This is a genomic window from Microbacterium sp. ARD31 (assembly GCF_031844425.1).
In genome coordinates this window covers 1-115343 of the sequence record NZ_JAUZVE010000023.1, presented here as the reverse complement: position 1 = coordinate 115343, position 115343 = coordinate 1, and the positions used below count along the sequence as shown (strand labels likewise).

General features: G+C 70.4%; 102 protein-coding genes (1 of these 102 running past the window's edge). 18 read left to right on the top strand and 84 right to left on the bottom strand.

Annotation, left to right across the window (positions count from 1 at the left end; all coding sequences use genetic code 11):
- A protein-coding gene (locus Q9S36_RS33735) for a hypothetical protein (RefSeq protein WP_311289160.1) crosses the window boundary here: on the top strand, nt 1–5983 show its 3' portion. Its footprint begins 860 nt before the window's first position; only the last 5983 of its 6843 coding nucleotides appear in the window; the start codon falls outside the window, past its left edge; the stop codon is at nt 5981–5983.
- Nucleotides 5983–9858 (top strand): hypothetical protein, encoded by a 3876-nt coding sequence (locus tag Q9S36_RS33730; protein ID WP_311289159.1) that lies wholly within the window; start codon nt 5983–5985, stop codon nt 9856–9858. The genes Q9S36_RS33735 and Q9S36_RS33730 overlap by 1 nt, the downstream gene beginning before the upstream one ends.
- 318 nt (nt 9859–10176) lie before the next feature.
- On the opposite strand, the gene Q9S36_RS33725 is transcribed toward Q9S36_RS33730, so the two are convergent.
- On the bottom strand, nt 10177–10959 hold the full coding sequence (locus Q9S36_RS33725; RefSeq protein ID WP_311289158.1) for a VanZ family protein: 783 nt from the start codon (nt 10957–10959) through the stop codon (nt 10177–10179).
- A 142-nt stretch (nt 10960–11101) separates the two neighbouring features.
- Here Q9S36_RS33725 and Q9S36_RS33720 point away from each other — a divergent pair, with 142 nt between their 5' ends.
- On the top strand, nt 11102–11245 hold the full coding sequence (locus Q9S36_RS33720; protein WP_251453567.1) for a hypothetical protein: 144 nt from the start codon (nt 11102–11104) through the stop codon (nt 11243–11245).
- A 244-nt stretch (nt 11246–11489) separates the two neighbouring features.
- Here Q9S36_RS33720 and Q9S36_RS33715 read toward each other — a convergent pair whose 3' ends face one another.
- From Q9S36_RS33715 to Q9S36_RS33650, 14 genes are all read right to left on the bottom strand, one after another.
- A complete protein-coding gene (locus Q9S36_RS33715) occupies nt 11490–11747 on the bottom strand; it encodes a hypothetical protein (protein ID WP_311289157.1) in 258 nt (85 codons plus the stop codon).
- Nucleotides 11744–11917, bottom strand: a complete 174-nt coding sequence (locus tag Q9S36_RS33710) for a hypothetical protein (RefSeq protein ID WP_311289156.1) — start codon at nt 11915–11917, stop codon at nt 11744–11746. The genes Q9S36_RS33715 and Q9S36_RS33710 overlap by 4 nt, the downstream gene beginning before the upstream one ends.
- Nucleotides 11918–12035: 118 nt before the next feature.
- A complete protein-coding gene (locus Q9S36_RS33705; protein WP_311289155.1) occupies nt 12036–12206 on the bottom strand; it encodes a CsbD family protein in 171 nt (56 codons plus the stop codon).
- A gap of 491 nt (nt 12207–12697) precedes the next feature.
- Nucleotides 12698–13036, bottom strand: coding sequence for a DUF5605 domain-containing protein (locus Q9S36_RS33700; RefSeq protein WP_311289154.1), 339 nt, complete (start codon nt 13034–13036; stop codon nt 12698–12700).
- A gap of 438 nt (nt 13037–13474) precedes the next feature.
- The gene (locus Q9S36_RS33695) at nt 13475–15046 is read right to left on the bottom strand and encodes a glycoside hydrolase family 32 protein (RefSeq protein ID WP_311289153.1); all 1572 of its coding nucleotides are present in this window, start codon (nt 15044–15046) and stop codon (nt 13475–13477) included.
- A gap of 143 nt (nt 15047–15189) precedes the next feature.
- Nucleotides 15190–16701, bottom strand: a complete 1512-nt coding sequence (locus Q9S36_RS33690; protein WP_311289152.1) for a glycoside hydrolase family 32 protein — start codon at nt 16699–16701, stop codon at nt 15190–15192.
- Nucleotides 16698–17792, bottom strand: coding sequence for an ABC transporter ATP-binding protein (locus tag Q9S36_RS33685; protein WP_311289151.1), 1095 nt, complete (start codon nt 17790–17792; stop codon nt 16698–16700). Before Q9S36_RS33685 ends, Q9S36_RS33690 begins: the two co-directional genes overlap by 4 nt.
- Nucleotides 17789–18703, bottom strand: a complete 915-nt coding sequence (locus Q9S36_RS33680; protein ID WP_311289150.1) for an ABC transporter ATP-binding protein — start codon at nt 18701–18703, stop codon at nt 17789–17791. Before Q9S36_RS33680 ends, Q9S36_RS33685 begins: the two co-directional genes overlap by 4 nt.
- Nucleotides 18700–19749: an ABC transporter permease gene (locus Q9S36_RS33675; protein WP_311289149.1), complete on the bottom strand. Its 1050-nt coding sequence runs from the start codon at nt 19747–19749 to the stop codon at nt 18700–18702. The genes Q9S36_RS33680 and Q9S36_RS33675 overlap by 4 nt, the downstream gene beginning before the upstream one ends.
- Before the next feature lie 11 nt (nt 19750–19760).
- Nucleotides 19761–20738, bottom strand: coding sequence for an ABC transporter permease (locus Q9S36_RS33670; protein ID WP_311289148.1), 978 nt, complete (start codon nt 20736–20738; stop codon nt 19761–19763).
- A 147-nt stretch (nt 20739–20885) separates the two neighbouring features.
- Nucleotides 20886–22550: an ABC transporter substrate-binding protein gene (locus tag Q9S36_RS33665; protein WP_311289147.1), complete on the bottom strand. Its 1665-nt coding sequence runs from the start codon at nt 22548–22550 to the stop codon at nt 20886–20888.
- 64 nt (nt 22551–22614) lie between these two features.
- A complete protein-coding gene (locus Q9S36_RS33660) occupies nt 22615–23637 on the bottom strand; it encodes a LacI family DNA-binding transcriptional regulator (protein WP_311289146.1) in 1023 nt (340 codons plus the stop codon).
- Between the two features lie 119 nt (nt 23638–23756).
- Complete coding sequence (locus Q9S36_RS33655; protein ID WP_311289145.1) at nt 23757–24842, bottom strand: hypothetical protein; 1086 nt, start codon at nt 24840–24842, stop codon at nt 23757–23759.
- A gap of 130 nt (nt 24843–24972) precedes the next feature.
- A complete protein-coding gene (locus Q9S36_RS33650; protein WP_311289144.1) occupies nt 24973–25665 on the bottom strand; it encodes an endonuclease/exonuclease/phosphatase family protein in 693 nt (230 codons plus the stop codon).
- Between the two features lie 137 nt (nt 25666–25802).
- Between Q9S36_RS33650 and Q9S36_RS33645 the strand changes: the two genes are divergently transcribed.
- From Q9S36_RS33645 to Q9S36_RS33620, 6 genes are all read left to right on the top strand, one after another.
- On the top strand, nt 25803–26264 hold the full coding sequence (locus Q9S36_RS33645) for an Rrf2 family transcriptional regulator (RefSeq protein WP_251451604.1): 462 nt from the start codon (nt 25803–25805) through the stop codon (nt 26262–26264).
- Between the two features lie 132 nt (nt 26265–26396).
- Nucleotides 26397–27341 carry a sulfite exporter TauE/SafE family protein gene (locus Q9S36_RS33640; protein ID WP_311289143.1) on the top strand — a complete coding sequence of 315 codons (945 nt, stop codon included), beginning with the start codon at nt 26397–26399 and terminating at the stop codon, nt 27339–27341.
- A 219-nt stretch (nt 27342–27560) separates the two neighbouring features.
- On the top strand, nt 27561–28328 hold the full coding sequence (gene lepB / locus Q9S36_RS33635) for a signal peptidase I (RefSeq protein WP_311289142.1): 768 nt from the start codon (nt 27561–27563) through the stop codon (nt 28326–28328).
- A complete protein-coding gene (locus Q9S36_RS33630; RefSeq protein ID WP_311289141.1) occupies nt 28325–29146 on the top strand; it encodes a hypothetical protein in 822 nt (273 codons plus the stop codon). The genes lepB and Q9S36_RS33630 overlap by 4 nt, the downstream gene beginning before the upstream one ends.
- Nucleotides 29147–29166: 20 nt before the next feature.
- Nucleotides 29167–30111 carry a glycoside hydrolase family 6 protein gene (locus Q9S36_RS33625; RefSeq protein ID WP_311289140.1) on the top strand — a complete coding sequence of 315 codons (945 nt, stop codon included), beginning with the start codon at nt 29167–29169 and terminating at the stop codon, nt 30109–30111.
- A gap of 178 nt (nt 30112–30289) precedes the next feature.
- Nucleotides 30290–31249, top strand: a complete 960-nt coding sequence (locus Q9S36_RS33620; protein ID WP_311289139.1) for a response regulator — start codon at nt 30290–30292, stop codon at nt 31247–31249.
- A 287-nt stretch (nt 31250–31536) separates the two neighbouring features.
- On the opposite strand, the gene Q9S36_RS33615 is transcribed toward Q9S36_RS33620, so the two are convergent.
- A complete protein-coding gene (locus Q9S36_RS33615; protein WP_251451616.1) occupies nt 31537–32997 on the bottom strand; it encodes a glycosyltransferase in 1461 nt (486 codons plus the stop codon).
- A 173-nt stretch (nt 32998–33170) separates the two neighbouring features.
- On the opposite strand from Q9S36_RS33615, the gene Q9S36_RS33610 reads away from it, so the two are divergent.
- Together Q9S36_RS33610 and Q9S36_RS33605 are read left to right on the top strand one after the other, a co-directional pair.
- Complete coding sequence (locus Q9S36_RS33610; RefSeq protein WP_311289138.1) at nt 33171–34811, top strand: PAS domain-containing sensor histidine kinase; 1641 nt, start codon at nt 33171–33173, stop codon at nt 34809–34811.
- On the top strand, nt 34808–36001 hold the full coding sequence (locus Q9S36_RS33605) for a hypothetical protein (protein WP_311289137.1): 1194 nt from the start codon (nt 34808–34810) through the stop codon (nt 35999–36001). Before Q9S36_RS33610 ends, Q9S36_RS33605 begins: the two co-directional genes overlap by 4 nt.
- On the opposite strand, the gene Q9S36_RS33600 is transcribed toward Q9S36_RS33605, so the two are convergent.
- From Q9S36_RS33600 to Q9S36_RS33580, 5 genes are all read right to left on the bottom strand, one after another.
- Nucleotides 35979–36578 (bottom strand): hypothetical protein, encoded by a 600-nt coding sequence (locus tag Q9S36_RS33600; protein ID WP_311289136.1) that lies wholly within the window; start codon nt 36576–36578, stop codon nt 35979–35981. The genes Q9S36_RS33605 and Q9S36_RS33600 overlap by 23 nt on opposite strands.
- Nucleotides 36579–36662: 84 nt before the next feature.
- Nucleotides 36663–37772 (bottom strand): tRNA pseudouridine synthase A, encoded by a 1110-nt coding sequence (locus tag Q9S36_RS33595; protein WP_311289135.1) that lies wholly within the window; start codon nt 37770–37772, stop codon nt 36663–36665.
- A gap of 111 nt (nt 37773–37883) precedes the next feature.
- A complete protein-coding gene (locus Q9S36_RS33590; RefSeq protein WP_311289134.1) occupies nt 37884–38726 on the bottom strand; it encodes a universal stress protein in 843 nt (280 codons plus the stop codon).
- A 182-nt stretch (nt 38727–38908) separates the two neighbouring features.
- Nucleotides 38909–40300 carry a PqqD family peptide modification chaperone gene (locus tag Q9S36_RS33585; RefSeq protein WP_311289133.1) on the bottom strand — a complete coding sequence of 464 codons (1392 nt, stop codon included), beginning with the start codon at nt 40298–40300 and terminating at the stop codon, nt 38909–38911.
- Between the two features lie 209 nt (nt 40301–40509).
- Entirely contained in the window at nt 40510–41556 is a 1047-nt protein-coding gene (locus tag Q9S36_RS33580) for a GNAT family N-acetyltransferase (RefSeq protein WP_311289132.1), read from the bottom strand.
- Nucleotides 41557–41811: 255 nt separating this feature from the next.
- Between Q9S36_RS33580 and Q9S36_RS33575 the strand changes: the two genes are divergently transcribed.
- Nucleotides 41812–42678: a DUF559 domain-containing protein gene (locus tag Q9S36_RS33575; protein ID WP_311289131.1), complete on the top strand. Its 867-nt coding sequence runs from the start codon at nt 41812–41814 to the stop codon at nt 42676–42678.
- A 450-nt stretch (nt 42679–43128) separates the two neighbouring features.
- Here the strand turns inward: Q9S36_RS33575 and rplQ are convergent, their stop codons facing one another.
- The 31 genes from rplQ to Q9S36_RS33420 form a co-directional block, all read right to left on the bottom strand.
- A complete protein-coding gene (gene rplQ, locus Q9S36_RS33570) occupies nt 43129–43719 on the bottom strand; it encodes a 50S ribosomal protein L17 (protein ID WP_311289130.1) in 591 nt (196 codons plus the stop codon).
- 49 nt (nt 43720–43768) lie between these two features.
- On the bottom strand, nt 43769–44758 hold the full coding sequence (locus tag Q9S36_RS33565; RefSeq protein ID WP_251451636.1) for a DNA-directed RNA polymerase subunit alpha: 990 nt from the start codon (nt 44756–44758) through the stop codon (nt 43769–43771).
- A 149-nt stretch (nt 44759–44907) separates the two neighbouring features.
- The gene (gene rpsK, locus Q9S36_RS33560; RefSeq protein WP_251451638.1) at nt 44908–45306 is read right to left on the bottom strand and encodes a 30S ribosomal protein S11; all 399 of its coding nucleotides are present in this window, start codon (nt 45304–45306) and stop codon (nt 44908–44910) included.
- Between the two features lie 32 nt (nt 45307–45338).
- Nucleotides 45339–45713, bottom strand: coding sequence for a 30S ribosomal protein S13 (rpsM, locus tag Q9S36_RS33555; protein WP_251451640.1), 375 nt, complete (start codon nt 45711–45713; stop codon nt 45339–45341).
- A gap of 225 nt (nt 45714–45938) precedes the next feature.
- The gene (gene rpmJ, locus Q9S36_RS33550) at nt 45939–46055 is read right to left on the bottom strand and encodes a 50S ribosomal protein L36 (RefSeq protein ID WP_005050492.1); all 117 of its coding nucleotides are present in this window, start codon (nt 46053–46055) and stop codon (nt 45939–45941) included.
- 62 nt (nt 46056–46117) lie between these two features.
- Nucleotides 46118–46339 carry a translation initiation factor IF-1 gene (gene infA / locus Q9S36_RS33545; RefSeq protein WP_005050493.1) on the bottom strand — a complete coding sequence of 74 codons (222 nt, stop codon included), beginning with the start codon at nt 46337–46339 and terminating at the stop codon, nt 46118–46120.
- A gap of 157 nt (nt 46340–46496) precedes the next feature.
- Nucleotides 46497–47180 (bottom strand): thioredoxin domain-containing protein, encoded by a 684-nt coding sequence (locus Q9S36_RS33540; protein ID WP_311289129.1) that lies wholly within the window; start codon nt 47178–47180, stop codon nt 46497–46499.
- Nucleotides 47181–47211: 31 nt separating this feature from the next.
- The gene (map, locus tag Q9S36_RS33535) at nt 47212–48048 is read right to left on the bottom strand and encodes a type I methionyl aminopeptidase (RefSeq protein WP_311289128.1); all 837 of its coding nucleotides are present in this window, start codon (nt 48046–48048) and stop codon (nt 47212–47214) included.
- A gap of 3 nt (nt 48049–48051) precedes the next feature.
- A complete protein-coding gene (locus tag Q9S36_RS33530; RefSeq protein ID WP_311289127.1) occupies nt 48052–48663 on the bottom strand; it encodes an adenylate kinase in 612 nt (203 codons plus the stop codon).
- Nucleotides 48660–49982: a preprotein translocase subunit SecY gene (gene secY / locus Q9S36_RS33525; RefSeq protein ID WP_251451648.1), complete on the bottom strand. Its 1323-nt coding sequence runs from the start codon at nt 49980–49982 to the stop codon at nt 48660–48662. Before secY ends, Q9S36_RS33530 begins: the two co-directional genes overlap by 4 nt.
- 97 nt (nt 49983–50079) lie before the next feature.
- The gene (rplO, locus tag Q9S36_RS33520; RefSeq protein ID WP_311289126.1) at nt 50080–50694 is read right to left on the bottom strand and encodes a 50S ribosomal protein L15; all 615 of its coding nucleotides are present in this window, start codon (nt 50692–50694) and stop codon (nt 50080–50082) included.
- Nucleotides 50694–50879, bottom strand: coding sequence for a 50S ribosomal protein L30 (gene rpmD, locus Q9S36_RS33515; RefSeq protein WP_023954062.1), 186 nt, complete (start codon nt 50877–50879; stop codon nt 50694–50696). Before rpmD ends, rplO begins: the two co-directional genes overlap by 1 nt.
- Nucleotides 50879–51565: a 30S ribosomal protein S5 gene (gene rpsE / locus Q9S36_RS33510; protein ID WP_311289125.1), complete on the bottom strand. Its 687-nt coding sequence runs from the start codon at nt 51563–51565 to the stop codon at nt 50879–50881. Before rpsE ends, rpmD begins: the two co-directional genes overlap by 1 nt.
- On the bottom strand, nt 51562–51921 hold the full coding sequence (rplR, locus tag Q9S36_RS33505) for a 50S ribosomal protein L18 (protein ID WP_251451651.1): 360 nt from the start codon (nt 51919–51921) through the stop codon (nt 51562–51564). Before rplR ends, rpsE begins: the two co-directional genes overlap by 4 nt.
- Nucleotides 51922–51923: 2 nt before the next feature.
- Nucleotides 51924–52460 carry a 50S ribosomal protein L6 gene (gene rplF, locus Q9S36_RS33500; RefSeq protein ID WP_251451653.1) on the bottom strand — a complete coding sequence of 179 codons (537 nt, stop codon included), beginning with the start codon at nt 52458–52460 and terminating at the stop codon, nt 51924–51926.
- Nucleotides 52461–52466: 6 nt separating this feature from the next.
- A complete protein-coding gene (rpsH, locus tag Q9S36_RS33495) occupies nt 52467–52865 on the bottom strand; it encodes a 30S ribosomal protein S8 (RefSeq protein ID WP_251451655.1) in 399 nt (132 codons plus the stop codon).
- Nucleotides 52866–52979: 114 nt separating this feature from the next.
- Nucleotides 52980–53570 (bottom strand): 50S ribosomal protein L5, encoded by a 591-nt coding sequence (gene rplE, locus Q9S36_RS33490; RefSeq protein ID WP_251451657.1) that lies wholly within the window; start codon nt 53568–53570, stop codon nt 52980–52982.
- 1 nt (nt 53571) lies between these two features.
- The gene (gene rplX / locus Q9S36_RS33485) at nt 53572–53931 is read right to left on the bottom strand and encodes a 50S ribosomal protein L24 (RefSeq protein ID WP_311289124.1); all 360 of its coding nucleotides are present in this window, start codon (nt 53929–53931) and stop codon (nt 53572–53574) included.
- A gap of 2 nt (nt 53932–53933) precedes the next feature.
- On the bottom strand, nt 53934–54302 hold the full coding sequence (gene rplN, locus Q9S36_RS33480) for a 50S ribosomal protein L14 (protein ID WP_064003326.1): 369 nt from the start codon (nt 54300–54302) through the stop codon (nt 53934–53936).
- Nucleotides 54303–54305: 3 nt separating this feature from the next.
- Entirely contained in the window at nt 54306–54638 is a 333-nt protein-coding gene (gene rpsQ, locus Q9S36_RS33475; RefSeq protein WP_253034943.1) for a 30S ribosomal protein S17, read from the bottom strand.
- Nucleotides 54638–54952, bottom strand: coding sequence for a 50S ribosomal protein L29 (gene rpmC, locus Q9S36_RS33470; RefSeq protein WP_018187344.1), 315 nt, complete (start codon nt 54950–54952; stop codon nt 54638–54640). The genes rpsQ and rpmC overlap by 1 nt, the downstream gene beginning before the upstream one ends.
- Nucleotides 54952–55371: a 50S ribosomal protein L16 gene (rplP, locus tag Q9S36_RS33465; RefSeq protein ID WP_217528404.1), complete on the bottom strand. Its 420-nt coding sequence runs from the start codon at nt 55369–55371 to the stop codon at nt 54952–54954. The genes rpmC and rplP overlap by 1 nt, the downstream gene beginning before the upstream one ends.
- The gene (gene rpsC, locus Q9S36_RS33460) at nt 55371–56126 is read right to left on the bottom strand and encodes a 30S ribosomal protein S3 (RefSeq protein ID WP_064003328.1); all 756 of its coding nucleotides are present in this window, start codon (nt 56124–56126) and stop codon (nt 55371–55373) included. The genes rplP and rpsC overlap by 1 nt, the downstream gene beginning before the upstream one ends.
- On the bottom strand, nt 56126–56524 hold the full coding sequence (rplV, locus tag Q9S36_RS33455) for a 50S ribosomal protein L22 (protein WP_064003329.1): 399 nt from the start codon (nt 56522–56524) through the stop codon (nt 56126–56128). Before rplV ends, rpsC begins: the two co-directional genes overlap by 1 nt.
- A gap of 40 nt (nt 56525–56564) precedes the next feature.
- Entirely contained in the window at nt 56565–56846 is a 282-nt protein-coding gene (gene rpsS / locus Q9S36_RS33450) for a 30S ribosomal protein S19 (RefSeq protein WP_018187348.1), read from the bottom strand.
- A 12-nt stretch (nt 56847–56858) separates the two neighbouring features.
- Nucleotides 56859–57698, bottom strand: a complete 840-nt coding sequence (gene rplB / locus Q9S36_RS33445) for a 50S ribosomal protein L2 (RefSeq protein ID WP_036309862.1) — start codon at nt 57696–57698, stop codon at nt 56859–56861.
- Nucleotides 57699–57722: 24 nt separating this feature from the next.
- Nucleotides 57723–58022 carry a 50S ribosomal protein L23 gene (gene rplW, locus Q9S36_RS33440; protein WP_064003330.1) on the bottom strand — a complete coding sequence of 100 codons (300 nt, stop codon included), beginning with the start codon at nt 58020–58022 and terminating at the stop codon, nt 57723–57725.
- Nucleotides 58019–58681 carry a 50S ribosomal protein L4 gene (rplD, locus tag Q9S36_RS33435; protein ID WP_064003331.1) on the bottom strand — a complete coding sequence of 221 codons (663 nt, stop codon included), beginning with the start codon at nt 58679–58681 and terminating at the stop codon, nt 58019–58021. Before rplD ends, rplW begins: the two co-directional genes overlap by 4 nt.
- 2 nt (nt 58682–58683) lie before the next feature.
- Nucleotides 58684–59343 carry a 50S ribosomal protein L3 gene (rplC, locus tag Q9S36_RS33430; protein ID WP_064003332.1) on the bottom strand — a complete coding sequence of 220 codons (660 nt, stop codon included), beginning with the start codon at nt 59341–59343 and terminating at the stop codon, nt 58684–58686.
- A gap of 11 nt (nt 59344–59354) precedes the next feature.
- Nucleotides 59355–59663, bottom strand: a complete 309-nt coding sequence (gene rpsJ / locus Q9S36_RS33425; protein ID WP_018171443.1) for a 30S ribosomal protein S10 — start codon at nt 59661–59663, stop codon at nt 59355–59357.
- A gap of 431 nt (nt 59664–60094) precedes the next feature.
- Nucleotides 60095–60310, bottom strand: a complete 216-nt coding sequence (locus Q9S36_RS33420) for an Rv0909 family putative TA system antitoxin (protein WP_251451681.1) — start codon at nt 60308–60310, stop codon at nt 60095–60097.
- Nucleotides 60311–60542: 232 nt separating this feature from the next.
- On the opposite strand from Q9S36_RS33420, the gene Q9S36_RS33415 reads away from it, so the two are divergent.
- The gene (locus tag Q9S36_RS33415) at nt 60543–62087 is read left to right on the top strand and encodes a sugar transferase (RefSeq protein ID WP_311289123.1); all 1545 of its coding nucleotides are present in this window, start codon (nt 60543–60545) and stop codon (nt 62085–62087) included.
- Nucleotides 62088–62236: 149 nt separating this feature from the next.
- Here Q9S36_RS33415 and Q9S36_RS33410 read toward each other — a convergent pair whose 3' ends face one another.
- Nucleotides 62237–63349: a glycosyltransferase gene (locus Q9S36_RS33410; protein ID WP_311289122.1), complete on the bottom strand. Its 1113-nt coding sequence runs from the start codon at nt 63347–63349 to the stop codon at nt 62237–62239.
- Nucleotides 63350–63587: 238 nt separating this feature from the next.
- Nucleotides 63588–65429 (bottom strand): DUF4012 domain-containing protein, encoded by a 1842-nt coding sequence (locus tag Q9S36_RS33405; protein WP_311289121.1) that lies wholly within the window; start codon nt 65427–65429, stop codon nt 63588–63590.
- 35 nt (nt 65430–65464) lie between these two features.
- Between Q9S36_RS33405 and Q9S36_RS33400 the strand changes: the two genes are divergently transcribed.
- Together Q9S36_RS33400 and Q9S36_RS33395 are read left to right on the top strand one after the other, a co-directional pair.
- Nucleotides 65465–67174, top strand: a complete 1710-nt coding sequence (locus tag Q9S36_RS33400; protein ID WP_311289120.1) for a sugar transferase — start codon at nt 65465–65467, stop codon at nt 67172–67174.
- Nucleotides 67175–67203: 29 nt separating this feature from the next.
- Nucleotides 67204–67803 carry a low molecular weight phosphatase family protein gene (locus Q9S36_RS33395; RefSeq protein ID WP_311289119.1) on the top strand — a complete coding sequence of 200 codons (600 nt, stop codon included), beginning with the start codon at nt 67204–67206 and terminating at the stop codon, nt 67801–67803.
- Nucleotides 67804–67855: 52 nt separating this feature from the next.
- On the opposite strand, the gene Q9S36_RS33390 is transcribed toward Q9S36_RS33395, so the two are convergent.
- Nucleotides 67856–68791: a hypothetical protein gene (locus Q9S36_RS33390; RefSeq protein ID WP_311289118.1), complete on the bottom strand. Its 936-nt coding sequence runs from the start codon at nt 68789–68791 to the stop codon at nt 67856–67858.
- A 271-nt stretch (nt 68792–69062) separates the two neighbouring features.
- Here Q9S36_RS33390 and Q9S36_RS33385 point away from each other — a divergent pair, with 271 nt between their 5' ends.
- Both Q9S36_RS33385 and Q9S36_RS33380 read left to right on the top strand, forming a co-directional pair.
- Nucleotides 69063–70529 carry a polysaccharide biosynthesis tyrosine autokinase gene (locus Q9S36_RS33385; protein WP_311289117.1) on the top strand — a complete coding sequence of 489 codons (1467 nt, stop codon included), beginning with the start codon at nt 69063–69065 and terminating at the stop codon, nt 70527–70529.
- Nucleotides 70530–70580: 51 nt separating this feature from the next.
- Complete coding sequence (locus Q9S36_RS33380) at nt 70581–72059, top strand: polysaccharide biosynthesis tyrosine autokinase (protein WP_311289116.1); 1479 nt, start codon at nt 70581–70583, stop codon at nt 72057–72059.
- Between the two features lie 41 nt (nt 72060–72100).
- Here Q9S36_RS33380 and Q9S36_RS33375 read toward each other — a convergent pair whose 3' ends face one another.
- From Q9S36_RS33375 to Q9S36_RS33260, 24 genes are all read right to left on the bottom strand, one after another.
- A complete protein-coding gene (locus tag Q9S36_RS33375; protein ID WP_311289115.1) occupies nt 72101–73858 on the bottom strand; it encodes a DUF4012 domain-containing protein in 1758 nt (585 codons plus the stop codon).
- A gap of 311 nt (nt 73859–74169) precedes the next feature.
- Entirely contained in the window at nt 74170–75363 is a 1194-nt protein-coding gene (tuf, locus tag Q9S36_RS33370) for an elongation factor Tu (RefSeq protein WP_251581760.1), read from the bottom strand.
- A gap of 155 nt (nt 75364–75518) precedes the next feature.
- Nucleotides 75519–77633 (bottom strand): elongation factor G, encoded by a 2115-nt coding sequence (gene fusA, locus Q9S36_RS33365; RefSeq protein WP_251451694.1) that lies wholly within the window; start codon nt 77631–77633, stop codon nt 75519–75521.
- A 110-nt stretch (nt 77634–77743) separates the two neighbouring features.
- A complete protein-coding gene (gene rpsG / locus Q9S36_RS33360) occupies nt 77744–78214 on the bottom strand; it encodes a 30S ribosomal protein S7 (RefSeq protein WP_251451697.1) in 471 nt (156 codons plus the stop codon).
- A gap of 5 nt (nt 78215–78219) precedes the next feature.
- On the bottom strand, nt 78220–78588 hold the full coding sequence (gene rpsL / locus Q9S36_RS33355; RefSeq protein ID WP_018171438.1) for a 30S ribosomal protein S12: 369 nt from the start codon (nt 78586–78588) through the stop codon (nt 78220–78222).
- Nucleotides 78589–78849: 261 nt separating this feature from the next.
- Nucleotides 78850–79098 carry a hypothetical protein gene (locus Q9S36_RS33350; RefSeq protein ID WP_251451700.1) on the bottom strand — a complete coding sequence of 83 codons (249 nt, stop codon included), beginning with the start codon at nt 79096–79098 and terminating at the stop codon, nt 78850–78852.
- Nucleotides 79095–79688, bottom strand: a complete 594-nt coding sequence (locus Q9S36_RS33345; protein ID WP_311289114.1) for a hypothetical protein — start codon at nt 79686–79688, stop codon at nt 79095–79097. Before Q9S36_RS33345 ends, Q9S36_RS33350 begins: the two co-directional genes overlap by 4 nt.
- On the bottom strand, nt 79685–80269 hold the full coding sequence (locus tag Q9S36_RS33340) for a hypothetical protein (RefSeq protein ID WP_311289113.1): 585 nt from the start codon (nt 80267–80269) through the stop codon (nt 79685–79687). The genes Q9S36_RS33345 and Q9S36_RS33340 overlap by 4 nt, the downstream gene beginning before the upstream one ends.
- Nucleotides 80266–80748: a hypothetical protein gene (locus Q9S36_RS33335; RefSeq protein WP_311289112.1), complete on the bottom strand. Its 483-nt coding sequence runs from the start codon at nt 80746–80748 to the stop codon at nt 80266–80268. Before Q9S36_RS33335 ends, Q9S36_RS33340 begins: the two co-directional genes overlap by 4 nt.
- Nucleotides 80745–82034, bottom strand: a complete 1290-nt coding sequence (locus tag Q9S36_RS33330; protein WP_311289111.1) for a hypothetical protein — start codon at nt 82032–82034, stop codon at nt 80745–80747. Before Q9S36_RS33330 ends, Q9S36_RS33335 begins: the two co-directional genes overlap by 4 nt.
- Entirely contained in the window at nt 82034–82366 is a 333-nt protein-coding gene (locus Q9S36_RS33325) for a hypothetical protein (protein WP_311289110.1), read from the bottom strand. Before Q9S36_RS33325 ends, Q9S36_RS33330 begins: the two co-directional genes overlap by 1 nt.
- 71 nt (nt 82367–82437) lie before the next feature.
- Nucleotides 82438–82725 (bottom strand): WXG100 family type VII secretion target, encoded by a 288-nt coding sequence (locus Q9S36_RS33320; RefSeq protein WP_251451723.1) that lies wholly within the window; start codon nt 82723–82725, stop codon nt 82438–82440.
- Nucleotides 82726–82862: 137 nt separating this feature from the next.
- Entirely contained in the window at nt 82863–87353 is a 4491-nt protein-coding gene (locus Q9S36_RS33315) for an FtsK/SpoIIIE domain-containing protein (protein WP_311289109.1), read from the bottom strand.
- Complete coding sequence (locus tag Q9S36_RS33310; RefSeq protein ID WP_311289108.1) at nt 87350–88657, bottom strand: RDD family protein; 1308 nt, start codon at nt 88655–88657, stop codon at nt 87350–87352. Before Q9S36_RS33310 ends, Q9S36_RS33315 begins: the two co-directional genes overlap by 4 nt.
- 20 nt (nt 88658–88677) lie before the next feature.
- The gene (locus tag Q9S36_RS33305) at nt 88678–89292 is read right to left on the bottom strand and encodes a hypothetical protein (RefSeq protein ID WP_311289107.1); all 615 of its coding nucleotides are present in this window, start codon (nt 89290–89292) and stop codon (nt 88678–88680) included.
- Complete coding sequence (locus tag Q9S36_RS33300; RefSeq protein ID WP_311289106.1) at nt 89289–90710, bottom strand: DUF5684 domain-containing protein; 1422 nt, start codon at nt 90708–90710, stop codon at nt 89289–89291. Before Q9S36_RS33300 ends, Q9S36_RS33305 begins: the two co-directional genes overlap by 4 nt.
- Nucleotides 90707–93217, bottom strand: a complete 2511-nt coding sequence (locus Q9S36_RS33295; protein WP_311289105.1) for a transglutaminase-like domain-containing protein — start codon at nt 93215–93217, stop codon at nt 90707–90709. Before Q9S36_RS33295 ends, Q9S36_RS33300 begins: the two co-directional genes overlap by 4 nt.
- Nucleotides 93214–94593 (bottom strand): DUF58 domain-containing protein, encoded by a 1380-nt coding sequence (locus Q9S36_RS33290; RefSeq protein WP_311289104.1) that lies wholly within the window; start codon nt 94591–94593, stop codon nt 93214–93216. Before Q9S36_RS33290 ends, Q9S36_RS33295 begins: the two co-directional genes overlap by 4 nt.
- Nucleotides 94590–95555, bottom strand: a complete 966-nt coding sequence (locus tag Q9S36_RS33285) for a MoxR family ATPase (RefSeq protein WP_311289103.1) — start codon at nt 95553–95555, stop codon at nt 94590–94592. Before Q9S36_RS33285 ends, Q9S36_RS33290 begins: the two co-directional genes overlap by 4 nt.
- A gap of 54 nt (nt 95556–95609) precedes the next feature.
- Nucleotides 95610–101585 carry an Ig-like domain-containing protein gene (locus Q9S36_RS33280; RefSeq protein ID WP_311289174.1) on the bottom strand — a complete coding sequence of 1992 codons (5976 nt, stop codon included), beginning with the start codon at nt 101583–101585 and terminating at the stop codon, nt 95610–95612.
- On the bottom strand, nt 101585–102718 hold the full coding sequence (locus Q9S36_RS33275; protein ID WP_311289102.1) for a serine/threonine-protein kinase: 1134 nt from the start codon (nt 102716–102718) through the stop codon (nt 101585–101587). Before Q9S36_RS33275 ends, Q9S36_RS33280 begins: the two co-directional genes overlap by 1 nt.
- A 128-nt stretch (nt 102719–102846) precedes the next feature.
- Nucleotides 102847–103503 carry a spermidine/putrescine ABC transporter substrate-binding protein gene (locus tag Q9S36_RS33270; RefSeq protein WP_251451743.1) on the bottom strand — a complete coding sequence of 219 codons (657 nt, stop codon included), beginning with the start codon at nt 103501–103503 and terminating at the stop codon, nt 102847–102849.
- 79 nt (nt 103504–103582) lie between these two features.
- The gene (locus Q9S36_RS33265) at nt 103583–104071 is read right to left on the bottom strand and encodes a hypothetical protein (protein ID WP_311289101.1); all 489 of its coding nucleotides are present in this window, start codon (nt 104069–104071) and stop codon (nt 103583–103585) included.
- Nucleotides 104068–105147, bottom strand: a complete 1080-nt coding sequence (locus Q9S36_RS33260) for an ABC transporter (RefSeq protein WP_311289100.1) — start codon at nt 105145–105147, stop codon at nt 104068–104070. Before Q9S36_RS33260 ends, Q9S36_RS33265 begins: the two co-directional genes overlap by 4 nt.
- A 137-nt stretch (nt 105148–105284) precedes the next feature.
- Here Q9S36_RS33260 and Q9S36_RS33255 point away from each other — a divergent pair, with 137 nt between their 5' ends.
- Complete coding sequence (locus Q9S36_RS33255) at nt 105285–105896, top strand: hypothetical protein (protein WP_311289099.1); 612 nt, start codon at nt 105285–105287, stop codon at nt 105894–105896.
- Nucleotides 105897–105914: 18 nt separating this feature from the next.
- Here the strand turns inward: Q9S36_RS33255 and Q9S36_RS33250 are convergent, their stop codons facing one another.
- From Q9S36_RS33250 to rplJ, 5 genes are all read right to left on the bottom strand, one after another.
- Nucleotides 105915–106526 (bottom strand): hypothetical protein, encoded by a 612-nt coding sequence (locus tag Q9S36_RS33250; protein ID WP_251451753.1) that lies wholly within the window; start codon nt 106524–106526, stop codon nt 105915–105917.
- Nucleotides 106527–106650: 124 nt separating this feature from the next.
- A complete protein-coding gene (gene rpoC / locus Q9S36_RS33245) occupies nt 106651–110523 on the bottom strand; it encodes a DNA-directed RNA polymerase subunit beta' (protein WP_311289098.1) in 3873 nt (1290 codons plus the stop codon).
- A 71-nt stretch (nt 110524–110594) separates the two neighbouring features.
- Nucleotides 110595–114371 (bottom strand): DNA-directed RNA polymerase subunit beta, encoded by a 3777-nt coding sequence (gene rpoB / locus Q9S36_RS33240; protein ID WP_311289097.1) that lies wholly within the window; start codon nt 114369–114371, stop codon nt 110595–110597.
- 257 nt (nt 114372–114628) lie between these two features.
- Nucleotides 114629–115009, bottom strand: a complete 381-nt coding sequence (gene rplL / locus Q9S36_RS33235; protein ID WP_238257913.1) for a 50S ribosomal protein L7/L12 — start codon at nt 115007–115009, stop codon at nt 114629–114631.
- 58 nt (nt 115010–115067) lie between these two features.
- Nucleotides 115068–115343 (bottom strand): 50S ribosomal protein L10 (gene rplJ / locus Q9S36_RS33230; protein ID WP_311289096.1); only part of this gene is annotated, 276 nt, incomplete at its 5' end.

Here is a 115343-nt window from a genome sequence, read left to right as displayed (position 1 = left end):
GGGCACCGCGCTGCTGCCGGAGAACTCCGAGATCATCGTCGACACCGCCGGCGGCATCGCGCCGGTCACGATCACGATCGCCGCCCCCGGCCACGCCACGGTCGAAGACGACCGCAGCCCCCTCGTCGTCCCCGCCACCGGCACCCTCACCATCACCGTCACCGCCGACGACGTCGGCCCCTCGTCCGCCACCGTCCGCACCATCAACGTCGCCCGCGACACGGCCACGCCCGCCGGCAGCGCGCCCGGCGGCTCGAGCACCGAGGTGCGCCCCACCCGGCGCGGCACCCATGTGATCGTGAAAGAGAGCGAGACCGCGACCCACGTCACCGTCCGCCTCGAACCGCGCCGCAGCGTCACCTGGACCCACGCCGGCGGCACGCACACCGGCGAGACCCTCACCGTCCCGGTGCCCGCGGGCGCACCCGTGCAGGTGAGCGCGACGATCCCGGCGGGCGTCGCCCAGACGGCCGGATGCTGGTTCCACTACGACCGGCCGACGGTGGCGCAGCTGCCTCCGGCACCCTCCCCCGCGCCCACACCGCCCCTCTCTCCCGAGGAGCAGGCTCGCGAGGACGCCCGCCTGGCGTGGGCCGACAGCAACGACGACATGCGCGACCGCGCCGCCACCGGACGCAGCACGAGTGCCACCGGCGGGCAGCGCTTCGAGACGGCCATGGCCGCCCGGCTCACCCAGATCGGCGCCGGGCAGCTCATCACCGTCGACGGCTACGCCTCTCACGAAGACCCCGGCTCCACCGCGCAGGACACCCACAACCTCGCCCTCTCGCGCCGCCGCATGGAAGCGGCGATGCGCGCCCTCCGCACCGCGGGGTTCACCAACGTGCAGGCCGGCACCCCGCACGGCTCCGGCTTCGCCGACAGCACCGCCACGATCCCCGGGCTCATGGACGGCCTCACCCCCCGTCCGGCGAAGAACGCCGCGTACTGGTGGCTCGCCGTCGCCCGCTGGACCCCGTCGCCCGCGACCGAAGAGATCACCCGCGCCGACATCGTCCGCATCGTGCTGCCGCCCGCGCCCCGCACCGATCCGCGGCCGCCGCAGGCGCAGCGGCCGAACTGCTTCCGCAAGATCGGCGTGCGCGTCGAGATCGTCCGCGACACCCTCGTCCGCGCCGAGATCTACGGTGAATTCGACATCGAGACGGCGGTCGAAGCATCCCTCGCACGTCGCGGGGAAAGCGCGCTGCGCAGCGGCGGACGCAACCCCAGCGACGGCATCTGCCTCTTCCTCGTGCGACTGCGCCTGAGCGAGGACCGCGCCGCGTGGGACGTCACCGCCGAGTTCCGCGCCGCCGAAGCCGACCGCGACGGCCTGGCGCTCATGACCGACGACGAAGCCGACCCGAACGTCCTCAACATCCTCGGCGCCCTCGCCGTCATGGCGCCGCTCACCGCGAGCGCGACCGAGCTCTCGCCCGCCGCCGGCGCCATCGTCGCCCTCGGCAGCGTCGCCCTCGGCGCCAGCGATGTGCTGCACACCCATGCCCTCATGCTCCGCGGCGGAGAGCTCGTCGTCTCGCGCGGCGTGCTCGGCCCCGACGGCATCACGGCCGCGTCGGACCGCGGCGTGCAGATCAGCATCCTGCTCGACCTCGAGATCGCCTTCAGCTTCGACCTCGAACTCGTCCGCGTCGATCCGGCGAACCCCATCACCGCGCGCTACAAGGCGATCGGCGTCCGGTCGCAATGGGGCACGGATGCCGCACCCGGCGGCGTGGAGTACGTGCCGCTCCCCGTCTTCGACCCGAGCCGTGGATACAGCCTCGACGTGCCCACCGGCGCGCTCACCGCCACACCGCCGCTCGACGAGATCCTGCGGATCCTCGGCTTCCGCGTGAGCCGCGACAACCCCACCTACCTCGAGGTGGAGGTGGGGCTCGGAGTCGACCTCGGCATCGTCACCGTCGACGCCGTGCGCGTGCGGGTGCGCCTGGACGGCCCGCCGCTGGACCTGCAGCTGACGAAGCTGCGCGCCAGCATCGAGATCCCCGGCACCCTGCACGGCTCGGGGTCGCTGGAGTTCACCGAGTTCGGATTCAAGGGCGCCTTCGACCTCACCGTCACACCCGTGAACATCCGCGTCGCGGCGGTGCTCGCCGTCGAACGCGACCCCGCGCGAGGGGTCACCGGTGTCCTCGTCGGCGGCCGCGTCGAGTTCCCCGTGCCGATCCTGCTCGGCAACTCCGGCCTCGGCATCTACGGCTTCATGGGCGGCATCGGCGTCAACTACCGGCGCGACGAGTCGCCCTACGCCGGCTCGCTCACCCCGGCGCTGGACTGGGTGATGGACCAGTACCCCCGCACCGGGCAGGTCATGGCCCCCGAGGGCTGGACCCTCGAACCCGGCGCGTTCGCTTTCGCCGCGGGAATCGCCGTGGGAACCGTCGACGCCGGGTTCACCGTCCACCTCGACGGCATCGTCGTGATCGAGGTCCCCGGCCCGCGGCTGCTCCTCATCATGAAGGCCGACGTGCTGAGCCTGCCGCCGGTGTTCGGCAGCGACCAGACCGCCACCTTCTTCGCGGTGCTCGACATCGACTTCGGGCGGGGCAGCATCCTCATCGGCATCGTCGCCGCCTACGAGATCACGAACATCCTCAAGGTGCGTGTGCCGGTGACGGCCAGCTTCGAGACCGCGAACCCCGAGAACTGGTTCGTCGACCTCGGCCGCTTCCCGCAGGCCGAGCGGGTGAGCGTCAGCGTGCTCGACGTCATCAGCGGCAGCGGCTACCTCATGGTCCACGGCAACGGCATCACCCTCGCCACCGACCCGGTGCTCACGGTGCCGTCGGGCTTCGCCGTCGCCACCGGCTTCCATCTGCAGGCCGTCCTCATGGGCAGCAAGTCCATCGGGCTCTACCTCGAGGTCGCGGCGGGGTTCGACGCGATCCTGGGGCTCGACCCGTTCTACCTCGGCGGCATCATCTACGTCCGCGGCGAGCTGCGGCTGTGGATCATCAGCATCTCGGCGAGTGCCACGCTCATCGTGCAAGTCGGCACCCGGCAGAACCCCGACGGCTCGACCACACAGGAGCCGTACGTGCACGGCGAGGTGTGCGGCAGCGTCGACTTCTTCTTCTTCTCGGTCAAGGGCTGCGTGAGCCTCACGATCGGCGAACCGCCCACCCCGACGCCGAAGCCCCGCGCACTCGTGGCCGGCGTCTCGCTCATCTCACGCACCCCCGCCAAGGTCGAGGGCACCGGCGCCGGGGCGCCGATCGACGGCAAGCTCGGGGATGCCGCCACCGCAGGCACCGCCGAACCCGTACCCGTCGTGCCGATCGACGCGATCCCGATCATCGCCTTCCACACCGCGCCGCACATGGACGGCGCCGCCGGCGGGGCCGAGGTCGAGATCCTCGGGGCGGCACCGGTGAACCTGCCGCCGGCGGGACCGAACTTCTGGACGCACGTCGGCGACCGCTGGTGGCGCTACCGCGTCAACGCGATCGGCCTGACGGGCGGAATCGGCGCCGGCGACGCCCCCAGCACGTGGCTGACACCGCCGGCGACCGCCGGCCCGCACGCCGGGCCCTCGCTCGCACTTCTGGACTGGCAGCCCACCGCCACCCCGACCGCGGTGCCGTACGGCGAGAACCTCGTCGAAACCGTCCGCCACCAGTACGGCACGGTGTGCGCGCAGGGCGCTCCGCCGGCGCGCGTGCTGTGGACCTTCGACGACTGCCCGAACGGCCCGAGCGACACCGGGTGGCGCCTGACCGGCGTGCTGTGGCCCGACCCGCCCGGAACCGTCCGCGGCCAGCCCGCCGACGCCCGCGTGCACGTGGTCGAACTCTGGCGCATCGATCCGGTGACGGACCTGACACAGGGCACGACCCCCGCGATCGTCGTCGGCGATCAGGCCGCGTGCTTCGATCCGCACGCCGACCCCGTGGACCCGCACGACCCGTTCGCACGGTGGGATCAGCTGGCTCCCGCGACCTTCAGCGCCGGCGCGCTCGAGGGCGGCGTCTCGCTCGCCGAGGCTACCGCGTACCTCGACGGCGGCGGCTCGCTGCACGACCTCGCCGCTGCCGCGCAGAGCGCCGGATGGGAGCCCGACCCGATCCCGCCGAAAGGCACGACGACGTCGAAGTCCCGCCGCGGCCTCTGCCACGGCGCGGTGCTGCGCTCCCCCGTCCGCGACATCGACCAGCCGGCGCCGGCGGGCAGCCCCGACGATCAGGAGCGCGTGAAGATCGCGTGGGAGGCGTCGGGCTTCCGCCCGCACGAGCTCGGCGACGCGGTCGCCTTCATCCGCGAGGACGACACGTTCACCGCCTTCCACGTGCTGCTGCTCGTGGACGAGCGCGGCCTCAACGGGCGCGTCGTGATCCGGTGCGAGACCGCCGACGGCACCGTCCTGGACGAGCGGCCGGTCGACGGCGCCGACATGCTGGGCGGCGCGCACCGGCTTCCCGACGAGTGGGTCGATCCGGCGCAGCCCTGGGCCGACGAGGTGTGGCGCGCGGGCGTCATCGCCGGCCGGCTGCGCCGCGACGACCGCGGAGTGCTGCTGGCGGCGTTCGTGCCCCTCAAGCACGTGCCCGACGGCGCCGCCCGCATCGTCATCGGCAACCGCCGCGAGGACCCGTTCAAAGACCCCGCCACCGCCTTCTACGTCGTGGCCGCCACGGGATCCTTCGCCAGCGAGACCCTCCGCTACGACTGGGACGAGACCAGCATCCACCGCGGCCGCACCGCGCTCTCGAACGCGCTGTCGAAGGGCGCCGACGACGTCGCCCTGCTGCGACCGAACCAGGAGTACGCGCTGTCGGTCACGTGGGAGGCGACGTCGAAGGAAGGCGATGACCAACCGGATGCCGCCGACGACGGCGACGGATGGACGACGGTCGCCACCCCGCAGACCTACCGGTTCCGCACGCAGGCGACCGCGCCGATCGACCTCGACCCGTGGATCACCAGCACCGCGCCCAGCATGGACGAGACGGGCGTCTTCACCCGCGAGCGGGTGCGGATCGTCTTCGCCACCCAGCGGGTCACCGGACTGTTCGACGCCTACGGCCGGGAGCTGCGCGTGACCGTGCGCGCGGCATCCGGTCATCACCCCGCTCCCCCCGGCGGCGGGGATCCCGCGACGGGGTTCGTGCTGCCGGTCGACCCCGACGGCGTGCTGACGACCCTCGAATCGGCGGCGGGCGTGCTGAAGCCATGGCACACCGCCGTGCTGGAGGTGATCGGCGAAGAGGGGCTGACGTGCGTCAACGTCGACGAGGACGGCAGCGAGGTCTACACGCTCACCGTCGCGTACGACTTCGAGCCGCTCACCGACTACCTCGTCGACGTCCGCAGTGTCGTCAAGACCACCGGCGCCGACCCGATCCTCGTGCACCGCGTCGGGTTCACCACGTCGCGGTTCCGCGACGCCGCCGACCTCGCCGCCCTCACCGGCGGCGCGTCCGTCGAGCATCGCGCCGTCGCGGATCTGACGGCGATCCTGGCACTTGCCGACCAGCCCACCGGCGCCGCCGTCGACGACGCGCTGCAGCAGGCGGGACTCGGCGTCGAACCGGTGCCCCCGTGGCCGCGCACCCGGGTGCTGTGGAGCACCGCCGCCGTGCCGCAGCCGCTCGCGGTGGTCATCGAGTGCAGCGAGCCGATGTGGCGCACCCGCACCGTGCCGACCTGGATCACCGCGCCGCCCGACGCCCCCGACCCGAGCCACGGGTACTGGGCGGGTCGACCCGGCGAATGGCTGGTGCTCCGGGCGGATGCCGCACCCCCGGCATCCGGGGATCTGCCGCGGGCGACGGTGCAGCGCATCATCCGCGGACCCGGCGGCACGAGAGCCATCGCGATCCTCGGACCCGCCGCACGCGGCTGCGAGGCCCGGTTCGCCCTCGTTCACCGGGACGTCATGCCGACGAGCGTGACCGAGACGCCGACGACCGCCCTGCGGGTGGATCTGCAGCGGGCGCCATGGGAGGTGGAGGACTGATGGTACGCATCGCCGATCCTTTCCGGCTGCGGGCCGAGGCGGTCGAGATCGACTGGACGTCGGTGGCTCGGGCGCGCGCGCAGCTGCTGGGCGAGAAGGTGGACTGGGAACGGCTGAAGCGCCGTTCCATGGACGTGCGGCTGCTGTGGGCGTGCTCGGCCGAGCTGGGCGTACCGCACGAGCCGTTCCTGGTGTGGCGGCGGGCGGTCGGGCGGTCGAAGGCCTCGCCGGTCGACGCCGTCGACTCGCCGCATCCGGACGGCGTGCGCCTGGACTGGGGCGGCACGGTCGCGGGGCAGGTCGTGGTGGGCGCGACACCGCTGGATGCCGGACGCCCCGTGGGCCTGTTCGTGTACCGCGTGGGGCGCGACGGCGTCGTCGGCGCCGTCGGCGCGACCACCGCGCGCTCGACCGGCGGCCCGGTGCGCCTGGAGGTGCGCACGAGCGGGGCGACGTGGGCCGTGCTCGTCAACGCCCACTCGCCGCACGTGGGCATCACCACCCTGCACGACATCGTCAACGCCAAGGACTGGGAGCCGCTGGAGTACGTCGGCCTGCCGATCGACCAGCCCTGGGCGGGTGCCGACTACGACCCGCGCGAGCAGGGACCCGTCGACGCGCCGCGCCCCCCGTTCGACGCCGCCCTGCATCGCCTCACGCGCGGCGCCCCGCCCCTCGGCTGGGACGCCCTCACCCCCGGCGGGATGCAGGCGCCGCCGTGGGAGGAACCCGACCCCGTCGCGCTCGTGGAGGAGCTGCGGAAGTTCGTGCTGCCGGCCGTTCAGCCGCTCTACGACGCGGCGCTGCCGGAGTTCGCGCAGATGCAGACCGAGGCCTGGACCTCGACGACGTCGCCGCACGTGCCGGGAGCCGCACGCACTTCGTCGCTGCAGACCCGCACCGACCCGCGGCCGTGGGCGGTGCTCGGTCTCACCGCGCAGGTCGACCCGTTCCTGAACCTCGCCACCGGGTTCGGCGCCGTCTACACCAGCGAGGGCTTCGACGACGAGCAGGTCCAGATCGGCGGCGACGAACTGCTCGTCACCGCCGCCTACCGCAACACGCTCGGCCCCGGCGAGCAGGTCGTCGAGGGCCAGCCGCTGCCCGCGGGCACCGGACCCGCGGAGTACGCGGCCTACGCGCCCCGCGGCGCATCGCTCGCGCAGATCCCCGCACCGATGCAGCTGACGGCGACGCGCGTGGGCATCGTGGAACCGCGGGTTCCCGACGCCGCGTTCGGCGAGAGCATCCGCCTGTCGTATCGCCGCACGCTCGCCTCGGCGATGCTCGGCACGCCCACCCAGCAGGCCGCCGCCGTCGACGAGACCGGTTCGGGTGCGGCATCCGCGATCATCGAACGCCGCGACCCGCAGGGCTGGCGCACCGTCGCCGTCTCGCCCGACGCACAGCAGGGCCAGCCGGGATTCGACCGGGCGTCGCTCATGCACGCCCCCGTCGAGATCCCGATCGGCAGCGGCGGCCGCAGCGCCCGCTACGCCCTCGCCGTGGCCGACGTCTTCGGGGTGTGGTCGCCGTGGCGGGATGCCGCGTACAGCGGCGGCGAGCCCGCGCCCGAGCTGCCGGCCATCGTCTCGGCGAGCCTGGAGACCCGCTACGCCGGGTCGACCGCCGCCCCCACGACGCTCGTCGTGGACGTCGCGTGCGAATGGGTGGAGCGACGCCCGTCCCGCATCGACGTGCGCGCGGTGTTCCACCCCGTGACTCCCGCTCCCGCCAGCCCGTTCGCCCTGTCGCCGACCGGCGCCGTGCCGAGCGGATGCTTCGACCGCGACCTCGCCGTGACGTTCGCCGGCGACACCCCGACCGGGGTGGGGTGCACGGTCGTCGAGCTCAACCAGGAGGGCACCGCCCCTCTCGGCGGCGCTGCGCGGGACGAGGGAGCCCGCCGCTACCGGCTCACCGCCACCGTGCCGACCCTGGACTTCGCCACGGTGCGGCGCTGGGGCGTGGCACTGTGGGCGTCGCGGGGACTGCGGGTCGGGCCGACGCCGACGCCGTTCGGCGCGCGCACCGACGTGCAGGCGGCAAGTCCCGTGCCGGTGCACCCGCTGCCGCCGCCGCAGCCGCCGGGCGTGCCGCTGGCGAGCCTGCCCGACGCGGGCGGTTCGGCCCACGCCGCCGTGACGTGGAGCCTGGCCGCCGGCGCCGATGCGCGCACCGCCGTGGTGTGGGAGTGCGCCGAGACCGCGATGCGGCAGACGGCGGGCCTGCCCGCCCGCGCCGACGCCGCCGACACCCCGTCCGACCGGCTGGTCGCCCTGCGCGCGGCATACGACGGGCTGAGCGTCGACCGCCAGCGAGGCGCATTCCGGCGGATCGCCGAAGTCGACGCGGCCGCGCGGACCACCGACATCACGCTGCCGCGCGGCTCGACCGACATCCACCTGTTCGCCGTGACCATCGTCTCGTCGACGGCGATCGAGTCGCCCTGGCCGCAGGGCCCCGTGCCGCACGAGCACTTGCGAGCCGTGATCGCGCCACGTCTCGTGCGACCCGAGCCCCCCGGCATCCGCTCGGCACCCGTCGCCGCCGGCGGCGGTGTCGAGGTGCGACTGCGGGTCCAGACCTCGAGCGCCGTGCCGGTGCAGCGCTTCCGGCTGCTGCGCACCCGCAGCGACCGCGCGGCCCTGCGCGCCGACACCATGGGACCCGCGTTCGCCGAGCCGCTCGCCACCGCAATGACCGCCTCGGGCGGGGGACCCGCGGTGGATGCCGTGACGGGACACCCGCTGTACGAGGCGACGTGGCAGGGCGCCCTGCCCGCCGGCTGGCTGCCGTGGCTCGTCCGTGCCGTCGCCGTGCCGCAGGCCGTCGACCCGCAGCGTGCCGTGAGGGGACTCGAGTCCGGCCCGTCGGACATCGTGCGGGTGGACGCGGTGCCCTCGGGCCCGCCCGTGCTCGATGACCTGGTCGTCGAGGAGGATGCCGCGCACACGGGTCTGGTCGTCCGCACCGGCACGACCGCACCGGCCCGGGCCGGCGTCGCCGATCACGTGCTGCGGGCGTCGGTGAGCGGGCTCGGTGCGGGGCCCGGCCCGGTCGACGTCGCGGCGGTGACCGTGCCCGAGGTCGTCGAGGCGGACCTGTCGACGGTGCCCGTCGGCACCGGGGGGGCCCCGACGTGGCGGCGCGGCGCGCGTGCGACCGGCCGTTCGCCCCTCGCGCTGTGGTTCACCCGGCCCGATCCGGCAGCGCCGGTGACCGTGGACGTGTCGTTGACCGACCCCCTCGGCCGCACCGCCAGCCGTTCGGTGGCGATCCCGGGCTGGACGCCGCCGCCCCCGCCTGCCGCGGCGACGCTGGAGCTGCTCGGCATCACCCCGCGCGCCCTCTCGGGCGTCGTCGTGGGTGTGCTCACCGATGCTCCCCCGCTCGTCGGCTACCGGCTGCGGATCTCGGCAGTCCGCCGGCGCGGCGGGTTCGGCGGGGCTGGTGGCGGGGCTGGCGGTGGCGGGGCTGGCGGTGGCGGGTTCGGTGGAGGCGGGTTCGGTGGAGGCGGGCCGTTCGGCGGTGGCGGGTTCGGTGGAGGCGGGTTCGGCGGAGGCGGGTTCGGCGGTGGCGGGCCGTTCGGCGGTGGCGGGCCGTTCGGGCCGGGCGGCCGCTTCGGCGGACCGATCGGCGGCGGACCACTCGCCCTCCGACCCCTCACGGCCGAGGCGGCCCTGCGCGACATCCCGGCCGCTCCGCGTCCGCCGCTGACCGTCGGGACGGTGACCTTCCGACGACTCAGGAGGATGCCGGGACTCACCGGCTCCGCGATCGAGATAGGTGTCCCCCTCGGCTCGCCCGTCGTCGTGACCGTGACCCTCATCGCCCCCGACGGCGCCGAGGTGTCGGTGTCCGGCGAGGGCTGACCCGGCGGCGACATCTGGGGCACTGCCGCCGCGCTGACGCGGGCCGCCCTACCGTTGTGCCGTGCTTCGCCCGGAAGCCGGCCTGGTCGCGAGTGGGCCCGTTCGAGCGGAACCCGTCTCCGTCCCGAGAGTCGCCGGGGGCGGCATCCCGTCAGCGGGGCGCGGGGCGCGGGGTGCGGGCAGCGGGGTGCGGGCACCCCCGGGACATTCTCGGTCCCGCCGCCCTCAACGTCGCGCCGAGGACGGCTCCATCGAGACACTGGTCCGGGCGGCATCCGGTCAGCGGGGTTGCCGGGGTGAGACCGTGAGGCGAACGGGTCAGGGCCGCTGAGGGCGGGAGCGCCACCACTCGACGAGGCCGACCAGCAGCAGGCCGAGGCAGGCGCCGGTGACGTTGGCGATGATGTCCATGACGCTCGGGACGCGGCGATCGAGCGCGAGCGCCTGCACCGACTCGATGCCGACCGTCGTCACGAACGCGATCGGCACGACGAGATAGCGGCGCGAGAGGATCACGGCCAGCAGCGCCCCGAGCGGGACGAACAGCAGGATGTTGGCGCCGAACTCCAGCCGCGCGTTCGTCACGATCGGCAGCACGCGCGTGATCGCGCGGATGAGCGGCCCCGCGCCGCTGTCGACCGGGACCGGCCAGATGGCGATCAGCGTGAGCACGGCGATGTAGATCCCCAGCGCGGTGCGAGCCCAGCGGCTCTCGGCGTGGGACTCCGGCGTCGGCCGGGGCACCGGGTCGGAGTGGGCACGGTTTGCGGGGTCGGGCCGGGACGCGTGCGCACGCGGCACCCCGAGGGCCGGGTCTTCGGGGGCAGGACGGGACGCGTGCGCACGCGGCACCCCGGGGGCCTTGTTTTCGGGGGCAGAGCGGGACGCGTGCGCACGCGGCACCGGGAGGGCCGGGTTTTCGGGGGCAGGACGGGACGCGTGCGCACGCGTCACCGGAGACTCACCACCCGAGACACCGGATGCCGCAGCGGCGGTCGCGGGCAGGGGCGGCTTCGGCGGGATCGGGCCCACCGGCCGCGGCGGGATGCCGAGTTCGCGGAGCTCGGCGTCGAGCGCCTCATCGTCGGCGGGTTGCGGCATCCGGACCTCCCTCGAGAAGGGCGCCGCGACGGTGCCGCGCGTGTGTGGGGCGAGTTTAGCGCGGGCGCGGTGCAGGCGATGTCGGGGATCGGACGTAGAGTTCTCCCTGTCGCTGTGGGAGCGACGAGAGACTGGGGCTCACGTGAAAGACCTCGACCCGAACGAGGACATCTTCGACGCCGCGGCGCAACCGCGGTGTCCGGAGTGCGGCACGCTGCTGCGCGACGTGCCGGGCGGTTTCCTGTGCCCGACCGACGGGTTGTCTTTCCTCAGCACCCAGCTCTGAGCGGCCCAGCGTAGGCGTGGCCGCGCGAGGCTCAGGACAGAGGCGGTCTCAGCGTTGCGGCGGATGCCGCGCTTGGTCCGGACTCACGCGTCACCCGTTCGCGTCGTCAAAAGATCCCTCCACCCACCCGCGCGCCCCGCGGGTCAGACGCGGACGCCACCCATCCTCGCAGGGGCAGCTCAGACGTGGTCGTCCGCGAGGCCTCGTCAGACGAGCCCGTCGCCCACCCCGCCCACGCCGCAGGTCAGACGCGGTCTTCGCCGTAACCGCGGATGCTGCGCAGCTCGTCCTGGAGTTCGGCCCGTGCGGCATCCGTCTCGGGGACCGGCTGCTCGCCCTGCGACGGGGCGTCGGTCTGCGACGGGGCCTCGGTCTGCGACGGGGCGTCGGTCTGGTCGGCGCCGTCCTGCGACGGGGCGACGGTCTGGTCGGCGCCGTTCTGGTCGGACGGCTTCCCGGCCGACGGATCCATGTCGCCCACGGCGTCGTCGCGCCCGCTCATGCCACCACTCCGAACGATGCGGCGAGCGCCTCGGTGTGCCCACCCGAGAACTCCAGGCTGTCACCGGTGAAGATGCTCAGCAGCACCATGCCGAACACGAAGACGATCGCGGCGAGCATCACCGCTGCGCCCGCGAGCGAGATCAAGAGGGGAAGTCGTGACGCGTCCATGCTTCGATCATGGCCGATCCGAGCGGCCTCGGGGCGGGTCTTGCGCGAACGGGTTCGGTCGGGCACAGGCCGAAGCCCCGGCATCCATCGATCGGATGCCGGGGCTTCGGGTGTCTGGTTACTTGAACGCGTCCTTGACGTTCTCGCCAGCCTGCTTGAGGTTGGCCTTCGTCTGGTCGGCCTGGCCCTCACGCTCGAGGCGCTCGTTGTCGGTGGCCTTGCCGGCCCCCTCCTTGGCCTTGCCGCCGGCTTCTTCAGCCGCGTTCCGGATCTTGTCGTCGATTCCCATGAGAGGCTCCTCTCGATCAGTAGACCGGTGTTGTACACCGGGGCCGTGACATCGACGGTACGTGCTGGTACGCCGTTCACGAGGGGGGTTGCACTCCGCGCCGGAACGCGTTACAACGCGAGTTCGGCCGGCGGCGCAGTGCTGCGGGCGCGGCATCCGCTCAGGCGAGGCGCAGTTGGCGGCAACTGCGGTCAGCGCCGCGGGAAGCGACACATACCGCCAACCCGCGGGCGCGGCATCCGCTCAGCCGAGGCGCAGTTGGCGGCATCCGCGGTCAACGCCGCGGTAAGCGACAGATCGCGCCAACTCGCGGGCGCGGCATCCGCTCAGGCGCGGCGCAGTTAGCGGCATCCGCGGTCAACCGCGCGGGAAGCGACAGATCGCGCCAACTCGCGGGCGCGGCCAGCCCCGCCGGCACCACCCCGCCCGCGCCAGCCCGCCCACCCGCGCCAGCCCACCCGCGCCAGCCCACCCGCCGGGCCCACCCACTCCTACCGCACGGCCTGCAGCCGCACCGCGATGAACTGCTTGCCCGGGAGCGGGATCCGGAAACGCCCCGAGTACGTACCGTCGAGGCGGGTCACGGTCATGTTCCACGTGTCGATCACGTCGATCGTGTACGCGCACGACGGGTCCAGCAGGAAGCGGCGGTACGTGGGCTGATTGAACCCGAAGTAGTAGAGGAGGTACTCCCCCTCGACGCCGGCGCGCGGGATGTCCCAGTCCAGGGGTGAGGGCTCGAGCACGTCGGGCCCCTCATCGAGGATGCGCCGCAGGAACGCGATCCGCGCCGGCGACGAGCCGTGCAGATCCCCGCCCTGCGCCGCCACATCGAGAAGGGCGAGCGGTTCGACCTGCGCGTCCTTCCACCCGCACTCGTCACGCGAGAGTCCACCGCGCCGCCGACCCGGTGACCGGGCGGCCGGGTGGGCGGGTAGGCCGGGCGGTGACCCGGGCGGGTAGCCGCGAGTTGGCGCGGTCGGCGGTCATCTTGCGCGATTGCAGCAGATTGCGACGACTCTGGCGCGGAAGCATCCGTTCGCTTGTCGATGGATGCTGCTCCCCGGCGTCGTGACCGCGTCTGGCGCCAACTCCGGCGCGAACGGAGGCAGCCGAGGCCGTCGCCCGCACCACGAAAGGCCCGCCACCACCCGCACCTGCCACCGCTCGCACCCGCAGACAGCCACGGTGAAGCGCACGCCGACCGGATGCCGCAACCCGCGGCATCCGGTCGAGCCGCGCCCCCTCCGCCGAAGACGCGGCGCGCGCTACCGAACGGCGAGCTCCCTTACCGTCAGCCCTCGGAACACCGACGTGCCGTCGTACGAGTACAGCCGGATGCCGTCATCGCCTTCCAGCGGGAACACCCGGTGCGAGTGGACGACCTGGCCGTCGTCGACGAACACCTCCACGCTCGTGCGGTCGACGAGTACCCGCAGGCGGAGCCGACCCGACGACGGGTCGGCGGTGAACTGCGACTCGCCTCCGGTGGGGTTGATCGTCGGCCGACGGTTGACGTAGGTGAAGGGGCCCGGCAGGAACATTCCCGCGGCGACATGTCTTCCGCCGCCGGGCGCTCGGCACACCTCGACACCGATGTTCCCCGGCGCGGCGGAGGTGTTCCACGTGATCTCGCACGACAGTTCGTAAGCGAGGGCGCGCACCTCCAGGTCGCGCGTGCCGGCGACGGTGACGTCGCCGAGGCGATGCGTGCGCGTGGCGTGATCACGAAGCGCCTCCGTCGGCTGCGACGCCAGCGCGTACCCGCTGCCGCTGCGCACCAGCCGCACATCGCGCACGATCATGTCGTCGCCGTTGTAGCCGTCGGTGACGAGGGTCGGGGTGTTGTGCGGGTAGTCCCAGAAGTTCGCCCACCCGATCGCGTGGCGCAGCGACTCGTCGACCGCGCCCGAGGCGTCGTGGTGCTCGTAGGTCACCGCACCGTAGAAGTCGAAGCCCCGGTCGAGCCACTGCGGCTCGTCGTGGTCGACGGTGAACGACGCCCCGTCGAACGACCCGGTCCAGTAGGCGTATGTCGCCGGCAGCCCGCGGCCCTTGCCGTTGGCGCTCGTGCCGAGCACCCAGTGCACCGTGCCGTCGTCCGCGGTCATGCGGAAGAGATCGGGGCACTCCAGCAGCCCGAGGTCCGTGCGCCGGAACTGGCCCACCTCACGCCACGACTTCAGGTCGGCCGAGGCGTAGAAGCCCAGTCGCTGACCTTCCGCGTTGAGCATGAACCAGCGCTCGCGCACGTCGTCCCACACGACCTTCGGGTCGCGGAAGTCGGGCACACCGGGGTTCGGCAGCACGGGCGCCGACCCGCCCGGACGGAACGAACGCCCGCCGTCGGTCGAGTACCAGAGGTACTGCGCCTGCCGACCCTGGGGCGCCTGTGTCACGAGGGCGATCACCGCACCTTCGCCGTAGCCGGCGGTGCCGCGCTCGTCGACCACGAGGCTTCCCGACCAGCAGTCGCCGTTGCCGTTGCTGAACTTCGGGATGGCAACCCCCTGGTCGCGGAACGACACGTGATCGCGCGTCGTCGCTCTACGCCACGACGTGCCCGCGCCGCCCTCGAGATAGTCGGCGTTGTAGAGGTAGTAGTAGTGGTACTCGCCGTCCAGCCAGATCGGCCGCTGCGGGTCGTTCTTCCAGTTGTCGGGAACGCTGAAGTGGTACTGCGGGCGCATGCGAGTGCGTCCTTTCGACATGGTGCCGGATGCCGCGGGCCGAAGCTCCGCAGCGGCGGAGCCGCCCGTGGTGAGGGCGACCGCGCTGCCGAGGGCTGCGACCGAGGCGCCGGTCAGCAGTCCGCGGCGGGACAGGTGGGATTCGGACATGGGATCACCTTTCGTCGATGGAAGGAGGAATCGGAGCGGGAGTTCGCCGGATGGACCGCACCGGCGGGTGCGCGGCCAGGTGGACCGCGCCGGCGGGAGCGCAGCCGGAAAACCGGGCGGCGGACCGACCGGCAGCGGAGGTGCTAGCGGGTGACCGTCGTCATACGCCACGCGCGCAGGGTCGCCGTCGCGCCACCCGAGACGGCCGCGTGCACACCGAGCGCATCGGTTCGCGTGGGGTACACCCGCGCCGCCAACGGCACGCCGTCGGCGAAGGCCTCGAGCGCCGAGTGGTCGACGAGAACCCGGAGACGGATGCCGCGACCCGCGGCCGCCGTCGGGACACCGCCCGCAACGACACCGCCCGCAACGACACCGCCGAGCGGTGCGACGTCGACCGTGCCGTCGAGGCTCGACCGCGACCGGTCGAGCTCGAGCGTCACCTCGTCGCCGCAGCGCGCGAGGCGGTAGACCGTGCCCTCGGCGCCGTCCGGAGTTGCTCGCACCGTCAGCGCGAGTCCGCCGCCGTCGGGAAGATCGACATCGAGCTCGAGGTCGAGCTGATCGCCTCCGATGACACCGCCGGCGGAGGTCGCGTCCCCGTCGAACAGCAGCTCGCGGCGCAGGGCCTCCACTTCGGGTGCCGGCTCCTGGTGCAGCCCGCCGCCGGAACCCGCCCCGGCCGCACGGGCGGTGACGACGCGGGGCAGCGACATGACACCGGACCAGCCCGCGTCGCCGGTGGCGGCATCCGATCGGCCCTCCTGCATCCAGGCGAACATGATGCGCCGGCCCGACTGATCGAGCATCGACTGCGGCGCGTAGAAGAAGCGGCCGCCGAGATCCAGCCGGTGAAGCGCCTCGGGGACGAAGCGATCGCCCTCGTACCGACCCGACCAGTAGAGCGGATGCAAGGTCTCACCGTCGTTCCACGCCGAGAACACCAGCACGTCGCCGACGCCGGGCACGGCGAAGAGGTCGACGCACTCCCACATCGTGCCCGTCCAGTCGGGAGCCCCGGGAGACCCGGTGCGCGCATCGCCGGTGAACAGCTCGCCGACATAGGTCCACGAGCGCAGGTCGTCGGATTCGTACAGCAGCGCCGTGCCGCCCACCCCTCGGATGCCGGACCCGACGATCTGCCGCCAGCGACCGCCTTCTCGCCACACGCAGTGGTCGCGGAACGCCACGACATCGAGCCCCGGAGGCGGCGACGCGATGACGGGGTTCGCAGGATCCTTCGTCCAGGTCGTCAGGTCGGCACTTCCGGTCGCCAGGCACGGCAGCTCGCGTCCGTCGTGCCGCCCCGAGTACATCAGGTGCGACACGCCCGCGTCGTCGGTGACGAGCACGCCCGACCAGCACCCGTCGACGTCCGGACCGGCGCTCGGCTCGAGCGCCACGGGCAGGTCGCGCCACGTCACCAGGTCGGAGCTCACGGCGTGACCCCACTGGATGCGGTGGTGCACCGGCCCTTCGGGGTTGAATTGGTAGAAGAGGTGGTACTCGCCGCCGCGGTGCGAGAGGCCGTTCGGGTCGTTGAGCCAGCCGGCCGGGGCGACGAAGTGGAACCCCGGGCGGTGCGGGTCGGCGGCGGCGCGCGCGGCGAGCGCCGCGGTGGTGAGTCCGGCGCGCGGGTCGTCGATGAGGGTCATGCGGGGTTCTCCGTGTCGGTATCGATGTCGGTGCCGGCGTGGGTGCCCTGCTCGGCCTCCACGCTGCGCTGCAGCGCGGTGCCCGGGGCGTCGGCGGGAGGGGCGTACCGACCGCAGCGCACCCAGTGCTCGGGCTGGTCGCTCAGACGGTGGAACACGGCGCGATCGGTCGCGCACGCCGTGTCGGTCTGTCCTTCGTAGGCGCACCCGGTCGGATGCAGCACCTCGCGGCGCAGCCGCGCACGCTCCACCGGGTCGAACCCCTCGGTGCGCGTGGGGTCGGGCACGGCCGAGATGAGCAGCCGCGTGTAGGGGTGGGCGGGGTTGGCGAGCAGCTGCAGCGCCTCGCCGCCCTCGACGAACTCGCCGGCGTACATCACGACGATGCGATCGGCGAGATATCGCGCCGAGGCGAGGTCGTGGGTGATGTAGAGCATCGAGATGCCCTGCTCCTCGCACAGCGTGCGCATGAGGTTCAGCACCCCGATCCGCACCGAGACGTCGAGCATCGAGGTGGGCTCGTCGGCGAGCATCAGCCGTGGACCGACCGCGAGCGCCCGCGCGATCGCGATGCGCTGGCGCTGTCCGCCCGACAGCTCGTGCGGGTAGCGCTCGAGCAGCTCCGCCGGCAGGTCGACCTTGGCCATCAGGCGCCGCTTCGCCTCCTCCATCGCGTCGCGACCGCGGCCGACGACCCCGTGGACCGTGAGCGGTCGCTTGAGGAAGTGCCCGACCCGGTGCGCGGGGTTGAGGGAGCCGAAGGGGTCCTGGAAGATCATCTGCACCGCAGAGCGGTACCGCCGGCTGGCTCCGCGCGGCTCGGCACGCAGCATGTCGCGGCCTTCGAAGGCGAACGTGCCGCCGGTCGGCTGTTCGAGGCGGGCCAGGCACCGCGCGAGGGTCGATTTGCCGCTGCCGGACTCGCCGACGAGCGCGACGATCTCGCCGTGGGCGATGTCGAGGTCGACCCCGCCGAGGGCGCGCACGCGTCCGCGCGAGAACAGCCCGCCGGTCGCGAACGTCTTCGTGAGTCCGCGCACGCTCAGAACGGTGGTGCCGGTGCGCGCGTCGGAGGATTCGGTCAGGGTCATGACATCACCGCCGTCTGCAGGTCGTCGGCGCCGACCGGCGCGACGAAGTGGCCCGCCGCGACCTGCTCCAGGTCGGGGATGCGGCGGAATCGGACGCCCTCACCGAGCCCGCGCAGCCTCGTGCGCGGACCGGTCAGGGGCGGGAACGCGTTCATCAGCGCCCGGGTGTACGGATGCCGGGGGTCGGCGAACACGGTGCGTGCGGCGGCGGTCTCGACGAACCGGCCGGCGTACATCACCGCCATGCGGTCGGACAGCTCGACCATGAGCGACATGTCGTGGGTGATGAACAGCACCGCGAAGCCGAGCTCGCGCTGCAGGTCCTTGATCTGCGCCATGATCTCCTGCTGCACGACGACGTCCAGCGCCGTCGTCGGCTCGTCGAGGATGAGCAGCGGCGGACGCAGCGCCGTCGCCATCGCGATGACCACGCGCTGCCGCATCCCACCCGACAGCTGGTGCGGGTACGAACGCAGACGGTCCCGGGGGATGCCGACGAGGTCGAGCAGCTCGGCCGCCCGCGCGAGGGCCTGCTTGTGCGGCATCCGCTCATGCGTGGTGAAGATGTCGGCGATCTGGTCGCCGATGGTCATCACCGGGTTGAGCGAGTTCATCGCGCTCTGGAACACCATCGCGACCTGCCGCCAGCGGAAGGCGCGCAGCTCGTCGGCGTCGAGGGCCAGCACGTCGGTGTCGCGGAAGCGGACCGAGCCGCCGGCGATGACGGCCGGGTCGCGCAGCAGCCGCAGGATCGCGTTCGCGATCGTGGACTTGCCGCACCCCGACTCCCCCGCCAGGCCGAACACCTCGCCCTCGCCGACGGTGAAGCTCACCCCGTCGACGGCGCGGACGGTGCGGGCCTCGGTGACGTACTCGACCGTGAGGTCGCGGATCTCGAGCAGCGCGCTCATCGGCGGGCCCCCTTCCGGGTCTCGGTCGCGCCGGCGGCGCCGGTCACGGATGCCGCGACGGGTGTGGGCTCGTCGGGCGACGTGCGCCGGCGCGGACGCCGCAGGCGCGGGTTCGTGGTCTCGTCGACGCCGTAGTTGACCAGGGCGAGCGCGAACGCCACGAGCGCGATGCACACGCCCGGCGGGATGAACACCCACCAGGCCCCGGTGAGGAGGGCGCCGTCGTTGCTGGCCCAGTAGAGGTTCGTGCCCCAGCTGATCGTGGAGATGTCGCCGAGGCCGAGGAACTCCAGACCCGCCTGCGCGCCGATGCCGAAGATGACGCAGGCCAGCAGCGTCGACATCACGATCGAGGCCATGTTGGGGAGGATCTCGCGGAACATGATGCGCACGCCCCGCTCCCCGGTGACCTGGGCGGCAGCGACGAAGTCCTTGCCGCGGATCGACAGCGCCTGCGAGCGCAGCACGCGCGCCGACCCCGCCCACCCGGTGATGACGAGCACGATGATGACCGTGCCGAGGCCCTGCGGCAGGAACGCGGCGAGGATCACCAGGAGCGGCAGTCCCGGCAGCAGCAGGAAGACGTTCGTCACGAGCGACAGGAGGTTGTCGACAGCGCGTCCGAAGTACGCCGACGCCAGCCCGACCAGCAGGCCGACGAAGGTCGAGGCGATGCCGACGACGAAGCCGACGAACAGCGACGAGCGCGATCCCCACACGTTCAAGGCGAACACGTCCTGCCCCTTCGCGGTCGTGCCGAACCAGTGCTCGGCCGAGGGCGGCTGCGCACCAAGGCCCTGGATGAGGGTGGGGTCGCCGGGGGCGATCACCGGCGCAAGCAGCGCCACCAGCGTGAACACCGCCAGGATGATCAGGCCCGTGACCGCCTTGGCGTTCGAGAGCAGGCCGTGGATCAGTCCGCTGCGAGCGCGCCGCGGGCGGCGGGCGGCTGCGGGCGCGGCATCCCGATGACTGCCGGGCGCCCCGTCGGGCGCGACGCCGAGATCGAGCTCGGCCATGACGCGGGGGTCCTGTGCGAGTGACATGTTGAGACCTCTCAGCTGACGCGCACGCGCGGGTCGAGGCGGACGTAGACGACATCGACGGCGAAGTTCGCGATGAGCACCGCCGTGGTGATCGTGAGGAACAGGCCCTGCATGAGCGGGTAGTCGAGGTTCGACACCGCCTGCAGCAGCTGGTAGCCGACGCCGGGGTAGGCGAAGACGACTTCGGTGAGGAGGGCTCCGCCGACGATGAAACCGAGCGACATGCCGAAGGCGGTCACCGACGGGAGCATGGCGTTGCGGGCCGCGTAGCGCAGCATGATGCGATTGCGGCGCAGGCCCTTCGCCTCGGCCATCACGATGTAGTCCTCGGAGTTGGTCGCGATCATCGTGTTGCGCATGCCCAGCATCCAGCCCCCGATCGAGACCAGCACGATCGAGGTGGCCGGCAGAACGAGGTGGTACGCGACGTCGCCGAGGAAGGCGAGGGAGAACTCCGGGGTCGAGCCGACCGCGAAGGCGTGCCGCAGCGGGAACCAGCCCAGGGTGACGCCGAAGAGCCACAGGGCGCCCATCGCGAGCCAGAAGTACGGGAACGAGCCGATGAAGATCAGCACCGGCGGCAGGACCGAATCGAGGATGCCGCCGCGCCGCCATGCGGCGAGGATGCCCAGCAGGTTGCCGATCAGCACGGCGATGATGAGCGAGCTGAGGCCCAGCAGCACGGTCCAGCCGATCTGGGCCGAGATGACGTCGGTCACCGGGGTCGGGAACCGAGAGATGGAGAAGCCCATGTCGCCGGTGAAGATCTGCCCCAGGTAGCGGAAGTACTGTTCCCACAGCGGCGCGTCGTCGAGGCCGAAAGAACGGCGGAGCGCGTCGATCTGGTCGGGGCGGATCTCGCCCTGCAGCCGCGCGACCATGCGCGAGACCGGGTCGCCGGGCATGAGGCGCGGGAGCATGAAGTTGAGGGTGATCGAGACCCAGAACGCGGCGAGGTAGAAGCCGAGTCGTCGGACGATGTAGCCCATGGGGGTCCTCCTCGAGGGCGGGGCGGTGGTGTCGGGGTGGGGGCTGGGGCTTGGCCTCGGGGCCGCGTGCGCACGCTGCACATCCGTGCGTGGGAATCACGCACGCAGGGGGCGCGTGCGCACGCGGCCCGGGCGAAGCCGGCGGGATCAGCCCTGGACGGGCTCGAGCGACGTGAGGATCAGCACCGCGGTGCGGGCACGGACCGACAGGGTCGCGTACGGGTCGTCCTCGCTCGGCCAGCCGGTGAACCGCTCGTTGCTCGCCGCACCCCACTCGGGGCCGGGGAACAGCGGCGCGACCGGCGCGGCGTCGGCGAACAGCGCCTGAAGCTCACCCATGATGCGCTGCTGCTCGGCTTCATCGGATGCCGCGGCGAACGCATCCAGCAGGGCGTCCGCGTCGGGGCTGCCGTACCGGTGGTAGTTCTCGAACGTCTGCTCGCCGACCGGCTTCACCGTCTCGGTCGACATGACGCCGCGATAGAACTGGTACGGCGTCGGCGCTCCCGCGCTCCACACGATGCCGGAGTCGAAGTCGCCGTTCTCGTACCCGGCCACGACGTCGCCCCAGTCGCGCGCGGCGACGGTGACGGTCACGCCGAGGTCGGCGAGGTTCTGCGAGATGACGTTGCCCACCGAGACCCAGTCGCTCGAGGTCGAGCCGACCGAGAAGTCGAACGCGAACGGGGTGCCGTCGGGCAGCGTCCGCGTGCCGTCGTCGCCGAGGGTGATGCCCGCCTCGTCCAGCAGCGCACCGGCGGCCTCGAGGTCGCGCTCGGTCCAGTCGCAGTCGCCCGCCACCGCGTCGTCGCGCCACGAGTCGTAGGCGCCCGAGAGGCCGGTGCAGTCGGCGGGACCGGTGTACCCCTGCATCCCGATCTCGGTGACCTGCTCGCGGTCGACGGCCATCGACAGCGCCTTGCGCACGTTCGGGTCGTCGAACGGCGCCTTGGTGGTGTTGAACTGCCAGTTGATCATCGAGCCCGTGGGCGGGAACCAGTAGAACCGGTTCTCGGGGTCCTTCGCGACGTAGGCCTCGTCGATGTTGGGGATGAACTGCGGCGCCCAGTCGACATCGCCGTTCGCGGCGGCGAGGTTCGCTCCGTCGTTGCCGGCGAAGGCGAGCATCCGGATGCCCTCGATCTTCTGCTTGTCCGGCTGCCAGTAGTTGGGGTTGCGCAGCAGATCGAACGACTGCGCCTGGAAGTTGGACACCTCGGTGTACGGACCGGTGCCGACCGGCTCCTCGTTGGCGAACGTCGTCGGGTCCTCGATCTCGCTCCACACGTGCGCGGGCGCGATGATCTGCTGGCCGATGTCGAGCAGCGCCGGCGAGAACGGCTCGGAGAAGTCGAACTCCACCGTGAAGTCGTCGAGCGCGGTGACGGTGTCGATGTAGTCGAACCCGCCGCGGATCTCACGCTGCAGGTCGAACGAGACCACTACGTCTTCGGCGGTGAAGTCCTCGCCGTCCGACCACTGCACGTCTTCGCGCAGGGTGTAGGTGATGCCCGAGCCGTCCTCGGCGACCTCCCACTCGGTCGCCAGCCAGGGGGTGGTCGAGCCGTCGGCGGGGTTGAAGATGAGCATCGACTCGTAGATCGCCTGATGCGTCATCGGGAAGTCCGGGTTGGCGAAGGGGTTGAAGTTCTGGTCGAACGTCCCCATGTCCTCCCGCGGGATGGTCAGAAGCTGCGAGCCGTCGAGGTCGCTCGAGGCGGTCTCTCCTCCGCCGCCGGCGCAGCCGGTCAGCGCAAGCGCGCCGACCGCTGCGAGCGCGCACAGTCGTGCCGCCCTGGTGTGCAGTGCCATGATTGGTGCTGTTCCTTTCTTCTTCGTTGAAGCCGAAGGGTCGCGCTCGTCTTGAGATGTCCAGTCACACGGACGAGCGTTCGAGGAGCGGGCAGTCGACCGTCACGGTTCTCGTGTCGGTCGGCTGGCCCGCCGTGATCGCGGCGAGGATGTCCACACCGCGGGCGCCCATCTCATCGAAGGGCAGTGCGACCGTCGTCAGACCGGGTCTCAGGTAGGCCGCGATGAGCTCCTGATTGTCGAATCCGATGACGGCGACGTCGTGGGGGATCTTCAGACCCCGTTCTTTGATCGCGTCGTAGGCGCCCATGGCCATGCGATCGTTCGCGCAGAACAGCGCGGTGGGCGGGTCGGCGAGGTCGAGCAGCGCCTCGGCCGCGGTGAACCCGCCGTCGGCGGTGGCGTGCCCCGACAGCTCCAAGGCTTCGTCGATGCGGATGCCGGCATCCCGGAGAGCCTCGTGATATCCCTGGCGCCGTCCGACGGCCGCGGGGATGTCGGGGTCGAGGTTGACGAATCCGATGCGCCGGTGGCCGGCCGCGAGCAGCCGTTCGGTCGCCCGGCGTCCGCCCGTGCGCTCGTCGGGGACCACCGCGGGGAAGCGCCCCTCGGCGTCGAAGCAGTTCACGAGCACCGTCGGCACCTCGCGCGCGAGCTCGGGGACGACGACCGGGCGATGCCACGTCGTGGCGTAGATGATGCCTTCGACCCGCTGCTCGAGAAGGCGCTCGATGGCCGCGTTCTCGGCATCCGGGTCGGACTCGGACGAGGCGATCAGCAGGTGCTTGTCGCTCAGGAGCGCGCGGTCCTGAGCGCCCTTGATGATGTCGACGGCGAACGGGGCGGTGACGATCTCGGTGACGAGGCCGTACCAGTCGCTGCGCTGCTGGGCGAGGGCGCGGGCGCCGGCGTTGGGCCGGTAGCCGAGCTCGGCCGCCGCAGCCAGCACGCGGTCGCGGGTGTCGTCGGCGAGCGTGACCGACCGTCGGTCGTTGAGCACGAGCGAGACCGCGGTGCGCGAGACCCCGGCTGCCGCAGCGACGTCTTTCATCGTCACGGGGCGGCGGTGAGGGGTCTGACGCGACATTGCGGATTCCTTGGTGGTGCTAACTCGTGTTAGGTGAGGGGTGCCACGATGCTAACCCGTGTTAGGCGAACGGGTCAAGTGAGATTTCCGGATGCCGCGACGGCACGCACTCGCCGCCGTCAGCGAGCGGCGCGCACCGGACGGCCGACACGACGGCCGGTCATCCAGCCCATGGCCCACTCGATCGGGCCGGGGCCGACGAAGCGCCACCACAGCCAGCCGACGAGAACCATGCCGGGAACGATCAGCAGCCACCCGAGGTAGTCGTTCGCGTTCGGCCACACCCCCTGCCACAACGCGAGCAGCCCGACGTGCAGCACGTAGAGACTGAGCGCGACCGCGCCGATCGCGCGCAGCGGCACGAACGCCACCCCGATCGCGCCTTGCGCCGCCGGCCGCCGTACGGTGGCGAGCACCACCACCGTCACGTACACCGCGAACACCAGCCCCACATCGTGCAGCGTGTCGGGCCACGAGCCCGAGACGACGAGCACTCCCGACGATTCGACGACGGGCCGCACGGCGTAGGCAACGGGGGCGATGGCGAGCATCAGCCACAGCACCCGGTCGCGGACGAACCCGTGACGCAGGAGCAGGGCGCCGAGCAGGAAGAAGGGCAGCAGGTTCGTCAGCCGGTACGCCTGCCCGAGCACGAACCACGACGCCACTTCGCGCAGCAGCCCGGTCGGATCAGCCCCGACGACGCCCGACAGCAGCGCCCGCGCCCACGCGTTGAGCGGATCGCTCACGACCGCCAGCCCGACGGCGACCACCGCCAGCCACCGCGACGACAGGAACAGCAGCGGTGCCCCCACGATCAGCAGCACGCCGAGGTAGCTGAGGACGATCGCAACCCACGTCCCCCACTCCGACAGGATCATGCCGAGGCCGATGAGGATCATCCCTCGGATGATCTGCTGGAAGAGCATGAACGGGATGCCGCTGCGCACCGTCCGCTGCAGGACGAGCTGCGCCGACACACCCATGACGAGGGCGAACAGCGGCGAGGCGAGGTCGTTGATGTTCGCCATCACCACGGCGAGCGCGGCCGGGCGCTCGGGGAGGAACGGCACCGCGTGGGCGATCAGCATCGCCAGGAGCGCGACGCCCCGCAGGACGTCGGGCACCAGCAGCCGAGGACCACCGCCCGCTCCCCCGGCATCGGCCGTGGTGACAGGAGCTCGGGCGGACCGGTCAGGGGTCACGGGCTCGCACCTCCGGACGTTCGGCATGACGGGTCTGCGGCCACGATAGCGCGATGGATCGGGAGCGATGTCGCGGGCCTCACCTGCCCGGTGTCGCCGACGGCCGGCTGACCCGCCTCGCGAGCCCGCGTCACGAGACGCCGAGCTCGGCCTCCGCCGTGACCCGCGCGGTCACGAGGATCGGCAGGTGATCGCTGAGCCCCTGCGGCAGGGTCGTCACCTTGTCGATCGTGAACCCCGACGACGTCGCGAAGTCGTAGTGACCGCGGAAGAACCGGTACCGCGTGTACGTGCGGGTGTCGCTGAGCGACAGCTCGTAGCCCTGCTCGCGCACGTGCTGGCCGAGGTGCTCTTTGAACACGGGGTAGTTGTAGTCCCCCACCATGAGCGCCGGGAGCCCCTCGCCCAGGTGCTGGATCTCGGCGAGGGCGGTGCGGATCTGATGGCGCCGCAGCGAATTCAGCGCCGTCAGCGGCGCGGCGTGGAACGACGCGACGATGACGTCGCGTCCGGCGTCGATGTCGTGGAGGCGGACGCCCAGCATCCGCTCTTCGGCCGGTTTGAGCACGCGGTCGTGCAGCGACTTCTTCAGCGACAGCAGGCGCATGTCGACGGCGCGATAGGTGTTCTCGCGGTAGTACACCGCCAATCCGAGCCGGTTGCGCTGCGTGGCGTGGGCGAGGCGGAGACCGTGGATGACCTCGGGGATGTCGGCGGAGTCGCACTCCTGCAGGCACAGGACGTCGACGTTGTGGCGCTCCACCAGCGCATCGAGCTCGGTCGCGGCCCGGTGCTTGCGCAGGTTGTACGAGATGACCCTCATGACGACGCCAGCCTAGACCCGGCCCGGTGGCCGACGGGCGTCCTTGACAGGTCGCACAGGGGGCGGATCGGATTCGTTCAGGATGCCGCGCCCTGCACGACAATGGAACCTGCCACCCCGTCGCGAGGAGACCCGTCATGCGCATCTCGGCACGAGCGGACTACGCCGTCCGCGCCGCCGTCTCCCTCGCCCGCGCCGGAGCCGACGAGCACGTCTCGGGCGAGCGGATCGCCACCGAGCAGCAGATCCCGGCGACCTTCCTCGAGGGGATCCTCGGCGCCCTCCGCAAGGGCGGCATCGTCACCAGCCGCCGCGGAGCCGCCGGCGGCTACCGACTGGCCGCCCCGGCATCCGACATCTCGGTCGCCGACGTCATCCGCGCCGTCGAAGGCCCCCTCGTCTTCGTGCGCGACGAGCGGCCCAGCGAGATCGAGTACCCCCCGGGCGGCGAGGCTCTGGTGACGCTGTGGGTGGCGCTGCGGGCGAGCGTCCGGCGCGTGCTGGACGACACCTCGCTGGCAGCCCTCGCCTCGGGCGATCTGCCGCCGGTCGTGCAGGAGCTCGCCGCCGACCCGGAGTCGTGGGTCAGCGGACGCTGAAGCCGAGCGACACCCGCACCCCGCGGTCTCGGCCCGGGCGCACCGACACATTGCGTCACGTTGTTGGCGGCATCCGGGCTTCCGTGAATGAATACCGACTAAACCAGTCGGAATTCACGGAAAGGCCTGCCCATGCAGACTCTCGTCCTCCTCGCGCTCGTCGGCCTCGGGGCCCAGCTCGTCGACGGCGCGCTGGGCATGGCGTACGGCGTGACATCGACGACGCTGCTGCTGGCGATCGGGGCGAACCCGGCTGCGGCGAGCGCCTCGGTGCACCTGGCCGAGATCGGCACGACCCTCGCGTCGGGCGTGTCGCACTGGCGCTTCGGCAACGTCGACTGGAAGGTCGTCCTGCGCATCGGCGTCCCCGGCGCTATCGGGGCCTTCCTCGGCGCAACGGTGCTCTCGGCCCTGTCGACCGACGTCGCCAAGCCGATCATGAGCGTGATCCTCCTCGTCCTCGGCCTCTACATCCTCGCCCGCTTCACCTTCCGCTCGCTCCCCCGCGTGGACCGCAGCAAGCCGCTTCGTCTGCGCTTCCTGGCACCGGTCGGCCTGGTCGGCGGCTTCCTCGACGCCACCGGCGGTGGCGGATGGGGCCCGGTCGGCACCCCGGCGCTGCTGGCCAGCGGCCGCATCGAACCGCGCAAGGTGATCGGCTCGATCGACACCAGCGAGTTCCTGGTGGCGATCTCGGCTTCGCTCGGCTTCCTCATCGGGCTCGGCTCGGGCGGCTTCGACCTGACCTGGGTGGGCGCGCTGCTGATCGGCGGCCTCATCGCCGCACCCATCGCCGCATGGCTGGTCCGCAAACTCCCGGCTCGATTGCTGGGCTCGCTCGTCGGCGGCATCATCGTCTTCACCAACGCCCGCACGCTGCTGCTGGCGTGGGACACGGACGGCGCCGTCACGGGCTGGGTCCTGGCCGGCATCGCGGTGCTGTGGGCAGCCGCGGTGGCCGTCTCGTGGCGGGCCTGGCGTGCCGAGAAGCACGCCGCCGCCCTCGAGGCGAGCGACGCAGCGGAGGACGACGAGAAGACTCCCGGCGAACTCGTGGACAACTCCTCGACGCGGTGATGGACACGGCCCTCTGACGGGGTTACAGTTTCTGCAGGAACAGCGGCATAGAGGCTCGACTTCACCCGAACGACGACCTTGCAGGCCTCGCCCGGTTTGCCGTTGCTTCTCGAGGTCCCCTCGGCGTCTCCTAACTGCTTCATGGTCCGCCGAGGGGATCCTGCTTTTTCCGGCAGTCGCATCGCACGCGGCGTCACCGGCGACCGGTACGGTGGCGGGGTGACCGACGACTCGCCCCGCCCCGCCCGGGACGACGCCGAGGCACCCCCACCCGCCGACTCCCCCGCCACCGCCGACCCCGCCCGTCGGCCCGCGTGGCGCCGCGTGGTCGGCAGCACCTGGTTCCACCTCGCCGCCGCGCTCGTGATCACCGGCCTGGTGCTGAGCTTCGTGGCGAAGCCCTATTGGGTGCCGTCGTCGTCGATGGAGCAGACGCTCATGCCCGGCGACCGCGTGCTGGTCGATCGCCTCGCCTACCTCGGCGGCGGGCCGGGCGCGGGCGACGTCGTCGTCTTCGACGCCGGAGATGCGTGGGGCATTCAGCAGAACACGGCTGACTCCCCGCTCGGCGCCGCCCTGCGGTGGATCGGCGAGGTCACCGGCTTCGGACCCACCGGGCCCCACACCCTCATCAAGCGAGCGGTGGCCGTCGGCGGACAGACCATCGCCTGCTGCAGCGACGACGGCAGGATGCTGGTCGACGGCGACCCCGTCGACGAGCCGTACGTGGGATCGGACTACGACTTCGAACCCGGGGTCCTCGACTGCGACACCGAGCCCCGGTCGCTGCGCTGCCTCCCCCAGACGACGGTTCCCGAGGGGGCGTTCGCGGCCCTCGGCGACAACCGCACCTCGTCGGCGGACTCCGCGGCGCTCTGCCGCACACCGGCGCCCGAGGACGGATGCTGGCGCTTCGGCTACGACGGCGAGGCCGTGGGCCGTGCGGCCGTCATCCTGTGGCCGATCGACCGATGGAGCGGGCTGTGAGCGCGAGCGCGCCGGCGGCGATCCTCGCGTCGACGTCGTCGCAGCGCACCTACCGGTACCTGAGGATCGCGACAGCCCTCACGGTCGTGGCGATCTTCGTCGGCGTGCTCGCCGCCGTGCCCGCCGTCGGCTGGCTGCCGAGCATCAGCCACTACTACTACTCGCCGGCCCGGACGGTGTTCACCGGCGCTCTCGTCGCCGCGGCCGTCTGCCTGTTCGCACTGTCGGGTCGCGGCCCCTCGCGCGCCCTGCTGGATGCCGCCGCCCTCTTCGCCCCGCTCGTGGCCATCATTCCCGCCTCGGGGCTGCCGGGTGCCCGTGCTCCCCAAGCCGCTGCCGACGAGGTCGCGGTCGGGCTCACGACCTACCTCGTGATCGGCGTGCTCGTCATGGCCGTCGGCGCAGGTCTGGCGCTCACCGGCGAGGTCGAGCGCCGCGCGGCCGCCCTCACCCTCGGCGTGAGCGGCGGCATCCTCGTCATCGTCGCCATCTCGTGGGCGGTGGCGCCGGAGGCGGTGCTCCGCTTCGGGCACGTCGTTGCGGCCGTCTCGTTCTTCGCCCTCATCGCCGTCACCGCGCTCGTGGAGGCACTGGGTCCGGCGTCGCGGACGCTCCCCCGGTGGCTGCGCACCGCGTACATCGTCCTGGGCGCGGGGCTCGCCGTCGTGCTGGTGGCGACGCTGCTGTTCAGCGACGAGCGGTTCTATCCCGCCCGCCCGGTGCTCATCGGCGAGTCGATCGCCCTCGTCCTGTTCGCGACGTTCTGGGTGCTGCAGACCGCGCAGAACTGGCGCGACCCGAACCCGGCGCTGCGGTGACGCCCCGCAGGGCCGTTGCCGTGGCGGCGGCCGTCCTCGGTGTCGCCGCCGCACTGTCGGTCGCGATCTGGGCGACCACCGCGGGAACCGGGGCCGCTCCCTCGCCCGGCACGGACTTCCTCGTCCCTCCTGATTCGTCGGCCGCGCGCGCCGCGGAGTCCGCGGCCGCCGGCTCGCCCGAGGCGGAGGCCGCGGCCCACCTCGCCGGCCGGCCCACGGCGGTGTGGCTGACACCCGAGACCTCCCCGGTCGACGAGGTCGGCGCCCGCGTGACCGACCTCGTCGATCACGCCCGCGCCGAGGGCCGCGCCCTCGCGCTCGTGGTCTACGGACTCCCCGGGCGGGACTGCGGCGGGCTGTCGGCGGGGGGCCTCGCCGAACCGGACTACCTCGACTGGGTGGGCGCCATCGGCGAAGCGCTCGACGGCGGGGTCACGACCGTCGTCGTGCTGGAGCCGGACAGCCTCGCGCTCGCGCCGGAATGCGGGAACGTCGCAGAGCGTCAGGCTCAGTTGAGCGACGCCCTGGCCGCGTTGACTTCCGAGAACGTCTTCGTGTACCTGGACGGCGGGCATTCGCGCTGGCTGCCGCCCGCGGAGATGGCCGATCTGATCGCCGGCGTGGCGGGTCGTGAGCGCGCCCGCGGTTTCGCCACGAACGTCTCCAACAGCAACGACGACGCCCTCGAGATCGCGTACGCCCACGAGGTCGCCGAGCGCCTCGGCCCCGGCGCGCACGCCGTGATCGACACCTCCCGCAACGGCTCGGGATCCGCCGGAGAGTGGTGCAACGCGCCCGGCCGCACGATCGGGGCACCCGCCGGCGCCCACGGCGACGACGTCGTGGACACGAACCTCTGGATCAAGCCCCCGGGCGAGAGCGACGGCCCCTGCAACGGCGGCGCCCCCGCGGGGGAATGGATGCCGCTAGCCGCGGTCGAGCTCACACGCGACGTGCTCCGATGATCGGACAGCGACGTCCGGGTCGGAATTTTCACTAGCCGAACGAGGAATGTTTCGTCACCGGGACGAAATCCTGCTGTTGCGGGTGTGACGGATGTGTACCATCGAGAAGACCTCGCGCGGCGGGTCCGGAACGATCCGGTCGGCGGGGTCCTGTCATGCGATCGGCCGGGGGGCTAACGTGATCAGCACTTCCGAGGTCCAGCGCACCGCGGTGATCGTCGAGGACGACCCTGAGATCCGCCACATCCTGGCCGAGGTCTTCGAATCTGCGGGGTTCTCGACCGTCACGGTCGGCAACGGCATCGACGGCGTGCGGGCGGTCACCACCTACCAGCCGCTCATCACGACGCTGGATGTCAACATGCCCGGCATCGACGGCTTCGAAGCCGCCCGCCGCATCCGCTCGCAGAGCAGCACGTACATCATCATGCTGACCGGGATGCAGGACGAGACCGACGTCGTGCTCGGCCTCGGGGCCGGCGCCGATGAGTACCTCTCGAAGCCGTTCCGGCCGCGCGAGCTGCGCGCCCGCATCGACGCCATCCTTCGCCGCCAGGCGTCACCGACGACCGCGCCCACCTCGATTCCCCTGCAGGACAGCGTCGGCCCGTCCTTCCCGGGGCACGCCTCAGCGGGCGCCGCCCACCCCGCCCCGTCCACGGCGCCGAGCGCGACCATCGCAACCGGCGCAGCGAACATCGTCGGCGACACCCGCTCCGCGCGTCGCGCGAGAGGCGAGGCGGCCGAGGTCGCGTCGGCCGAGAACGGCTTCCCCGCCGGCGACGTCGCCACCGCAACCGGCTCGTGGCTGCAGCACCGCGATCTCCGCGTCGACCCCGACACCCGCATCGCGCTGATCGGCGACGCCGAGGTAGAGCTCACGCGCACCGAATTCGACCTGCTGACCACGCTGCTGCACTCCAAGCGACGCGTGCGCAGCAAGGCCGACCTCACCCTGGTGCTGCGCGGGGAGTCGTACGTGACGAGCTACCTCGTCGGCGACGCCGACAAGCGGGCCATCGAGGCGCACATGACGAATCTCCGTCGCAAGCTCGGCGACAACCCGACGCAGCCGCGCTACATCGAGACGGTGCGCGGCGTCGGCTACCGCCTGACCTCCGAGCTCCTGGCCTCCTGAGGCCGGGCCCCAGCCCCGACCTCACAGCCCGGCTCCCCAGCCCCAGCCCGGCCCGGCTCCCCAGCCCGGCCCGGCTCCTCAGCCTCGTGCCAGGGCTCCCCAGAGCCCTGACCCCCCAGCATCCCCAGTCCCGGTCCGCGGCGCCCCAGCGCCGCCGTCCGGATGCTCCACCCCGGGACCTCGGGTCGGTCCCGGGGGGAGCTTCGGGGGAGCACCTCTTCGGGTGAAGCGCTCCCGGTGCGTGCGGCCGGAATCCCCAGATCCCCAGTCGGCCCCACGCGGCTTTCTCACACTCTGTATCCGTGCTGCCTGCGCATCAGCTTCACGAACATGAGGAGAGTCTGTAGGACGGTGACGACACCGACGATCGGCCAGCCGATCCAGAGGATCGACGACTGCGCGACCGGACCCAGCATGGTCCAGATCAGCGCGACGGCAACCAGGACCGCGGCCAGCACGACGAAGGGAGCCCAGTGGGCGTGCCCACCGCCCTTCTCTGCCTTGGCCTGCATGGCCCAGTTGTCGACCTGCTTGCGCGAGAGGAAGCGGGTCCACGAGCGGATGAAGTGGCTGAGCCGGATCCACATGAACAGCTCCGCCGGCACGATCAGCAGCGCGAAGAGGACGTCGCGCGCGGTGCGGGTCTTCAGCGTGAGCGCGATGCGCAGGTTCAGCAGCACCGCCACCGCCGGCGGGATGAGCCACCACGGCGAGAACACGAACGCGTTGATCGAGAGCGAGCCCGCCAGCAGCACCAGGAACGCGATGCGGACGAAGAGGTTCGTGAGCATTCCGACGTTCTCGAACCAGCGCAGCCGCAGGTTCGGGTGAAACGGCTGCCCCTTGGTGTCGCCACGCTGACCCGGCCACATGAGCTCGATCGCGCCGTAGGTCCACTTCACCTGCTGGGCGTCGTAGCCGCGGAGAGTGGTCATGCCGCCGACATCGGCGCGGGCGAACGGGCTGATCTTGGTCAGGTAGCCGGCGCTCTTGATCTGCAGCGACAGCAGCGAGTCCTCGACCTCGCTGTCCTTCACCCACGGGGTGGCCTGGTGGTTGTCGCGCATGACATCGCGCAGCGCCTGCGTGGCGAAGATAGAGAACTGCCCGCCGAGCACCGCCATGTTGCGCCCGCGCAGCAGGTTCTGCATGTTGAACGCGGCGAACTGCGTGCGCTGGCCGGCGATGAGGAACTTCGCGATGAATCCGGTGATCGGACGGTCGTCGATCGAGTAGATCGCCGAGATGCCGCCGATGCGGGTGTCCTTGACGGCCTCGGCCTCGAGGAGCTCGACGGCCCGCGCGTCGGCGACCGTGTCGCCGTCGACGCCCAGCAGATAGTCGTACCCCTCGACGAGCGCGTACCCGTAGTTCAGAGCGCCGACCTTCTTGTCGGGGTTCTTGCCGATGTCGTGGACGAACACCTCGGTGAACTGATCGCCGAGGTCCGTGACGAGTTCGTGGGGGCCGCTGTACTGCGAGGCGATCTTCACCGTCTGGTCGGAGGTGTTGTTGACCACCACGTGGATGACGTCCGGGACCCGCGTCTGAGCGAGCAGGCTCTCGATCACCTGGGCGATCGACTCCTCCTCGTTGTACGCCGGGATCACGCAGCCGATCGTCGAGCGGTGCACCGAGATGCTCTCGAGGACCGACTCGAACTCCTCCGCCCTGGCGCGCTGCGGCTCGGCCTCGACGGGGGTCGAGCCGGCGGCGATGCGCTCGGTGCGGCGGACGATGTCGGTCATTCTCGGTTCTCCGGTCGGGGCGCCTCGTGGCTGCCGAGGAACACTCTGCCGGGTCGACCGCAAGGACCCGACCGGAAGGCCCCGAGGTAACCGCAAGAAAACCTCAAGGAATCCACCGGACGACGCACCGTCGACCGAGGGGAACCGTACGCCACCGCCGATAGACTCCCCCCATGACCGTGAAGCAGTCAGGGGCGCTCGGCGTGCCTGATTCCCGCACGCGGTCGATCTGGCTCACCCAGCTCTCACTGGCGGTGAGCGTCGTGGTGCTGATCGTGGCGATCCTCGTGATCGACCCGGTGCTGTTCGCACGCCCGACCGTGGCCACCGGCATCCTGATCATCGTCATCGCCACCATCTCGAGCCTCGCCGCTCCGCGACGATGGCTTCGCTCGAAAGCCGTCATCGCGATTCCTTTCGTGGATGCCGTCGCGATCGGTCTCATGTCGTACGACAGCGATCTGCGCTTCGGAGCGTTCTGGATCTTCCCCGTCATGTGGGTGGCGATGCGGTTCTCGCCCATCGCACTGGCAGGGATGCTCGCCCTCATCGCGGCGATGCTGCTGGCGTCCGCTCTCACCTCCGGCACCGGCGAGTCGCCGCTGCGGATCGTGCTGACGCTGCTCTCGCTCGGCTTCCTCGGCATCACCGCCCACATCACGATGCGGGCGGCGAAGGCCTACCGCACGCTCATGCGGCGTCAGGCGCGTCGCCTCCAGGCGACACTGGACCGCAGCTCGCGGCAGGAGCGACGCGTCAGCGACCTGCTGAACGGCCTCGACACCGCCGTCGCGCGCGTGACCCCCTCGGGCCGCATCGTCACCACCAACGACGCCTACGTCCGCCTCTACGGGCTCGACCCGCACGACGCCGCCCAGCCCGCGCGCTCCATCGAGTACGACGCCGAAGGCGGTATCCCGCTGCCGGTCGACCAGCGTCCCGTCGCACGCGCGGCGCGCGGCGAGACGCTCGACGACCTGCGGGTCTGGCTGTACACCGTCGACGGCTCGTGGCGCGCGCTCTCGATCACCACGAAGCGCGAGGGCGACCAGGGCGACGAAGCCAGTCGCACACTCCTCTTCGTGCACGACGTCACCGAGGTCGTGCTCGCCGAACGCGAGCGGCGGCGGCTGGCGGCGATCGCCTCGCACGAGCTGAAGCACCCGCTCACCGCCGTCCTCGGCTACGCCGAACTGGCGCTCGAGGCCGACGATCTGCCGCCGCGCACCCGCGATCAGCTGGAGAGCATCCACCGCGCGAGCGAGCGGATGCTCGAGATGACGACGACCCTGCTCACCGAGCCCGGGCAGCGCAGGCCCGCCAGCCGCCCCCGTCACCGGCTCGACCTGCGCGACATCGTCCGCGAATCCGTGGAGTCCTTCGCCGCCGCCGCCGCCGCCAAGGACATCGCCTTCGCCGTCGAGGCGGACGAGCCGCTGCCGATCGTCGGCGACGCGTTCCGCCTTCGCCAGGTCGTCGACAACCTGGTCAGCAACGCGGTCAAGTACACCCCGCGCGGCGGACACGTGTGGATGAGCGCGGGCCGGGAGGATGCCGACGCCGTCGTGGCGATCACCGACACCGGGATCGGCATCGGCGCCGAGCACCTCGCCGACATCTTCACCCCGTACTTCCGCACCGACGAAGCCGTCACCAGCGCTCCCGGCACCGGCCTCGGCCTCGGCATCAGCCGCGAGATCGTCCTCGAGCACGACGGAGGGCTGACGGTCGACAGCGAGCGCGGCGCCGGCACGACCGTCACGCTGCGGCTGCCGTACGCGGCGGCATCCACCGAACGGCAGGCGATGGCATGATCTCGGCGGATTTCCATCACGCCGTCGCCACGACCGGACTGGAGGGGCTTCTCGGCCTGGTGCTGGCGCTGTTCACGACCCTCGCGACGATCGCGGCGTACAGCGTCGGGTTCCTCTTCCGCCCCAGCCGGACGACCCTTCTCTGGTCGACGGCGCTGACGGTGGCGATGATCGCCGGGTGCGGCGTCGTCGCCGCCGACGCCGTCGGCTCGCCGAGCATGCGGCTGGCTGCCCTCGGCCTCTTCGCCGGCGTACCCGCGCTGGTGTGGTCGGGGATGCGCGCCCGCCGCACGGCCCTCGCCTTCGTGTGGGCCGGACCTCTCGTCAGCGCCGGGGCGTCGGTCGCGATGCTCTTCAGCGACGACCCGCTCGCACTCGGCCCGGTGTGGCGCATCGCCCTGCTCGCGGCGGGGGTCTTCGCCGCCCTCGTGGTCGCCGAGTGGGTCGTGCAGCCCCGCCCGCGTGACCCCTTCCTGGTGCCGCTCGTGGCGGCATCCGCTCTGCTCGTCGCGATCGGCGTGCTCGTCTACGTCACCGGACTCGTCGGGACGCCGTTGATGGGGCTGGAGCTGATCACCATGCGGCTCGTGCGGACGAGCTTTCTGGTGCTCTTCCTCGGGTGCGTGCTGATCGCCACGATCGGGCCGTCGATCCGCGACATCGCTCGGAGGCTGCGGACCGGGCCGACACGGGAGTGGGACCGGTTCGAAGAGTCCGCGCACGCCCGCCTCGTCCGCGGGCGCGAGACGGGCACCCCCTGGTCGGTGATCTCGTTCCAGCTCGATGACGCCGCCGAGGTGCGCCGGGTCGCCGGCGCGCCCGCGCTCGCGACCACCACCTCCCGCGCCGAGCAGGTGCTGCGCGAGACGTTCCCGCCCGATGCCGAGATCTCCTCCCCCGCCGCCGGCGTCGTCGTCGTGCTCACCCCGAGCCCCAACCCCCAGGTGCGTCAGCTCATCCGCGTGGCCCTCAGCCGCATCTCGCAGCTGCCGCCGTACGGCCGCATCCCGGTGCGCCCCTCGGCGAGCGCCGGGTGGGTTCCGGCTTCGACGGCGGGCTACGACCTGACGGTCCTGCTGTATCTCGCCGCGCAGGCCGCCGCCAATGCGCAGGCGCGCGGCGGCGACCGGTGGGAGCGGGTCAGCCCCGAGACGGTGCTGGGGGCGATCAGTCCGTCAGAGCGACCGTGAGCGTGTCGGTCGCGGTCTGCTTTGCGTACTCCTTCGACGTCGGCGTCGTCTGCACCAGGAAGTCGAACGTGAACTGCAGGGTCACGTGCGTCGCCTCGTCGGGCACGGGGCCCGTGACGAAGGTCTGCGAGTAGCTGTACGGGTCGAGCACGAGGTAGCCGGGACTCACGGTGGACGCGTCCTGCTGCGCCTCCAGGGGCGCCAGGTCGGCCTCGGCCGTGCCCGGGACGGCGATCATCGTGGCCGACTGCAGGTACACCTTCTGCCCGTCGTCGGGAGCCACCGTCGTCGTCATCGACAGGCTCACCGGTTTGAGCGCCGTGGCCGTCCAGCGCTCCATACCCAGCGTCGACCAGTAGTCCACCTCGGCGGTCACCGCTCCCGCGGTCAGTTCGCGCGCCGTCGCGCCCCCCGACAGGTCGTTGGGGATCGGCGTCGGCGCGACGCTCGCGGTCGGGGTCGGCGTGGCGGAGCCGCCGGCCTCGTCCCACGGTGCGACCCCGCATCCGCTCAGCGTCGCCGCCCCGGCGACGGCGATCCCGATGACGGCGACCCACCGGCGCGCGACAGTGTTCATGCTCCCCCGAGAATCTCCGGTAGCCCGGAAGACGAAACGCGGGCGACGATCGCCCGCGACTCGGCTCATTCTAGAGGGCGGCGATCAGGCGCCGTCGCGGTCGCCGTCGCGGTCGCGACGGGCGCGGGTCGGGTCGAAGGCGCGGTCGGCGGCGCCCGGGCCGGGGTCGGCGGCGCCGGTGCCGGCGTCGCCGCCGGCGTCGCCGTCGCGACGGGCGCGGGTCTGCTCCGCACGCTGCGCAAGCAGCTCGTCCGCCGGATAGCCGACCTCGGTGAGGGTGAGGCCACGCGCGGCGAGCACCTTCACCTCGGGCACGCGCTCGGCCTCGTCGCGAATCTCGGCGACGTCGGCCACGGAGAGGCGCCCCTCGCCGACGGCGACGCACGCACCCACGAGGGCGCGCACCATACTGTGGCAGAACGCGTCGGCCTTGACGTTTGCGACGAGCACGCCGTCGGCCTCCCGCCGCCAGTCGAACTCCAGCAGCGTTCGGATCGTGGTGGCCTCGGGGCGGGGCTTGCAGTACGCGGCGAAGTCGTGCAGGCCGATGAGACTGCGCGCGGCGGCATCCATCGCCGCGACGTCCAGCAATGAGCGCACCGTCGTCGTGCGGTGCCGTTCGAGGGGGTCGTAGCCGCTCTCACGGTCGGCGATCCGGTACGCATACCGGCGCCACACCGCCGAGAACCGCGCGTCGAATCCGGCCGGGGCGAGCGCGGAGCGAACCACCGCCACGTCGGCATACTGGCCCAGCACGCCCGTCATGCGTGCCGCGAGCGCCGCGGCGGGCTGCGCGGCCTCGGTCGCCGGCGCGGGTGCGGTTCCCGGAGCCGGATGGATCACAACTCCTGCAGCCGGGTCCGGTCCCGCCGCACCGCCCCCGCGGGATTCCGCGGTTCTTGCGGCATCCGGGCCCGCCGTCGCGGCCGGGGTGCAGGAGTTGTGATCCGCCGCACGCCGGCCCCGGACGTTCAGGAGCCGCAGCTGCTGGTCGGCGTCGAGGTCGAGGTGAGCGACCTGGTCGCTGGCGTGCACGCCGGCGTCGGTGCGGCCGGCGACCACCAGCCGCGGCTCGCCGCCGAGGATGCGGGCGACCGCGTCCTCGAGGGTGCCCTGCACGGTGCGAAGACCCGGCTGGCGGGCCCAGCCGCGGAAGTGCGTGCCGTCGTAGGCGATGTCGAGCCGGATGCGCACCCGCCCAGCCTAACCGGGCCCTGCCGGCCTAACCGTGCCCGCCCGCCTCCCCAGGACGAGCGGGCACGACCCCAGCTTCACCCCCGCCGTCTCGCAACCCAGCCCCTGCCCTCAGCGGACGATGGCGGTGAGCCCACGCAGGCGGTAGAGCATCTGCTCGCTCACCGACCCCAGCAGGAACCGTCGCACCGCGCCGCGTCCGTGGGATCCCAGCACCGTCATCCGTGCCGTCACCGCATAGGCGCTCAGCACGTCGGCGGCGGCACCCTCGTCGACGTGGCGATCCACCTGCAGGTCGGGGTAGGTCTGCGCGAGACCGGCGAGCGAGATCGCCTGCGCCTCCTCGGCGAGCTGCCGCAGCGCGTCGACGTAGCTCGCCGGCTGCAGCCCCGGCGAGCGCGGCACCTCCATGGGCTGCCACGCGGTGACCGCGATCAGCGGCTCTCCGATCCGGTCGGCCTCGGCGGCGGCGAACGCGATCGCCTTCTCGCTGAGCTCCGATCCGTCCACCCCGACCACGACGCCGGCGCGTTCGCCGTGCTCCGAGTCGGGGACGACGACGACCGGGCAGTGCGCGCCGGCGCTGATGCGGATGCCGTGCAATCCGCGCGCCGGGCCCTTGCCCCCCGGGCGGTAATCACTGCCGATCACCAGCAGTCCGGCATCCTTCGACGCCTCGACGAGCTTCGTGACCGGGTTGCCGTGGTCCACGCGAGTGGTCACAGGCACGCCGTGATAGCGGATGCTGTCCGCCTCGGCCGCGAGATGCTCGGCGGCTGCCGCCTCGATCTCGGTCACCAGCGCCGCCTCGCCCACGACGCCGACGGCGCCGCCGATGATGCGGAAGAGCTCGAGCGGTGTGTGCGTCGCGGCGGCCCGTTCGGCCGCCCATTCGACGGCGCGACGCCCCGCCTCGGTCGGAACCACGCCGACGACGATCTTCTTCTTCGACATCTCGGCACTCCCTTCGGGACTGTCTGGATAGGTGTGCTTCGACGCTATGCGCGGCGGCCGCGACCGACCAGGGCCGAAAGACCCAGTGGCCGGAAGACCCGCTGCGCTCGAAGAGCCCGTGCGCGAAGACCCGGTGCGCCGGGAGACCCCCACACCCCGGAGAACTCAGGGCACCGGAGGATCTAGTGCCCCGGCTCTCCCACCGGCGCGACCAGGCGCAGGTCGACCAGTTCGGCGACGAAGACCGCCACGTCCTCGGCGACGCGGTGGTCCAACGCGCCGGACTGCTCCGTGGCCCGGGCGCTCAGCTGGGTCAAGGTCACCGGATCGTCGAGCCAGTCCCAGAGCACCGCCGCTGTGCCCTCGAGCAGGCGCGGCCGTCCGTCGACGTCGTCGAGAGCGAGGGCGTAGACCCGGTCGTCGCGGTCGACCCACGCGACGTCGTCGCGACGCCGCAGGCGCGGTTCGTCCGAGACCAGCAGCCCGGCATCCAGCAGGGCGCCGACGGCGACGAGCACGGCGGGAGCGGCATCCGGCCCGGGAGGAGTGCCATAGGCGGCCACGGCGGCCGCCGCCAGCTCGTCCAGGCTCGCACCGTCCGCCGCGCGCCACACAGCCGGCGCGATGCCGGCCAGCACCCGCACCGTGCCCCGCCCTCGGGTGTCCACGCTCAGGACGGCGACGCGATCCGGGTCGTGCAGCTCGATGTGGTCCGCCCAGTCGGCCCGGCGAAAGCGCGGCGCGGCGCCCGGTGTGCTCGCGACGGCCTGCGGCAGGGCCGCGGATGCCGGTTCCCACCCGCTCTGGGCGGGCGTCGTGCGCGCGGGCAGCACCGCGGGACCGGCGTCCATCAGCGCAGCGATCACCGGCACCAGCTCGTCCGCCTCGCGGTACACCACGCGCCGGACGCCGCCGGCGGCTGAGGCGACGTCCGCGATGAACTGCAACGGCGCGTCGGCGTGGGTGAGGAAGCTCGACTGCTCCACCAGGTCGCCGAGCGCGTCTCCGAGGTCGAGGACCTCGATCTCGGGCGCTCCGTCGTGGTCGGGCCGCCGGTCCAGCAGCACGATGGCGCACACGCGCAGCGTCGCGTCGGGCAGCGGCCGCAGACCGGCGGCCGAAGGCGGCACCTGCGCCTTGGGCAGCGCGGGATCCTCGATGACCGACAGCGGCTTGCGGTAGGCGCGCACGCGGCCGGATTCCTCGATGGCGACGGTCTCGTCCGACACATAGCCGAACTCCCGGCCCAGGACGCGCGAGGCGGTGGTCTTGCCCCGTCCCGACGGACCGACGAGCACCACCACCTCACCGGTCTCATTCGCGAGGCCCGCCGCGTGCAGCATCCACGCCTGCCCGCGTGCCGCGTCGATGGCGGTGATCGTCACGAGCTGCGACAGCCCGGACAGCATGCTCTCGACGGGAGCGTCGGCGGGGGTGACGACGACATCCGGGATGCCGTCGGCTGCGGCATCCGCCCAGGCCTGACGGATCGCGGCGGCGCGGACCTCATCCAGACCGCTCAGGTCGATCCCGATGCGCGCACCGACCGCGTCGACGCAGAACACCTCGGGCACATCCGAAGTGTAGGGCCTGGCGCCGGTCCCCCGGCACGCGGCGGCCGGATGCGGGCACGCGGCCGCCTGCTGGTGGCGCCGTCGGCCGGCCTCGCCCGACCGTGCGTCACGCGGCGGCCGGATGCGGGCGGGCGGGGGCGGCCACCTGCTGGTGGCCGCCCGCCGACCTCGCCCGTGGGCGCGGAGAGTATTCGCGGACAGCGCGCGGTTCAGAACTCGCGGACGAGGGCGCGGTCCCGCTCGGTCGCGATGAACCCGAGCCGCTCGTACAGCGTGTTCGCGCCGGTGGGGCTCTCGGTGTCGACATCGAGCACGGCTTTCGCCAGGCCCGCATCCGTCATGGCCCTCAGGGTCCGCGCGACCACGCGCGGCGCAAGTCCCTGCCCACGTCGGTCGCGGACGACGCCGATGAGGTCGATGTAGGAGTTCGTCGCGCCGAGCGTGACCCAGTCGTCCTCGTTGACGGACGCCAGACAGAAGGCCACGATCCGACCGTCGGCGTCGAGGGCGAGCGTCGACAGGTCCGGCCGCAGGAACGGCCCGCCGACGAACTTCTGCCACCGGTCGGGACTGGACGGCAGGCTTCCCCAGTGATCGCGGAAGGCGTCGTTGCGCGCCTGTCGGGCATCCTCGGCGCGATCGGCGCTGTAGGGCACGAGAGTGATGCCCGGGAGGTCCGCCAGTTCGGCGACGGCCACGGAGTTGTCCCGCACCATCGAGGTGAACCACCGCGCGGTGCGAAGTCCGAGGGCCTCCGCGAGCCTCACGGCGCCGTCGTTTCCGTCGCTGGCGTAGACGTCGATCTCGCCCGGAAGCGTCGAACCCGATGCTGCCAGCTGCTGCAGCGCCCGGGAGTACTGCCACCTCATCAGCTCGGCGCCGATGCCGCGGCGGCGCCACGTGGGGTGAACGGCTCCCTGCAGGTAGGACTTCACGCGGGTCGTCGTGTCGGGATGCCGCATCGCCGTCCCTGCCGCGACGACGGTGCCGTCGTGCGCGATCGCCAGGATCGTGTCGACCGCGTGGTCGACGTCCGGCAGGTCGAACGTGTCCTCGACCTCTTCGCGCGGCGTCACCCATGTCGGGTGGTCGACCTGATCGGCGGCGGCGAAGACCGCGTGCATGGCGTCGATGTCGTCGCGCGTCGCGCCCCGCCACCGGGCGATGTCGGGATGCCGCGGCTCAGCCGGTCCGGACGCGTCGGCCCCGGCATCCGCGAGACGCTGGGCGAGGGGTGCGGTCGCGGTGTCACTCACCCCGCCACCCTACGCCCGCGGTACCTGCCTGCCCCATCCTCGCGGCGCCGGATCACAACTCCTGCACCTCGGCCGGTCACCCCGAGCGCGATCCGCGGAAACACGTCACTGCGCCGCGGCCGACGCCGCCGGGTGCAGGAGTTGTGATCCGCCCCGGCCCCACTCCCCTCCTCCCCAACCCTCCCCGGCAGCACCGTTGTGCACAGCCGCCCGGGGACGACCGTCGCCGCCCGCGCCCGGTGCGAGCGTCGACGGATGCACGATGCGACGTTGCCGCGAGTCCTCACCCGGGCTGGGCTCATCGAGGCGGGCTACACCGCGAAGACCATCACGCGGGATGTCAAGCGCGGGGTGCTCGTGCGCCTGCGACGCGACCGTTACGCGATCACGCCGTCGGCGGATGGCGACACCGCGGTGCGCATCGGCGGGCGGGTCTCCTGTCTGACCGCGATCGCGGCGACGGGGGCGTTCACCATGGGCGACGAGCGCGTGCACGTGCAGGTCGAGCGACGGGGTTCCCGTCTTCGCAGCCCGAACACGAGCAAAGAGCGCTGGCTGCGCAGCCGCGCCTCGGCGGCGAAGATCCGGCTCCACTGGAGCGACTGCGCAGATACCGGGGGCTCGCTCGAGTCCGTCCCGTTCGAGGACGCCCTCCGGCAGTTCATCCGGTGCCAGCCCCCGCGGGAGGTCGTCGCGACTCTCGACAGCCTCCTGCGTTCGCGAACGGTGAAGCGACGGCAGCTACGCGAGGTGTTCGCCTCGCTTCCGCCGCGCTACCGCATCCTGCTCACGCTCGTCGACCCGCGCGCCGAGTCGGGACCGGAATCGCTCCTCCGGCTCATGCTGCGACAGCTCGGCATCCCGTTCGAGATCCAGGTGAGCATTCCGGGTGTCGGACGCGTCGACTTCGTGATCGGCGGCGTGCTCATCATCGAGTGCGACAGCCGCGCGCACCACGAGGGGTGGGAGTCGCAGCAGAAGGATCGCATCCGCGACGTCGAGGCGGCGCGCCTCGGCTACGCCACCATCCGCCTTATGGCCGCGGACGTCATGTACCACCCCGACGACGTCCGCGACGTGCTCCGCGACGTCGCGCGGGCATGGGCGCCCAGGGTCGCCTGACCCGACTCCTGCGTCGTCACAGAGCCGGAACCGCTCACGCCGGGCTCCCGGCGTTCCCTCGGCTCGTCTCGCGCTCGGCTGGGGATCACAACTCCTGCATCCGCGGGACGGCTCCTCGCGGACCGAGCCGCCGGGGAGGCATCCGCGGATCACAACTCCTGCACCGCACGGCGGAAGGAGTGCGCGCACCCCCGGTTTCCGCGGGCACGGGCGGACCGGATGCCGCGACGTGCAGGAGTTGTGATCCACCCAGACACGGGACCGGATAGCGCACGTGCAGGAGTTGTGATCCACCCAGACACGGGACCGGGCGCGGATGCCGCCACGTGGAGGGGCTGTGACCCCGCGCCCCCGCCCGCATCACCCGCCCCGGACGCAGCGAGACCCGCCGCCCCGAAGGGCGGCGGGTCTCGCGGGGAGGACCGCTGCGGGCTCAGGGAGCCCGCAGGGTCACTCGGACTTCTTGTCCTCGACGGCGTCCTCGGCAGCGGCCTCGGCGGCAGCGCCCTCTTCCGGCGACTCGGCGCCGGCTTCGGTTGCCGACTCGTCCGCGGCGGTCTCGTCCGCGTCAGCCGAAGCGGCCTCGTCGGCAGCAGCATCCTCAGCCGGAGCAGCATCCTCAGCCGGAGCGGCGGCCGCCGGGGCGGCCTTCTTCGACGACGACGACTTCGCCTTCGGGGTCACGGGCTCGAGGACGAGCTCGATGACGGCCATGGGCGCGTTGTCGCCCTTGCGGTTGCCGACCTTGGTGATGCGGGTGTAGCCGCCCTCACGGTCGGCGACCAGCGGCGCGATCTCGGCGAACAGGACGTGCACGACTTCCTTGTCACCGATGATCGACAGCACGCGACGACGCGCGTGCAGGTCGCCGCGCTTGGCGAACGTGATCAGGCGCTCGGCGAGCGGACGCAGGCGCTTGGCCTTGGTCTCGGTCGTCTTGATCGACTTGTGGGTGAACAGCGCGGCGGCCAGGTTCGCCAGCAGCAGACGCTCGTGTGCGGGACCGCCTCCGAGGCGGGGACCCTTCGTGGGCTTGGGCATTCTCGATTACTCCAGTGGGAAAAGTCGGTCGGGGAGGGAGCCGGACGGCTCAGACGTTCTCGTCGTCGTAGCCGCCGTAGAAGTGCGCGCCGTCGAACCCGGGGACCGAGTCCTTCAGCGACAGGCCGAGCGAGACGAGCTTGTCGCGCACCTCGTCGACCGACTTCTGACCGAAGTTGCGGATGTTCATCAGCTGCGTCTCCGACAGGGCGACCAGCTCGGAGACCGTGTTGATGCCCTCGCGCTTGAGGCAGTTGTAGGAGCGGACCGACAGGTCGAGGTCCTCGATCGGCATCGACAGCTCGTTCGACAGGACGGTCTCGACCGGCGCGGGGCCGATCTCGATGCCCTCGGCCTCGACGTTCAGCTCGCGGGCGAGACCGAACAGCTCGGTGAGGGTGCGACCGGCCGAAGCGACGGCGTCGCGCGGGGCGATCGAGGACTTCGTCTCGACGTCCAGGACGAGCTTGTCGAAGTCGGTGCGCTCACCGGCACGGGTCGCGTCCACGCGGTAGCTGACCTTCAGCACCGGCGAGTAGATCGAGTCGATCGGCACCTGGCCGGCCTCGGCGTACTCGTTGCGGTTCTGGGTCGCCGACACGTAGCCGCGGCCGCGCTCGATGGTGAGCTCGAGCTCGAACTTGGCGGTGTCGTTCAGGGTCGCGATGACCAGGTCGGGGTTGTGCACCTCGACGCCGGCCGGGGCGGAGATGTCCGCCGCGGTGACCTCGCCGGAGCCCGTCTTGCGCAGGTACGCGGTGATGGGCTCGTCACGCTCGCTCGAGACGACGAGCTGCTTGATGTTGAGGATGATCTCGGTGACATCCTCTTTGACACCCGGGATGGTGCTGAACTCGTGGAGGACGCCGTCGATGCGGATGGAGGTGACGGCTGCGCCGGGGATCGACGACAGGAGGCTGCGACGCAGCGCGTTGCCGATCGTGTAACCGAAGCCGGGCTCGAGCGGCTCGATGATGAAGCGGCTGCGGAACTCCCCGATCTTCTCCTCGGTCAGAGTGGGACGCTGTGCGATGAGCACTATGTGTTCCTTTCGATCACGTGCCCGCTATATGACACGTGCGGTGGGTGAGGTGTTGAGTTTTGATCCGGGATGCCGGTCCTCCGGCATCCGTGAACGTGCGGTGGCCGGGCGTCGGGGTGCGAGACCCCGACGCCCGGCACGGAAGATCAGACGCGGCGGCGCTTCGGCGGACGGCAGCCGTTGTGGGCCTGCGGCGTCACGTCCTGGATCGAGCCCACCTCGAGACCGGCGGCGGTCAGCGAGCGGATCGCGGTCTCGCGGCCCGAACCCGGACCCTTCACGAAGACGTCGACCTTCTTGACGCCGTGCTCCTGCGCCTGGCGGGCAGCGGACTCCGCGGCCATGCCTGCGGCGTACGGGGTCGACTTGCGCGAGCCCTTGAAGCCCACGCCACCCGACGAGGCCCAGCTGATGACAGCGCCCGAGGGGTCGGTGATCGAGACGATCGTGTTGTTGAACGTCGACTTGATGTGGGCCTGGCCCACGGCGATGTTCTTCTTCTCCTTGCGGCGCGGCTTGCGCGCGGCGGTCTTGGCCTGTGCCATGTTCGTTCTCTCCTAAACCAGGGGGCGCCGGACTAGCGCGCCTTCTTCTTGCCGGCGACGGTGCGCTTCGGGCCCTTGCGGGTGCGCGCGTTGGTCTTGGTGCGCTGGCCGCGGACGGGGAGGCCACGGCGGTGGCGGATGCCCTCGTACGAGCCGATCTCGACCTTGCGGCGGATGTCGGCGGCGACCTCGCGGCGAAGGTCACCCTCCACCTTGTAGGTGCCCTCGATGTGGTCACGGAGTGCGACGAGCTGCTCGTCGGTGAGGTCCTTGACGCGGATGTTCTCGTCGATCTCCGTCGCGGTGAGGATCTCGTTCGAGCGGGTACGGCCGATGCCGTAGATGTAGGTCAGGGCGATGACCACGCGCTTGTCGCGCGGGATGTCGACGCCGGCGAGACGTGCCATGCGGCTCTCCTAGGAGTGTCGTGGAGGTGTGGAGCAGGATCGGTGCCCGGGCCTCCGCCCCGAGGTGTCGGTCTCGTCGGGCCGTTGAGCCCGTCGAAACGTCTGATCCTGCCGTTTGTGTGTTCAGTTGTAGGTGTGTGTGGCTTCGTCTCGGTCGCCTGCGGCGGCCTCGCTCAGCCTTGACGTTCGCGTGTCGATGCGGCTGGCGCATCGACACGTCTCACATCAACCCTGGCGCTGCTTGTGACGCGGGTTGGACTTGCAGATGACCATGACGCGACCGTGACGACGGATGACCTTGCAGTGGTCGCAGATGGGCTTGACGGAGGGGTTGACCTTCATGATTTCCTGTTTCGCTGTCTTCGCCGCCCGCACGAGGGCGGGGGCGTTACTTCTCGACCGGTCTAGCGGTAGCGGTAGACGATGCGGCCGCGGGTCAGGTCGTAGGGCGAGAGCTCCACGACCACGCGGTCCTCGGGGATGATGCGGATGTAGTTCTGCCGCATCTTTCCCGAGATCGTGGCGAGTACCTTGTGACCGTTGGTCAGCTCGACGCGGAACATCGCGTTGGGCAGAGCCTCGGACACGACGCCCTCGATCTCGATGACACCGTCTTTCTTCGCCATACGCTCGCTAACACTTGTGCAGACCGGTCGGTCTGCGGTGGATGGGGTGGGTGGTGCCCGGACACGCCGAGACAGGCGCAAAGCACCAAAGATCAATAGTACGTGATAGCGGATGCCGCGGCAACTCGGTCTCGATACCGCCCGCCGCGGGCTCCTCTCACTCGAAGAGCGAGGCGAGCGCCGCCGGCTCGGGCAGGTCGGAGTTGGAGATCGCCTCGCCGTTGACCGCGATGGTCGGGGTGGCGATCCCGGCCTGGCCGGGCTGGACCGGGGTCTCCTCGGTCATCTCCGCGACGAAGTCCGCATAGGTGCCCTCGGTGACGCACGTGTCGATGCCGGTGACGCCGACCGATCCTGCCACTTCGATGATCTGCTCATCGGTGAGGCCCGTCGTCCCCTCAGCCGGCTGGTTGGCGAACATGGTCTGCATGAACGGCAGCGCGGCATCCGCGTCGGCCACGGCGACGCAGTACATCGCGTTGGCGGAGCGGGTCGAGTACTCGGAGCCCTGCGACGCGCGGTCGAGGATCGAGATCGGGTGGATGCCGAGCGTGGCCGTGCCGTCGTCGACGAGTCCCTGGATGGATTCGCCGTACGCCTGCTCGAACTGGTTGCACACCGGGCACATGAAGTCGATGTAGGTGTCGAGGCGGTTCTCGCCGTCGCCGATGAGGATCGCGCCGGTCTCGGCCTCGATGTTCGACGCCTGCGGGGCCTCGCCCGGCTCGTTCGCGGCGTTGTTGAGCGTGACCACCAGCACCGCGACGAGCGCGAGCGCGACGACGAGGCCGACGCTCACCCAGATCGCGAACCAGTTCACTTTGCGCGCCTGCGCTGCCATCACTTCTCCTCGGTGTCGAATGCGGGTGCGCTCACGCGATGGGCTGCGGCGTCACGCCGAAGCGCGCCAGCTCGGCCGCGCCCCCGTCGGGTGCGGTCAGCACCCATACGCCCTGATCGTGCACGGCGACGCTATGTTCCCAGTGTGAGCCGGACGACCCGTCGAGGGTCGACACGGTCCAATCGTCGTCCTCGGTGAAGGTCGCCTGGTCTCCCGCCACGACCATCGGCTCGATCGCGACGGCGAGTCCCGGTCGCACCTCGGCGCCGGGCTCAGGGGTGCGGTAGTTGAAGATCGACGGGGACTCGTGCATCTTGCGCCCGATGCCGTGGCCGACGTAGTCGCGGAGGATCCCGTACCCGCCCTCGGGTGCATTCGCCTCGATGTAGTCCTGGATGGCCGCGCCGACCTGGCCGAGGTGGGACGCCGAGGCCAATGCCGCGATACCCGCCCAGAGGGACCCTCGCGTGACCTCGCTCAGGCGCTCCCGCTGGGCGACGAGCTCGGGCCGCGAGGGATCGGGCACCACGACGGTGAAGGCCGAGTCGCCGTTCCAGCCCTTGTACTCCGCTCCGCAGTCGATCGAGACGATGTCGCCGGGCTCCAGCATCCGATCGCCGGGGATGCCGTGCACGACCTGCTCGTTCACGGAGGCGCAGATGGTGTGCCGGTAGCCGCGCACGAGCTGGAAGTTCGACCGCGCTCCACGCGAGACGATCGCCTCGGATGCCGCGGCGTCCAGCGCGCCCGTCGTCACTCCCGGGGCGACGAGGGCCCGGACCGCGTCGAGGGCGGCGGCGGTGATGAGACCGGGTTCCACCATCGCCCGCAGCTGCGCGGGGGTCTTGTAGATCGAGCGGCGGAGCACGGCTCAGGCCGCGGCGGAGCGCACGAAGCCGCGCGCCTCGAGGGCGGCGACGATGCGCGCCGTGATCTCGTCCAGCGATCCCACGCCGTCGACGGCGTCGACGATGCCGCGTTCGCGGTACACCTCGAGGATCGGAGCGGTCTCGCGCTCGTAGATCGACAGGCGGTTCGCGATGATCTCTTCGGTGTCGTCGGTGCGACCCTGCTCCTGCGCGCGCAGCGAGAGGCGGGTGATGCTCTCGTCCCGCGGGACGCTGAGCTCGATGACGGCGTCGAGCGCTTCGCCGCGGTCTTCGAGGAACGCGTCCAGGTCGCGGACCTGACCGAGGTTGCGCGGGTACCCGTCGAGGAGGAAGCCCCCGGCGGCGTCGCCCTGCGAAAGCCGCTCGCGCACGACGGCGCTGGTCAGCTCGTCGGGAACCAGGTCGCCCGCCTCGATGATGGCCTTCACCTGCTGGCCGAGGTCGGAGCCTGCGGCCACGGCCGCGCGGAAGACGTCACCGGTCGAGATCGCGGGGATCCCGAAGGCCTCGGCGATCCGCACGCCCTGCGTGCCCTTGCCGGAGCCCTGGGGCCCGACGATGAGGAGCCGTGCCTGCGTGTGGTCGTGCGTCATCGGAGAAGTCCCTCGTAGTGGCGCTGCTGGAGCTGCGCGTCGATCTGCTTCACGGTCTCGAGACCCACACCGACGATGATGAGGATCGAGGCGCCGCCGAACGGGAAGTTCTGGTTCGCGCCGACCGTGGCCAGGGCGATGAGCGGCAGCAGGGCGATGAGGCCCAGGTAGATGGAGCCCGGCAGGGTGATGCGCGTGAGGACGTAGTCGAGGTACTCGGCGGTCGGACGACCCGCGCGGATGCCGGGGATGAAGCCGCCGTACTTCTTCATGTTGTCGGCGACGTCGACCGGGTTGAACGTGATCGCGACGTAGAAGTACGTGAAGCCGACGATCAGCAGGAAGTACAGCGCCATGTAGAGCGGGTGGTCGCCGGTCACGAGGTACTGCTGGATCCACGCCACCCACGCCGGAACGGTCTCGCCGGCCTGCGGCTGGTTGAACTGCGCGATCAGCGCCGGGATGTACAGCAGCGACGAGGCGAAGATGACGGGCACCACACCGGCCATGTTGACCTTGATGGGGATGTACGTGTTCGTCCCGCCGTACGTGCGGCGGCCGACCATCCGCTTGGCGTACTGCACCGGGATGCGGCGCTGCGACTGCTCGACGAAGACCACGAGCGCGATCACGAGCACGCCCACCGCGAGGACGAGGAGGAACACCTCGAAGCCGCGGGACTGCCAGATGGCCCACAGCGAGCCCGGGAACGCCGCGGCGATCGAGACGAAGATCAGCAGCGACATGCCGTTGCCGACGCCGCGCTCGGTGACGAGCTCGGCGAACCACATGATGAGGCCGGTGCCGGCGGTCATCGTGATGATCATGAGCAGCTGGGCCCACCACACGTCGTTGGTCAGCAGCTGCTCGCACTCGGGAACGCCGGTGATCCCGAAGAGCTGGCCGCTGCGGGCGACCGTGACGAGCGTCGTGGACTGCAGCAGCGCGAGCGCGATGGTGAGGTAGCGCGTGTACTGGGTCAGCTTGGCCTGGCCCGCCTGCCCCTCCTTGTAGAGGGTCTCGAAGTGCGGGATGACCACGCGCAGCAGCTGGACGATGATCGTCGCGGTGATGTAGGGCATGACGCCCAGCGCGAAGATGGACAGCTGCAGCAGTGCACCGCCCGAGAAGAGGTTGACCAACGACAGCAGCCCCTCGGTGCCCGCGCTCGCACTGAGGCAGGACTGCACGTTGGGGAAGTCGACGAACGGCGCCGGGACGTGGGCGCCCAGTCGGTAGAGCGTGATGATGGCCAGGGTGAATGCGATCTTCCGACGAAGGTCGGGGGTACGGAAGACCCGCGCGATGGCGCTGAACAAGAGGATGCCTCCAGAGGGGATGCCGGGCGCACAGGGCGCACCGACGTCCAGGGTAACGCAGAGGGGGCCGGAGCAAGCTCCGACCCCCTCTGGTGCACTACTTGACGGAACCGCCGGCGGCGACGATCTTCTGCTCTGCGGAGCCGGAGACCTTGTCGACGGTCACGTTGAGCTTCACCGAGATGTCGCCGGTGCCGAGCACCTTGACCTTCTCGTTCTTGCGGACCGCGCCCTTCGCGACGAGGTCGCCCACCGTGACGTCCCCACCCTGCGGGTAGAGCTCGGCGAGCTTCTCCAGGTTCACGACCTGGTACTCGACGCGGAACGGGTTCTTGAAGCCGCGGAGCTTGGGGGTGCGCATGTGCAGCGGCATCTGCCCACCCTCGAAGCCGACCTTGACCTGGTAGCGGGCCTTGGTGCCCTTGGTGCCACGGCCCGCGGTCTTGCCCTTCGAGCCCTCACCGCGACCCACACGGGTCTTGGCGGTGTGAGCACCCGGGACGGGACGCAGGTGGTGGACCTTGAGCACGCCGGGGCGCGAAACCGCGACGTCCTTCTTGGGCTCCGCCTTCTTGGCGGCGGCCTTCTTCGCCGGCGCCTTCTCGGCGGCGGGCTTGGCGTCTGCCTTGGCGGCGGCCTTGGGCGCAGCCTTCTTGGCGGAAGCCTTCTTCTCGACGACCTCTTCGGTCGCCTTCTCGGCCTTCTCAGCCATCAGTCGATCTCCTCAACCTTCACGAGGTGCGCGACGGTCTTGACGTAACCGCGCGTCTGCGCGTCGTCCGGACGGACGACGGAGTCGCCGATCCGCTTCAGACCGAGCGAACGCAGCGTGTCACGCTGGTTCTGCTTCTCGCTCACCTTGGACTTGACCTGGGTCACCTTCAGACGGGCGGCCATCATGCACCAACCTTCGCGGCAGCGGCAGCCTCGGCCTCTGCGCGCACGAGGCGCGCCGGGGCCACCTGATCGAACTCGAGTCCGCGACGAGCGGCGACGGCACGGGGCTCCTCGAGCTGCTTCAGCGCTGCGACGGTCGCGTGCACGATGTTGATCGTGTTCGACGAGCCGAGCGACTTCGACAGGACGTCGTGGATTCCGGCGCACTCGAGCACGGCGCGGACCGGGCCACCGGCGATGACACCGGTACCGGCAGCGGCCGGACGCAGCAGCACGACGCCGGCAGCGGCCTCGCCCTGCACCGGGTGCGGGATGGTCGACGCCGAGCGGGGCACGCGGAAGAAGTTCCGCTTGGCCTCTTCGACACCCTTGGAGATGGCGAGGGGGACCTCACGGGCCTTGCCGTAGCCGACGCCCACGACGCCGTTGCCGTCGCCGACGACGACGAGCGCGGTGAAGCTGAAGCGACGACCACCCTTGACGACCTTCGACACGCGGTTGATGGTGACGACGCGCTCGAGGAACTGGCTCTCGTTGCGGTCGCGCCCACCGCGGTCGCGGTTGGGGTTGCGCTCGCGCCCGCCGCGGCGCGGCTCGCGCTCGCGCTCGGCCGGAGCCGTGGCCGCCTCGGCCGGAGCCTCGGCAGCAGCCTGCTCGGTCACGTTGCTCTCCTTGTTGTCACTCACAGGTTCAGACCTCCTTCACGGGCGCCGTCGGCGATCGCCGCGACCCGGCCCGCGTAGCGGTTGCCACCGCGGTCGAAAACGACATCCTCGATGCCGGCGGCCTTCGCACGCTCGGCGACGAGCTCGCCGACCTTGCGCGCCTTGGCGGTCTTGTCACCGTCGAACGAACGCAGGTCCGCCTCGAGGGTGGAGGCCGAGGCCACGGTGTGACCCTTCGCGTCGTCGACCACCTGGACGAAGACGTGACGGGCCGAGCGGGTCACGACGAGGCGCGGACGCAGCTCGGTGCCGACGACCTTCTTGCGAAGGCGGGCGTGACGGCGCGTACGCGCCTGAGTCTTGGTCTTGACAGCCATGGTTACTTACCACTCTTTCCGGCCTTGCGCCGAACGACCTCGCCGGCGTACCGCACACCCTTGCCCTTGTACGGCTCGGGCTTGCGGATCTTGCGGATGTTGGCGGCCGCCTCGCCGACGGCCTGCTTGTCGATGCCGCTCACGGTGAGCTTGTTGTTGCCCTCGACCGTGAAGGTGATGCCCGCGGGGGGCTCGACCAGGACGGGGTGCGAGAAGCCGAGGGCGAACTCGACCGAGCTGCCCTTCTGCGCGACGCGGTATCCCGTACCGACGACCTCGAGGCCCTTGGTGTAGCCCTGGGTGACACCGATGATGTTGTTGTTGATGAGCGTGCGCGTCAGGCCGTGCAGCGAGCGCGACTCGCGCTCGTCGTCGGCACGGGACACGACGACCTGGCCCTCTTCGACCTCGACCGCGATGGGCTTGGCGACGGTGAGCTGGAGCTCGCCCTTCGGGCCCTTGACGGCGACGTTCTGGCCGGCCACCTCGACGGTCACGCCGGAGGGGATGTCGATGGGAAGACGTCCGATGCGGGACATGTCAGATCACCACACGTAGGCGAGGACTTCCCCACCCACGCCCTTCTGCTCGGCCTGACGGTCGGTGAGAAGACCGGAGGAGGTGGACAGGATCGCGACGCCGAGGCCGCCGAGGACCGTGGGGATCTCGGTCGACTTCGCGTAGACGCGCAGACCGGGCTTCGACACGCGCTTGATGCCGGCGATCGACCGCTCGCGGTTCGGGCCGTACTTGAGCGTGAGGGTCAGGGTCTGACCGACGCGGGCGTCCGCGACGGTCCAGTCCGAGATGTAGCCCTCCTGCTTGAGGATGTCGGCGATGTTGGTCTTGAGCTTGGAGCTCGGCAGCGACACGGAGTCGTGGTGCGCCGAGTTCGCGTTGCGCAGACGGGTCAGCATGTCTGCGACCGGGTCTGTCATTGTCATGAGTGATTCCTTCGTTCACCAGGTTTCGTACGCCGTTACACGACGGCCGACCTGTGGTGTGTTTCGATTCGGCCGCGTCGCGGCCTTCTCGGCAACCGGGTTGCCGAGCGGGGATTACGCCTGAGCGTCCTCGTTGCGGAACGGGAAGCCGAGGTGGCGCAGCAGGGCGCGACCTTCAGCGTCCGTCGACGCCGACGTCACGATGGTGATGTCGAAGCCGCGGACGCGATCGATCCGGTCCTGGTCGATCTCGTGGAAGACCGACTGCTCCTGCAGACCGAACGTGTAGTTGCCGTGTCCGTCGAACTGCGCGCCCGAGAGGCCGCGGAAGTCGCGGATACGGGGCAGGGCGAGGTTCACCAGACGGTCCACGAACTCCCACGCGCGGTCGCCGCGCAGGGTGACGTGGGCGCCGATGGCCTGGCCCTCGCGCAGCTTGAACTGGGCGATCGACTTGCGGGCCTTGGTGACGACCGGCTTCTGCCCCGTGATCTTGGTGAGGTCGTCGACCGCACCATCGATCACCTTGCTGTCGCGAGCAGCCTCACCGACACCGGTGTTGACGACGACCTTGACGAGACCGGGAATCTGCATGACGTTCGCGTAGCCGAACTCCTCCTGCAGCTTCTGCTGGATCTCAGCGCGGTACTTCTGCTTCAGGCGCGGCTGGATCTTGCCAGCCGGCGCGGCAGTGGTGGTGCTCATATCAGAGGTCCTTGCCTGACTTCTTCGCGAAACGCACGCGGACGGTGCGCTTCACGCCGTCCTTCGTCTGCTCCTCGACGCGGTGGCCGACGCGGGTCGGCTTCTTGGTCGAGGGGTCGACGAGTGCGACGTTGGAGATGTGGATCGGCGCCTCGAAGGTCTCGATGCCGCCGGTCTTGGTGCCGCGCTGGGTCTGGCCCACGCGGTTGTGCTTGGTGACGTAGTTCACGCCCTCGACGATGACGCGGTTCTGCTCGGTGAGGACCTCGAGGACCTTGCCCTGCTTGCCGCGGTCGCCGCCGCGCTCGGGCTTGGCGCCCGAGATGACCTGAACCAGGTCGCCCTTCTTGATCTTCGCCATGATCAGATGACCTCCGGTGCGAGCGAGACGATCTTCATGAACTTCTTGTCGCGAAGCTCACGACCGACCGGGCCGAAGATGCGGGTGCCGCGGGGCTCCCCGTCGTTCTTCAGGATGACGGCGGCGTTCTCGTCGAACTTGATGTACGAGCCGTCGGGACGACGGGTCGACTTGACGGTGCGGACGATGACGGCCTTGACCACATCGCCCTTCTTGACGTTGCCGCCCGGGATCGCGTCCTTGACGGTCGCCACGATGACATCCCCGACACCGGCGTAACGGCGGTTGGAACCACCGAGGACGCGGATCGTGAGGAGCTCCTTGGCGCCGGTGTTGTCGGCGACCTTGAGGCGAGACTCGTTCTGGATCATTGCTTACTTCGCCTTCTCGAGAATCTCGACCAGGCGCCAGCGCTTGGTGGCGCTGAGCGGACGGGTCTCGTTGATGAGGACGAGGTCGCCGATGCCGGCGGTGTTCTGCTCGTCGTGAGCCTTCACCTTCGACGTGCGGCGGATGACCTTGCCGTAGAGGGGGTGCTTCACGCGGTCCTCGACCTCGACGACGATCGTCTTGTCCATCTTGTCGCTGACGACGTAGCCGCGGCGGGCCTTGCGGTACCCACGGGCGTTGACGTCGCGGACGTCGTGCTCGGCCGACTCGTGACCAGTGGTCACGGGCGCCGTAGCGGCATCCTTCTTCTCAGCCATCACTCGGCCTCTTCCTTCGCGGCCTCAGCGGACTCGTCCGCCTTCTTGGCCTTGCTCTTCTTCGCCTTGGTGGCCGTCTCGACCGGGGCGGGGGTGGCACGGATGCCGAGCTCCCGCTCGCGGATGACGGTGTAGAGCCGCGCGATGTCGCGCTTGACCGCACGGATGCGGCCGTGGCTCTCGAGCTGGCCGGTGGCCGACTGGAAGCGCAGGTTGAACAGCTCTTCCTTGGCCTTGCGCAGCTCCTCCACGAGGCGCTGGTCTTCGAACGTGTCCAGCTCGCTCGGGGCGAGCGTCTTGGTGCCGACGGCCATTACGCGTCGCCCTCCTCGCGCTTGATGATGCGTGCCTTGAGCGGCAGCTTGTGGATGGCACGGGTCAGGGCCTCGCGAGCGAGCTGCTCGTTGACGCCCGCGACCTCGAAGAGGACGCGACCCGGCTTGACGTTGGCGACCCACCACTCGGGCGAACCCTTACCGGAACCCATGCGGGTTTCGGCCGGCTTCTTGGTGAGCGGACGGTCGGGGTAGATGTTGATCCACACCTTTCCGCCACGCTTGATGTGACGCGTCATGGCGATACGAGCGGACTCGATCTGACGGTTCGTCACGTAAGCGGGCGTGAGGGCCTGGATGCCGAACTCACCGAAGCTGACCGTCGTGCCGCCGGTGGCGGCGCCGTCACGCTTCGGGTGGTGCTGCTTGCGGTACTTGACCTTGCGGGGAATAAGCATCAGGCAGACGCTCCTTCTGCGACGGGGGCCTCGCTGCGGGGGCCACGACGACGGTCGCCACCGCGGTCGTCACGACGTGACTTCGGCGCGTTGGCCTGCTCGCGAGCGAGCTCCTTGTTGGTGAGGTCGCCCTTGTAGATCCAGACCTTCACGCCGATGCGGCCGAAGGTGGTCTTCGCCTCGTAGAAGCCGTAGTCGATGTTCGCGCGGAGGGTGTGCAGGGGCACACGGCCTTCGCGGTAGAACTCCGAACGGCTCATCTCGGCGCCGCCGAGGCGGCCGGAGACCTGGATGCGGACACCCTTGGCACCGGCGCGCTGCGCACCCTGCAGACCCTTGCGCATCGCGCGGCGGAAGGCCACACGGGCGGAGAGCTGCTCGGCGATGCCCTGCGCGACCAGCTGAGCGTCGGCCTCGGGGTTCTTCACCTCGAGGATGTTCAGCTGGATCTGCTTGCCGGTGAGCTTCTCGAGGTCGGCGCGGATGCGCTCGGCCTCGGCGCCGCGGCGGCCGATCACGATGCCCGGGCGGGCGGTGTGGATGTCGACGCGGACGCGGTCACGCGTGCGCTCGATCTCGATGTTGCTCACGCCGGCACGGTCGAGCGACGTCGTCAGGAGGCGACGGATCTTGACGTCCTCCGCCACGTAGTCGGCGTAGCGCTGCCCGGGCTTGGTGGAGTCCGAGAACCAACGCGACACGTGGTCGGTGGTGATGCCGAGGCGGAAGCCGTACGGGTTGACCTTCTGTCCCATTACTTGCTCGCCTTCTTGGTCTGGGCAGCCGGGGCGGACTCGGCGACCTCGGGGGTCGAGAGCACGACCGTGATGTGGCTGGTGCGCTTCTTGATCTGGAACGCGCGACCCTGGGCGCGGGGCTGGAAACGCTTGAGCGTCGTGCCCTCGTCCACGTACGCGTTCTTCACGTACAGGTCCTGCTCGTCCAGGAACTCGTTGTCCTTGTCGGCCTTCACACGAGCATTCGCGACCGCAGCGGCCACGAGCTTGTAGATGGGCTCGCTGGCACCCTGGGGAGCGAACTTCAGGATGGCGAGAGCCTCCTGAGCCTGCTTGCCCTTGATGAGCGCGACGACACGACGAGCCTTCTGAGGGGTCACGCGGATGTGCTTCACGCGTGCGATGGATTCCACCATTTGTACTCCTCCTCTTCCTCTCTCTGAGAGCGTCGCCGCGTCAGCGGCGACGGCCCTTCTTGTCGTCCTTCTCGTGGCCGCGGAAGGTGCGGGTGGGCGCGAACTCGCCCAGCTTGTGACCGACCATGGTCTCGGACACGAACACGGGGATGTGCTTGCGTCCGTCGTGCACGGCGATCGTGTGACCCAGCATGGCCGGGATGATCATCGAACGACGCGACCAGGTCTTGATGACGTTCTTGGTACCGGCTTCGTTCTGCGAGACGACCTTGCGAAGCAGGTGCTCGTCGACGAAGGGGCCCTTCTTAAGGCTGCGAGGCATCTTCCTCTACTCCTACTTCCGCTTCTTGCCGGCGTTGCGACGGCGAACGATCAACTTGTCGCTTTCCTTGTTGGGGTGCCGGGTACGACCCTCGGCCTGGCCCCAAGGAGTGACGGGGTGACGTCCACCGGAGGTCTTACCCTCACCACCACCATGCGGGTGGTCGACCGGGTTCATGGCGACACCGCGGACGGTCGGGCGGATGCCCTTCCAACGGTTGCGGCCGGCCTTGCCCCAGTTGATGTTGGACTGCTCGGCGTTGCCGACCTCGCCGATGGTGGCGCGGCAGCGCGCGTCGACGTTGCGGATCTCACCCGAGGGCAGACGCAGCTGCGCGTACGGGCCGTCCTTCGCCACGAGGCGGACGGACGCACCGGCCGAGCGCGCCATCTTCGCGCCGCCGCCGGGGCGGAGCTCGATGGCGTGGATGACCGTACCGGTGGGGATGTTGCGCAGCGGCAGGTTGTTGCCGGGCTTGATGTCGGCGCCGGCACCCGACTCGACGATGTCACCCTGCGACAGCTTGTTCGGGGCGAGGATGTACCGCTTCTCACCGTCGAAGTAGTGCAGCAGCGCGATGCGCGCGGTGCGGTTGGGGTCGTACTCGATGTGAGCGACCTTGGCGTTGATGCCGTCCTTGTCGTTACGACGGAAGTCGATCACGCGGTACTGGCGCTTGTGGCCACCACCGATGTGACGGGTCGTGATGCGGCCCTGGTTGTTGCGACCACCGGTCTTCGCCAGCGGGCGAAGGAGCGACTTCTCGGGCGTCGACCGCGTGATCTCAGCGAAGTCGGCGACCGACGAACCGCGACGACCGGGGGTCGTGGGCTTGTACTTGCGAATAGCCATGTCTCTAGTCCTCTATCCCAGCTGTCAGCCGACGGCCGTGAAGATGTCGATGGTGCCCGACTTCAGGCTCACGATGGCGCGCTTGGTGTCCTTGCGCTTACCGGTGCCGAAACGGGTGCGGCGGGACTTGCCCGGGCGGTTGAGCGTGTTCACCGACGCGACCTTGACGCCGAAGATCTTCTCGATGGCGAGCTTGATCTCGGTCTTGGTGGCGCGCGGGTCCACGAGGAACGTGTACTTGCCCTCGTCGATGAGCCCGTAGCTCTTCTCGGAGACGACCGGCTTCAGGATGATGTCGCGCGGGTCCTTGTTGACGGCGGTCATGCCGAGACCTCCTCGGTGGAGCCGGCCTTCGCAGCGACGAACGCGTCGTAGGCGGCCTTGGTGAAGACGATGTCGTCGGAGACGAGCACGTCGTAGGCGTTGAGCTGGTCGAACGTGAGCACGTGGACGTACGCGAGGTTGCGGACGCTCTTGACGCTCAGCTCGTCATCACGCGTGATGACGACCATGACGTTCTTCGTCGGCGCGAGCTGAGCCAGAACCGCGGCAGCAGCCTTCGTCGAGGGCGCACCCTCGATGCCGAACGAGTCGATGACGTGCAGACGCCCGCCGCGAGCCCGGTCGCTGAGCGCGCCCAGGAGGGCGGCGGCGACCATCTTCTTGGGGGTGCGCTGCGAGTAGTTGCGCGGCTTCGGTCCGTGGACGATGCCACCACCGGTCATGTGCGGCGCGCGGATCGAGCCCTGACGGGCGTTACCCGTGCCCTTCTGCTTGAAGGGCTTGCGGCCGGCACCGGAGACCTCACCGCGACGCTTGGTCGAGTGGGTGCCCTGGCGAGCCGCCGCGAGCTGCGCGACGACGACCTGGTGGATGAGGGGGATATTCGTCTTGACGTCGAACAGCGCGGCGGGCAGCTCCACGGAGCCGGCCTTCTTGCCGTCTGCCTTCACGACGTCGAGCGCGAGAGTCGAGTCAGCCATGTTCAGGCACCCTTCACTGCGTTGCGGACGTAGACGATGCGGCCACGAGCACCGGGGACGGCGCCCTTGACGAGCAGCAGACCCTTCTCGGCGTCGACGGCGTGCACCGTGAGGTTGAGGACGGTCACGCGCTCGCCACCCATACGGCCGGCCATGCGCATGCCCTTGAAGACGCGGCTCGGGGTCGACGAGGCGCCGATCGAACCGGGCTTGCGGTGGTTGCGGTGCGCACCGTGCGAAGCGGAGACGCCCTTGAAGTTGTGACGCTTCATGACACCGGCGAAGCCCTTGCCCTTGCTGGTGCCGACGACGTCGACCAGCTGGCCGGCCTCGAAGGTGGCGTCGACGGTGAGCTCCTGACCGAGTGAGTAGTCAGCGGCATCCGCCGTGCGCACCTCGGTGAGGTGACGACGCGGGGTCACACCGGCAGCCTCGAAGTGGGCCGTCTGCGGCTTGTTGACCTTGCGGGGGTCGATCTGGCCGTAAGCGATCTGCACGGCGTTGTAGCCGTCGCGCTCGGGCGTGCGCACCTGGGTCACCACGTTGGGGGCGACTTCGATGACGGTGACGGGAACGACCTTGCCGTTCTCGTCCCAGACCTGGGTCATGCCGAGCTTGGTGCCCAGCAGGCCCTTGGAAACCTTGGAGTTGATGTCAGCCATGATGATCGACCTCAGAGCTTGATCTCGATGTTGACGTCGGCCGGGAGGTCGAGACGCATCAGCGAGTCGACGGCCTTGGGCGTCGGGTCGATGATGTCGATGAGGCGCTTGTGGGTGCGCATCTCGAAGTGCTCGCGGCTGTCCTTGTACTTGTGCGGCGAACGGATGACTGCGATCACGTTCTTCTCGGTCGGAAGGGGCACCGGGCCCACGACCGTCGCGCCCGCACGGGTCACGGTGTCGACGATTTTGCGTGCCGACGAGTCGATGACCTCGTGGTCATACGACTTCAGGCGAATGCGGATCTTCTGTCCCGCCATTGTCTGCTCACTCTCTTTCTCGCGTCTTACCTCCCGGGTTCCCCGGGGGCATCGGACGCACGATGACGCTGTTGCGCCATGGCACTTCCACCAGCCGAAGCTGGTGCTGCTGCACCGCTGTTCTGCTGTCAAACCGGAGGGCTCCCCCGGCTCCGGCCGCCCGCTCCGCACGCGCACGTGCGGACCTGTCTCCAGGTGGGTTGTCGGATGTTTCGTTCTGCTGCCCGCGGCCTAGGACCCTGCGCGTATCGCGCCGCCTATGCACTGCCCTGGCAGTGATCCTGAGCAGAGCGCGGGAATGTGGAACTGGTCTAGTCTACGTGCCGGTCGGGCGTGTCGCAAACCCGGGCGTGTCGCGCGCGGCGGTATACGGCGGGTTCACAGCAGAACGGCCCCGGTCTTCGCGTCCGGAGCCGTTCTGCGGGCCGTGTCTACTCGTTTCCGATGGCCTTGTCGATGTTGTCGCGCACGCCGTCCACGTGGGTGTCGACGGAGTCCGGCGCGATCTTCTTCACGAACTCCGCTGCGGCGTCGAGCGCCTTGTCGCTGACATCCTCGGCCTGATCCGACTTCAGCGTCTGCTCGATCTGATCCTTGTTCTTCTCGAGGAAGTCCTTGCCCTGATTGACGAGGTCGTCGATCCCCATGTGATCCCCTTCCGATCCGCGGGTGCGTTCGCACCGCGCTTCATTCTGGCGTGGCGGGCGGTTCGCACGGAAGAGCAGAGCGGATGCCGGCGCACGCCGTCGCGGCATCCGGTCCACCCCTGGGAATACGACCGGATCGGTGGCACAATGGCAGACGTCGCTCGGGCCTCCGCTACTGGGGATGCGGACCGCGGGTTCACCCGCCTCGCCGCGAGCGGCCGAGAGGGGAATTGTGGCGTCGAATGTCATCGGCGCGGCGAGGATGCCGCCCGATCCGGAGCCCGACCGGTACGGCCTGGGGCAGCTGCGCGCTCTCACCACCGCCACCGCGGCGACATCGGCCGCCGACTGGCGCGCGCGCTACTCGCTGCGCCTGTGGGTGAGCGATCTGATCGTGCTGCTGGCCGTGGTCTTCGGCACGCACATCGCGTGGTTCGGCCTGGGCAATGCGCAGGTCTCCATCCGCGAGGACTCGCGCCTGAGCGCGGTGTCGTACTGGATCTTCTCGCTGGGACTCGTGGCGCTGTGGATGTGGGCGCTGAGCCTGGCGGATTCGCGCAGCGACCGCGCCATCGGCACCGGGTCCAGCGAGTACGTGCGCATGATGTCGGCCAGCCTCCGGCTGTTCGGGATGATCGCCATCCTCGCCTTCCTCCTGCGCGTCGACGTCGCCCGCGGGTACCTGCTCATCAGCTTGCCGCTCGGCGTCGCGATGCTGCTGCTGGAGCGCTGGCTGTGGCGGCAGTGGCTCGTCCGCCGCCGCGCGCGCGGCGAGTTCAGCGCCCGCGTCGTGCTCGTGGGCTCGGAGCGGTCGATCGCCCAGATCGGCGCCGCCCTGTCGCGCGCGCCCAGCGCCGGCTACCACGTCGTGGGCGCGTGCGTCCCCGGCGGGCGCGCCGGGGACGAGATCGACGGCACCGGCATCCCGATTCTGGGCGACGTCGCATACGTCTCCCGGGCGATGGCGGCGGCATCCGCCGACACCGTCGCGGTGACCAGTACGGACGAGCTGCCGCCGTCGAGCGTCAAGCGCATCGCGTGGGAGCTCGAAGCCGGGCGTCAGCACCTCGTGCTCGCGCCGAGCATCGTCGACGTGGTGGGCCCGCGCATCCAGACACGACCCGTCGCCGGCCTCCCGCTCATCCACGTGGAGACACCGCGCTACAGCAAGGGACAGCGCATCGCCAAGCGCACGATGGACATCGTCCTGGCCGGGATCGGGGTCATCGTGCTGGCGCCCTTGATGGCTGTCATCGCCGTGATCATCCGCACCCGCACCGGCGGACCCGCGCTGTTCCCGCAGACGCGCGTCGGGCTCGACGGCGAGGAGTTCCGGATGCTGAAGTTCCGCACGATGGTGTGCGACGCCGAAGAGCGGCTCACCGGGCTCGAGCTGCGTCAGGATGCCGGCAACGAAGTCCTGTTCAAGATGCTCGACGATCCCCGGGTCACGACCATCGGGCGGTTCCTGCGGCGGTACAGCCTGGACGAGCTCCCGCAGCTGTTCAACGTGCTCGACGGGTCGATGTCCGTCGTCGGTCCGCGCCCGTCGCTCCCCCGCGAGGTGCGGCAGTACGCCGACCACGTGCACCGCCGCTTCATGGTGAAGCCGGGCATCACCGGACTCTGGCAGGTCAGCGGGCGATCGAGCCTGTCGTGGGACGAGACCGTGCGCCTGGACCTGTCGTACGTGGAGAACTGGTCGCTCATCGGCGACGTGGTGATCCTGTTCAAGACCGCGCGTGCCGCGCTGGCTCCCGGCCTCACGGCAGCCTGAACCACGCCGCCGGCGGCCGCTCGAGCAGGCGGCGATCCTCGCGTGCGGAGGCGGCGCGCAGAAACGGCCCGGACGATGTCCGGGCCGTTTCCTCTTACGGACATCGCGACCCGGCCGGGGGGCAGGCCGGGCCGCGACGATCGGGGGGCTCAGGCGAAGGCGTGGACGCCGGCGTGAACCTCGACCCACGACCGGATCCTCGACGTGAACACCGAGGTGTCGAAGTCGGTCGCGCGGGCGATGCAGTCCTCAGGGCGTGCCTCGACGGCACGGCTGACCGCATCGGCGAGCTCGTCGGGGTGCCACGTGTACACGTGCGCCCCCGTGCGGCCGTCGATGACGGACTCGGATGCGCCGCCGACCGCATTGGCGACCACGGGCGTGCCCGAGGCCATGGCCTCGACCGGCACGATGCCGAAGTCCTCGACCGGTGCGAACACCAGGGCGGACGCGCGACGGTACAGGGCCCGCAGCAGCGCGAACGACGGGTGGCGCAGCAGCGTCACGGAGATGCCCGACTCTGCGGCATAGGCGCGCAGCCGGCGCTCTTCGGGTCCGGCCCCGGCCAGCACCACCGGCATCCCCGAGGCGGCCCCGGCGTCGATGACGGCTTCGAGCCGCTTGTAGGGCACGAAGCGCGAGACACCGAGGAGGAACTCGGTCGGCAGCGCCTTCAGGATGCGCTGCTCGGCGACCGTGTGGACGAGCGCCGCCGTCGAGAAGTCGGCCACCCGCACCGGCGGGTGGATGACCTCGGCCTCGCGGCCCCACTTGTCGGCGATGCGCTCGGCGATGTAGTGGCTGTTGGCGGCGATCGCCGTGGCCTCGGCGGCGCGCGAGCGGTCGAGCATCTTGAGCACGCCCGAGACCGCCCGGGCCACGGCGTTGTCGCCGCGCTTGTCGAGCTCGGGCACCCACACGTAGCGCGCGGGAGTGTGCGCGTAGACGAGCTTGGGCGCCTTGGCCGCCCTGCCGGCGAACTTGGCGTGGTGCGCGAAGACGTGGCTGCTCGCGAGCACCCAGTCCGCATCGCTCTCAGGCAGATTCCGCCAGACCGCCGGCATCAGCGGCAGCGCCATCGCCTTGCTGTGCCGCAGCGGCGTGCGCGCCAGTGAGCTCTCGGTCACGCCGGTGAAGCGTCCGGCGCTGTCATTCCACAGGCAGAAGCGGTCGGCGTCCGGGAACGTGTCGACGAGAGTCTCGAAGACGTTCTCGGATCCACCGCTGGCTTCGAGCCATTCGTGGACGATCATCCCGCTCATGCGTGCACCTCGTCTCGGTGCGCGCATGGCGGATTTTGTGGTGCACAAGTAACGGACATCGGCCCCCCAGAGGCAGTTGTTCCCAGTCGCCTGCCACGAGGGACCATCGGGTCGGTCCGCTCGCGCCCAGTGCAGGCGACTTCATCCTAGCCATGCGGGGCCGCCGCTGCCTAGAGCGAATCCGGCATTGCGGATGCCGGATTCCGTGGTGTACGGAGATCCCCCGCTTCCGGGTGGATCAGCCGGTGAAGGTGCCCACGACGGCGGCGCAGGAATCGGCGATCGACACCGGCGTGTCGGTGACGGTGGGCGTGTGCCGCACCGAGACCGCGCCGAGGTCCTGCTCGGGGAGTCGGCTCGTGTACGAGACCGTGCGGGTCTGCCCGCGGTCCACCAGCACGGTCACGCTCTCGGCCTCGCGACCGCCTTCGATGCCGGTTCGCGCGAGCGCGTCCACCGCACCGCCCGGGACCTCGACGCGATCGACCGTCGCTCCGGGAGGGGCCACGTACAGCACGTCGAGCATCATCGTGGTCTTCGATCCCCCGTACGTCGGCGATCGGCGGGCCAGCATGTGGAAGGTCAGGTCGTCCCGGTCGAGGGTGTTGGTGACCGACACCGTGGTGGTGACCGTGCGCGCCTCGACGTCGCACCGCACATCCACCTCCGAGCGGAGGTAGTACTCGAGCTTGCCGACCGCGGAGTCGTTCAGGAAGATGCCGACCTCGGTGGTGCTCTCGTTGTCCGCGGCGAGCCGTCCGTCGATGCCCAGCTCGGCGGCGACCGCCTCTTCCTCCTCGCGGGGGAACCACGCGTAGACGCGCTGCTCGTCGACCGACGTGCGCAGCGCCTCGATCATCTCGAGAGGGTCCCATCGCCCGCGCACGAGCTTGTCGAACACCGCGGCGGACGCCGCGGCGAAGAAGGCGTCAGCGGGCGCCTGGTCGCCGGGGAAGCGCAGGTAGGTCTCCTCGAGGAGCACTTGCACGACGTTGTCGGAAGTGATCTGGTAGCCGTCCACGTCCACGGGACCCGCGACCGCCAGCATGTGCGACAGCGCGACCGGGTCCAACGACAGCACGCCGTCGATCTCGCGGCCGGTCTCGGCCAGGATGCCCTGGAAGAGACGGGCTGACGTCGGGAAGCTCGGGGTCTTGGTGTAGTTCTGCGAATACCGCGCCCACTCGTCGTCGTAGAGCGCGGTGGTCTCGGCGGGCAGATCGACGAACTGACGACCGGTGAGCTCCGGGGTGGCGAACGTCGTGCTGCTCGCCTGATCGCTGAGGGCCACCCGGCCGGCGTCGACGCGGATCAGAACGGATGCGGCCGGGTTCCCGCCCGTGGCGCGGATCTCGGCGTTGTTCTGGAACATCACGAAGTACGTGCGCGGTTCGTCGTCGCCCAGGATCTGCAGCGCGGTCGGCAGCACCTCGGTCGCGGTGTGGACCAGGGGCGCCGTCTCGTCGATGACCTCGACGACCTGACCGACGGCGTCATCGACGATCGGCAGCAGCGCGTCCCTATCGATGCGGTCGACGTGCTCCTGCGCGGAGGCGAATGCCGCATCGATCTCGGGCAGCACCCCCAGCGCCGTGCGGAAGGGATCGAGATTGAACCCGCCCCCCGCGAAGCGAATCTTGTCGATGTCGACGGCGCCGAGCACTTCGAAGCTGGCCGGCAGCGCGTCGCGCACGAGGATGTGCGTGGCCGCGGTCGCCTCGCGCACGGCGCCGATGTTGGGCCCGACGCCGGGGATCCACGTGGCGAACTCCCACAGCGGGCCCTGCACGGTCTCGTCCGCGCGCGTCGTGTGCGCCAGAACGCTCGCCGCCGCGGCGTCGAACTGGTCGGTGTCGCCCTCGCGCACCAGGGCGGGAACGCTGCTCAGCTCGGACTGCGCCGCCTCCAGGTCGTCCCGGACCTCCAGCGCCTGACCTGCCAGGGCCACCCCCGCGATCGCGAGGCCGGCCAGGACGGCGATGAGCACGGCCAGGATCCCGAGCACCCAGGGCCACCGACGGCGTCGCGGCCGCGCGGGGGCCTCGTCGCGCGCCATGAGATCGTCGAGGGTGTCGGGCACGCTCGCATCCTACTGACGCGCACCCCGGATTCGCCGTGAATACCGCCCCTCATCATCCGCCGGCGTCGCACCCCAGACAGGTTGGAGCATGCTGCCTGATATCCTCGACGAAGTCTCTGCCGGTCTGCACGAAGCGTGTCGGCGGAGTCGGAGATTATTCGGGGGATGATCGAAACGTGATGGCTCGCGACCGGCACACCGATCCGGGGGCGCGAGGCGTGGCCATCGATGAAGGGTCGGCTCCCGAAATCCCCCCTCGACGGTCGGATCCGCAGTCCCGGCCCCCTCACGGCGTTCCGTCGCCGGCCGCCCGTGTGCGACGTTGGCAGCGGCTCTTCGCCGCCCTGCTTTCGATCACGGACACGATCGTCATCGCCGTCGCTGTCTTCGGGGCTCAGGTCGTCCGTTTCGGGTTCGGCGGCCAGCGTCTGCTGATTCCGGGGATCAGCGACAGTGACCTCATCGTGGCCTACACGGGGGTGTCGATCGTCCTCATCCTCGGATGGGCCCTCTCGCTGCGACTCTTCGGCACGCGGGACTACAGGATCGTCGGAACCGGGATGCTCGAATACAAGCGGGTATCCAACGCCACTTTCGCATTCTTCGGACTCTTCGCCATCGTCGCCTTCGCATTGCAGGCCCAGATCGGTCGCGCCTATCTGTTGATCGCTCTGCCGACCGGTTGGGTCCTCCTCCTGGTCAGCCGGTGGCTGTGGCGGCGGTGGCTCATCGGACGCCGCCGAAAGGGACGCCTTCTCAGCCACGCTGTGCTCGTCGGGGACCGCGCGAGCTCGCTGCACGTCGCCCAGCAGATCAAGCGCGACCCCGGGTGCGGTCTGGAGATCGTGGGCGCCGTGACCGAGCACGGCAGCACGAGCCAGGCTCTGTCTCCGGGTGTCCCCGTGCTCGGCGACTGGTATCACGTGCTTGAGCATGTGGATCGCGCGCGGGCGGACACTGTCATCATCACCGGTAATCACACCCTCGACCCCAGGCAACTGCGAGAGCTGGGATGGGGCCTGGAGGAGCGAAGGGCGAATCTCATCGTGGCTCCGGCGCTCACCGACGTGGCAGGCCCTCGTATCCATTCGACCCCCGTCGCCGGCCTGCCGCTCATCCACGTGTCGTATCCCGAGTTCACCGGGGTGAAGCTCGCCCTCAAGCGCACGTCGGACGTCATCATCAGCGCGATCGCGCTGCTCGTGCTCCTGCCGGCGCTGTTCGTCATAAGCATCGCCGTCCGTGCGACGAGTCCGGGCCCGGCTTTCTTCCGCCAGGAGCGGGTGGGGTTGCGCGGCACGCCCTTCCGGATGCTCAAGTTCCGCACCATGGTCGCCGACGCCGAGGAACGGCTGTCATCGCTGCTCGACGCGTCGGAAGGCAACGGCGTCCTGTTCAAGATGCGCAACGACCCTCGCATCACACCGGTCGGGCGACTGATGCGCAGATACAGCATCGATGAACTGCCGCAGCTGTGGAATGTCCTCAAAGGGGACATGTCCCTCGTCGGACCGCGTCCGCCCTTGGCCAGCGAGGTCGCGACGTACGAGGCGTGGGTGCACCGGCGGCTGCTCGTCAAGCCCGGCATCACCGGCCTATGGCAGGTCAGCGGACGAAGCGATCTCTCGTGGGATGACAGCATCCGTCTCGACCTGTACTACGTCGAGAACTGGTCGATCACCACCGACCTCGTCATCCTGTGGCGCACGGTGCGGGCGGTTCTGGCGAAGAACGGTGCGTACTAGTGCAGACAACCAACGGCACAAGAGGAGCCATGTTCGAGATTCTGACGGTCTGTACGGGCAACATCTGTCGCTCCCCCCTAGCCGAGACGGTGCTTCGAACGCGGCTGGCGGAATACGCGCCCCGCATCCACAGTGCGGGCACGATGGGTTTGGACAGCGCGCCGATGACCACCGACGCTCAGCGTCTCGCCCAGGAGCTTGGGGTTTCGCACGATGTTGCGGCCGCGCACCGCTCGCGCTACCTCACCGAGGCGGAGTTGCGCACTCCCGACCTCATCCTTGCGATGGGTCGCGATCATCGGAGACGCATCGTCGAGCTCGCTCCCCGCAAGCTCCGATCTGCATTCACCGTCCGTGAATTCTCACGCCTGGCCGCGGACACCCTCGACGAAGAGATCATGGCCGCTGCAGTCGAGGCGGGACCGGAGGCTTCGGCACGTGTGCGAGCCGCGGTCGCTGCGGTAGCGGCACAGCGGGGCATGAGCGCGCCCCCCTCCGATCCCCTCGAAGACGACGTGGTGGATCCCTATCGTCGCTCGTGGGAGACCTACCGACTCTCGGCTTCGCAACTCGCCCCAGCCTTGGACCAGGTGGTTCGGGTGCTGTCGATCGCGATGACGGCGCGCTGAAAGGGCCCGAACACTCGGTTCATCGCTCGGGGAGCCTCGGGCGTCGTGCTTGTCAGGGCTCGGGGAGGGGATCCACCGGGATCACCGGATCCGATGGATCGGTCGGATCCGTCGGATCGGTCGGATCGACGGGCTCCTCCGGGTTGGTCGGGCCGGGTGGGTCCGTCGGCTCGGTGGGGTCCACAGGTGCGCCCGGAGCAGGTTGCCCGCCGCCGAACTGCTGCTCCTGCTGCCGACGGAGTTCTTCCTCCCATGCCAGCCGCTGGGCGATCTCGATCTCAGCACGGGTCTGGTCCTCCCGCAGCGCAGTGACCGACTCCGCGTATGCGGTGAGGACTCCGGGAGACCGCGGGGCGGTGAGATCGACGGCGGCCACCGCAGCAGCAGCGGTGCGCACAGCGTCACGCCGGGACTCTTCCGCATCGGGATTCTCTTCGATGATCGTCTCAGCGAACGCGGGAAGTGTGTCGGCGAAGGCCGCCATAGCCTCAGAGAACCCGCGGCCCAGGCTCCTCATCTCCCCGCTTCGATCGCGAACCTCGTCCGCCAGATTCGTCAGGGCCGTCGTGCGCGAGGTCACGTCGTCGATGGCCGTGCCGATCGACGCGAGCGACTGCTCGTCCACGGTGGGTGGCGTGTAGGCCTCCGGCTTCTCCGGAATACGCAAGGCACCCAGCGCGGCCTCGTAATTCGACCGCGCCGACTCGAGCGATGCGAGCGCCTCGAGATCGCTCATCCCCTCGAGCGCGGCCAGCGGCTGTTGCAGCCGGTCGACGAGCACGAGAGCCTCACCGCGATCCTCTTCGGTGCGGTCGATGGCTGCGCTCACGGCGCGGGCCTCATTCGCCAGGACGGCTTCGCTGCGGGCCAGTGTCTCAAGCGCGTCGGCCTCCGGCGACGCCGAAGCGGTGACCACCCACGCGACCACGATCGCAGCGACCACAGCCACGACGGCCATCACTGCGGTGACGACGTTCAGCACGTCCACTGCCCCACCTACACGTCTGATACGCGTCGGAGAGGCGACGTCGCCGCCGCCGGCAGCGATCGCGGCGCCTCGACTGCCGACCACAGCCTGCAAGGCTGCAGTGTCGTCCGCAGGCGTCGGCGCGGCGGTTTGGGGCGCGCGGGACGCGCCGACAAGGTCCCCCAGGCCCCGCGATGAGATTCTGTCCACGGGCGCTCGCTGCTCGTCGACCGTTCTCGACCCGTCGTCGGCGAAGAGGTGAGCGAGCGAACTCATGAGGCCCCTTCGAGGTGTGGGAGGATCGAAAGCACGTGAGGCATGCCGGCCATGTCGCATCCAGGATAGCCGCGACGTGGTGTGCGGCCAGCAATCGAGTGGGGGCGTCGTGCAGCTGAGGGACTACGTCGCGCTGCTCCGGCGCAACTGGGTGATCGTCGTGGCCTGGACGGTGATCGGAGGCTCCGTCGGCGCCCTCGTCGCGTTGACGTCGCCGACGACGTATCAGTCGACATCGCAGCTGTACGTGTCGGTGCGCAACAGCGGCGCCGCGTGGGACCTGGCGCAGAGCACGAGTTACGCGCGCCAGGCCGTCACGAGCTACGCGCGGGTGGTCCCCACGTCCATCGTGCTCGACCCCGTCATCGACGACCTGGGGCTCGACGTCACGGCTCGCCAGCTCGCGACGCAGGTGACCGCATCCGCTCCTCTGGACACCCAGCTCATCTCGATCACGGTCACGGACGGGAACCCGAGCCTCGCCGCGCAGCTCGCCAACGCGATCAGCGACAGCTTCGCGAGTTCCGTCACCACGCGATTGGAGGCGCCGACCGGTGCGCGCTCGGACAGCCAGGTGCGGGTGGAGACGATCTCGCCCGCGAAGGTCCCGACAGCGCCGTCGGCACCCAACCTGCAACTCGACCTCGCGCTCGGCTTGCTGATCGGGCTGGCCGTCGGGGTCGGGCTCGCTGTCCTGCGCTCGGTGCTGGACACGCGTGTGCACACCGTCGCTGATATCGAGAGCCTCGTCGACGCACCGATTCTGGGCGGGATCCCGTTCGATCCCGACTCCGCCGAACGGCCTCTGATCGTCCAGGCGGCGCCGAGGGACCCTGGCGCGGAGGCCTACCGTCGGCTGAGGACCAACGTGCAGTTCCTCAATCTCGAGTCGTCGACTCCCACCTTCGTGATCACCAGCTCGGCGCCGGCCGAGGGCAAGTCGACGACGGCGGCGAATCTCGCGCTGACCCTCGCGGAAACGGGCATGCGGGTGGCGTTGATAGACGCCGACCTCCGCAAGCCACGCGTGGCCGACAACTTCGGCGTGGAAGGTGGGGTGGGCCTCGCCGATGTCCTGGCGGGGCGAGTTGCGCTGTCCGACGCCGTTCAGCACTGGGGCAGGGGAAAGCTGTTCCTGCTGACCGCCGGGACTCTGCCTCCGAATCCTGCGGAACTGCTCGGGTCCCGCCGGATGTGGCAGACCCTCGAGGAATTGCGGCGGGCGTTCGACTACATCATCATCGACGCGCCCCCTCTGCTTGCGGTCACCGACGCCGCCGTGCTGGCCCGACTGACGACCGGCGCGATCCTCGTCTCAGCATCGGGATCCACGCGAAAGCCGCAACTTGCGGCGGCGGTGAAGGCGGTGACCTCCGCCGACGCCAAAGTGAGGGGTGTGATCATCACCAAGCTGCCCACGAAGGGCCCCGACAGCGCGGCGTACAGCCAGTACACCTATGGCGTCACCCACGCCTCACCGTAGCGCCAAGGGACTGCGCGCGCCCTGTGACAGAATTGTCAGCGGCGCCATCGGGTGACGTTCGCGCCTGACGAGAAGGAACACACCTACGTGGAACTGCGCGACTACATCCGGATCCTCCACAAGAACTGGATCATCATCCTGGTGCTGACGGTGCTCGGCGGAGCGATCGGCGCTGGGTACTCCGCTACCCAAACCCCGACCTATCAGTCCACGACGCAGTTGTACGTGTCGGTGCGATCCGAGGGGGCAGCCACAGGTGACCTCGTGCAGGGAACGACCTTCGCCCGGCAGATCGTGGCCAGCTATGTCGACGTCGTGAACACCGCCCTTGTGCTCGAACCGGTGGTCGAACAACTCGGCCTCGACCTGAGCGTGGCCGAGCTGAGCACCCAGGTGACGGCATCCGCACCTCTCAACACCGTGATGATCGACATCACCGCGACGGACGCCGATCCCGCCCGCGCCGCCGCCATAGCCGACGCGACGGCCACGAGCCTCGCCAACGCGGTGCAGACCACCTTGGAGCAGCCCGCTACTGAGGACGAGGCGAGTCCCGTTCAGGTGACCACCGTCCAGCCGGCCGTGCGTCCTTCCGAGCCTTCAAGCCCCAACACCCCCTTGAACCTCGCGCTGGGCACGCTTCTGGGCATCGCGCTGGGCATCGGGGTGGGTGTCCTCCGCACCGTCCTCGACACGCGGGTGCGGACCCTCCACGACATCGAGCAGCTCACCTCCGCCCCTCTCCTGGGAGGCATCGCATACGACCCCGCCGCGCAGAAGCGCCCGCTGATCGTTCACGCCGACCCCCGCAGCCCGCGAGCCGAGTCGTTCCGATCGCTTCGCACCAACCTGCAGTTCCTCAACATCGAAGGTGGTCCGCGCTCGTTCGTCGTCTCCAGCGCCGGGCCCGGCGAAGGCAAGTCCACCACGACGGCCAACCTCGCGATCGCGCTCGCCGAGACGGGAGCGCGCGTTGCGCTCATCGACGGCGATCTTCGTCTCCCCCGCGTTGCGGACTACATGGGCATCGAGGGTGGGGTCGGGCTGACCGACGTCCTCATCGGACGGGTCGAGCTTGCGGACGCTCTCCAGAAGTGGGGCCGAGGGAAGCTTTTCGTCTTGACCTCGGGCCCGGTCCCACCGAATCCCAGCGAGTTGCTGGGGTCGGTGGCGATGGATCACGTGCTTGCAGCGCTGACTGAGCACTTCGACTACGTCCTCATCGATGCCCCGCCGTTGCTTCTTGTGACCGATGCCGCCGTCTTGAGCAAGAAAACACGCGGCGTCATCTTCGCCGCCGCATCCGGCAAGACCAAGAAGCACGACCTCACCGGGGCGATCCGCAGCCTTGAGACGGCGGGAGGTCAGCTGCTCGGCCTCGTCGTGACGATGCTCCCCACACGCGGGCCGGACAGCTACGGATACGGCGCCTACACCTATGGGGCCACTCACGAGGCGGACGGGTCGAAGAAACTGCGCTCGCGTAAGGAGAAGCGCCCGAAGGCCCGGAAGGCGCGTGTGACGGCCTGACAGCAAGCTCGCCACACGCTGTCCGTGGTCGGGATCAGCGATCAGTCAGCGGCAGGGAAGAGCTCGGTGCAGGTCGGGTCGATCGTGACGTCGGTGTGACGCGCGGTCGGCGTGTAGCGCAGGTCGAGCGGACCGAGGTCGCCGTCAGGCAGCGCGACCGTATACGAAACCGTCACCGTCTGGTCCTTGGCGACGAACACCGTTCGGCTTACGGCGGAGTTGCCCTTCTCCGTACCGCTCCGATCCCATCCGGGCGCATCGCCCGATTGAGGGGTCGTCTGGGCGATCGTCGCGCCCGGGGGTGCAAAGAAGAGCACGTCGAGCATCATCGTCGTGCGCGGAAGACCGAACCTCCCGTTGCGCCATCCCAGGGTGTAATTGCTGCGGATATCCTCGGTGATGCTGTTGTGGAGCGTCATGGTCGTGGTCACTGTCCGGGCGCCCACATCGCAACGTGCATCGATCGCTGAGGTGAGGTGGAAGTCCAGCTTGCTGACGGAAGAGTTATTGAGGAAGATCCCCAGCTGCGTCTGCTCCTCCGTGTCGCCGGCGAGCGCACCGTCGACGCCGAACTCTTCTGCGAGAGCCTGAGCCTCGGGATCCGTGAACGCCAGGTAGACACGCTGCTCCGCGGCCGAACGCTCGAGAGCTGCGAGCATCGCCATCGGATCCCACGACGCGGACGTCAGGTGATCGAACACGGTGCGGGCCGCCTGTTCGAAGAAGAGATCCGACGATGTCGCATCCGGGTAGCGCTCGTAGGACTTGCTCAGGAGCGTCGACACGGCGTTCTCAGAGGTCAACGTCTCACCCGTGGGGAGCTTGACGGGCCCTGCTACTGCCAGCATGTGCGCGAGGACGACGGGGTCGATGGAGATCACACCGTCGAATTCGGCGCCGGATGTGGCCTTCCACACGGCCTGGAAGAGGCTCGCCGTGGTGGGAAAATCAGGGGTGAAGGTGTAGTCCTGGGAGTTGCGTGTCAGTGTCGGGAGGTAGAGCCCCATGGTCTCCTCCGGCAGGGAGATGTACTCGTTGCCCTGGACCCCGGCTTCGACGAAGGTGGCGGAGCTGGCCTGATCCGCGTACCCGAGCGTGCCGTCGGTGAACGTCATGATCATGCTCGCGGCCGGATTGCCGCCGGTGGCGCGGATCTCGGCGTTGTTCTGGAAGATCACCAGATAGGTTCGCTTGCCGTCTGCGCCGGCCACGTCGAGAAGGGTAGGCAGGTACTTGTCGGCGACGGCCAGCGCAGGTGCGGCTTGGTCGATGATGGCGGTGATCTCGTCGACCGGCTCCGCCACCTGGGGAAGCAGCGACGCTGTGTCGAGTGGAGCGACGACCTCCTGCGCAGCGGTGAAAGCTGCGGTGATCTCGGGGATGGAGCTCTGGACTTCCCGGAAGGGCGCCAGATTCAGCCCGCCGCCCTCGACCGTCAGGCCGTCCACGTCGACGGCTGCCATGAACTGCAGCCCCGGAGGAAGTGCCCGCTGTACCAGAATGTCGACGGCACGGGTCACGCGTTGCACCGCATCCACATTCTGACCGACGAGCGGGACCTCGGCCGCCATCTCCCACAGCGGACCGTCGACGATCTCGGCCGCCGCTGTCACATTCGCCGAGATGTCACCGGCGGTCGCCTGCACCGCGGCAGGATCGGCATCGCCGAACCCCCCGGACGTCAGCGCGGTCAGGTCCGTCTTGGCCCGCTCCAGGGCGAGCTGAGCCGTCCGCACCTCGGAGATGAACTTCAGAGCGACGACGCCGACCGCCACCCCGGCGATGAGCAGCGCGCCCACGATGACCCACAGCCACGCGCGGCGCGGTCGCCGACGCGGTCCGCTCCCGTCCATGACACTCTCGAGCGACGGATCCAGATCCTGACCCCCCGAGAAATCGTCGCGGGGTCCAGGGCGACGGGAGTCGCGTCGCAGGGAGCCCTCGGGGAGGCGGGAGGAGGTATCGGGCGAACGCACTAAGCCATCGTAATCGGCGATGGGTGTGAGCCCGCGGTGAGCAGCAGTGTCGATGACCGCGGCCCCCACCCCGCCGGCGGGTACGCGAAAGGGGGCCGGACCGAATGGTCCGACCCCCTCGAGATCGCGTCAGATCACTTCAGGATCTTGGTCACCGTGCCGGCGCCGACGGTGCGGCCACCCTCACGGATCGCGAAACCGAGTCCATCTTCCATGGCGATGGGCTGGATGAGCTCCACCGTCATGTCCGTGGTGTCACCGGGCATGACCATCTCGGTGCCCTCGGGCAGCGTGATGACGCCGGTCACGTCCGTGGTACGGAAGTAGAACTGCGGGCGGTAGTTCGTGTAGAAGGGGTTGTGACGGCCGCCCTCCTCCTTCGAGAGGATGTAGGCAGTGCCCTCGAAGTTGGTGTGCGGCGTAACCGAACCCGGCTTCACGACGACCTGGCCACGCTCGACGTCGTCACGCTTGAGACCACGGAGGAGCAGACCACAGTTCTCGCCGGCCCAGGCCTCGTCGAGCTGCTTGTGGAACATCTCGATACCCGTGACCGTGGTCTTCTGCGTCGGGCGGATGCCGACGATCTCGACCTCGGAGTTGATGGCGAGGGTGCCACGCTCGGCGCGACCGGTGACGACCGTGCCACGACCGGTGATCGTGAAGACGTCCTCGATCGGCATGAGGAAGGGCTTGTCCTTGTCGCGGACCGGGTCGGGGATCGACTCGTCAGCGGCGTCCATCAGGTCGAGGATCGACTGGACCCACTGCTCGTCGCCCTCGAGAGCCTTGAGGCCCGAGACGCGGACGACCGGAGCGTCGTCGCCGGGGAAGCCCTGGCTGGACAGCAGCTCGCGGACCTCGAGCTCGACGAGCTCCAGGATCTCCTCGTCGTCGACCATGTCGGACTTGTTCAGCGCGACCATCAGGTACGGAACGCCGACCTGCTTGGCGAGCAGGACGTGCTCACGCGTCTGAGCCATCGGGCCGTCGGTGGCGGCGACCACGAGGATCGCGCCGTCCATCTGAGCGGCACCGGTGATCATGTTCTTGATGTAGTCAGCGTGACCCGGGGCGTCGACGTGTGCGTAGTGACGCTTCGGGGTCTCGTACTCGACGTGCGAGATGTTGATCGTGATACCACGCTGGCGCTCTTCGGGAGCGGAGTCGATCGACGCGAAGTCACGCTGCACGTTGGTGGCCGACGGGAACTTGTCGGCGAGCACCTTCGAGATGGCAGCGGTGAGCGTGGTCTTGCCGTGGTCGACGTGACCGATCGTTCCGATGTTGACGTGCGGCTTGGTCCGCTCGAACTTGGCCTTGGCCACTGGGTCCTCCTCAGGACGTTCATGTAGAGGTCCGGGCACTGGTTTGCGACCGGATCTCTACGGGGATGTCTCCACCTTAGTAGAGAGGTTTCTGATGGGTCTGTGTGAAGTTGTACTCCGGGATGCTTCGTCGTGGAAGCATCCCGGAGGAAGGGTTACTCGCCCTTGGTCTTCTGGACGATCTCGTCCATGACGTTGCGCGGAACCTCGGCGTAGCTGTCGAACTCCATGGAGTAGACGGCGCGGCCGGAGGTCTTGGAGCGCAGGTCGCCGATGTAGCCGAACATCTCGGAAAGCGGCACGTTCGCACGGACCACCTTGACGCCGGCGGCGTCCTCCATCGACTGGATCTGACCGCGACGCGAGTTCAGGTCGCCGATGACGTCGCCCATGTACTCCTCGGGCGTACGGACCTCGACGGCCATGATCGGCTCGAGGATGACGGGGTTCGCCTTGCGGATGGCCTCCTTGAAGCCCATCGACCCGGCGATCTTGAACGCCATCTCGGACGAGTCGACGTCGTGCGCGGCACCGTCGGTGAGGATCGCCTTCACGCCCACCATCGGGTAGCCGGCGAGCACGCCGACGTTCATCGCGTCCTGGAAGCCGGCATCCACCGAGGGGATGTACTCGCGCGGGATGCGGCCACCGGTGACCTTGTTCTCGAACTCGTACGTCTTCTCGGCCGTGACCTCGAGCGGCTCGATGCCGAACTGGATCTTCGCGAACTGGCCGGAGCCACCGGTCTGCTTCTTGTGCGTGTAGTCGTGACGCTCGACGGTCTTGCGGATCGTCTCGCGGTACGCGACCTGGGGCTTTCCGACGTTGGCCTCGACCTTGAACTCGCGCTTCATGCGGTCCACGAGGATGTCGAGGTGCAGCTCGCCCATGCCCTTGATGACCGTCTGGCCGGTCTCGGAGTTCTGCTCGACGCGGAACGTGGGGTCCTCTTCGGCGAGCTTCTGGATCGCCAGACCCAGCTTCTCCTGGTCGGCCTTGGTCTTGGGCTCGATCGCGACCTCGATGACCGGCTCGGGGAAGGTCATCGACTCGAGCACGACCTGGCTGTTCGAGTCCGAGAGGGTGTCACCGGTGGTGGTGTCCTTCAGACCGATCACGGCGTAGATGTGCCCGGCGGTGACCGAGTCGACCGGCATCTCCTTGTTGGCGTGCATCTGGAAGATCTTCCCGATGCGCTCCTTCTTGCCCTTGGTGGAGTTGACCACCTGGGCACCGGAGTCGAGGTGACCCGAGTACACGCGGATGTAGGTGAGTCGGCCGAAGAACGGGTGGGTCACGATCTTGAACGCGAGGGCCGCGAACGGCTCTTCACGATCGGCGTGACGCTCGATGATGTTCTCTTCGTTCTTCGGGTCGTGCGCCTCGATCGCCGGGACGTCCAGCGGCGAGGGCAGGTAGTCCACGACGGCGTCGAGCATCGGCTGCACACCGCGGTTCTTGAACGCCGAGCCGCACAGCACGGGGTAGACCTCGCTGGCGATCGTCATCTTGCGGATCGCGGCCTTGATCTCCTCGGGGGTGAGGCCCTCTCCGCTGAAGTGCTTCTCGAGCAGCACCTCGTCGGACTCGGCGACGGTCTCGAGCAGCTTCTCGCGGTACTCGGCGGCCTTTTCGACGAGGTCGGCGGGGATCTCCTGGATCTCGTACTTCGCGCCCATCGTCACGTCGCCCTTGGCGTCGCCGGGCCACACGAGGGCCCGTTCGTAGACGAGGTCGACCACGCCGACGAAGTCGTTCTCGGCGCCGATCGGGATCTGCAGCACGAGGGGCTTGGCCTTCAGACGGTTCACGATCGTGTCGACGGTGAAGTAGAAGTCGGCGCCCAGCTTGTCCATCTTGTTGACGAAGCAGATGCGGGGGACGTCGTACTTGTCGGCCTGACGCCACACGGTCTCGGACTGGGGCTCCACGCCCTCCTTGCCGTCGAACACCGCGACGGCGCCGTCGAGGACGCGCAGCGAACGCTCGACCTCGACCGTGAAGTCGACGTGGCCGGGCGTGTCGATGATGTTGATCTGGTTCTTCTCCCAGAAGCACGTCACCGCAGCAGAGGTGATCGTGATGCCACGCTCCTGCTCCTGCTCCATCCAGTCGGTGGTGGCAGCGCCGTCGTGCGTCTCGCCGATCTTGTGGTTGACGCCCGTGTAGAACAGGATGCGCTCGGTCGTCGTCGTCTTGCCGGCATCGATGTGCGCCATGATGCCGATGTTGCGGACCTTGTTGAGGTCGGTGAGCACTTCTTGTGCCACGGGGTGTCCTTACGTCTGGATCGGTACAGGGGGCGTTTCGTCTCGGCTTCGCCGCTCGCTCGACGACCGGGTTCTCCGGTCGTCGAGCGAGCGAAGCGAGACGAAACGGTTTACCAGCGGTAGTGCGCGAAGGCGCGGTTCGACTCGGCCATCTTGTGGGTGTCTTCGCGGCGCTTGACCGCGGCACCCAGGCCGTTCGAGGCGTCGAGGATCTCGTTCTGCAGACGCTCGGTCATCGTCTTCTCACGACGACCCTTCGCGTAGCTGACGAGCCAGCGCAGCGCGAGCGTGTTCGCGCGGTGCGGCTTGACCTCGACCGGAACCTGGTAGGTCGAGCCGCCGACGCGGCGGCTCTTGACCTCGAGGGTGGGGCGGACGTTGTCGAGCGCCTTCTTGAGCGTCGCGACGGCGTCCTGGCCGTTCTTGGACTCGACGCCGCGGAGGGCGTCGTACACGATCGACTCGGCGAGCGACTTCTTGCCGTCGACGAGGATCTTGTTCACGAGCTGGGTGACGATGGGGGCACCGTACACCGGGTCGTTGACGACGGGGCGCTTCGGGGCGGGACCCTTACGAGGCATCTAACTCAACCCTTCTTCGCGCCGTAGCGGCTACGGGCCTGCTTGCGGTTCTTGACGGCCTGGGTGTCCAGGGCGCCGCGGACGATCTTGTAGCGGACACCGGGGAGGTCCTTCACACGGCCACCGCGCACGAGCACCAGCGAGTGCTCCTGCAGGTTGTGGCCCTCACCGGGGATGTACGCGGTGACCTCGGTGCCGTTGCGCAGCTTCACACGTGCGACCTTGCGCATCGCCGAGTTCGGCTTCTTGGGCGTGGTCGTGTACACGCGGGTGCACACGCCCGCCTGCTGCGGGTTCGCCTTCAGAGCGGGCGCCTTGGTCTTGGAGACCTTCGGCGAACGCCCCTTGCGAACCAACTGCTGAATGGTTGGCACGTTCTCTCCTCTTTCGTGCTGCACGGTGACAGCGTCGTGGTTTCACCACAGATCCACCGGCGCGGCAGAAGCCTGCTGCGGATTGGTTGGTGGATATGCCGTGGGGGCGGCCTGTTCGCAGACCGATCCCTGAGATGCGGCATCCGCTGCCCCACTCGGTGCCGAGGCACGTCGGAGGGCGCGCGCGAACGCACACCCGATCAATGATACGCGGGATCCGGAGGAGCGGTCAAACGCACCCCGATGCGGGGATGCCGCCGCTCACGCCCGCCGGCGACGGAGGACGTACGCGGAAGCCAGGACCGCGCCCGCGCTCAGCAGCGCGAACACCGTGAAGACGATGGCGCCGACGAGGGCGGTGGTCTCGCCCTCCCCCGTGCCGCGGCCGGAGGCGGACAGCGGTGCGTCCGGACCGACGGTGAAGACGGTGACCCACGAGCTGATCGCGCCCCAGCCGAGGAACACCAGGAGGAGGAGACCGACGACGAGCAGGCCGACGCGGAGGATCACGATGCCGCCCCGGCGTGGACGGGCGTGCGACCCCGCAGCCGGATCGAGCGGAAGAGCGCCTCGACGACAGGCTCGAGCTCTTCGACCACGGCGGTGTGCTCTTCGATGAGCTCGATGACGAAGACGTACCCGTCCGCCAGACCGAGGCAGCGCAGCACCGTGAGGGAGCGATCCGGGATCTCGGTGAGCACGACGGCGCGCATCGCGACGTCGAACCCGGTGTCTTCGAGCACCGTGACGGTCTGCACGAAACCGCCGACCCCGGCCCGGGCCAGCTGCGCGAGCTCCTCGGCGGTGGTCGCCTCGGTGGAGGTGACGTAGAGGTGCACGAGGCGCTCGGGGCCGCCCTGCTCGGGGAGGTGCCAGAAGCGTTCGAGGGCGCCGGGGAGCGGTGGGTCGACCTCCGACATCGCCTGCGCGGCGTCGCGGAGTCGCGCACGCACGTCGTCGGGCGCGTCGATGCCCGTGGTGAGCGCGGTGCTCACGTCCTGCGACCACGAAGCGACGTCCTCATAGCCGTTCCAGGGGAAGGCCAGCGGGACGGGGATCCAGACGGAGTGATCGAGCTCGATCGTGTATTCGAGGGTCATCGCCAGCGGAAGGTCTCCATGATCGTGTCGACGCGTTCGGTCAGCGCGTCGACCATGTCTTCGGACGAGTCGTCCAGGTAGGGCGTGGCGGCGAGGAAGACGAGCCCGCGCCGCTCACCGACACCCGGGAGCGGGAAGCCGTAGCCGATCTGACGACTGCGGATCTCGGCGATCTCGCCTTCGCCGCGGGTCTCCTCCACCCATCGCAGCACGGTGCCGATGGGGGTGTCGAAGGTCTCGATCGGGGCGGACGTGACAGCGCGCAGCGACTGGGCGAAGTCGGTGCCGGCGGGCGCCGCGTGCTGGCGGACGGCGATGCTCGCGGTCGGCAGCACCTCGTCGCCCTCGCCCGGCAGATAGATCGCGGTGATCCGCGCACTGCGCAGCTTGCGCCACTGCACTTCGACGAGGGTCCGCGCCTCGGCATCGAGGTCGGGGCGCGACAGCTCGCGCATGCGCCGGCTGATCTGGGCGATGAGCGCCCGCTTGCCCTCGTCATCGACGAGGTAGCGCGACCACCCGGGCGGCATCATGATGTGGAAGCCGGTGGGCGCCGGGGCCGTGGCGACGTCGTCGGTCATGCTTCGCCCTTCGGGGATTCGTGGCGGGCGGCCGTGGCACGGGCCCCCGCGATGACGGATGCCGCGACGATCACTGCGAGCGAGATCGCCGTCACTGCGAGGACGTACCCGTACGGCGGGGCGTCGTCTGCGCCGAGGTGGGCGAGGATGAAGAAGCCCGGAGCCATCGCGGCGGCGACCGTGGGGCCGATCGCGCCGGTGAGCGCGGGGGCCTCCTCGGGCCGCGCGGTCAGCGCCCATGTCAGTGCGGCACCGAGGCCGATGACCGCGGGGACGAGCAGCAGCCACACCGGCACCGGGAACACCGGGAACGGCACGACCTGGTCCCATGCGGGAGACCCCGCGGCCGTCACCTGAGCGCCCGAGAGCAGCAGCGACGCCACGAGGAAGACCACGAGGATCGCGGCCGGCACCCACTGGCAGACCACGTAGACCACTCCCGCGACGCGGAGTGCGGGGGCGGTCGCCGTCGTGGTCACCGTCCCCACGGTACCTGTATGTCCTCCAGCACGGGGATGTCGGGCTGCAGGCCGGCGACGCCGAGCGCGTCGTTCGCGGTGAACGACGTCCACAGCCCGACGTTGAGGATCTGCTCGCCACGGCCGGGCAGCGTGCCCGTCGTGCGCACGATGAAGTCGCGCACCGCCGGGTTCGAACCCCACTGCGACGACCGCATCGTGTTGAGGAAGTTCTGAACCTGCACCGCCTCGGAGCCGCCCATCGCCAGGGACCGGAACGGGTTGACGAACATGCCGGGTCGCGGCAGCGCGAGCCACGAGCGCACCGGGGCGACGAGCGAGCGCAGCGGCGACACCCAGGTCGTCGGCCGGCGCAGTGCGACCTGCGGCAGTCCCGCCCGGATCGCGCCGGTGACCGTGCCGCGGCCGGAGCGGATGATCGTGGAGAGCACGGGCGCCCCCTTGGAGAGGATCTTGCCGATGCCGAAGGGGAGCAGTCCCACGAGGCTCCATGCGAGGTCGCTGAGGGTGGCCCGTCCGAAGGCGAATTTCAGCGCCGTCAGCGCCACGGTCAACAGGGTCAGCCCCAGCAGCACCATGCCAAGCAGACCCACGAGCGGCGCGCCGATGATCAGCGCGATGACGCTGAGCACGATCATCACGATGGCGATGACGTTGAGCGCCGAGTCGACGAACTCCCAGAAGCCGTCGTTGTTCTTGGCGCTCTCCATCGCCTTCTGGATGTCTTCGACGGCGTCGTCGTAGGCGGCCGACCACTTCTCGAACACCTGGTCGAAGGCCGTCCACAGTTCGTCGCGCTTCGTCTCCGCGCTGTCCAGCGCACCGTTCGCATCGGCGACGGCGTCGCGGGCGGCGTTCAGCTCGGTCTGCGTGGGGTCGTCCTCCCACACCCAGACGCGCTCGAGCGAGTCCTGAGCGCTCTTCGCGTCGGCCTTCGCATCGATCGCGGACTGGTAGGCCAGCTCGGCCGCCTCGACGTCGGCCATGTTGTTCCGCAGCCAGGTCTTCGCGGTGTCGAGCGCGTTGCCGTACTTGCGAAGCGCGCGACCGGTCTCGTCGTAGCGCACCGCCGCCTTCTTGAGGTCGTCGACGCTCTCGGCGGCCATCTCGGCGAGCTTGTCGGTGCCCTTGCTCTTGTGCACCGAGGAGTCGCCGATCGCGGCGAGCTCGGTCGCCGTGGTCTCCATGACGTTCGAGAGCTTGACCCACTTGTCGCCGCGCTCCCAGATCTTCTCGGCGTTGCCCTCGAGCTGGCGAAGCTCGTGGCCGCCCACCGGCGAGCGCATCAGGCGACCCTGTTCACGTTGGTGGTGGTCTGCTCGGTCGCGCCCTCGAGGTCGCCGGCGGTGGTGGTGTCCCACTCGTCCCAGCCGTCGATGATGCTCTTGAGCTGCTTGTTGATGTTCTCGAGGTTCTCGGTCAGGGTGTCGCGCTTGCCGTTCCACGCCGACTCGAAATCGGAGGCCTTGTCGCGCAGCGCGCTGCGGTCATCGGGGCGGCCGATGGCCTCCTCGAGATCGTTGTTGATGTCGGACGCGTCCTTGAACTCCGCCACAGCCGCGGCGACCCCCGCCTGCGCTTCGCGCAGCCGCTCGAGGTCGAGCATGATGTCGGCCATCTTTCCCCCTGATCGTTCTCGAGAACCGGGACGCGGACGCCGGCTTCCACGCCGGCGTCCGCGTCATGCCGTCAGCTGCCGGCGAGCGCCTGGTCGGTGTCCTTGATCGCCTGCATCATCTTGCGCAGCGACTCACCCATGTCCGAGATGCCCTCGATGGCCTTCTCCAGACCCGTGGTCAGCTCGTTGTAGCCCTCGCCGAACTTGCCCGACGCGTGCTGCGTCTTGAAGTCGTCGCCCAGCAGACGGTCCACGTCGCTCTTGAGGCGGCGCAGCGTGTCACCGATCTCCTCACGACCCGAGTCCAGCTTGCCGGCCATGGCCTCCATCTCGCCATACGAAGCCTTGAAATCAGCCATCAGAATCCCCTCCGAAAATCGCCGGTCCATCCGACTGCCCCCACGCTAACCGACCCCCGGGCGCGGTGCCCATGGGGAGGATTCCCCATCCATCACCCGTGGTACCCGCACCGCGGTGGAACGAGCCGGCCGTGCGGTCAGCTCCCCGCCGGGACCAAGGGCAGCTGCACCGTCACGATCTGGCCGTTCTCGACGAACAGACCGCGGCCGGCGGGGAACTCGTGGCGCTGCACCTTCGGGAACGGCAGCTTGAACAGCGACTCGCCGTCGTACGACTCCGGCCGCAGCGCCACCCCGTGCCGGCCCGCCTTGAGCTCGCCGATGAGACCGAACCCACTGGAGAGCTGGGCGACGTCACCGTCGGCGACGAGGAAGTGATCGCTGCGGTTGACGGCCTGGAAGAGCTCCTTCAACGGCCGCTCGGCGTCGGTGTCGCTGAACTCGGTGATGTTCTCGACGACGACGACGATGCGAGAGGCGGCCGGCTCCTGGGCCACCATCTCCTTGAGCTCCTTCGCCAGGGCGCGCACCTCTTCGATCTGAGACTCCGCGCGCTCCCACGACCGGTGATCCTTCAGCGCCGCGCGCCGCCCGCCGATGTGGAAGAAGCGCACCGCGGGGTCGAAGCGCTCGAGAGCGGCCACGATCCCGCGCAGGGCCGTGGTCTTGCCGCTCTGCGGCGGCCCGGCCACGACGAAGGTCCCGATGGGCTCGAACCCCTTGGGCCCGAGGGTGTCGTCGCCGATGCCGAGGACCGGGAACTCCCCCACCCGCGCCGGCAGCCGCGACGCGTCGAGTTCGGTCGGCAGCGCACCGACGTCGCCGGCCTCGACGGCGCCATCCGACCTCAGACGCGCCGCGAACGCCTCGGCCGCGGCGTTCTGCTCGGCGACGTTGGTGGTGCCGCCGATCACGGCGACCTGCGTCTCGAGCCCGTCGACGATGGCGCGGCCGGGAGCGCTGCGCTCGTCGAGCACGTCCTTGGGCACGCCGAGGATCGAATACGCGCCTTCGTCGCTCATCCGCAGGACGATGCGCTTGGTGACGTTGGCGCTGACCGCGGTGGGCACGGCGCCGTAGCGGTCCGCGGTCGCGACGACGTGCACGCCCAGCGGACGTCCTTCGCCCAGCATCCGCATGAAGATCGCGTAGAACGGCGCGCGGCTGGAGGTGGTCTCCCAGTCCTGCTTGAAGACGCCGAAGCCGTCGATGAGCACGAGGATGCGCGGCTCTGCGGTGTCGCCGCTGATCTGGCGGTACTCGGTGAGCGTCGCGGCGTTGACGGCCGAGAACCGCTTGGCGCGGTCGTCGAGGACGCCCCGCAGGGTGCGCAGCAGCCGCTGCACGCGCTCGGCGTCGTCGCCCGAGACGATCGAGCCCACGTGCGGCATGATCTCGAGCGAGCGCAGCGAACCGGTGCCGAAGTCGATGCCGTAGACCTCGACCCGACCGGCGTCGGGGCGCGCTCCGGCGCCGATGGCGATCGTGCGCAGCGCGGCGCTCTTCCCGGCGCCGCTCGTGCCGTAGACCAGCATGTGGCCGTCGGTGTCGGGAGTGAAGTACACCGCCTCCTGACGCTGACGCTGTGGGATGTCGGCGAGGCCGATCGGGATGCGGCCGTCGCCTTCGAGCGGGAGGTCGCGCAGGTCGATCGTGGTGGCGAGGTCGTCGAGCCAGGGCCTGCGCGGAGCGGGGATGGCGGCTTCCTGCGAGGCGCGCACGAGGTTGGCGACCAGGCGCTTCTGGTCGTTCGGTCCCAGGTCCTCGTCGTGCGTGTCGGATTCGCGGTCGCCCTCCTGCTCCCACAGCGTCACGGATCCGAAGCGCAGCTCGGCCACGCGCACCTGGGCACGGTCGGGCTCGTCTGTGGTCCAGCCGCCGGCGTAGCCGGACTGGAAGGGCACCAGGCGTCCCGGACCGGTCTTGGCGATGCCGCGTCCCGGGATCGACGGGTCGAAGGTCGAGGCGACGACGTCGCCGACCACGTCGTTCGAGTCGGCTGCGTCGGCCATGCGCAGCGCCACGCGCAGGTTGGTGTTGGCGCGCAGGTTGTCCTTGATGACGCCGGCCGGTCGCTGCGTGGCCATGATCAGGTGGATGCCGAGCGAGCGGCCTCGCTGGGCGATGTCGACCACGCCGTCGACGAACTCGGGCACCTCGGTGGCGAGGGCGGCGAACTCGTCGATGACGAGGACCAGCGCGGGCGGGGTCTCGGGGTCCTGGCGCTTCTCGAGCTCGAGGAGATCCTTGGCCTTCTTGCGATTGAACAGATGCTCGCGGTGATGGAGTTCGGCGCGGAGGCTCGTGAGCGCCCGGCGCACCAGGTGCGGGCTGAGGTCGGTGACCAGGCCAACGCAGTGGGGCAGGTCGACGCAGTCGGCGAACGCCGAGCCGCCCTTGTAGTCGACGAACAGGAAGGTCACCCGGTCGGGGCTGTATTCGGCGGCCATCCCCAGCACCCACGCCTGCAGGAACTCGGACTTGCCCGATCCCGTGGTGCCGCCCACGAGGGCGTGCGGCCCCTGGGTGCGAAGATCCAGCGACATCGCGTCGGGACTGCCCTGTCCGATGTAGGCCTTCAGCGTGCCGGCGCGTTTCAGGCGCGGACGCGGACCGCGCGCGCGGTCGACGATGGAGTTGTTCTGGCGCCAGCGCTCGATCGCCGCCTGCGGCTCGGTGGCCATGTCGGTTCCGATGAGACGCAGCAATGAGACGCTGGCGGGGAGGTCGGAGGAGTCCGCGGCGACCGAGCTGGAATCCACGACCGGGGCCAGCCGCTTGGCGAAGATCTCGGCGTACTCGCGCGAGACGCCCTCCACCGCCACGTCCTGGGCACGCTCGCCCGCGCGCACCCAGCCGACGACGGCCTCGTCGAGGCCGCCTGAGACGTCGATGAAGGTGCGGCACGCGGCTGGAAGGGACTCGACCGTGGGCGCGACGAAGATCGCGTAGACACCGGCATCCGGGCCGCGTTCGATCACCTGCGTCAGGCGCGGCCGGTCCACCGGCGCGTCATGGGTGACGAAGAGCACGAGCGAGACGTCCCCGACGCCGCCCGAGCCGCGATCGGCCTGCTCGCCGACGTACTTGCCGAGCGACATCGACGCGTCCTTCTCGCCGACCGGCCCGCGGCGGGTCGCCGACCCGGAGAGCCGCTCGAGGATGGCCTCCTCGAGGCCGTTGAGCAGGGCGGTTCCGGCGGACTGACTGTCGGCGAGCGCCATCTCGGCGAAGGGCGATCGAGGGCTGGTGGTGTGCGGCAGCCACTTCATCCACTCCATGTCGCGCGTCCAGCCCGGATCGACGATGGCCGCCGTGACGACCTCGTTCGGGGCGTGGAGACCGAACAGCTGCACACCCAGTCCGCGGACCACGTCGGCGGCCAGCTCGCGCGGGCCCGCGATGCCGATGGCTCCCGCCGAGGGCAGCAGCTCGATGACGGGCACCCCTTCGACCTCCGCGAAGCGGTCCCGCACGCGCGCGACCTCTTTGGCGTACTGGGCGATCCCGCGCTGATCGGTCGGCTCCTGGACGGTGTTGCGACTGCGGCCGACTCCCACGCCCAGCCGCAGGCCGAGGAAGTTCCAGTGCTCGGGCCGCCGCGTCCACAGCAGCGAGCCCAGTGATGTGGCGTTCTGGTAGACGGTGGCCGTCGCCGGGGCCTCGGCGCGCCGGCGATCCCGTTCGACCGTCTCTTCGTGGGCGAGGGTGTCCTCGAGCTCTTCGAGCTGCGTCTCGAACGTCTCGATCTCGAGCTGCAGCTTCTTGCCCTGCTGGGTGCGCTGGCCGATGAAGTTGCCGAGCATCATCAGCGGCGCCATGGCGACGATCAGCAGCGACGTGGGTCGCTGGGTGAGGGCGAACATGCCGAGCCCGAGCAGGACCGGCGCCATGATCATCGGCCACGGGAAGATGCGCGGGTCGGCTTCGGTGGGGATGATCGGATGCCGGAACTCGCGGCCCGTGTAGCGGTCCTCCACGCGGGGAGACCGGTTGAACATCAGAGCGCCCCCGCGCTCGAGCACGCGGCCGTCGGCGCCGCCCACGCGCGGCACGAGCTCGAACGACACGTCGGTGGCCCCGAGTGTGATCGTCTTTCCGGGGATGACGCGCACGCGCTGGACGAGTCCGCCGTCCACCACGAGGCCGTTTGCGGAGTTGAGGTCGATGAGCTCGATGCCCTCGTCCACCTCGACACGGGCGTGGCGCTTGGAGACCAGCGGGTCGTCGAGGATCACCTGGGCGGGTGCGACACGCCCGATGACGCTGGCGCCTGCCGGAAGCGGGACGGTGCGGCCGGCGTCCGGACCGCTGTGTATGCGCATGATCGCGGCCGTCGGGCCGCCCGCACCGGCGGCGGGGACGGCGGGGACGATGGAGGCGTCGAAACCCGAGCCGATCGGCGCTTCGCCGACCAGCGACGTCGGGTCGAGCTGGACGGGGCGACCCGCGGGAGAGGCGACGAGGAGCGTGGGCACCTCGCTGGCGTTGACGCCCCCGCCCGCCGCGAGCGCGTCGCCGTCCGACAGCGCGTGCGCGACGTCCTGCACGGTGGCGGTGGCGTCGGCGGTGATGAGCACGTCGACCGTGGTCCCCACGCCCCGCCGCAGTCCCAGCTTGAGCTTCACGAATCAGCACCTCTCGCAATCACCGCGAACGAGCGTCCGCCCACCTGCACGGTCCACCCCGGGAGGACCCGCACCGCCTCGTCGGACGGCACATCCGCCACCTCGCCCTCCGGGGAGCGCAGCTGTGTGCCGTTGCGCGAGGCCCGGTCGCGGACCCACACGCCGTCGAGGTCCTGCCCGAAGGCCGCGTGCGTCTTCGACATGAGACGCTCGGGATCCTCGAGGCGGATCAGCGCGTCGACGGCTTCACCCTGCGCCGGCTCGGGATCGCGGCCCACCAGCCCGAACGCGGGGACCCGAACGAGGGACCCGTCGTCGAAGCGGACGATCTGCTGCGCCCGACGGGGCACCCCCGCCGGGCCGGCGCCGGCGACGGCGACGACATCGGGCGCGGGGGCCGGTTCTGCGGGCAGGGAGGCGGCGGTCGCGGCAGAGGCCGCGGCGGCGGGGTCGACGGTGGCGACCGGAGCATGGAATGCGGCGGTCGGAATCGCGGGTGCGGGCTCGGGCTGTGCCGTGGGCTCGGCCCCGGGGACGCCGTCGATGAGCTCCGGCGGCGGCGCCGACAGCGCCAGCTCCCACCGCGCTCCCGTTCCCCCGGGCCCGACGACGCCGGCGCGCGAACGGTCGTCGGGGATCCGCAGCGCGTCCTCCACGCCGACTTCGACGCCGGTGGCCATGGCGGGCAGATGCTCGTTCAGGCCGTCCGTGCGGGGGCGGAGCGCCCGGCGCGCGTGCCGCAGCGCCTTCGCGTCGAAGGGGTCCAGGCCCGCGCGCGCGTCGATGAGCCACAGCCTGCCGACGCGATCCAGGATGCTGCGCCCGCGCCGCTGCGGATCCCACAGGCTCGAGGCGAACAGAACCGCGGGACCGACGACGGGCACGATGCCGCTCAGCCACAGCACGAGGGCCCGCAGCACGACGCGACCGAAGCCCGGTCGGCCGTAGTCCGTCGCACGGACCGAGCGCAGACGCAGCGCGGCCTTGCCCACGGTGACCCCGCGACGGCCGTGCACGATCAACTGGATCAGCCCGAACAGTGCGGACGCCGCCGAGCCGACGATGAGGAGGACGATCGACAGCACGACATCGGCCCGCGGGCCGTTCACCGTGAGCAACACCGCACCCGCGACGGCCGGCGCCACCAGCATCCCCCACAGGGCCAGGTCGATCGAGAAGGCCAGGGCGCGGACTCCCGGTGTGGCCGGGACGATTCCCAGCGCCGCCGCGACGGCGGGGTCGGCGTCGTCGGCGTGTTCGTCGCCGAAGGTCGCGGATGAAGGCGCGGTGGCGGTATCGGTCATGGTCATTCCTCGAGGGCGCGTCACATCTGCAGCAGGGCGAGCACGGCGAGCGCGGCGAGCAGGACCCCCGCGCCCACGAGCACTCCGACGACCATATGACGTCGCACGCGAACGCGCCGGACGCGCCGCGCCTCGTCGTGGTCGATCACCGGTCCCCCGGACGGGGCCTGATGCGGTTCGGGGCGAGCGATGCGCACCGGGTCGGCGTGCCGCGGAGCGTACGGCTTCCGCAGTGCGCCCGCGTCGGGGACCTCGGCCCGGCGCAGGCCTTCGGTGCGCTCTTCGGCGGCGGCCGGCGGCTTCCGACGCATCGGTGCCGGGACGGTGCTCGCGGACGCGCCGCGGCGGGCCGAGATCACGGTGTCGTCCGTGACGCCCCGGCGCACCGAGACCACCGTGTCGTCGGGCGCCGTGTCGGGCGCCGTGTCATCGGGCAGGGCGGCGGGCACCGCGGCCCGGCGGCGAGAGATCACGGTCTCGTCGTCCGGAGCGGCCCAGCGGCGAGAGACCACGGTCTCGTCGTCCGGAGCGGCCCGACGGCGAGAGACCACGGTCTCGTCGTCGGGGGTCTCGTCCGCGGACGCGCCGGCACGCGACCGCGCCGAGCGGATCGTGTCGTCGTCGGGTTCGCTCATCGAGCCTGGTCGTCCGGGACCAGGCGCACCTCGGCGTCACCGACGAGGAGCCGCGCGGGCGCGGGGTGCGAGGTGCCGGGAGCGATCTCGGTCTCGGCACCGTCGCTGCTCATGAGCACCGTGCCGTTCGTGGAGTGCAGGTCCACCACGCGCCAGCCTTCACCGTCCTTCTCGAGTCGCAGGTGGGTCTTCGAGACGGTGCCGTCATCGATCTCGACCAGCTGCGCCCCGGGGAAGGCCGAGGAGCGCGAGGGCCTGCGTCCCACCAGGACGACCTCTTCGGTGAGCGATACCGGAGTGCCCGTCGGCAGCACCAGCACCCAGGAGACGCGCCGGCGATGGGCGATCACGGTGTGGTCGATGTCTTCGGGGATCTCGGGCCGGCTGTGCTGTGCCGAGACGGCCGACAGCGCGGAGCGCGGGTTCCCCGAGGTGGGCGCCCCGGCAACGGCCGAGACCTCCCCCGACGCTTCGGGGAACCCGTCGGGTTCGGGCATCGGCGACCGGGACGGCGCCCACGGCTCCTCGGAGGGGCGGGGAGGCGCCGGGATGCGGGTGACGGCGGGCGGGGCTGCGAAGACATCCTCCGCGGGCGCCGGCCGGGGACGCGGACGCGCGGCCGGCGCCGGCTCCTCGTCGTGAGGGCGACCCGGGACAGCGGCGATCGGGCCCGGTGCGCCGCTGATCGCGCCGGTGACCTCGTCGTCGTCTTCGGGCACCCGTGTCGACCGGGGCATGGGGGCGATCGGGGGCGGAGCCCAGCCGTCGGACGGGGCCGCGGGCGTCCCGGGCGCGACGGGGGCGGAGGCTGCAGCGGACGCGGGCGCGGGCGCCGCGGGACGGGCTGCGGACGCGGGCGCGGACGAAGAGGCGGTCGCAGGTGCGGGGCGTGTCGCCGGTGCCGGACGACTCGCAGGTGAGGGCGACGACTCGCGAGGATCCGGATCGACGGGCGGCGAGCCGAACAGCGGTCCCGGCGTGCGCGGCGGCGCCGCGAGGGGCGGCTCCGCCGCGGTCGAGCGCGCACGCAGCGGCCCGGACTCCGCTCCGAGCCAGCGTGCGGGACCGAACCCGACGATCGTCGCCCAGACCGGCAGCACCAGGGCGGCGAGGACCGTCATGCCGACGCCGAGGCCGAACGCCGAGTTGATGCGATGGCACGCGACCACGAGGGCGATCCACAGCGCGAGCGCGCCGAGGAAGGGGATGAAGACCAGGAGCACCAGCCACCCCGACATGCCGCCGAGCTGCAGCAGCGTGTACACGTTGAGGAACGGCACCCACGCCTTGAACGACTCTTCGCCGCTCTTGCGGAAGACGGCGGCCAGCGCGAGGGCGACCCAGACGTAGACGACGACCGACAGCAGCGTCGAGGTGAGCGCGAGGGTGGTGACCATGGAGGTGTCTGCGGTGGTCATGGCGATGTGCGCGCGAGGCCGATGGCCCGGCGCTTCCCCCTCTCGGCAAGGCGCTTCGCGGTGCCCGAAGGCGCCAGCTGACGGATGAACGATCTCAACGATACGGTCATGGCGATCCGGCGCCAGAACCCCCGGCTGCGGGCGAGGGCGCGCCGCTCCCCGTCGACGACCCGCCAGAAGGCGGCCGCGTCCTCCGCCGCGAGGGCGGACCCCGAGAAGACCGCACGGTCGGCCTCGACGGCCAGCAGCCCGCCGTGGGCGGTGCCGAAGGCCGCGGCGAGCTCGGGCCGGGTGAGCCTGCGCGGCGCCTCGCGGCCGGCATCCACCGCCGCGTCGACGTACTCGTCCCAGCCGCCGGCCACCCGGGCTGCGGGCGTCGGCGCGCGTCGGCGGCTGCGGCGGCGGGAGGCCTTGGCCGCGAGCACCACCGCGAACGGACCGATCAGGACCAGAAGCGCCAGCGACAGGATGCCGGCGATGCGCAGGACGGGCCACAGCCACGCCAGGTCGGGCCCCGTCGTCGCGGTTTCGTCGTCGCGCCGCACCGTGTCCTCTTGCAGCGGCTCGGGCGGCACGACCTCTTCGACGGCATCCGGACGCACATCGGTGACGTTCTCGGGATCCCGCTGCTCGGTGACATCGAGCGCGGGAGAGACCTCGTGCTGCGGCGTCACGTCGATCGGCGCCCACGTGCCGTCCGCGGACTGGACCTCGGTCCACGCCGCGACATCCTCGCCACGGCAGACGGCGTCCTCGCACACCGCGAGGCCGGGGTCATCGCTGTGCAGCCGCACCCCGACGACCACGCGCGCGGGGAATCCGAGCTCGCGCGCGATGAGGGCGACCGCGGTGGCGAACTGCTCGTCGTCGCCGACGGCGGCGACGTAGCTGCCGTTCGCCGCCGCACGCGGATCGGTCTCGCGCTCCAGGAGCCGGGTGAACATGGTCTGGATGCGGGCCAGCGAATGGCCGGCCGCGCTCGGCTGGAACGCGTAATCCCCGAGCGACCGCGTCCAGACGGCCGGCTCCTCCCCTGCGGTCAGGGCGTGGCTGAGGTAGCCGCGCTCGCGGAGGAGATCGACGAGACCGGCGAGCGCGGCGCCGTCCGTGCCGTTCGCGTGCCGGTCCGTCCACGTGCGCAGCGCCTCGGGCGCGGGCACCGCCGAGGCCGGCGCTCCCGGAGCGACCAGCGTCTGCAGTTCAGGGTCGGCGATCACGGACGCCTCGATGCGCACGACGTCGCCGGGCGCGAGGCCGCCGCCCGCGGTCTGCACACCGGCGGCCGCATCGCGGTTGTAGTAGAAGCCGTCGGCGAGTGCGGAGGCCCGCGGACCGTCGAAGCCCACCGAGGTCGCGCCGGCGACCGTCGGCATCCAGATCCCGGACCACTCCGCGATCCGGATCTCGAGATCGGCCGCCCCTGCGCCCCGGGCATCCAGCATCGCCGGCACTCTCACGAACCGGGCATCGGCGGCGGCGCCCTCGGTACCGCTGCGGAAGACGCTGCCGTCGTACTCGTCGAGGGTCGCCAGCCGCACCCGCTCCGGTGCAGGGCCCTGAGACGAGACGGTGAACAGCTCTGCGCGGGCGCGGTCGTCGGCGAACAGCGAGCGATAGTCCACGAGAGGGCTGACGGCGCGCGACATCGCGAGCTCGGGACCGGCGGCCTCGCGCAGCACGTCGCGCTCGGCTCCGCGAGCCGCGAACGGCACGACCGCGACGGCCGCCGCCAGAGCGGTGACGATCATCCCCGCCCCCAGCGCCGTCCGTCTGCGATCGACGCCGGAGGACCGCCGGTACGGGCGCACCCCGCTTCCGGCGACGGCGCGGGCGAGCGCTCGCTCCCGCTCGTCATGACCGCGCCACGCGAGCCACAGCAGGCAGGTGAGGAGTGTTCCCGCCCCGATGGCGGTCTCGACGGGCGCGTACAGGACGACAGAGCCCACGCTCAGCGGGTCGCTCACGGTGGCGGCGCCGAACAGCAGACCGAACGAGACCATGCCGATCGCGACGGGCACCGCGGCGTAGGCGGCGTGGTCGGCACGCCACGCGAGCCGCAGCAGGACGACGGTTCCGACGAGGAAGACGAGGAACGCGGGGACGAGGAGGTTGCGGTAGACGCCGACGGGGAGGTCGACGGTCACGAGATCCTTGGGTCCGGTGACGACCCCGGACGCGAGCTCCGCGAGCCCGCGGGCGAAGGATGCCGGATCCCCTGTCCGGGTGGGGACGGCCAGCGGCACTCCGAGGAGCAGGAAGGCACCGGCGACGACGACGGCGGTGGGCCAGCCGGTCCAGCCGCGGCGGGCACTGATGGCCGCGATCAGGATCGCGGCGAGGACCGCGCCACCGGCGGTGACGGCGAGCCAGGGTGTTCGGTACACCGGCCAGGCCGCGGCGAGCGCGAGTGCCGCGACGGCGGCCCCGAACACCAGTCCCGCGGCCACGCGCGCGAAGGCGCCGCCCCGCGCGGGCGTGCGGGGCGCGGCATCCGTTCGCCGGCTCACGACGCGGCCCCGCGCAGAAGCAGCCCGGAGAGGTCGTCGAGGGTGCCGACCGTGAGGACGTTCATGCCCGACACCGCGCGCATGCGGGGGTGGGCGCGCTCATCGCAGACGACGCCGACGACGACGGTGTCGGAGCCGAAAGCCAGCGCCGCCTGCTGCAGTCGGGTGAGACCCACCGTGGAACCGACCACGACGAAGGCGATCGACAGGTTCCGCGCAGACTCCGCCGCCAGGCGGCACACGTCCGCCACGGACATCGTGCTCTCGATCAGATCGACACCGCTGAAACCGTCGAGGAGCGCGCGGGGGGAAGCCGAGGGAAGGTGGCGGATCGCGCGGACCCGCCCGCGGACCACGCGCGGGATGCGGGAGCCGGTGACGACGGCGACCTCGCGCGCGTCGCGCACGGCCCGCAGCCCGAGCGAGGCCGCGCACGAGACGGCGAGCTCGTACTCCTCGCCGTCGAGGTACTCCGACTCGGCGGCGGCGAGCACCACGGCCATGCGGGAGCGACGGGACTCCTCGTACTGGCGGACCATCAGGCGCCCGGTCTTGGCGGTGGACCTCCAGTGGATCTGACGGCGGGAGTCTCCCGGTGCGTACTCGCGGATGGCGTGGAACGACATGTCGGCGTCGACGAGCCGACGCGTGGGGCTGCCCTCGAGGTCGCGGATCAGCCCGGCGCTGGTGGTGGGGATCTCGACCGTGCGGGGGTGGACGTACAGCTCGTGCACGTCCTCGAACGACCGCTCCCGGCGCAGCAGCCCGACGGGGTCGCCGCGCACCGTCGTAGCGGGCCCGATCCGCACCACCCCTCGGCGCAGCGCGGGGATCTCGAGGGGCTCGACGACCCGATGACCGGGCCGCAGCAGCGGCACCCCGAACTCCACCAGCCCCGCCCCCACCGGGATGTCGATGCGGCCGGGAAGCGCAGCCCGGGGGCCGTGGTTGCGCACGACGATCTCGCCGACGACGTCGTCACCCGCGGTGACGCGCTCGTGCTGCAGGGTCAGGTCGACGTCGTACGCGCGTGCACCGAAGAGGAAGGGGACCGCGGCCACCAGCAGGAGCAGCGCCGCCGCCCCCGCGGTCATCCATTCCACCCAGCCGAATGAGATGCCCAGCCCCAGGCCCGCGGTCGCGACGAGCGCGATCAGCGCACCGGCGGGACGGACGGTGCTCAGGGCGGCGCGCGCGGCGGCGTGGAGGGCGATGTCGACGGCGGCCGACGCCCGCGTCCACTGCACGACCGCGCGCAGGGCCGCGCGTGCCGCGGGGCCCTCGCGGCGCGCGGCCGCGGTGGCCGTGAGCTCGGTGCCCCCGGCGCTGCCGGTGACCGCCGACGTGCGGGTGAGACGGGATTCGGTGAGGCTCATACGGCCTCTCGGCGGCTGGGCGGGTCGACGTCGAGCAGCACCTGGCCGATGACGGCCTCCTGCGTCACCCCGTCGAACTCGGCCTCGGGGTGGAGGATGAGGCGGTGCGAGAGCACCGCCACGGCGAGCGCCTTGACGTCGTCGGGGGTCGCGTAGGTCCTCCCCTGCGCTGCTGCGCGGGTGCGGACGACGCGGGTCAGCGCCAGGGCGCCGCGGATGCTGACGCCGAGCCGCACCTCGTCGGCCGAGCGCGTCGCGTCGACGAGGCGGGCGATGTAGTCCAGGACGAGGGCGTCGACGTAGACCTGCCCGGCGACGTCCGCCATGCCGATGAGTGTCTGCGGGGTGATGATGGCCGGCAGATCGGCGGTCGCGACGGCGGCCCCGTCGAGGATCCGCACCGTGGCGGCGTGGTCGGGGTACCCGAGCGAGGTGCGCATCATGAAGCGGTCGAGCTGCGCCTCGGGCAGCCGGTACGTGCCCGCCTGTTCTACGGGGTTCTGGGTGGCCAGCACCAGGAACGGCACGCCCACCTTGCGGGTGACCCCGTCGATCGTCACCCGCCCCTCCTCCATGACCTCCAGCAGCGCCGCCTGCGTCTTCGGGCTGGCGCGGTTGATCTCGTCCGCGAGCACGATGTTGGCGAAGATCGGGCCGGCGTGGAACTCGAAGACGCCCTCTTTCTGGTCGTACACGCTGACGCCCGTGATGTCACCGGGAAGGAGGTCGGGGGTGAACTGGATGCGGGTGTTGGTCCCCTGCACCGACTGGCCCATCGCGCGGGCCAGCGAGGTCTTGCCCGTGCCGGGCACGTCTTCGAGGAGGACGTGCCCCTCGCTGAGCATCGCCGTGAGGACGAGCTCGACCACGTGGCGCTTGCCGAGCACCGCCCGCTCGACGTTGTCGGCGAGCTGCCCGAAGGTACGGGCGAACCAGGCGGCCTGCTCTGCGGTGACGGTCATGTGTTCCTCGTGTCGTGAGTCGGCCGGATGCCCGGCGGAGATGTCGGTGGGATGTCAGGGCTGGGGGTCGGCCGGCGGACCGGGCTCGTCGGGCGGCAGATTCGGCGTGCAGGAGGCCGAGAACGACGTCGCGACCGGGGCGAGGCCCCAGCCCTGCGCGTTCCAATTCGCCGTCACGGCGATGCCCTCCACGCTCGCGGCGCCCACGGGCACGGTCCAGGTGTCGGGTGTGTGCGGCAGCAGCGCACCGGAGGCGTCGTAGTACCTCAGCGCGGCGTTGCCGAACGTCACGGCCGCCTTCGCCCCCGTGGGGTCGTTCGACGAGTCGGCCCGCGGAAGCAGCTGGCCCCCGCCCACGCAGGACTCCACCCACCACCGGGCCTGCACCTGATAGGGCGCGCTCCCCGCAGCCGGCACGACGGTCGCCCACGGCGTCGCCCGACTCCAGAATCGGTGGACGTAGCGGACCTGGATCCCGGGGTCGGTGCCGAAGACGGTGGTGGGCGGGCCGCCGGAGATCTCGACCTCGTTGTTGTTGGGGATGCGCTCGGTGGTCGTGGGCTGGGCGCGGATGACCCACTCGGCGCGATCGGGCGCCACGTTCGGCACGGAGTCGACGACGAACGTCCATCCCCGCGGGGCACGGCCGGACTGCTGCGCCTGGACGGTGGCGGTCGTGGTGGCGCGGCCGAAGGACGTGCCGTCGGCGTGGGACTCCACGCACATCGCGTAGCGGTACTCCTCGCCGTCGGGCAGATTCGCGAACGTCGCCGTCTCACCGTCCGGCGAGGTGAGGCAGGGCAGCCCGTCGCGGACGATTCCGTACCGCAGCGACGACCCGTCGCCGTTCAGGGTCGCCGTACCGCGCGCGGTCACTGTGGAGGTGCCGTCGCCGTTGGAGACGGAGCTCAGCGTCAGCTGGGGGTTCAGGGGGCGTCCGATGCCGTTGGTCTGGACCTCGGCACCGGCACCGGCCACCGTCCCTGCGAGTCCGGGCGGGACGGTGAAGCGCGAGACCGGCGTCACGGTGACCGTCGTCCGGGAGTTCGTGCCCACGCGGTACGCGGGCACGTCGAGCCGTGAATCTCCGCGGCCGACCGGAACCGACACCGTCTCTCCGGTGGCACTGGTGATCTCGACGCTTCCCGTCTGCGCGGTATCGATCCCCTCGATCCGCAGCGCGACGATCCCGCCGTCTCCCGAGGACGTCACGACGGCCCGCGCGGTGACCGCTGTCGGCGAGGCCGGCGGGTCGTAGGCCCAGCCGGTCGTCCGGACGGCGGATCGGGACTCGCCCACCGCGTTCACGGCGACGGCGGTGTACTCCCGTTCCTCGCCGTTCGGGGCGCTCACCGTCGGGCAGGAGCCGTCCGGCGCGCACCGCGCGACCACGTCGCCGCGCGATCGCACGACGAAGCCGGTGAGTGCGGGGTAGGCCTCGCGGGCGGGACCCGGGTCGACCCGCAGGGTGAGCGTGCCGTCGCCGTATCCGGTCTGTGCGATGCTCGCCGGAGCCTTGGGGAATCCGAGCAGGTCGAGGGTGACCCGGCCGTCACGCTCGCCGTTGGTGCGGCGCTGCTGCGCGTCTCGGACCGAGAACGCGGCGGTGCACGATGCACCCGGGGCGTCGGCCTCCCACGACGCGGCCACGGCGGTCGGTGAGGCGACCCTGAAGCTCACCCCGACGCACGAGCCCGTCGCGCGCACGTCGGCGAGCTCGAGCGGGGTCCCCGGCAGCGGGTTGACCTCTCCGGCGGCGCCGACCACCTCGATGACGCACGAGGACCCGGCGGCCTGCGAGCACTGCCGCTCCACGGTGCCTCCCCGCGGCAGCACCGAAGGCGCGGCCCCGACCCGCAGGATGAGGCGCGCGGACGCGGCGTCCGGGTGGCTGGTGACCGAGACCGTCGCCAGCTCTTCGGCTCCCGGCAGCGCACGGTCCGCGCCTGTGACGGTGACGGTGGACCCGCGCTGGGTGACCTCGAAGGCCGTGCCCTCGTACGAGACGGCATAGGACACGGCATCCCAGTCGGAACGCAGCTGCCAGCGCGTCATGTCGCGCAGATCGTAGGTGGCGGTCTCGCCGGGCCCCACCGTCAGCGACGCCGCCCGCAGCTCGGGCTGGGGGTCGAGGGCCCGGATCAGGATCGGCACCGACAGGTAGGTCCAGTCCTCCTGGCCCGCCAGGCGCACCGGGACCCGGCAGGAGTCGGTCCACGGCGCACCCGCGCCCGCGTCGTACCTGACGGTCGTGGCCGACACCACCGCACACGTGCCTTCGGCACGGGCACCGGAGGCCACCGGGTCCGGCCCCACCTCGATCGTGCTGCCCCGTGGAGCGGCGACCAGAGCGGCCATGTCGATGTCCACAGACTGCAGCTCGGTGACCTTGGGCATCTCCGCGTCGGAGCGCAGGGCCAAAGCGAGGTCCTCGTCGCCGGGGATGCGGAGGAAGGCGTATGTCGTCACCTCTCCCGAGGACGCCTCGCCGGTCACGGCGAACGGCACGATCCGCGTGGTGTCGGGCAGCGGTCCGCTCAGCTCCACGCCGTCCACGGCAACGTCGTCGGGCTCTCCCCACAGCGAGACGCGCAGATCCGCGGGATCACCGCCCGACCAGGACACATGGCCGTCGAGGACGTCCACCCCCGACGGGAACTGCTCACGGGTCTCCGCGGTGAGAACCGTGTCTGTCACCACCGGGTGATCGGGCACGCTCTCCCGCACGACTCTCACCACGATGAGACCGCGACCGGTGTTCCCCGACGACGATTCCACGTCGTAGAGGAACGACATCGTGCCCGGCTGCTCGCCGGCCGCGATCACCGCCATCGTGTCGTCGACGCTGCGGATGCGGGCGGCCAATCGGGTGTGCTCGGGATTCGGGGAGCCGTCCTCGAGGGCGGCGGGCAGGTCGGGGCGGACGTCGGTGAGGACCAGCTCGCCCATGGTGGGATCGACGTCGTTGGCGAGCGGGCTGACCCGGATGACGCTCTCGGCGCCCGCCTGCACCTGGACGTAGTCGGTGTAGGTGACCGGACTCGGGTTGGACTGCGCGTCGAGCACGCCGATGCGGACCGTGCCCTCGCCCGTGGCGCCGAGCGCATCGACGACGCGATAGCGGAACGAGACCTGTCCGCTGGCTCCGGGCACCCCCGTGTAGAGGATGGACGCACCGTCGGCGGAGATCGTGGCCGCTCCCTGATCGGGTTGCGAGACGATGCGGTCGAGCGCCACCACGTCGCCGTCGGGGTCGGCGCCGTATCCGTCGAACTCGATGAGGGTGGACTGCCCGCTGAGAACCCGTCCCTCGAGGGTGTCGGGCAGGGGGGCGCGATTGGCCTCGTCGTCGAGCACGGTGATCCGCACCGTCGCGGTGTCGACCAGACTCGGGGACCCGACCGTCGAGATGGCGTACTCGACGGTGTAGTCCCCCGGTTCGCTGGGGGCCAGGTAGCGCAGCACGCCGCCGGAGCCGAAGGCGAGGGCGTCCGACGAGGAGGACGCCACCGAGGCGGGGTCCAGGAGCGGGGTGCCCCCGGCGGGCGCGATGTCGTTGTCGAGGACGGGGATGTCGATCTGCGCCCCCGCGCGCACGAGCGCCCGGTCGTCCACCGCGATCGGCGCGAGCTCGGGCGCAGGCGGGAGCAGGTACACCGTCGCCTCGCCCTCGACCCGGGCTCCGGCGTCCTCCGTGCCGTCGCCCACCGCATAGGTGACGGTGCCCAGCCGTCCGGCGGCTCCCGACGCGGTGGATCCGGACACGCGCAGGTGATTCTGGGCGACCGCGTCGACGGACAGCGTCGCTCCGGCATCCGGATGCGCCACCACGTCGCTCAGGAGCAGGACCCGCCGGGTCGGGTTGGACACCGCGGCGAAGACGTCGAGGGTAGCGTCCTCCTGCGGGTGCACGAAGGCGACGACCGGAGACGTGGCCAGCTGTGCCGGCGCGTCGGCGTCGAGGATCGTGATCCGGACCGTGCCCGAGGCATCCGCCGTGCCGTCCGTGACGGTGAAGCCGACCCGATAGCTGCCGGGCTCGCGGGCCACGACGTCGAAGGCGGTGGAACCGCCGACCACCGTCGCCGTGACCGCGGCGTCGTCGAGCACCCGGACCGACTCCAGCGACAGCGTGCCCGCCGTACCGGTGACGTGCGCGGCGACATCTACCGTGAGCCCGGAATCGACCGTGTCGACGACGGCGAAGGACTGCACCGCCAGGGCCGGTTCGGGCGAGACCCGGATCACGAGGGGCTTCACCGCGGTCGCCCCGGCGGTGTCGGCCACCGTCACGGCGAGCTCGACGAGCTGCTCGCCGCCGCCGCCGTCGTCGCTGTGCTGATAGACGACGTCGCCCGCCGGGGAGGCGGCGACGCTGCCGATCCCGGAAGGGTTGTCCACCGAGAGGAGCAGAAGGGGGTCGCCGTCCGGATCGACCCACCCCGGCAGCACCGGCACGGTCACGGTGCCGCCGCGCGCGACCTCGGGCTCGGGCCACTGCACCAGGCATCGCTCCACCCCGCACCACTCGGGAGCCGCGTTCGCGTCGCCGCCCGACACCGTGAGGGTCACCCTCGCCGGTTCCGAGCGCAGACCCTCCGCCGAGGTGCCGTCGGTCACGGCGTACGAGAAGCTCGCCGATCCGCTCGCGCCGGGCAGCACCCGCACCGCCAGCCGCTGGCCGTCGTCGGTGATCGTGACGACACCGAAACCGGGGTCCAGGCCGGTGACGGACTCCGGGTCGATCGCGAGCACGTCCTCGTTGGGATCGTGGTCGTTCATCAGCACCGGGAGCGAGGCGAGAGCGCCCGCGCGCACCCCGAACGCGTCCGGCTCGGCGATCGGCGGCTTGGGGTCGATCACGACGCTCAGCTGCTCGTCGCTCGGCACCGCCTCGGGGTCGGTCCGGTCATCGAGCGACCAGTCCTGGCTCGAGGGGACGAGCGCACCGTCGGGCACCGTCCACACCCAGCCGGTGCGGGTCTCGTTGAGGATGACCGCAGACCCGCTCTCGACGAACACCGGCCGTCGGTCGTCGGGCAGCTCCTCGTCCCCGTAGTCCAGCGCCGACGGCCCGGTGCGCGAGGACCACAGCACGCCGCCCAGGGCTCCCTGCGCGACCCACGCGGCGAACACCTCTCCGTCGTGCACGATCGGGCGGGCGGGGGTGCCGAGCACCGTGGTCCCGGTGCCGGTCACGATCTCGGCACCGGACCCGTCGGTCGCCACGCGCACGAGCGAGGTCTCGTCGGCCAGGTACACCGCGTCGCCGCCGGTGGCCGGTTCGCTGACCACGACCGTGCCGGTCGACGGGACCGCGACCGCGGCATCCGAGCCCGCCGTCCACACGTCGCCGTCGTCGGTGTCCACGAGCACCCACGCCGCGCCCGCGCCGGTGACCGCCGGCGCCGTGAGCCCCGACGCGGCGACCGCATCGCGCTCGATGAGGGCGCCGCCGGGGATGTCGTAGCGGATCACCGAGCCGTCCGCGCTCGAGTACGCCAGCAGCACGCCGCGCTCGTCCACCGCGATGGCATCGGCGACGTAGGCCGGCGCGTCCTCGTCCGACTCCGGGAACGGCTCGACCTGCATCCCGCCGCCGTCGGCGAGGCGTCCGGCGAAGACCGTCCCGGCGTCGGTGCGGTACGCGACGAAGTCTCCGGCGACGACGACGTCGGTCGTCCCGGCGGGTGTGGATGCGGCATCCCGCAGCGCCTCGTCGTCGAGGTCGACGGGAAGGGCCGGGTCGATCTCCACGAGCTTGCTGAAGCTGTCGCTGAAGAGGAAAGCGCCGTCGGCGCCGTGGACCACCTGGCTCGGATTGCTGATGCTGCGGACGGTGTCGAGCTCGCCGATCGCGGTGTTGACCCGCGCGTACCGTCGCCCGTCGCCGGTCTGCAGCGCCCACACCGCCGTGTCGACGTCGGGGGTCTCGCGGGCGTCGAGCCCCGGCCACACCACGCCGGCGACGATGACGACGGCGAGGGCGGCGGTGCCGGCGACGACGCCGGCGAGCGTGCGCCGCCGCATCACCAGGCGCCCGTCAGGAGGAGCGTTCCGACCACGCCCGCCCCGGCGATGCCCACGACCGCGGCAGCGACCCCCCACGGCAGAAGCCGGCGACGGGGGCGGTCGGGCGCCGAGATCTCGGTGTCCTCGTCTCGCGCGTACGACGTGACGTCGACTCCCGGCCGCAGCTTCCGCCGCACGTCGCGTTCGATGCGGCTGCGGGCGGGGCCGCGCAGGTCGCTGTCGTCGAAGTCGACACCGCGGGCCGCCGGGGCCCAGCCGTCGGTCGGCACCTCCACTGGCGTGCGCGCCAGACCGAGCTCGGCCTGCACGTCGCGCAGCGCGTCGGCGAACGCCAGCGCCGAAGCGTGCCGGCGGGCGGGGTCGCGGCTCATCGCGGTGGCGAGCACGGTCTGCAGCGATGCCGGCACGTCGGACCGAGCGATCTCGGTGTAGGTCGCGCGGGCGATGCGGCGGCGCAGCTGATCGCGGGAGTTCTGTCCGCGCTCACGCCGTTCGAACGGGCTGTGCCCGGCCAGGAGGGAGTACACCGTGGCCCCCAGGCTCCACACCTCGCTGGCGACCGTGCCCGACGTCTGCTCGGTGATCACCTCGGGCGCGCTCCACGGGATCGACATCGCCAGCACCTCGCCCGATCCCGCGCGGGCCAGCGACGACGAGATGCCGAAATCCGCGAGCACCGGGGCGCCGAACGTGGTGATCAGGATGTTGCTCGGCTTGACGTCGCGGTGGATGAGACCGGCCCGGTGCGCCGACTCCAGGGCGCTCGCCATGCGCACGCCGATCGCGAGCACCTCTTCCACCGGCATCCGCTCGATGCGGTAGCGCTGGGCGAGCGAGCCCGGGCAGAACTCCATCGAGATGTAGGGCCGGCCGTCGGCCGATATCCCCGCCTGGTACACCGTGACGATCGCGGGGTGGGCCGACAGGTGCGCCAGGACGTCGGCCTCGGCGTTGAACATGCGGCGGAGCTCGGGATCGCCGATGTCGCTCGGGAGCACCTTCACCGCGACGTCGCGACGGGGCATGTCCTGCTCGTAGAGGAAGACGTCGGCGAATCCCCCCGAGCCGAGGGGGCGGATGTAGGCCAGGCCGGGCAGGATCGGCGGAGAAGACGGCAGTCGAGTCGCCACCCATCCTCCCCCCGGGAACGCCGCCGAGAGTCGACGGGCGCGGGCGCGTGCGCGCCCGCGAGCCCGCCCATGCTAACAAAGCGCGAAGCCCCGGCAGGGTCTGTCCACAGCGGTTCGGCCGACCGCCGTCAGATCTCGGGTGGTTCGTTCGGGTCGAAGGGCGCATCGAGGGAGCGCGTCAGCTCGGCGAGCATCGCCTCGATCTGCGGTTCGACGTACGTCGCGACCGCGGCCTGGATGCGCAGGCGATGGTGCAGCAGCACCGCGCACACCTCGCGGCCCACCATGTTGGCGTAGTCGTCGGCGAGGCCGACCTCCTGCCGCAGCGCCGCCTTCGCCTCGTCGCTGAGCGGCGGCAGGTCGGGAAGCCGGCCGTCGACCTCTTCGGCCAGACCCGAGATGGTGAACAGGAACGGAGCTCCGGGGACCGGGTCGGGATCCAGCGGCAGACCCTCGAACTCCGGCTCGAGGCCCTCCCCCGGAAGATAGCTGCGTGACCGGTTGCGGGCGGCCTGCTGGTCGAGTTCGGCTTGCAGCCTCGGAAGGTTCCGCGCCGTGTAGTCGGCCACCGCATGGTCCACGATCGTCTTCACGCGAGTCGACAGTCCGTGCTGCACGCCGTGCGGCACGTCGGCTCCGAGGCCGGCCGCCGAGAGCACCGGTGAGCCGAAGCAGCGGCGACAGGGAGCGACGCGACCGCGGTGGGTGGCGGGCTGCCAGCGGGGAAGCCAGCGCAACCAGGCGTCCACGGCCTGGCTCACCTGCGTCTCGAGCGAGCGCTCCACACCCCCACGGTAGCGCCGATGCCGCGCTGTCGCCGGGATTCGCGGTGATCGTTCTCCCGCGGATGCCGCGACGGACGCCTCATTCGTCGGCGTCGTCCTCCCACGGCCACCGAGGACGCCGCGCCCGCGTGCGCACGAGCGCGATCCCGCCCCACCCGCACACCAGCCCGACCACGGCGACGACGACGCCGAACCACGACGTCGCGACGCCGCCCGCGGCGCCGACGGCGGTCGCGAGTCCCGCGCCGCCGAGGAGGGCGCCGAACCACACCCCGGCGAGGTAGCCGAGGAAGCTCGCCACCGCGCACCACCCCGCGGCGCCGTACGAGGGCCGCGTCATCCGCACCCCGGACCACAGCCCCGCCGCGAACGCGAGGGTCGCCAGAGTCGTGGCGGCGACGCCGGGGGCCGGGCCCAGCCCGCGCGTGGCGATGACGTCCTCGTCCAGGCCGAGGCTCAGCATCCCGAGACCGAAGATGAGGAGCGCGACGAACGACACGGTCGCCAATGCCAGAGCGACCCCGGGTCGCACGGACCCGGGGTCGCCGTCGGCGCGTTGCGACGTCACGGACGGACCAGCTGGGGCCCCGCCTCGAGCGTGCGCTCGTACTCCCGCTGCGCGGCGATGTTCAGTTCGGTCACGCGCTTGCCGCGCGAGGCGACCCACGCGCCGAACCAGATCGTGAGTTCACGGGCGAAGACGAAGGCCGCGATCGCCAGCGGCGCCAGCAGCTGTCCCTCCAGCAGGTCCGAGGCCTCGGACGCGGTCAGCATCCAGAAGGGGGCCTGGAAGAGCTGACCCAGCAGGTGTCCACCGTATGCGGCGAGTCCGACGAGGAGGCCGAGGATCACCCACAGACCCCAGCGGCCGCGGTTGATCGCTGCGCCGAGCAGCCAGAAGGCGAGGAAGAAGACCACGACCGGCACCCAGAGAGAGAAGGTGCCGAGCGCCGCGAGCGCCGTGGTGCCGACGTTCGCGGCGTCGACGTCGCCTTCGAGCGCGCCGATCCCGAGCCAGGCGCCGAGGTAGAGGAGGCCGAACACCAGGGCCGCGAGCAGGCCGATCCCGGCCGCCGCCGCGCGGTTGCCGCGCGGACGCGGCGCCTCGGGCGCCTGCACGAAGATGGGCTGGCCGCCGTACGACGCGGTGGCGGCGCCGGCGGTCGCGGCGCCGGCGGCGGTTCCGCCGGCAAGGGCGGCGTCATCGGTCGGTGCCGGCGCGGGGTGCGCGTCGCGCCGGTCGTACGCGTCGTGCTCGTGGTGCTCGCCCGAGGGCTCGCTCGCGGTGACGGCGGGCGCGTCCCACGAGCGATCGGAGCCGGGCGCGTCGTGGGACGAGGCGGCGGGCGCGTCGTAGGCGGAGGTGTGGACCGAGGATGCCGGCTCGTCGGCCCGCGGGGTGTACGCGTCTCCGGTGGAGGCGCTGTACGCGTCGTCCGCGTGGGTGGATGCCGCACCGGCGGTGTCGGGCGTGTGGTGGGTCTCGTCGGCGGGTGCGGAATCGACGGCGGCCTGGTCGGTCGCGGCGTCGCGGCGGGCGGCTTCGGCGTCCGCCAGGCCCTGGTTGGCCCGACCGACGACATCCTCGTCCGCGGGCGTGGGCTCTTCGACCGGCTCGCCGTACGACGACTTCGGGTCACTCATCGGATGCACTCCTCACGCAGGGGCCCTCCCCGCAGTGCGAGGGTAGCCGCCGGAAGGGCTCGCACCGCGCAGGCGTGCCGCAGGAGTCCCAGGCGGGGCGCGTGATTCGCCGCGCCGAGGTGACTATGGTGTGCACCATGACGTCGCTGTCGACTCCGACCACGGCGCGCGCCGCGGTGATCGCGGCGGCGGCCGTGCTCGCCGGCATCCTGCTCGCGGGATGCGCCCCCGAGGAGACCGCCGGGAGCGCGGAGACGGCGTCGCCCCCCGCGCCCGAGCCGACTCCGATCGCCACGGTGGCCGCGGACCCGTCGGCATCGCCCGAGGCGGCCGTGCGCATCCCCACCGACTGCCGCGCGATCCTGAGCGCCGAGGTGCTGGCGCAGCTGGAGGACGTCCCGCTGAACGACCCGGCGTTCGACCCCTCGGGCCCCCAGCCGGACGGAAGCCTCGTGTGCGTCTGGGCCGACCCCGCCGCCGACACGACCCATCTCACGACCACGATCAGCCGGATGTCGCGCGGGCCCGCGCTGGACCTGCTCAATGCTCTGGCCGACGACGAGGACTTCACCTGCTATACGCCCGACGGCGGCACGAGGTGCGAGAAGTCCTGGGAGAACGAGACCTATCCCGTCGTCGACGGACGGACGCTGTTCTGGCGCGACGATCTCCTCATCGACACGAGCTACTCCAACCTCGCCCCGGCCGGGTACACCGACGCCGTCGTGGCGAGCCTGTTCGCGTCCTGACCGCCGGGCCGCGGGTTCTCACCCGAAGATGTGCGCGTCCAGTCGTGCACCGTAGTCCTCCGGCATCCACCGCGTCTCGACGCTCGACAGCCACAGCCCGTCGATGAGCGTGTGCTCCTCGCGCACGCGGCCCTGCTCGCGGGTGCAGGTGAGCGCCACGGAGGACGACTCGCACGCGAAACCCTGCGAACCCAGCGCCGCCTCGGCGATCGGCGTCACGGCGGGATCGACCGAGGCCAGGGTCGTCACGATCGAGCCCGGCTGCTCGCGGGTCCACCGGCAGGTCACCCGCACCTGCGGCGCCAGCGCCTCGGCGACCGAGCCGGCCGCGGTCTCGGGCACCCCGCGGTCCTGGCGGAGGATCACTCCCGACGTCCAGGTGAGCTCGGACCAGAGCGCGTCCGGATACAGCCCGCGGCAGTCGACGGCGTCCAGGTCGAGGATCTGCGAGGCCGGCGGCTCCGGCGCCTGCGCGGCCCGTTCGCTGGCGCCGCGCAGGCTGTCGCCCACCCACGCCGCCGCCACGGGGAACATCGGCATCGCGAGCCACCCGAGCACGCCCACGACCGCGAAGCACGCCAGGATCGCGGGCACCGCGATCCACGTGCTGCGTCCGCCCGTGCGAGCCATCCCCACCTCCCCTTCCACGGTAAGCGGGACCCCATCGGATGCCGCGACACGGCGCGCAGGACGAGGCAGGGCCCCGGTCGTGAAACCGGGGCCCTGCGTCTGCGGACTTCTCAGGGGGGCGAACTCAGTTGTAGTTGCCCGAGAAGTCGTCGGTGGTGAAGCTGTCGAAGTCGACGTAGCTCAGGTCGGCGTCCGAGTAGGCGCCGTCCGAGGCGAAGATGCGGTTGGGGTACCGCTCGCTCTTGGCCTCTTCCGTGGCCTCGACCGTGACGTTGCGGTACTTCGCAAGTCCGGTTCCGGCGGGGATGAGCTTTCCGATGATGACGTTCTCCTTGAGGCCGACCAGCGGGTCGCTCTTGCCCTCCATGGCCGCCTGGGTGAGCACGCGGGTCGTCTCCTGGAACGAGGCGGCCGACAGCCACGACTCGGTCGCCAGCGACGCCTTGGTGATACCCATCAGCTCCGGACGACCCGACGCGGGGCGCTTGCCCTCAGCCACGGCCGCACGGTTGATCGCCTGGTAGCGCTTGAGGTCGACCATCTCACCCGGGAGCAGCGTCGTGTCGGCGTGGTCGACCACGGTGACCTTCCGCAGCATCTGGCGCACGATGACCTCGATGTGCTTGTCGTGGATCGGCACACCCTGCGACCGGTACACGCCCTGCACGCCGCCGACGAGGTACTTCTGCACCTCGCGGGCGCCCATGACACGCATGACCTCCTTGGGGTCGAGCGTGCCGACGAGGATCGGCTGGCCGACCGTGACGTGCTGGCCGTCCTCGACCAGCAGCGTCGCGCGCTTGAGCACGGGGTAGACGTGCGGCTCGTCGCCGTTGTCGGGCGTGAGGATGACCTTCTTGCTCTTGTCGGTCTCGTCGATCGTGATGCGACCGTCCGCCTCGGCGATCGGGGAGGCACCCTTCGGGGTGCGCGCCTCGAAGAGCTCCTGCACGCGGGGCAGACCCTGCGTGATGTCGTCGGCCGAAGCAGAACCACCGGTGTGGAAGGTGCGCATCGTGAGCTGCGTTCCCGGCTCACCGATCGACTGGGCGGCGATGATGCCGACGGCCTCGCCGATGTCCACCAGCGAACCGGTGGCCAGCGAGCGGCCGTAGCAGAGCGCGCAGACACCGACGGCCGAGTCGCAGGTGAGGACGGACCGCACCTTGATGGTCTCGACGCCCGACTCGATGAGCTGGTTGATCTCCGGGTCGCCGACGTCGGAGCCGGCGGCCAGAAGGACCTCGCCCTTCTCGTCGACGACGTCGACGGCCAGGGTACGGGCGAACACCGAGTTCTCGACGTTCGGGTCCCGCACGAGCACGCCGTCCGAGCCGATCGCGGCGATCGGCATCTCGAGACCCTTGGACGTGCCGCAGTCCTCTTCGCGGATGATGACGTCCTGCGAGACGTCCACCAGACGACGGGTCAGGTAACCCGAGTCGGCGGTGCGCAGCGCGGTGTCGGCCAGACCCTTTCGGGCGCCGTGCGTGGCGATGAAGTACTCCGCCACCGACAGGCCCTCGCGGTACGACGAGATGATCGGACGCGGGATGATCTCACCCTTGGGGTTGTTCACCAGGCCTCGCATACCGGCGATGTTCCGGATCTGCAGCCAGTTACCACGGGCGCCGGACGAGACCATGCGGTTGATGGTGTTGTCCTCGGGGAAGTTCTCCCGCATCGCCACCTGGACCTCGTCGGTCGCCTCGGTCCAGATCTTGATGAGCTCCTGACGACGCTCGGCGTCGGTGGTGAGGCCCTTCTCGAACTGCGCCTGGGCCTTCGCCGCGGCCTTCTCGTGCTTGGCGACGATCTCCTTCTTGCTCGGCGGCGTGAGGATGTCGCTCAGCGCCACCGTGACACCCGAGCGCGTGGCCCAGTAGAAGCCGGCGTCCTTGATGCGGTCCAGCGTCGCGGCGACCTCGACCTTGGGGTACTCCTCGGCCAGCTTGTTGACGATCTGCGACAGCTTGCCCTTGTCCGCCTGCTCGCGGACGAACGGGTAGCCCTTGGGGAGCGCGTCGTTGAAGATCGCCTGGCCGAGCGAGGCGTCCACGAGACCGTGGCGCTCGTAGCCGTCGGGGGCGTCGCCCTCGAGGAAGGCCAGACCCGGGATGCGGATGCGGACCTTGGCCTGCAGGTCGAGGGTGCCCTCGTCCTTGGCCAGGATCGCCTCGGACACCGAGCCGAACACACGCCCCTCGCCGGCTGCGCCCTCCTTGACCGTGGTCAGGTGGTGCAGACCGATGATCATGTCCTGCGAAGGCAGGGTCACCGGGCGGCCGTCGGACGGCTTCAGGATGTTGTTCGAGGCGAGCATCAGGATGCGGGCCTCGGCCTGCGCCTCGACCGACAGCGGCAGGTGCACGGCCATCTGGTCACCGTCGAAGTCCGCGTTGAATGCGGCGCACACGAGCGGGTGCAGCTGGATGGCCTTGCCCTCCACGAGCTGCGGCTCGAAGGCCTGGATGCCCAGGCGGTGGAGCGTGGGCGCGCGGTTGAGCAGCACGGGGCGCTCGCGGATGATCTCCTCGAGCACGTCCCAGACCTCGGGACGGTAGCGCTCGACGGCGCGCTTGGCGGCCTTGATGTTCTGCGAGTGGCCGAGGTCGATGAGGCGCTTGATCACGAACGGCTTGAACAGCTCCAGGGCCATCTGCTTGGGCAGACCGCACTGGTGCAGCTTCAGCTGCGGACCCACGACGATGACCGAACGGCCCGAGTAGTCCACGCGCTTTCCGAGCAGGTTCTGGCGGAACCGACCCTGCTTTCCCTTGAGCATGTCGCTCAGGGACTTCAGCGCACGGTTGCCGGTGCCCGTGACGGGACGGCCGCGGCGGCCGTTGTCGAACAGCGCGTCGACGGCCTCCTGCAGCATCCGCTTCTCGTTGTTGACGATGATCTCGGGGGCACCGAGGTCGATCAGGCGACGGAGGCGGTTGTTGCGGTTGATCACGCGGCGGTACAGGTCGTTGAGGTCGGAGGTCGCGAAGCGGCCACCGTCCAGCTGCACCATCGGACGAAGCTCCGGCGGGATGACCGGGACGACGTCGAGCACCATCGCGGCCGGGCTCATGCCGGTCTGCAGGAACGAGTTGACGACCTTGAGCCGCTTGATCGCACGGATCTTGCGCTGCCCCTTGCCCTCGGCGATCTGCAGGTGCAGGTTGTCGGCCTCGGTCGCGAGGTCGAACGCCTCGAGGCGCAGCTTGATGGCCTCGGCGCCCATGTGGGCCTCGAAGTACTGGCCGAAGCGGTCCTGCAGCTCGTGGAAGATCTCGTCCTCGCCCTTGAGCGAGCCGACCTCGAGGGTGCGGAAGTCCTCCCACACCCGCTCGAGCTTGGCGATGGAGTCATCCGCCTGCTTGCGGATCTGCGCCATCTCCTTCTCGGCGGCGTCCTTGACCTTCTTCTTCTGGTCGGCCTTGGCGCCTTCCTCCTCGAGGGTGGCGAGCTCCTCCTCCAGCTTGGCCAGACGCGAGGCGATGCGCGCGTCGCGGCGGTCGCCGAGCGTCTTGAGCTCGAGGCGGATGTTGTTCTCCTGCGTCGCGAGGTCGCGGTGGCGTGCGTCCTCGTCGACCGAGATCACCATGTAGGCGGCGAAGTAGATGACCTTCTCGAGGTCCTTCGGCGCCATGTCCAGCAGGTAGCCCAGACGCGACGGGACGCCCTTGAAGTACCAGATGTGGGTGACGGGCGCGGCGAGCTCGATGTGGCCCATGCGCTCACGGCGGACCGAGGACTTGGTGACCTCGACGCCGCAGCGCTCGCAGACGATGCCCTTGAAGCGGACGCGCTTGTACTTGCCGCAGGCGCACTCCCAGTCGCGGCTGGGTCCGAAGATCTGCTCGCCGAAGAGGCCGTCCTTCTCGGGCTTGAGCGTGCGGTAGTTGATGGTCTCGGGCTTCTTGACCTCGCCGAACGACCAACGACGGATGTCGTCGGCGGTGGCGAGACCGATGCGAAGCTGATCGAAAGTTGTTGACTCGAGCACTGGTTCTCCTGTGTCGGAAATTCTTTAGAAAGATCGGTGAGAGGGCCGCCCGCGGAACGGGCGTGCCGACATCAGATCTCGTCGATCGACGAGGACTCGAAACGGCTGGAGAGGTTGATGCCGAGTTCCTCCGCCGCACGGAAGGCGTCGTCGTCGGTGTCGCGCAGGTTGACCGCCGTGCCGTCGGCCGAGAGGACCTCGACGTTCAGGCAGAGCGACTGCATCTCCTTCATCAGGACCTTGAAGGACTCGGGGATGCCGGGCTCCTGGATGTTCTCGCCCTTGACGATCGCCTCGTAGACCTTCACCCTGCCGAGGATGTCGTCGGACTTGATCGTCAGGAGCTCCTGCAGCGCGTACGCCGCACCGTAGGCCTCGAGTGCCCACACCTCCATCTCACCGAAGCGCTGGCCGCCGAACTGCGCCTTACCACCCAGCGGCTGCTGCGTGATCATCGAGTACGGGCCGGTCGAGCGCGCGTGGATCTTGTCGTCCACGAGGTGGTGGAGCTTCAGGATGTACATGTAGCCCACCGAGATCGGCGCCGGGAACGGCTCGCCGGAGCGACCGTCGAACAGACGCGTCTTCCCGGTGGAGTCGATCAGGCGGTCTCCGTCGCGCGTGGGGAGCGTCGAGTCGAGCAGACCCGCGATCTCCTCCTCGAACGCGCCGTCGAACACCGGAGTCGCCACCTTCGTGCCGGGGGCGGCCTCACGTGCCTCCTCGGGCAGGCGCACGGCCCATTCGGGGGTGCCCTCGACCTTCCAGCCCTGCTTCGCGATCCACCCGAGGTGGGTCTCGAGCACCTGGCCGAAGTTCATGCGACCGGGGATTCCGAGCGGGTTGAGGATGACATCGACCGGCGTGCCGTCGGCGAGGAAGGGCATGTCCTCGACGGGGAGGATCTTGGCGATGACGCCCTTGTTGCCGTGACGGCCGGCGAGCTTGTCGCCCTCGGTGATCTTGCGCTTCTGGGCGATGTAGACCACGACGCGGCGGTTGACGCCCGAGCCGAGCTCGTCGTCGCCGTCCTCGGCGTTGAACTCCTTGACGGCGATGATCGTGCCCTGCTCACCGTGGGGCACCTTCAGCGACGTGTCGCGGACCTCGCGGCTCTTCTCGTTGAAGATCGCGCGGAGCAGGCGCTCCTCGGCGCTGAGCTCGGTCTCGCCCTTGGGCGTGACCTTGCCGACCAGGATGTCGCCGGGGCGGACCTCGGCACCGATGCGGATGATGCCGCGCTCGTCGAGGTCCTTCAGCAGGTCCGGGCTGACGTTGGGGAGATCACGGGTGATCTCCTCCTTGCCCAGCTTCGTGTCGCGGGCGTCGACCTCGTACTCCTCGATGTGGATCGAGGAGAGGGTGTCGTCCTTCACGAGGTCCTGGCTGAGGATGATCGCGTCCTCGAAGTTGTGACCCTCCCACGTCATGAACGCCACGAGGAGGTTCTTGCCGAGGGCGAGCTCGCCGTTCTCGGTCGCGGGACCGTCGGCGATGACCTCGCCGGCCTCGATGCGGTCGCCCGCCGAGACGATGACGCGCTGGTTGTAGGACGTGCCCTGGTTCGAGCGGTCGAACTTGCGCAGGAAGTAGTCCTGCGTGCCGCCCTCGTCCAGCTGCACGGTCACGACGTCGGCCGAGACCTCGAGCACCACGCCGGCCTTGTCGGCGGTGAGCACGTCACCTGCGTCGATCGCGGCGTAGCCCTCCATGCCCGTGCCGACCACCGGCGACTCGCTGCGCAGCAGCGGGACGGCCTGACGCTGCATGTTCGCACCCATGAGGGCGCGGTTGGCGTCGTCGTGCTCGAGGAAGGGGATGAGCGAGGTGGCCACCGACACCATCTGGCGCGGCGAGACGTCCATGTAGCCGATCTCCTCGGCGGGGATGAGGTCGACCTCGCCGCCCTTGGAGCGGGCCAGGACGCGGTCCTCGGCGAAGTGCCCGTCGGCCTTCAGCGGCGCGTTGGCCTGGGCGACGATGAAGTCGTCCTCCTGGCTGGCGGTGAGGTACTCGATCTCGTCGGTCACGCGACCGCCGACGACCTTGCGGTACGGGGTCTCGATGAAGCCGAACGAGTTGATGCGCGCGAACGACGCGAGCGAGCCGATGAGGCCGATGTTCGGGCCTTCCGGCGTCTCGATCGGGCACATGCGGCCGTAGTGCGAGGGGTGGACGTCACGGACCTCGACGCCGGCGCGCTCGCGGGTCAGACCGCCCGGGCCGAGGGCCGAGAGGCGGCGCTTGTGCGTCACCTCCGACAGCGGGTTGGTCTGGTCCATGAACTGCGAGAGCTGCGACGAGCCGAAGAACTCGCGCACGGCCGCCGCGGCGGGCTTCGCGTTGATCAGGTCCTGCGGCATCACCGTGTCGATATCGACCGAGGACATGCGCTCCTTTATGGCGCGCTCCATCCGCAGGAGACCCAGACGGTACTGGTTCTCCATCAGCTCGCCGACCGAGCGGACGCGGCGGTTGCCGAGGTGGTCGATGTCGTCGATCTCGCCCTTGCCGTCGCGCAGGTCGACCAGCGCCTTGACCACCGCGAGCATGTCCTCGCGGCGCAGCGTGCGCACGGTGTCGGCGGCGTCGAGGTCGAGGCGCATGTTCATCTTCACGCGGCCGACCGCGGAGAGGTCGTAGCGCTCGGCGTCGAAGAACAGCGAGTGGAACATCGCCTCCGCGGTGTCGAGCGTCGGCGGCTCGCCCGGGCGCATGACCCGGTAGATGTCGAACAGCGCGCCCTCGCGGCCGGAATTCTTGTCGACCGCCAGGGTGTTGCGGATGTAGGGGCCGACATTGACGTGGTCGATGTCGAGCACCGGGATCTCGGTGACGCCGACGTCGTCGAGTGCCTTGAGAAGCTTCTCCGAGATCTCGTCGCCGGCCTCGGCCCAGATCTCGCCGGTCTTGCCGTTGACGAGGTCCTCGGCGATGTACTGGCCGACGAGATCCTCGTCGGTCGCCTTGAGGAACTTGGTGCCCTTCTCGCCGATGAGGCGGGCGTTGCGGGCGTTGAGCTTCTTGCCGGCCTCCAGCACCACCTCGCCGGAATCGGCGTCGATGAGATCGACCGAGGCCTTGAAGCCCTTCAGGCGCTCGGCGTCGAACGGCACGCGCCAATCCGCCCCGTCCCGCTCGTAGGCGACGCGGTTGTAGAAGGTCGAGAGGATCTCCTCGCCGTCGAGGCCGAGCGCGAACAGCAGCGAGGTCACCGGGAGCTTGCGCTTGCGGTCGATGCGTACGTGCACGATGTCCTTGGCGTCGAACTCGACGTCGAGCCAGGAGCCGCGGTACGGGATGATGCGGGCGGCAAACAGCAGCTTGCCGGACGAGTGCGTCTTGCCCTTGTCGTGGTCGAAGAACACGCCCGGGGAGCGGTGCATCTGCGAGACGATGACGCGCTCGGTGCCGTTGACGATGAAGGTGCCGTTGTCCGTCATGAGCGGCATGTCGCCCATGTAGACGTCCTGCTCCTTGATGTCCTTGACGGACTTGGCGCCGGTGTCGGGATCCACGTCGAACACGATCAGGCGCAGCGTCACCTTGAGCGGGGCCGCGAAGGTGATGCCGCGCTGGCGGCACTCGTCGACGTCGTATTTCGGCTGCTCGAAGGTGTAGCGCACGAATTCGAGGAGCGCCGTCGAGGCGAAGTCGGAGATCGGGAAGACCGACTTGAAGACGCTCTGGAGGCCCTCGTCGGCGCGCCCGCCCTCGGGCTCGTCCACCATCAGGAACTGGTCGTAGGACGCCTTCTGAACCTCGATGAGGTTCGGCATCTCGGCGACTTCCCGGATCTTGCCGAAGAACTTGCGAATGCGCTTGCGACCGACCAGCGTATTGGCCATGAGACCTCGCTCCACCACTCAGCGTAGGGTGCCCGGGGAAGGCGAGAACGCCTCCCGTCACCGGGCTCGAAGGGCCGCCCCGCCGGACGATCAGCCCACCCGAACCGAATTCGTCTCCGTTCGCCGCACGCTCCCTGGGGAACGACGACCGCCCGAAGCGGCGTTAGCCCGCGAGCCGGAGCCCGCGGGCGTGAAGGCCGGCGCAGCCCCGGGGGGACTGCGCCGGATGCGATGGGCCGGATCGGCCCATCGACGGATTACTTGAGCTCGACCTTGGCGCCGGCCTTCTCGAGCTGGGCCTTGATCTTCTCGGCCTCTTCCTTGGCCACCGACTCCTTGACGGGCTTCGGGGCGCCCTCGACGAGGTCCTTGGCCTCCTTGAGGCCGAGGCCGGTGATCGCGCGGACCTCCTTGATGACCTCGATCTTCTTGTCGCCGGCGCCGGCGAGCACGACCGTGAACTCGGTCTGCTCCTCGGCGGCCGGGGCGGCGGCGCCACCACCGGCGGCCGGGCCGGCCACGGCGACGGCGGCAGCGGCCGAGACGCCCCACTTCTCTTCGAGAAGCTTGGCGAGCTCGGCGGCTTCGAGAACGGTCAGCGAGGAGAGATCGTCGACGATCTTGGCAAGATCAGCCATGTGCGGATTCCTTCAGGTATATCGGTTTGAACGGGTCGGTTTGTAAGGGGGAAACGGCTCAGGCCGCCTCGTCCTTCTTGGCATAGGCCCCGAACACGCGGGCGAGCTTGGCCGCCGGCGCGTTGACGACCTGGGCGACCTTGGTCGCGGGAGCCTGGATGAGGCCCACGAGCTTGGCGCGCAGTTCGTCGAGGGACGGGAGCGTGGCGAGTGCCTTCACGCCGTCCGGGTTCAGGGCGGTCGTTCCCATGGCGCCGCCGAGAATCACGAGCTTGTCGTTCGTCTTGGCGAAATCCACCGCAACCTTGGCGGCCGCGACCGGGTCGCTCGAATA

What these genes read in the sequence shown, in the direction of transcription:
- Q9S36_RS33300 (WP_311289106.1), bottom strand. Translation starts at nt 90,710, where the DNA reads ATGACCACCGCAGACACCTCCATGGTCACCACCCTCGCGCTCACCTCG.
- Q9S36_RS33310 (WP_311289108.1), bottom strand. Translation starts at nt 88,657, where the DNA reads ATGACCGATACCGCCACCGCGCCTTCATCCGCGACCTTCGGCGACGAA.
- rplB (WP_036309862.1), bottom strand. Translation starts at nt 57,698, where the DNA reads ATGGCTATTCGCAAGTACAAGCCCACGACCCCCGGTCGTCGCGGTTCG.
- rplR (WP_251451651.1), bottom strand. Translation starts at nt 51,921, where the DNA reads ATGGCTGTCAAGACCAAGACTCAGGCGCGTACGCGCCGTCACGCCCGC.
- rpsQ (WP_253034943.1), bottom strand. Translation starts at nt 54,638, where the DNA reads ATGGCTGAGAAGAAGGATGCCGCTACGGCGCCCGTGACCACTGGTCAC.
- Q9S36_RS33600 (WP_311289136.1), bottom strand. Translation starts at nt 36,578, where the DNA reads ATGAACACTGTCGCGCGCCGGTGGGTCGCCGTCATCGGGATCGCCGTC.
- infA (WP_005050493.1), bottom strand. Translation starts at nt 46,339, where the DNA reads ATGGCGAAGAAAGACGGTGTCATCGAGATCGAGGGCGTCGTGTCCGAG.
- rplC (WP_064003332.1), bottom strand. Translation starts at nt 59,343, where the DNA reads ATGGCTGACATCAACTCCAAGGTTTCCAAGGGCCTGCTGGGCACCAAG.
- Q9S36_RS33340 (WP_311289113.1), bottom strand. Translation starts at nt 80,269, where the DNA reads ATGACCGACGACGTCGCCACGGCCCCGGCGCCCACCGGCTTCCACATC.
- rplF (WP_251451653.1), bottom strand. Translation starts at nt 52,460, where the DNA reads ATGTCCCGCATCGGACGTCTTCCCATCGACATCCCCTCCGGCGTGACC.
- Q9S36_RS33305 (WP_311289107.1), bottom strand. Translation starts at nt 89,292, where the DNA reads ATGAGCGAACCCGACGACGACACGATCCGCTCGGCGCGGTCGCGTGCC.
- rpsH (WP_251451655.1), bottom strand. Translation starts at nt 52,865, where the DNA reads ATGACAATGACAGACCCGGTCGCAGACATGCTGACCCGTCTGCGCAAC.
- Q9S36_RS33320 (WP_251451723.1), bottom strand. Translation starts at nt 82,725, where the DNA reads ATGGCTGATTTCAAGGCTTCGTATGGCGAGATGGAGGCCATGGCCGGC.
- Q9S36_RS33670 (WP_311289148.1), bottom strand. Translation starts at nt 20,738, where the DNA reads ATGGGCTACATCGTCCGACGACTCGGCTTCTACCTCGCCGCGTTCTGG.
- rplX (WP_311289124.1), bottom strand. Translation starts at nt 53,931, where the DNA reads ATGGCGAAGATCAAGAAGGGCGACCTGGTTCAGGTCATCTCGGGCGCC.
- Q9S36_RS33330 (WP_311289111.1), bottom strand. Translation starts at nt 82,034, where the DNA reads ATGCGCTCGCCGGTGGGCGGCCACGAGCTTCGCCAGCTCGAGGGCAAC.
- Q9S36_RS33680 (WP_311289150.1), bottom strand. Translation starts at nt 18,703, where the DNA reads ATGAGCGCGCTGCTCGAGATCCGCGACCTCACGGTCGAGTACGTCACC.
- Q9S36_RS33420 (WP_251451681.1), bottom strand. Translation starts at nt 60,310, where the DNA reads ATGGGGATCGACGACCTCGTCAATCAGGGCAAGGACTTCCTCGAGAAG.
- Q9S36_RS33345 (WP_311289114.1), bottom strand. Translation starts at nt 79,688, where the DNA reads ATGACCCTCGAATACACGATCGAGCTCGATCACTCCGTCTGGATCCCC.
- rplQ (WP_311289130.1), bottom strand. Translation starts at nt 43,719, where the DNA reads ATGCCCAAGCCCACGAAGGGTCCCCGCCTCGGAGGCGGTCCCGCACAC.
- rplW (WP_064003330.1), bottom strand. Translation starts at nt 58,022, where the DNA reads ATGACCGCCGTCAACAAGGACCCGCGCGACATCATCCTGAAGCCGGTC.
- Q9S36_RS33650 (WP_311289144.1), bottom strand. Translation starts at nt 25,665, where the DNA reads ATGAGGGTCATCTCGTACAACCTGCGCAAGCACCGGGCCGCGACCGAG.
- rpsJ (WP_018171443.1), bottom strand. Translation starts at nt 59,663, where the DNA reads ATGGCGGGACAGAAGATCCGCATTCGCCTGAAGTCGTATGACCACGAG.
- Q9S36_RS33645 (WP_251451604.1), top strand. Translation starts at nt 25,803, where the DNA reads ATGCGCATCTCGGCACGAGCGGACTACGCCGTCCGCGCCGCCGTCTCC.
- Q9S36_RS33285 (WP_311289103.1), bottom strand. Translation starts at nt 95,555, where the DNA reads ATGACCGTCACCGCAGAGCAGGCCGCCTGGTTCGCCCGTACCTTCGGG.
- Q9S36_RS33640 (WP_311289143.1), top strand. Translation starts at nt 26,397, where the DNA reads ATGCAGACTCTCGTCCTCCTCGCGCTCGTCGGCCTCGGGGCCCAGCTC.
- rplE (WP_251451657.1), bottom strand. Translation starts at nt 53,570, where the DNA reads ATGAGCACCACCACTGCCGCGCCGGCTGGCAAGATCCAGCCGCGCCTG.
- rpsG (WP_251451697.1), bottom strand. Translation starts at nt 78,214, where the DNA reads ATGCCTCGTAAGGGTCCCGCCCCGAAGCGCCCCGTCGTCAACGACCCG.
- rpsK (WP_251451638.1), bottom strand. Translation starts at nt 45,306, where the DNA reads ATGGCACAGGCCAAGACCGCCGCGCGCAAGCCGCGCCGCAAGGAGAAG.
- Q9S36_RS33715 (WP_311289157.1), bottom strand. Translation starts at nt 11,747, where the DNA reads ATGAGCGGGCGCGACGACGCCGTGGGCGACATGGATCCGTCGGCCGGG.
- Q9S36_RS33605 (WP_311289137.1), top strand. Translation starts at nt 34,808, where the DNA reads ATGATCTCGGCGGATTTCCATCACGCCGTCGCCACGACCGGACTGGAG.
- rplO (WP_311289126.1), bottom strand. Translation starts at nt 50,694, where the DNA reads ATGGCTGAGAAGGCCGAGAAGGCGACCGAAGAGGTCGTCGAGAAGAAG.
- Q9S36_RS33610 (WP_311289138.1), top strand. Translation starts at nt 33,171, where the DNA reads ATGACCGTGAAGCAGTCAGGGGCGCTCGGCGTGCCTGATTCCCGCACG.
- rpoB (WP_311289097.1), bottom strand. Translation starts at nt 114,371, where the DNA reads ATGGCCAATACGCTGGTCGGTCGCAAGCGCATTCGCAAGTTCTTCGGC.
- Q9S36_RS33255 (WP_311289099.1), top strand. Translation starts at nt 105,285, where the DNA reads ATGACGTCGCTGTCGACTCCGACCACGGCGCGCGCCGCGGTGATCGCG.
- Q9S36_RS33730 (WP_311289159.1), top strand. Translation starts at nt 5,983, where the DNA reads ATGGTACGCATCGCCGATCCTTTCCGGCTGCGGGCCGAGGCGGTCGAG.
- Q9S36_RS33685 (WP_311289151.1), bottom strand. Translation starts at nt 17,792, where the DNA reads ATGACCCTGACCGAATCCTCCGACGCGCGCACCGGCACCACCGTTCTG.
- Q9S36_RS33575 (WP_311289131.1), top strand. Translation starts at nt 41,812, where the DNA reads ATGCACGATGCGACGTTGCCGCGAGTCCTCACCCGGGCTGGGCTCATC.
- rpsS (WP_018187348.1), bottom strand. Translation starts at nt 56,846, where the DNA reads ATGCCTCGCAGCCTTAAGAAGGGCCCCTTCGTCGACGAGCACCTGCTT.
- Q9S36_RS33325 (WP_311289110.1), bottom strand. Translation starts at nt 82,366, where the DNA reads ATGGCCGACATCATGCTCGACCTCGAGCGGCTGCGCGAAGCGCAGGCG.
- Q9S36_RS33615 (WP_251451616.1), bottom strand. Translation starts at nt 32,997, where the DNA reads ATGACCGACATCGTCCGCCGCACCGAGCGCATCGCCGCCGGCTCGACC.
- rplD (WP_064003331.1), bottom strand. Translation starts at nt 58,681, where the DNA reads ATGGCTGACTCGACTCTCGCGCTCGACGTCGTGAAGGCAGACGGCAAG.
- Q9S36_RS33530 (WP_311289127.1), bottom strand. Translation starts at nt 48,663, where the DNA reads ATGACGCACGACCACACGCAGGCACGGCTCCTCATCGTCGGGCCCCAG.
- Q9S36_RS33690 (WP_311289152.1), bottom strand. Translation starts at nt 16,701, where the DNA reads ATGACCCTCATCGACGACCCGCGCGCCGGACTCACCACCGCGGCGCTC.
- Q9S36_RS33695 (WP_311289153.1), bottom strand. Translation starts at nt 15,046, where the DNA reads ATGTCCGAATCCCACCTGTCCCGCCGCGGACTGCTGACCGGCGCCTCG.
- Q9S36_RS33395 (WP_311289119.1), top strand. Translation starts at nt 67,204, where the DNA reads ATGTTCGAGATTCTGACGGTCTGTACGGGCAACATCTGTCGCTCCCCC.
- rpmC (WP_018187344.1), bottom strand. Translation starts at nt 54,952, where the DNA reads ATGGCCGTCGGCACCAAGACGCTCGCCCCGAGCGAGCTGGACACGTTC.
- rplP (WP_217528404.1), bottom strand. Translation starts at nt 55,371, where the DNA reads ATGCTTATTCCCCGCAAGGTCAAGTACCGCAAGCAGCACCACCCGAAG.
- rpmD (WP_023954062.1), bottom strand. Translation starts at nt 50,879, where the DNA reads ATGGCCGCCCGTCTGAAGGTGACCCAGGTCAAGTCCAAGGTGAGCGAG.
- Q9S36_RS33675 (WP_311289149.1), bottom strand. Translation starts at nt 19,749, where the DNA reads ATGTCACTCGCACAGGACCCCCGCGTCATGGCCGAGCTCGATCTCGGC.
- Q9S36_RS33260 (WP_311289100.1), bottom strand. Translation starts at nt 105,147, where the DNA reads ATGAGTGACCCGAAGTCGTCGTACGGCGAGCCGGTCGAAGAGCCCACG.
- Q9S36_RS33250 (WP_251451753.1), bottom strand. Translation starts at nt 106,526, where the DNA reads ATGGCTCGCACGGGCGGACGCAGCACGTGGATCGCGGTGCCCGCGATC.
- Q9S36_RS33705 (WP_311289155.1), bottom strand. Translation starts at nt 12,206, where the DNA reads ATGGGAATCGACGACAAGATCCGGAACGCGGCTGAAGAAGCCGGCGGC.
- Q9S36_RS33410 (WP_311289122.1), bottom strand. Translation starts at nt 63,349, where the DNA reads ATGAGCGGGATGATCGTCCACGAATGGCTCGAAGCCAGCGGTGGATCC.
- Q9S36_RS33665 (WP_311289147.1), bottom strand. Translation starts at nt 22,550, where the DNA reads ATGGCACTGCACACCAGGGCGGCACGACTGTGCGCGCTCGCAGCGGTC.
- rplV (WP_064003329.1), bottom strand. Translation starts at nt 56,524, where the DNA reads ATGGTGGAATCCATCGCACGCGTGAAGCACATCCGCGTGACCCCTCAG.
- Q9S36_RS33540 (WP_311289129.1), bottom strand. Translation starts at nt 47,180, where the DNA reads ATGGCAGCGCAGGCGCGCAAAGTGAACTGGTTCGCGATCTGGGTGAGC.
- rpsC (WP_064003328.1), bottom strand. Translation starts at nt 56,126, where the DNA reads ATGGGACAGAAGGTCAACCCGTACGGCTTCCGCCTCGGCATCACCACC.
- Q9S36_RS33590 (WP_311289134.1), bottom strand. Translation starts at nt 38,726, where the DNA reads ATGTCGAAGAAGAAGATCGTCGTCGGCGTGGTTCCGACCGAGGCGGGG.
- rpsM (WP_251451640.1), bottom strand. Translation starts at nt 45,713, where the DNA reads ATGGCACGTCTCGCCGGCGTCGACATCCCGCGCGACAAGCGCGTGGTC.
- Q9S36_RS33660 (WP_311289146.1), bottom strand. Translation starts at nt 23,637, where the DNA reads ATGTCGCGTCAGACCCCTCACCGCCGCCCCGTGACGATGAAAGACGTC.
- rpmJ (WP_005050492.1), bottom strand. Translation starts at nt 46,055, where the DNA reads ATGAAGGTCAACCCCTCCGTCAAGCCCATCTGCGACCACTGCAAGGTC.
- rplL (WP_238257913.1), bottom strand. Translation starts at nt 115,009, where the DNA reads ATGGCTGATCTTGCCAAGATCGTCGACGATCTCTCCTCGCTGACCGTT.
- rplN (WP_064003326.1), bottom strand. Translation starts at nt 54,302, where the DNA reads ATGATCCAGAACGAGTCTCGCCTCAAGGTCGCCGACAACACCGGCGCC.
- Q9S36_RS33290 (WP_311289104.1), bottom strand. Translation starts at nt 94,593, where the DNA reads ATGAGCCTCACCGAATCCCGTCTCACCCGCACGTCGGCGGTCACCGGC.
- Q9S36_RS33710 (WP_311289156.1), bottom strand. Translation starts at nt 11,917, where the DNA reads ATGGACGCGTCACGACTTCCCCTCTTGATCTCGCTCGCGGGCGCAGCG.
- Q9S36_RS33725 (WP_311289158.1), bottom strand. Translation starts at nt 10,959, where the DNA reads ATGCCGCAACCCGCCGACGATGAGGCGCTCGACGCCGAGCTCCGCGAA.
- Q9S36_RS33280 (WP_311289174.1), bottom strand. Translation starts at nt 101,585, where the DNA reads ATGCGGCGGCGCACGCTCGCCGGCGTCGTCGCCGGCACCGCCGCCCTC.